Annotated in this window: 112 protein-coding genes, 1 other RNA gene and 1 riboswitch (2 of these 114 only partly in view); of the genes, 73 read left to right on the forward strand and 40 right to left on the reverse strand. The window is 60.7% G+C overall.

All coding sequences use genetic code 11. The features are described 5' to 3' along the window. Positions 1–153: the end of an acyl-CoA dehydrogenase family protein gene (locus CIB54_RS00835; protein WP_101218226.1), read on the forward strand. 984 nt of this gene lie to the left of the window's left edge; only the last 153 of its 1,137 coding nucleotides appear in the window; its start codon lies off the left edge, out of view; it ends in the stop codon at positions 151–153. A gap of 113 nt (positions 154–266) precedes the next feature. Here the strand turns inward: CIB54_RS00835 and CIB54_RS00840 are convergent, their stop codons facing one another. Further along, positions 267–1,307, reverse strand: a complete 1,041-nt coding sequence (locus CIB54_RS00840; RefSeq protein WP_065951591.1) for an NADP(H)-dependent aldo-keto reductase — start codon at positions 1,305–1,307, stop codon at positions 267–269. 250 nt (positions 1,308–1,557) lie between these two features. Here CIB54_RS00840 and rplM point away from each other — a divergent pair, with 250 nt between their 5' ends. From rplM to CIB54_RS00880, 8 genes are all read left to right on the forward strand, one after another. Beyond that, positions 1,558–1,986, forward strand: a complete 429-nt coding sequence (rplM, locus tag CIB54_RS00845) for a 50S ribosomal protein L13 (RefSeq protein ID WP_003171742.1) — start codon at positions 1,558–1,560, stop codon at positions 1,984–1,986. A 14-nt stretch (positions 1,987–2,000) separates the two neighbouring features. Beyond that, positions 2,001–2,393 (forward strand): 30S ribosomal protein S9, encoded by a 393-nt coding sequence (rpsI, locus tag CIB54_RS00850; RefSeq protein ID WP_002555064.1) that lies wholly within the window; start codon positions 2,001–2,003, stop codon positions 2,391–2,393. 266 nt (positions 2,394–2,659) lie between these two features. After that, a complete protein-coding gene (gene petA, locus CIB54_RS00855) occupies positions 2,660–3,253 on the forward strand; it encodes a ubiquinol-cytochrome c reductase iron-sulfur subunit (RefSeq protein ID WP_034095877.1) in 594 nt (197 codons plus the stop codon). Next, the gene (locus CIB54_RS00860; RefSeq protein WP_003188526.1) at positions 3,253–4,464 is read left to right on the forward strand and encodes a cytochrome b; all 1,212 of its coding nucleotides are present in this window, start codon (positions 3,253–3,255) and stop codon (positions 4,462–4,464) included. Before petA ends, CIB54_RS00860 begins: the two co-directional genes overlap by 1 nt. Further along, positions 4,464–5,243: a cytochrome c1 gene (locus CIB54_RS00865; RefSeq protein WP_065951593.1), complete on the forward strand. Its 780-nt coding sequence runs from the start codon at positions 4,464–4,466 to the stop codon at positions 5,241–5,243. Before CIB54_RS00860 ends, CIB54_RS00865 begins: the two co-directional genes overlap by 1 nt. Before the next feature lie 147 nt (positions 5,244–5,390). Then, entirely contained in the window at positions 5,391–6,008 is a 618-nt protein-coding gene (locus tag CIB54_RS00870) for a glutathione S-transferase N-terminal domain-containing protein (RefSeq protein WP_010213164.1), read from the forward strand. Positions 6,009–6,025: 17 nt separating this feature from the next. Beyond that, positions 6,026–6,445, forward strand: a complete 420-nt coding sequence (locus tag CIB54_RS00875) for a ClpXP protease specificity-enhancing factor (protein ID WP_065883679.1) — start codon at positions 6,026–6,028, stop codon at positions 6,443–6,445. A 158-nt stretch (positions 6,446–6,603) separates the two neighbouring features. Continuing rightward, positions 6,604–7,353 (forward strand): FadR/GntR family transcriptional regulator, encoded by a 750-nt coding sequence (locus CIB54_RS00880; protein WP_065951594.1) that lies wholly within the window; start codon positions 6,604–6,606, stop codon positions 7,351–7,353. Positions 7,354–7,377: 24 nt separating this feature from the next. Here the strand turns inward: CIB54_RS00880 and CIB54_RS27235 are convergent, their stop codons facing one another. Together CIB54_RS27235 and CIB54_RS00890 are read right to left on the reverse strand one after the other, a co-directional pair. Then, the gene (locus tag CIB54_RS27235) at positions 7,378–7,572 is read right to left on the reverse strand and encodes a hypothetical protein (protein WP_139111935.1); all 195 of its coding nucleotides are present in this window, start codon (positions 7,570–7,572) and stop codon (positions 7,378–7,380) included. 185 nt (positions 7,573–7,757) lie between these two features. Then, positions 7,758–8,915 carry a phospholipase gene (locus tag CIB54_RS00890; RefSeq protein WP_101218227.1) on the reverse strand — a complete coding sequence of 386 codons (1,158 nt, stop codon included), beginning with the start codon at positions 8,913–8,915 and terminating at the stop codon, positions 7,758–7,760. Positions 8,916–9,150: 235 nt separating this feature from the next. Between CIB54_RS00890 and kdgD the strand changes: the two genes are divergently transcribed. The 5 genes from kdgD (at position 9,151) to CIB54_RS00915 (ending at position 15,782) form a co-directional block, all read left to right on the forward strand. Then, positions 9,151–10,062 (forward strand): 5-dehydro-4-deoxyglucarate dehydratase, encoded by a 912-nt coding sequence (kdgD, locus tag CIB54_RS00895; RefSeq protein WP_065951597.1) that lies wholly within the window; start codon positions 9,151–9,153, stop codon positions 10,060–10,062. A 54-nt stretch (positions 10,063–10,116) separates the two neighbouring features. Further along, on the forward strand, positions 10,117–11,562 hold the full coding sequence (locus CIB54_RS00900; RefSeq protein ID WP_101218228.1) for an aldehyde dehydrogenase family protein: 1,446 nt from the start codon (positions 10,117–10,119) through the stop codon (positions 11,560–11,562). 177 nt (positions 11,563–11,739) lie between these two features. Continuing rightward, a complete protein-coding gene (locus CIB54_RS00905; RefSeq protein ID WP_101218229.1) occupies positions 11,740–13,104 on the forward strand; it encodes an MFS transporter in 1,365 nt (454 codons plus the stop codon). Between the two features lie 10 nt (positions 13,105–13,114). Next, positions 13,115–14,668, forward strand: a complete 1,554-nt coding sequence (gene garD, locus CIB54_RS00910; protein ID WP_101218230.1) for a galactarate dehydratase — start codon at positions 13,115–13,117, stop codon at positions 14,666–14,668. 172 nt (positions 14,669–14,840) lie between these two features. Then, complete coding sequence (locus tag CIB54_RS00915; protein ID WP_065951601.1) at positions 14,841–15,782, forward strand: AEC family transporter; 942 nt, start codon at positions 14,841–14,843, stop codon at positions 15,780–15,782. Between the two features lie 3 nt (positions 15,783–15,785). On the opposite strand, the gene CIB54_RS00920 is transcribed toward CIB54_RS00915, so the two are convergent. The 6 genes from CIB54_RS00920 to gatC form a co-directional block, all read right to left on the reverse strand. Next, positions 15,786–16,169 (reverse strand): carboxymuconolactone decarboxylase family protein, encoded by a 384-nt coding sequence (locus tag CIB54_RS00920; RefSeq protein ID WP_101218231.1) that lies wholly within the window; start codon positions 16,167–16,169, stop codon positions 15,786–15,788. Beyond that, a complete protein-coding gene (locus CIB54_RS00925) occupies positions 16,166–17,245 on the reverse strand; it encodes a calcium/sodium antiporter (RefSeq protein WP_101218232.1) in 1,080 nt (359 codons plus the stop codon). Before CIB54_RS00925 ends, CIB54_RS00920 begins: the two co-directional genes overlap by 4 nt. 26 nt (positions 17,246–17,271) lie before the next feature. Beyond that, a complete protein-coding gene (locus CIB54_RS00930; protein WP_065951604.1) occupies positions 17,272–17,643 on the reverse strand; it encodes a septal ring lytic transglycosylase RlpA family protein in 372 nt (123 codons plus the stop codon). A gap of 158 nt (positions 17,644–17,801) precedes the next feature. Next, positions 17,802–19,247, reverse strand: a complete 1,446-nt coding sequence (gene gatB, locus CIB54_RS00935; protein WP_065951605.1) for an Asp-tRNA(Asn)/Glu-tRNA(Gln) amidotransferase subunit GatB — start codon at positions 19,245–19,247, stop codon at positions 17,802–17,804. Between the two features lie 10 nt (positions 19,248–19,257). Then, positions 19,258–20,709: an Asp-tRNA(Asn)/Glu-tRNA(Gln) amidotransferase subunit GatA gene (gatA, locus tag CIB54_RS00940; protein ID WP_101218233.1), complete on the reverse strand. Its 1,452-nt coding sequence runs from the start codon at positions 20,707–20,709 to the stop codon at positions 19,258–19,260. 16 nt (positions 20,710–20,725) lie between these two features. Further along, positions 20,726–21,013 carry an Asp-tRNA(Asn)/Glu-tRNA(Gln) amidotransferase subunit GatC gene (gene gatC / locus CIB54_RS00945; protein WP_003188556.1) on the reverse strand — a complete coding sequence of 96 codons (288 nt, stop codon included), beginning with the start codon at positions 21,011–21,013 and terminating at the stop codon, positions 20,726–20,728. A 210-nt stretch (positions 21,014–21,223) separates the two neighbouring features. Between gatC and mreB the strand changes: the two genes are divergently transcribed. The 8 genes from mreB (at position 21,224) to tldD (ending at position 32,407) form a co-directional block, all read left to right on the forward strand. Next, the gene (mreB, locus tag CIB54_RS00950) at positions 21,224–22,261 is read left to right on the forward strand and encodes a rod shape-determining protein MreB (RefSeq protein ID WP_002555108.1); all 1,038 of its coding nucleotides are present in this window, start codon (positions 21,224–21,226) and stop codon (positions 22,259–22,261) included. A 139-nt stretch (positions 22,262–22,400) separates the two neighbouring features. Further along, positions 22,401–23,495 (forward strand): rod shape-determining protein MreC, encoded by a 1,095-nt coding sequence (gene mreC, locus CIB54_RS00955; protein WP_083217996.1) that lies wholly within the window; start codon positions 22,401–22,403, stop codon positions 23,493–23,495. After that, positions 23,495–23,983, forward strand: a complete 489-nt coding sequence (gene mreD / locus CIB54_RS00960; protein WP_043048570.1) for a rod shape-determining protein MreD — start codon at positions 23,495–23,497, stop codon at positions 23,981–23,983. Before mreC ends, mreD begins: the two co-directional genes overlap by 1 nt. A gap of 50 nt (positions 23,984–24,033) precedes the next feature. After that, positions 24,034–24,630, forward strand: coding sequence for a Maf family protein (locus CIB54_RS00965; RefSeq protein WP_101218234.1), 597 nt, complete (start codon positions 24,034–24,036; stop codon positions 24,628–24,630). A 71-nt stretch (positions 24,631–24,701) separates the two neighbouring features. Next, positions 24,702–26,159, forward strand: coding sequence for a ribonuclease G (rng, locus tag CIB54_RS00970; protein WP_065885774.1), 1,458 nt, complete (start codon positions 24,702–24,704; stop codon positions 26,157–26,159). A gap of 76 nt (positions 26,160–26,235) precedes the next feature. Then, complete coding sequence (locus tag CIB54_RS00975) at positions 26,236–30,051, forward strand: YhdP family protein (RefSeq protein WP_101218235.1); 3,816 nt, start codon at positions 26,236–26,238, stop codon at positions 30,049–30,051. Between the two features lie 48 nt (positions 30,052–30,099). Beyond that, positions 30,100–30,948, forward strand: a complete 849-nt coding sequence (locus CIB54_RS00980) for a carbon-nitrogen hydrolase family protein (protein ID WP_065951610.1) — start codon at positions 30,100–30,102, stop codon at positions 30,946–30,948. Positions 30,949–30,964: 16 nt separating this feature from the next. Then, complete coding sequence (gene tldD / locus CIB54_RS00985; RefSeq protein ID WP_065892647.1) at positions 30,965–32,407, forward strand: metalloprotease TldD; 1,443 nt, start codon at positions 30,965–30,967, stop codon at positions 32,405–32,407. A gap of 45 nt (positions 32,408–32,452) precedes the next feature. On the opposite strand, the gene yjgA is transcribed toward tldD, so the two are convergent. Beyond that, positions 32,453–32,974 (reverse strand): ribosome biogenesis factor YjgA, encoded by a 522-nt coding sequence (gene yjgA, locus CIB54_RS00990; protein ID WP_065885777.1) that lies wholly within the window; start codon positions 32,972–32,974, stop codon positions 32,453–32,455. A gap of 108 nt (positions 32,975–33,082) precedes the next feature. Here yjgA and pmbA point away from each other — a divergent pair, with 108 nt between their 5' ends. The 6 genes from pmbA to CIB54_RS01020 all read left to right on the forward strand — a co-directional run bounded on the left by pmbA (position 33,083) and on the right by CIB54_RS01020 (position 38,334). Continuing rightward, positions 33,083–34,429, forward strand: a complete 1,347-nt coding sequence (gene pmbA, locus CIB54_RS00995) for a metalloprotease PmbA (RefSeq protein WP_065951611.1) — start codon at positions 33,083–33,085, stop codon at positions 34,427–34,429. Between the two features lie 145 nt (positions 34,430–34,574). After that, positions 34,575–34,970, forward strand: coding sequence for a FagA protein (locus CIB54_RS01000; protein ID WP_065951612.1), 396 nt, complete (start codon positions 34,575–34,577; stop codon positions 34,968–34,970). Further along, a complete protein-coding gene (locus CIB54_RS01005) occupies positions 34,963–36,339 on the forward strand; it encodes a class II fumarate hydratase (protein WP_101218236.1) in 1,377 nt (458 codons plus the stop codon). Before CIB54_RS01000 ends, CIB54_RS01005 begins: the two co-directional genes overlap by 8 nt. A 27-nt stretch (positions 36,340–36,366) precedes the next feature. Then, a complete protein-coding gene (locus CIB54_RS01010) occupies positions 36,367–36,795 on the forward strand; it encodes a hypothetical protein (RefSeq protein WP_065951614.1) in 429 nt (142 codons plus the stop codon). Between the two features lies 1 nt (position 36,796). Continuing rightward, a complete protein-coding gene (locus CIB54_RS01015) occupies positions 36,797–37,408 on the forward strand; it encodes a superoxide dismutase (protein WP_101218237.1) in 612 nt (203 codons plus the stop codon). 32 nt (positions 37,409–37,440) lie between these two features. Continuing rightward, positions 37,441–38,334, forward strand: coding sequence for a ZIP family metal transporter (locus CIB54_RS01020; RefSeq protein WP_101218238.1), 894 nt, complete (start codon positions 37,441–37,443; stop codon positions 38,332–38,334). Between the two features lie 37 nt (positions 38,335–38,371). Here the strand turns inward: CIB54_RS01020 and CIB54_RS01025 are convergent, their stop codons facing one another. From CIB54_RS01025 to CIB54_RS01070, 10 genes are all read right to left on the reverse strand, one after another. Then, positions 38,372–38,644, reverse strand: coding sequence for an HPr family phosphocarrier protein (locus CIB54_RS01025; protein WP_065951617.1), 273 nt, complete (start codon positions 38,642–38,644; stop codon positions 38,372–38,374). Between the two features lie 16 nt (positions 38,645–38,660). After that, the gene (rapZ, locus tag CIB54_RS01030) at positions 38,661–39,518 is read right to left on the reverse strand and encodes an RNase adapter RapZ (RefSeq protein WP_065951618.1); all 858 of its coding nucleotides are present in this window, start codon (positions 39,516–39,518) and stop codon (positions 38,661–38,663) included. 2 nt (positions 39,519–39,520) lie between these two features. Beyond that, positions 39,521–39,985, reverse strand: coding sequence for a PTS IIA-like nitrogen regulatory protein PtsN (gene ptsN / locus CIB54_RS01035; protein ID WP_057724571.1), 465 nt, complete (start codon positions 39,983–39,985; stop codon positions 39,521–39,523). A 9-nt stretch (positions 39,986–39,994) separates the two neighbouring features. Beyond that, complete coding sequence (gene hpf / locus CIB54_RS01040) at positions 39,995–40,300, reverse strand: ribosome hibernation-promoting factor, HPF/YfiA family (protein ID WP_057724572.1); 306 nt, start codon at positions 40,298–40,300, stop codon at positions 39,995–39,997. Between the two features lie 75 nt (positions 40,301–40,375). Continuing rightward, positions 40,376–41,869, reverse strand: a complete 1,494-nt coding sequence (locus CIB54_RS01045; RefSeq protein WP_057724573.1) for an RNA polymerase factor sigma-54 — start codon at positions 41,867–41,869, stop codon at positions 40,376–40,378. Between the two features lie 184 nt (positions 41,870–42,053). Beyond that, entirely contained in the window at positions 42,054–42,779 is a 726-nt protein-coding gene (gene lptB, locus CIB54_RS01050) for an LPS export ABC transporter ATP-binding protein (protein ID WP_003171806.1), read from the reverse strand. After that, positions 42,779–43,312 carry a lipopolysaccharide transport periplasmic protein LptA gene (gene lptA / locus CIB54_RS01055; RefSeq protein WP_057701587.1) on the reverse strand — a complete coding sequence of 178 codons (534 nt, stop codon included), beginning with the start codon at positions 43,310–43,312 and terminating at the stop codon, positions 42,779–42,781. Before lptA ends, lptB begins: the two co-directional genes overlap by 1 nt. After that, a complete protein-coding gene (gene lptC / locus CIB54_RS01060; RefSeq protein ID WP_065885790.1) occupies positions 43,299–43,871 on the reverse strand; it encodes an LPS export ABC transporter periplasmic protein LptC in 573 nt (190 codons plus the stop codon). The genes lptA and lptC overlap by 14 nt, the downstream gene beginning before the upstream one ends. A gap of 8 nt (positions 43,872–43,879) precedes the next feature. Next, the gene (locus CIB54_RS01065; protein ID WP_005784847.1) at positions 43,880–44,404 is read right to left on the reverse strand and encodes a KdsC family phosphatase; all 525 of its coding nucleotides are present in this window, start codon (positions 44,402–44,404) and stop codon (positions 43,880–43,882) included. Next, complete coding sequence (locus CIB54_RS01070; RefSeq protein WP_065951619.1) at positions 44,405–45,379, reverse strand: KpsF/GutQ family sugar-phosphate isomerase; 975 nt, start codon at positions 45,377–45,379, stop codon at positions 44,405–44,407. It abuts the gene before it with no gap. A 310-nt stretch (positions 45,380–45,689) separates the two neighbouring features. Between CIB54_RS01070 and CIB54_RS01075 the strand changes: the two genes are divergently transcribed. The 10 genes from CIB54_RS01075 (at position 45,690) to hisC (ending at position 53,719) form a co-directional block, all read left to right on the forward strand. Beyond that, entirely contained in the window at positions 45,690–46,499 is an 810-nt protein-coding gene (locus CIB54_RS01075) for an ATP-binding cassette domain-containing protein (RefSeq protein WP_057724577.1), read from the forward strand. After that, a complete protein-coding gene (gene mlaE / locus CIB54_RS01080) occupies positions 46,499–47,296 on the forward strand; it encodes a lipid asymmetry maintenance ABC transporter permease subunit MlaE (protein ID WP_057724578.1) in 798 nt (265 codons plus the stop codon). The genes CIB54_RS01075 and mlaE overlap by 1 nt, the downstream gene beginning before the upstream one ends. After that, a complete protein-coding gene (gene mlaD / locus CIB54_RS01085; RefSeq protein WP_065885792.1) occupies positions 47,296–47,763 on the forward strand; it encodes an outer membrane lipid asymmetry maintenance protein MlaD in 468 nt (155 codons plus the stop codon). The genes mlaE and mlaD overlap by 1 nt, the downstream gene beginning before the upstream one ends. Before the next feature lie 11 nt (positions 47,764–47,774). Beyond that, positions 47,775–48,422, forward strand: coding sequence for an MlaC/ttg2D family ABC transporter substrate-binding protein (locus CIB54_RS01090; RefSeq protein WP_065885793.1), 648 nt, complete (start codon positions 47,775–47,777; stop codon positions 48,420–48,422). Then, complete coding sequence (locus CIB54_RS01095; RefSeq protein ID WP_065951620.1) at positions 48,419–48,724, forward strand: STAS domain-containing protein; 306 nt, start codon at positions 48,419–48,421, stop codon at positions 48,722–48,724. The genes CIB54_RS01090 and CIB54_RS01095 overlap by 4 nt, the downstream gene beginning before the upstream one ends. 114 nt (positions 48,725–48,838) lie before the next feature. Next, entirely contained in the window at positions 48,839–49,078 is a 240-nt protein-coding gene (locus CIB54_RS01100; RefSeq protein WP_003188597.1) for a BolA family protein, read from the forward strand. A gap of 23 nt (positions 49,079–49,101) precedes the next feature. Next, complete coding sequence (gene murA / locus CIB54_RS01105; protein ID WP_065951621.1) at positions 49,102–50,367, forward strand: UDP-N-acetylglucosamine 1-carboxyvinyltransferase; 1,266 nt, start codon at positions 49,102–49,104, stop codon at positions 50,365–50,367. A 213-nt stretch (positions 50,368–50,580) separates the two neighbouring features. Further along, positions 50,581–51,216, forward strand: a complete 636-nt coding sequence (gene hisG / locus CIB54_RS01110; RefSeq protein ID WP_003188599.1) for an ATP phosphoribosyltransferase — start codon at positions 50,581–50,583, stop codon at positions 51,214–51,216. 127 nt (positions 51,217–51,343) lie between these two features. Further along, positions 51,344–52,663: a histidinol dehydrogenase gene (gene hisD, locus CIB54_RS01115; protein ID WP_065951622.1), complete on the forward strand. Its 1,320-nt coding sequence runs from the start codon at positions 51,344–51,346 to the stop codon at positions 52,661–52,663. Between the two features lie 3 nt (positions 52,664–52,666). Next, positions 52,667–53,719, forward strand: a complete 1,053-nt coding sequence (gene hisC / locus CIB54_RS01120) for a histidinol-phosphate transaminase (protein WP_101218239.1) — start codon at positions 52,667–52,669, stop codon at positions 53,717–53,719. 126 nt (positions 53,720–53,845) lie between these two features. Here the strand turns inward: hisC and CIB54_RS01125 are convergent, their stop codons facing one another. Next, positions 53,846–55,120, reverse strand: a complete 1,275-nt coding sequence (locus CIB54_RS01125; protein ID WP_065885798.1) for a uracil-xanthine permease family protein — start codon at positions 55,118–55,120, stop codon at positions 53,846–53,848. Between the two features lie 2 nt (positions 55,121–55,122). Then, a complete protein-coding gene (gene upp, locus CIB54_RS01130) occupies positions 55,123–55,761 on the reverse strand; it encodes a uracil phosphoribosyltransferase (RefSeq protein WP_003188608.1) in 639 nt (212 codons plus the stop codon). A 163-nt stretch (positions 55,762–55,924) separates the two neighbouring features. Between upp and CIB54_RS01135 the strand changes: the two genes are divergently transcribed. The 3 genes from CIB54_RS01135 to CIB54_RS01145 all read left to right on the forward strand — a co-directional run bounded on the left by CIB54_RS01135 (position 55,925) and on the right by CIB54_RS01145 (position 57,348). Further along, positions 55,925–56,482 carry a hypoxanthine-guanine phosphoribosyltransferase gene (locus CIB54_RS01135; protein WP_065885799.1) on the forward strand — a complete coding sequence of 186 codons (558 nt, stop codon included), beginning with the start codon at positions 55,925–55,927 and terminating at the stop codon, positions 56,480–56,482. A gap of 3 nt (positions 56,483–56,485) precedes the next feature. Continuing rightward, a complete protein-coding gene (locus CIB54_RS01140; RefSeq protein ID WP_065951624.1) occupies positions 56,486–56,953 on the forward strand; it encodes a WbuC family cupin fold metalloprotein in 468 nt (155 codons plus the stop codon). Between the two features lie 107 nt (positions 56,954–57,060). Further along, entirely contained in the window at positions 57,061–57,348 is a 288-nt protein-coding gene (locus tag CIB54_RS01145; protein ID WP_065951625.1) for a PA4642 family protein, read from the forward strand. Between the two features lie 102 nt (positions 57,349–57,450). Here the strand turns inward: CIB54_RS01145 and mqo are convergent, their stop codons facing one another. Beyond that, complete coding sequence (mqo, locus tag CIB54_RS01150; protein WP_065951626.1) at positions 57,451–58,989, reverse strand: malate dehydrogenase (quinone); 1,539 nt, start codon at positions 58,987–58,989, stop codon at positions 57,451–57,453. Positions 58,990–59,691: 702 nt separating this feature from the next. Next, on the reverse strand, positions 59,692–59,925 hold the full coding sequence (locus tag CIB54_RS01155; RefSeq protein WP_065951627.1) for a hypothetical protein: 234 nt from the start codon (positions 59,923–59,925) through the stop codon (positions 59,692–59,694). 182 nt (positions 59,926–60,107) lie between these two features. On the opposite strand from CIB54_RS01155, the gene CIB54_RS01160 reads away from it, so the two are divergent. Beyond that, positions 60,108–60,692, forward strand: a complete 585-nt coding sequence (locus tag CIB54_RS01160; RefSeq protein WP_057724591.1) for a YajG family lipoprotein — start codon at positions 60,108–60,110, stop codon at positions 60,690–60,692. A gap of 56 nt (positions 60,693–60,748) precedes the next feature. Here CIB54_RS01160 and CIB54_RS01165 read toward each other — a convergent pair whose 3' ends face one another. Further along, positions 60,749–60,958: a hypothetical protein gene (locus tag CIB54_RS01165; protein ID WP_065951628.1), complete on the reverse strand. Its 210-nt coding sequence runs from the start codon at positions 60,956–60,958 to the stop codon at positions 60,749–60,751. Positions 60,959–61,141: 183 nt separating this feature from the next. On the opposite strand from CIB54_RS01165, the gene CIB54_RS01170 reads away from it, so the two are divergent. After that, positions 61,142–61,390, forward strand: coding sequence for a hypothetical protein (locus CIB54_RS01170; protein WP_065951629.1), 249 nt, complete (start codon positions 61,142–61,144; stop codon positions 61,388–61,390). Positions 61,391–61,510: 120 nt separating this feature from the next. Here the strand turns inward: CIB54_RS01170 and CIB54_RS01175 are convergent, their stop codons facing one another. Next, positions 61,511–62,674, reverse strand: a complete 1,164-nt coding sequence (locus tag CIB54_RS01175; protein ID WP_175413287.1) for a 1-acyl-sn-glycerol-3-phosphate acyltransferase — start codon at positions 62,672–62,674, stop codon at positions 61,511–61,513. 132 nt (positions 62,675–62,806) lie between these two features. Here CIB54_RS01175 and CIB54_RS01180 point away from each other — a divergent pair, with 132 nt between their 5' ends. The 4 genes from CIB54_RS01180 to CIB54_RS01195 all read left to right on the forward strand — a co-directional run bounded on the left by CIB54_RS01180 (position 62,807) and on the right by CIB54_RS01195 (position 64,860). Next, complete coding sequence (locus CIB54_RS01180; protein WP_065951631.1) at positions 62,807–62,989, forward strand: CPXCG motif-containing cysteine-rich protein; 183 nt, start codon at positions 62,807–62,809, stop codon at positions 62,987–62,989. A gap of 11 nt (positions 62,990–63,000) precedes the next feature. After that, on the forward strand, positions 63,001–63,261 hold the full coding sequence (locus tag CIB54_RS01185) for a putative signal transducing protein (RefSeq protein WP_065951632.1): 261 nt from the start codon (positions 63,001–63,003) through the stop codon (positions 63,259–63,261). Between the two features lie 37 nt (positions 63,262–63,298). Continuing rightward, positions 63,299–63,919 (forward strand): SOS response-associated peptidase, encoded by a 621-nt coding sequence (locus tag CIB54_RS01190; protein ID WP_101218240.1) that lies wholly within the window; start codon positions 63,299–63,301, stop codon positions 63,917–63,919. Positions 63,920–64,041: 122 nt separating this feature from the next. After that, on the forward strand, positions 64,042–64,860 hold the full coding sequence (locus CIB54_RS01195; RefSeq protein WP_057724598.1) for a M48 family metallopeptidase: 819 nt from the start codon (positions 64,042–64,044) through the stop codon (positions 64,858–64,860). Positions 64,861–64,948: 88 nt separating this feature from the next. On the opposite strand, the gene CIB54_RS01200 is transcribed toward CIB54_RS01195, so the two are convergent. The 3 genes from CIB54_RS01200 to CIB54_RS01210 all read right to left on the reverse strand — a co-directional run bounded on the left by CIB54_RS01200 (position 64,949) and on the right by CIB54_RS01210 (position 67,788). Then, positions 64,949–65,533, reverse strand: a complete 585-nt coding sequence (locus CIB54_RS01200; RefSeq protein ID WP_016974259.1) for a TMEM165/GDT1 family protein — start codon at positions 65,531–65,533, stop codon at positions 64,949–64,951. An 89-nt stretch (positions 65,534–65,622) separates the two neighbouring features. Further along, a riboswitch (yybP-ykoY riboswitch) is annotated at positions 65,623–65,742 on the reverse strand. 51 nt (positions 65,743–65,793) lie between these two features. Beyond that, the gene (locus CIB54_RS01205) at positions 65,794–66,792 is read right to left on the reverse strand and encodes a class I SAM-dependent methyltransferase (protein ID WP_101218241.1); all 999 of its coding nucleotides are present in this window, start codon (positions 66,790–66,792) and stop codon (positions 65,794–65,796) included. A gap of 27 nt (positions 66,793–66,819) precedes the next feature. Next, a complete protein-coding gene (locus tag CIB54_RS01210) occupies positions 66,820–67,788 on the reverse strand; it encodes a 2-hydroxyacid dehydrogenase (protein ID WP_101218242.1) in 969 nt (322 codons plus the stop codon). An 84-nt stretch (positions 67,789–67,872) separates the two neighbouring features. On the opposite strand from CIB54_RS01210, the gene CIB54_RS01215 reads away from it, so the two are divergent. From CIB54_RS01215 to CIB54_RS01235, 5 genes are all read left to right on the forward strand, one after another. Beyond that, complete coding sequence (locus tag CIB54_RS01215; RefSeq protein ID WP_101218243.1) at positions 67,873–68,505, forward strand: LysE family translocator; 633 nt, start codon at positions 67,873–67,875, stop codon at positions 68,503–68,505. Positions 68,506–68,771: 266 nt separating this feature from the next. Then, positions 68,772–70,454 (forward strand): fatty acid--CoA ligase, encoded by a 1,683-nt coding sequence (locus tag CIB54_RS01220; protein WP_101218244.1) that lies wholly within the window; start codon positions 68,772–68,774, stop codon positions 70,452–70,454. Positions 70,455–70,788: 334 nt separating this feature from the next. Continuing rightward, entirely contained in the window at positions 70,789–72,648 is a 1,860-nt protein-coding gene (locus CIB54_RS01225) for a DUF1302 domain-containing protein (RefSeq protein ID WP_101218245.1), read from the forward strand. Positions 72,649–72,690: 42 nt separating this feature from the next. Beyond that, positions 72,691–74,055 carry a DUF1329 domain-containing protein gene (locus tag CIB54_RS01230; protein ID WP_065951641.1) on the forward strand — a complete coding sequence of 455 codons (1,365 nt, stop codon included), beginning with the start codon at positions 72,691–72,693 and terminating at the stop codon, positions 74,053–74,055. Positions 74,056–74,306: 251 nt separating this feature from the next. Beyond that, a complete protein-coding gene (locus CIB54_RS01235; protein WP_101218246.1) occupies positions 74,307–77,036 on the forward strand; it encodes a winged helix-turn-helix domain-containing protein in 2,730 nt (909 codons plus the stop codon). A gap of 9 nt (positions 77,037–77,045) precedes the next feature. Here the strand turns inward: CIB54_RS01235 and CIB54_RS01240 are convergent, their stop codons facing one another. The 4 genes from CIB54_RS01240 to CIB54_RS01255 are packed head-to-tail and all read right to left on the reverse strand — an operon-like array spanning position 77,046 to position 80,482. After that, on the reverse strand, positions 77,046–77,624 hold the full coding sequence (locus CIB54_RS01240) for a PqiC family protein (protein ID WP_232790512.1): 579 nt from the start codon (positions 77,622–77,624) through the stop codon (positions 77,046–77,048). Further along, positions 77,621–79,270 carry a PqiB family protein gene (locus tag CIB54_RS01245; protein WP_065951644.1) on the reverse strand — a complete coding sequence of 550 codons (1,650 nt, stop codon included), beginning with the start codon at positions 79,268–79,270 and terminating at the stop codon, positions 77,621–77,623. Before CIB54_RS01245 ends, CIB54_RS01240 begins: the two co-directional genes overlap by 4 nt. Beyond that, positions 79,251–79,895: a paraquat-inducible protein A gene (locus tag CIB54_RS01250; RefSeq protein ID WP_101218248.1), complete on the reverse strand. Its 645-nt coding sequence runs from the start codon at positions 79,893–79,895 to the stop codon at positions 79,251–79,253. Before CIB54_RS01250 ends, CIB54_RS01245 begins: the two co-directional genes overlap by 20 nt. Next, positions 79,892–80,482, reverse strand: coding sequence for a paraquat-inducible protein A (locus tag CIB54_RS01255; RefSeq protein ID WP_065951646.1), 591 nt, complete (start codon positions 80,480–80,482; stop codon positions 79,892–79,894). Before CIB54_RS01255 ends, CIB54_RS01250 begins: the two co-directional genes overlap by 4 nt. A 354-nt stretch (positions 80,483–80,836) precedes the next feature. Between CIB54_RS01255 and CIB54_RS01260 the strand changes: the two genes are divergently transcribed. Further along, a complete protein-coding gene (locus CIB54_RS01260; RefSeq protein WP_065951647.1) occupies positions 80,837–81,610 on the forward strand; it encodes a YiaD family glycine zipper/OmpA-like lipoprotein in 774 nt (257 codons plus the stop codon). Positions 81,611–81,678: 68 nt separating this feature from the next. On the opposite strand, the gene CIB54_RS01265 is transcribed toward CIB54_RS01260, so the two are convergent. The 4 genes from CIB54_RS01265 to CIB54_RS01280 form a co-directional block, all read right to left on the reverse strand. Then, positions 81,679–82,260, reverse strand: coding sequence for a BON domain-containing protein (locus CIB54_RS01265; RefSeq protein WP_057724611.1), 582 nt, complete (start codon positions 82,258–82,260; stop codon positions 81,679–81,681). Further along, the gene (locus CIB54_RS01270; protein ID WP_003216190.1) at positions 82,257–82,850 is read right to left on the reverse strand and encodes a phosphoheptose isomerase; all 594 of its coding nucleotides are present in this window, start codon (positions 82,848–82,850) and stop codon (positions 82,257–82,259) included. Before CIB54_RS01270 ends, CIB54_RS01265 begins: the two co-directional genes overlap by 4 nt. Before the next feature lie 92 nt (positions 82,851–82,942). Beyond that, a complete protein-coding gene (locus tag CIB54_RS01275) occupies positions 82,943–83,314 on the reverse strand; it encodes a YraN family protein (RefSeq protein ID WP_065951648.1) in 372 nt (123 codons plus the stop codon). Then, a complete protein-coding gene (locus CIB54_RS01280; RefSeq protein WP_101218249.1) occupies positions 83,314–85,125 on the reverse strand; it encodes a penicillin-binding protein activator in 1,812 nt (603 codons plus the stop codon). Before CIB54_RS01280 ends, CIB54_RS01275 begins: the two co-directional genes overlap by 1 nt. Before the next feature lie 176 nt (positions 85,126–85,301). Here CIB54_RS01280 and rsmI point away from each other — a divergent pair, with 176 nt between their 5' ends. From rsmI to CIB54_RS01380, 20 genes are all read left to right on the forward strand, one after another. Beyond that, the gene (gene rsmI / locus CIB54_RS01285; RefSeq protein ID WP_162515417.1) at positions 85,302–86,207 is read left to right on the forward strand and encodes a 16S rRNA (cytidine(1402)-2'-O)-methyltransferase; all 906 of its coding nucleotides are present in this window, start codon (positions 85,302–85,304) and stop codon (positions 86,205–86,207) included. A gap of 96 nt (positions 86,208–86,303) precedes the next feature. Continuing rightward, an RNA gene (gene rnpB, locus CIB54_RS01290) (RNase P RNA component class A) lies at positions 86,304–86,657 on the forward strand. A gap of 354 nt (positions 86,658–87,011) precedes the next feature. After that, entirely contained in the window at positions 87,012–87,467 is a 456-nt protein-coding gene (gene mraZ, locus CIB54_RS01295) for a division/cell wall cluster transcriptional repressor MraZ (protein ID WP_004371993.1), read from the forward strand. Next, positions 87,464–88,411, forward strand: a complete 948-nt coding sequence (gene rsmH / locus CIB54_RS01300) for a 16S rRNA (cytosine(1402)-N(4))-methyltransferase RsmH (protein WP_065892620.1) — start codon at positions 87,464–87,466, stop codon at positions 88,409–88,411. The genes mraZ and rsmH overlap by 4 nt, the downstream gene beginning before the upstream one ends. Beyond that, a complete protein-coding gene (gene ftsL, locus CIB54_RS01305) occupies positions 88,408–88,701 on the forward strand; it encodes a cell division protein FtsL (protein ID WP_057724615.1) in 294 nt (97 codons plus the stop codon). Before rsmH ends, ftsL begins: the two co-directional genes overlap by 4 nt. Continuing rightward, a complete protein-coding gene (locus tag CIB54_RS01310; protein WP_163001703.1) occupies positions 88,701–90,443 on the forward strand; it encodes a peptidoglycan D,D-transpeptidase FtsI family protein in 1,743 nt (580 codons plus the stop codon). Before ftsL ends, CIB54_RS01310 begins: the two co-directional genes overlap by 1 nt. Then, positions 90,443–91,906, forward strand: coding sequence for a UDP-N-acetylmuramoyl-L-alanyl-D-glutamate--2,6-diaminopimelate ligase (locus tag CIB54_RS01315; RefSeq protein WP_101218250.1), 1,464 nt, complete (start codon positions 90,443–90,445; stop codon positions 91,904–91,906). Before CIB54_RS01310 ends, CIB54_RS01315 begins: the two co-directional genes overlap by 1 nt. Next, positions 91,899–93,269, forward strand: a complete 1,371-nt coding sequence (locus tag CIB54_RS01320) for a UDP-N-acetylmuramoyl-tripeptide--D-alanyl-D-alanine ligase (RefSeq protein WP_101218251.1) — start codon at positions 91,899–91,901, stop codon at positions 93,267–93,269. Before CIB54_RS01315 ends, CIB54_RS01320 begins: the two co-directional genes overlap by 8 nt. Further along, the gene (mraY, locus tag CIB54_RS01325; RefSeq protein ID WP_101218252.1) at positions 93,269–94,351 is read left to right on the forward strand and encodes a phospho-N-acetylmuramoyl-pentapeptide-transferase; all 1,083 of its coding nucleotides are present in this window, start codon (positions 93,269–93,271) and stop codon (positions 94,349–94,351) included. The genes CIB54_RS01320 and mraY overlap by 1 nt, the downstream gene beginning before the upstream one ends. A gap of 6 nt (positions 94,352–94,357) precedes the next feature. Next, the gene (murD, locus tag CIB54_RS01330; protein WP_065951652.1) at positions 94,358–95,704 is read left to right on the forward strand and encodes a UDP-N-acetylmuramoyl-L-alanine--D-glutamate ligase; all 1,347 of its coding nucleotides are present in this window, start codon (positions 94,358–94,360) and stop codon (positions 95,702–95,704) included. Then, complete coding sequence (gene ftsW / locus CIB54_RS01335; protein WP_065885825.1) at positions 95,701–96,924, forward strand: putative lipid II flippase FtsW; 1,224 nt, start codon at positions 95,701–95,703, stop codon at positions 96,922–96,924. The genes murD and ftsW overlap by 4 nt, the downstream gene beginning before the upstream one ends. Then, entirely contained in the window at positions 96,914–97,987 is a 1,074-nt protein-coding gene (gene murG, locus CIB54_RS01340) for an undecaprenyldiphospho-muramoylpentapeptide beta-N-acetylglucosaminyltransferase (protein ID WP_101218253.1), read from the forward strand. The genes ftsW and murG overlap by 11 nt, the downstream gene beginning before the upstream one ends. After that, positions 97,980–99,425: a UDP-N-acetylmuramate--L-alanine ligase gene (murC, locus tag CIB54_RS01345; RefSeq protein WP_101218254.1), complete on the forward strand. Its 1,446-nt coding sequence runs from the start codon at positions 97,980–97,982 to the stop codon at positions 99,423–99,425. The genes murG and murC overlap by 8 nt, the downstream gene beginning before the upstream one ends. Further along, on the forward strand, positions 99,422–100,378 hold the full coding sequence (locus CIB54_RS01350) for a D-alanine--D-alanine ligase (protein ID WP_065951655.1): 957 nt from the start codon (positions 99,422–99,424) through the stop codon (positions 100,376–100,378). The genes murC and CIB54_RS01350 overlap by 4 nt, the downstream gene beginning before the upstream one ends. A gap of 3 nt (positions 100,379–100,381) precedes the next feature. Beyond that, complete coding sequence (locus CIB54_RS01355; protein WP_065951656.1) at positions 100,382–101,251, forward strand: cell division protein FtsQ/DivIB; 870 nt, start codon at positions 100,382–100,384, stop codon at positions 101,249–101,251. Positions 101,252–101,266: 15 nt separating this feature from the next. Beyond that, the gene (ftsA, locus tag CIB54_RS01360; protein WP_057724626.1) at positions 101,267–102,529 is read left to right on the forward strand and encodes a cell division protein FtsA; all 1,263 of its coding nucleotides are present in this window, start codon (positions 101,267–101,269) and stop codon (positions 102,527–102,529) included. Between the two features lie 187 nt (positions 102,530–102,716). Continuing rightward, entirely contained in the window at positions 102,717–103,922 is a 1,206-nt protein-coding gene (gene ftsZ / locus CIB54_RS01365; RefSeq protein WP_065951657.1) for a cell division protein FtsZ, read from the forward strand. A gap of 112 nt (positions 103,923–104,034) precedes the next feature. Beyond that, positions 104,035–104,946 (forward strand): UDP-3-O-acyl-N-acetylglucosamine deacetylase, encoded by a 912-nt coding sequence (gene lpxC, locus CIB54_RS01370; RefSeq protein WP_003171886.1) that lies wholly within the window; start codon positions 104,035–104,037, stop codon positions 104,944–104,946. A 348-nt stretch (positions 104,947–105,294) separates the two neighbouring features. Then, on the forward strand, positions 105,295–105,768 hold the full coding sequence (locus tag CIB54_RS01375; RefSeq protein ID WP_101218255.1) for a CesT family type III secretion system chaperone: 474 nt from the start codon (positions 105,295–105,297) through the stop codon (positions 105,766–105,768). After that, positions 105,761–106,765, forward strand: a complete 1,005-nt coding sequence (locus tag CIB54_RS01380; protein ID WP_139111936.1) for a hypothetical protein — start codon at positions 105,761–105,763, stop codon at positions 106,763–106,765. The genes CIB54_RS01375 and CIB54_RS01380 overlap by 8 nt, the downstream gene beginning before the upstream one ends. Positions 106,766–106,844: 79 nt before the next feature. Here CIB54_RS01380 and CIB54_RS01385 read toward each other — a convergent pair whose 3' ends face one another. From CIB54_RS01385 to CIB54_RS01395, 3 genes are all read right to left on the reverse strand, one after another. Further along, positions 106,845–108,335 carry a sensor domain-containing diguanylate cyclase gene (locus CIB54_RS01385; protein WP_101218257.1) on the reverse strand — a complete coding sequence of 497 codons (1,491 nt, stop codon included), beginning with the start codon at positions 108,333–108,335 and terminating at the stop codon, positions 106,845–106,847. Positions 108,336–108,520: 185 nt separating this feature from the next. After that, positions 108,521–109,843 carry an OprD family porin gene (locus CIB54_RS01390; protein WP_101218259.1) on the reverse strand — a complete coding sequence of 441 codons (1,323 nt, stop codon included), beginning with the start codon at positions 109,841–109,843 and terminating at the stop codon, positions 108,521–108,523. A gap of 307 nt (positions 109,844–110,150) precedes the next feature. After that, positions 110,151–111,047, reverse strand: the 3' portion of a protein-coding gene (locus tag CIB54_RS01395; protein ID WP_101218261.1) for a heavy metal sensor histidine kinase. The gene runs 468 nt beyond the window's last position; 897 of the gene's 1,365 nt are visible here — the last part of the coding sequence; its start codon lies beyond the right edge, outside the window; it ends in the stop codon at positions 110,151–110,153.

A 111,047-nucleotide genomic window follows, 5' to 3' on the forward strand; every position in this document is an offset into this window, starting at 1 on the left:
TGCAAGGTGCTCGATGAGTGCGTGCAACTGCACGGCGGCTACGGCTTCATGTGGGAATACCCGATTGCCCGGGCATGGGCGGATGCGCGGGTGCAGCGCATTTATGCGGGGACCAATGAGATCATGAAGGAGATCATTGCGCGGGCGCTTTGATCTTGTGGTGTGGCTGATGGCCTCATCGGGGGCAAGCCCCCTCCCACATGTTGATCTGTGAACACGGTCAAGTGTGGGAGGGGGCTTGCCCCCGATGGCGGCCTGAAGGTCAATCAGGGCGCCGGATTCGGATGATCCTTCTGAATCGCCTCAATCCCTTCCAGCACTTCTTTCGACAGTTTCAGCTCGGCACTGGCAATGTTGCTGTCCAGTTGCTCCAGGCTGGTTGCGCCGATGATATTGCTGGTCACAAACGGCTGTTGCGTCACAAACGCCAATGCCATCTGCGCCGGGTCCAGGCCATGTTCCCGCGCCAGTGCCACATAACGGCTGCACGCCGCTTCCGACTGCGGATTGAAGTAGCGACTGAAGCGGCTGTACTCCGTCAGGCGCGCCTTGGCCGGGCGCGCGCCGCCCTCGTACTTGCCGCTGAGCATGCCGAACGCCAGCGGCGAGTAGGCCAGCAAGCCGCATTGTTCGCGAATCGCGATCTCCGCCAGGCCCACTTCAAAGCTGCGGTTGAGCAGGTTGTAGGGGTTCTGGATCGACACCGCGCGGGTCCAGCCACGGGCTTGGGCCAGGGCCAGGAATTTCATGGTGCCCCACGGCGTTTCGTTGGACAGGCCGATGTGGCGGATCTTGCCGGCCTTGACCTGCTCATCCAGCGCTTCGAGGGTTTCTTCCAGTGGCGTGAGGTCGTCTTCGTCCTTGTGCGTGTAGCTCAGTTGGCCGAAGAAATTGGTGCTGCGCTCCGGCCAGTGCAGTTGGTAAAGGTCGATCCAGTCGGTTTGCAGGCGTTTGAGACTGGCATCCAGTGCCTCGATGATGTGCTTGCGGTTGTGACGCAGGTGGCCGTCGCGGATGTAATCGATGGTGTTGCCGGGGCCGGCGATCTTGCTGGCGAGGATCCAGTCGGCGCGGTCGCCACGGCTCTTGAAGTAATTGCCGATATACCGCTCGGTCGTGGCATAGGTGTCGGCCTTGGGCGGTACCGGGTACATTTCCGCCGTATCGAGGAAGTTGATGCCCGCGGCCTTGGCCCGTTCGATCTGGGCGAAGGCCTCTGCCTCGCTGTTCTGCTCACCCCAGGTCATGGTGCCCAGGGCGATCGCGCTTACGTTCAGATCGGTCCGGCCCAGCTGTCGATAATCCATCGGGTACTCCTTCAGGGGAAAACAATCATAAAAGCAGGTTGAATTTTTTTTCGCAATCTGCATAATTGCCCACCTCTTTCTGCAGTGGAAGTGATGCGCCGCCTGCCGAAGAATCTTGCCGTTGAACGGACGCGCTGACCCGAGCCCCCGATAGCGTCTGTATCCGGCTGCCTTTGACCTTGTCAAAGTACGCACTATTCAGTAAGATCCGCCGTCTAATTTACAGGGCGGCCCCTGAGGCTATTAAAGAATGACAACTTTTACTGCAAAACCGGAAACAGTTCAGCGCGACTGGTTTGTCGTCGACGCCGCTGGTCAGACCCTGGGTCGTCTGGCCACTGAAGTCGCCAGCCGTCTGCGTGGCAAGCACAAGCCTGAATACACCCCGCACGTTGATACCGGTGACTACATTGTCATCATCAACGCTGAGCAGGTACGTGTTACCGGCAACAAAGCGCAAGACAAAATGTACTACCGTCACTCCGGTTTCCCAGGCGGTATCAAGTCTTCCAACTTTGAAGGCCTGATCTCCAAGAAGCCTGAAGCCCCGATCGAAATCGCGGTCAAAGGCATGCTGCCTAAGGGCCCACTGGGTCGCGATATGTTTCGCAAGCTGAAAGTCTATGCGGGCGCTGTACACCCTCATGCTGCTCAGCAGCCCCAAGAACTGAAGTTTTAACGGAATAGTTCATTATGTCGGCGACTCAAAATTACGGCACTGGCCGTCGCAAAACCGCAACCGCACGCGTTTTCCTGCGTCCGGGCACTGGTAACATCTCGATCAACAACCGCTCCCTGGACAACTTCTTCGGCCGCGAAACTGCCCGCATGGTAGTTCGTCAGCCGCTGGAATTGACCGAGACCGTTGAAAAGTTCGACATCTACGTCACCGTTATCGGTGGCGGTGTAAGTGGTCAAGCTGGCGCAATCCGCCACGGTATCACTCGCGCTCTGATGCAGTACGACGAAACCCTGCGTGGCGCTCTGCGCAAAGCTGGCTTCGTGACTCGCGATGCCCGTGAAGTTGAACGTAAGAAAGTCGGTCTGCGTAAAGCGCGTAAGCGTCCGCAGTACTCGAAGCGTTAATTCGCTTTACGTTCCACAAAAACGCCCAGCCTCCTCACGGAGCTGGGCGTTTTTTATTGCCTGGGATTTATGCAGATTTTTCGCCGTGACAACTTGCCACATCCGTAGACCCCCTATACTACAAGGCCTGGGGGTAGTGGCCCGGGCAATTCCCTTGTCATACGTGGGGCTTTTCATTACCATCCGTCAAAATTTTTATAAGTAAAGATTCAATACTTAGTAGACGCCTGATTTAACAGGCCAAAAAGCTGATGGGAGAGGACTGAATGAGCAATGACGGCGTGAATGCAGGCCGGCGTCGCTTCTTGGTAGCAGCCACATCCGTGGTGGGTGCTGCAGGAGCGGTGGGGGCTGCGGTCCCGTTCGTGGGGTCATGGTTTCCCAGTGCCAAGGCGAAAGCCGCAGGTGCACCGGTGAAGGTGAATGTCAGCAAGATCGAGCCAGGGCAGCAGATGATTGCTGAATGGCGCGGCCAGCCGGTTTTCATTGTTCGTCGTACCGAGGAAATCCTGGGAAATCTCAAGAAGATTGAAGGCCAGTTGTCTGACCCCAAATCCGAGAAATCCGACCAACCCGCCTACGCCAAGAACGAAGCACGTTCGATCAAGCCGGAGATCCTGCTGCTGGTGGGTCTGTGTACCCACCTGGGTTGCTCGCCTACGTTTCGCCCGGAAGTCGCGCCCGTCGACTTGGGCAAGGACTGGGTGGGTGGTTACTTCTGCCCCTGCCATGGTTCCCATTACGACCTCGCCGGCCGTGTCTACAAGTCCCAGCCTGCACCCTTGAACCTGCCGGTTCCTCCGCACACCTACGAAACTGACGACCTTATTGTCATTGGCCTCGATAAGGAGAACGCGTGATGAGCAAGTTCATGGATTGGGTGGATGCGCGCTTCCCCGCCACCAAAATGTGGGAAGACCATCTCAGCAAATATTACGCGCCAAAAAACTTCAACTTCTTCTACTTCTTCGGCTCCCTGGCACTGCTGGTGCTGGTCAACCAGATCGTCACCGGTGTCTGGTTGACGATGAGCTATACGCCTTCGGCGGAAGAGGCGTTCGCTTCCGTTGAATACATCATGCGCGACGTCGAGTACGGCTCGATCCTGCGCCTGCTGCACTCCACCGGCGCATCGGCGTTCTTCATCGTCGTCTACCTGCACATGTTCCGTGGCCTGCTCTATGGCTCGTACCAGAAGCCCCGCGAGCTGGTGTGGGTGTTCGGCATGCTGATCTACCTGGCGCTGATGGCCGAAGCCTTTATGGGCTACCTGTTGCCATGGGGCCAGATGTCGTACTGGGGCGCCCAGGTGATCATCTCGCTGTTCGGTGCCATCCCGGTCATCGGCAACGACCTGACCCAATGGATCCGTGGTGACTACCTGATCTCGGGTATCACCCTGAACCGCTTCTTTGCCTTACACGTCGTGGCCTTGCCGATCGTGATCCTGGGCCTGGTGGTATTGCACATCCTGGCGCTGCATGAAGTCGGCTCCAACAACCCGGATGGCGTGGATATCAAGAAGCATAAGGACGAGAACGGCATCCCGCTGGACGGCATTCCATTCCACCCTTACTACACCGTGAAAGACATTGTCGGCGTCGTCGTGTTCCTGTTCGTGTTCTGCTCGATCGTGTTCTTTTTCCCGGAGATGGGCGGTTATTTCCTGGAGAAGCCCAACTTCGAACAGGCCAACGCTTTTAAAACGCCCGAGCATATTGCCCCGGTCTGGTACTTCACGCCGTTCTACGCCATTTTGCGTGCGATCCCCGACAAACTCATGGGCGTCATCGCCATGGGCGCGGCGATTGCGGTGCTGTTCGTGCTGCCGTGGCTCGACCGAAGCCCGGTCAAGTCCATGCGCTACAAGGGCTGGCTGAGCAAGATCTGGCTGTGGGTGTTCTGCATTTCGTTCGTGATCCTGGGCGTGCTGGGCGTACTGGCGCCGACCCCTGAGCGCACGTTGCTGTCGCAGGTCTGCACCTTCCTGTACTTCGCCTACTTCATTCTGATGCCGTTCTACACCCGGCTCGAGAAGACCAAACCGGTTCCGGAAAGGGTGACTGGCTGATGAAAAAATTATTCGTTGCATTAGTGTTTGCGGCCCTGCCGCTCCTGTCTTTGGCCGCCGAGCATGGCGCGCAACTGGAAAAGGTCGACATCGACGTCTCCGATAAAGCCGCTTTGCAGGATGGTGCACGCACGTTCGCCAACTATTGCATGGGCTGCCACAGCGCCAAGTTCCAGCGCTACGAGCGGGTGGCCGACGACCTGGGCATCCCCCATGAGTTGATGCTGGAAAAACTGGTGTTCACCGGGGCCAAGATCGGCGACCACATGAACATCGGCATGAAGCCGGCGGACGCCAAGGCCTGGTTCGGTGCAGCCCCGCCCGACCTGACCCTGGTGGCGCGGGTGCGGGGCACCGACTGGCTCTACGGCTACCTCAAGTCCTTCTACGAAGACCCGGCCCGCCCCTGGGGCGTGAACAACAAAGTGTTCCCGAACGTCGGCATGCCTAACGTTCTGGTCGGCCTGCAGGGTCGCCAGGTGGTAGGATGCAAGCAGGTTCAGGTCGTTGAAGACGGCAAGAAGCAATATGATCCGTTGACCGGCACGCCGCTGACCCATGAGGCGTGCGATCAACTGACCATCGTGCCCAAGACCGGTACGCTGAACGACGAGCAGTTCGACGAGAAGGTCAAGAACCTGGTGACCTTCCTGGCCTATTCGGCCAACCCGGTCAAACTGCAGCACCAGCGCATCGGTACGTACGTCTTGCTGTACCTGGCTTTCTTCTTCGTATTCGCCTATCTGCTCAAACGCGAGTACTGGAAGGATGTGCATTGATCCAACCGTAAGCAATTGCTGTTAATCTTGCGCGCCCAGCGGCATCTCTGAACACGTAGCGCCGGTTTTACCGGACGTTACAGAGATGCTCTCTGGGCGCGCTCGTTTTTGAGCTTTCGATAATTTCAACAAGCGAGGAGGACCGCCATGGGCGTGACCAACCGGTTGGCCTGTTACTCCGACCCCGCCGACCACTATTCCCACCGAGTACGCATCGTGCTCGCAGAGAAGGGTGTCAGCGCCGAGATCATCAGTGTGGAGGCGGGCCGTCAGCCGCCGAAGCTGATCGAAGTGAACCCTTACGGCAGCTTGCCCACCCTGGTCGATCGTGACCTGGCGTTGTGGGAGTCAACCGTGGTGATGGAATACCTGGATGAGCGTTACCCGCATCCGCCTTTGCTGCCGGTGTACCCGGTGGCGCGTGCCAACAGCCGCCTGCTGATCCATCGGATCCAGCGTGACTGGTGCGGGCTGGTGGATGTGATTCTGGATACCCGCAGTAAAGAGGCCGCGCGCGTACAGGCGCGTAAGGAGTTGCGCGAGAGCCTGACCGGCGTTTCGCCGCTGTTCGCCGACAAACCTTTTTTCCTCAGTGAGGAACAAAGTTTGGTCGATTGCTGCCTATTACCCATACTCTGGCGCTTGCCGATTCTGGGCATTGAACTGCCACGGCCGGCCAAGCCGTTGCTTGATTACATGGAGCGCCAATTTGCGCGTGAGGCTTTCCAGGCGAGTCTGTCTGGTGTCGAACGCGATATGCGCTAAGGCTTAAGGAGCCGCTGATGAACTCCAGTCGACCTTATTTGGTCCGCGCGCTCTATGAGTGGATTGTGGACAACGATTGCACCCCGCACATGCTGGTCAACTCCGAATTTCCTGCGGTGCAGGTTCCGCAGGGTTTTGCCAGTGACGGACAGATTGTATTGAACGTATCGCCCAGTGCCGTGCGCCACCTGCACATGGACAATGAAGCGGTCAGTTTCGAAGGGCGCTTCGGCGGTGTGCCGCATACGCTGTTCGTGCCGATCGGCGCCATCCTCGGGATTTATGCCCGTGAGAACGGCCAGGGCATGGTGTTCGATCTGGAGTCGCCTTTCGAGGACGACGAAACGATCGAAGGACAAGGCGGCGATGATGTACCCCCACCGGATAACGAGCCGCCGCGCCCTACTGGCCGGCCGAGCTTGAAAGTGGTGAAGTAAGCGGCTGCCGCCTTCGGGCCAGCCTGAAAAATGCCTCGGCGGTTGCCGGGGCTTTTTTTTGCCTGCCGCACAGGCATGAAAGTCGCGACAGGAACGGTGATCGTACAACCGCCTTGGGCTATGATGCGTCTTCAGTTCACCGAGAAAGATGACTCATCATGGAAAACGCCAACGCCGTCCCCCGTCTTCCCCGCAAGCGTCGCAGCCTTGCCCAGGAATTGGTCACGGTGTTGTCCGAACAAATCCGCGACGGTCAGCTCAAGCGTGGCGACAAGCTGCCCACCGAATCGGCGATCATGGAGGCCCATGGCGTCAGCCGTACCGTGGTGCGCGAGGCGATTTCGCGCTTGCAGGCAGCGGGACAGGTGGAGACGCGGCACGGTATCGGTACGTTCGTATTGGACACGCCGAGCCCGAGTGGTTTTCGCATCGACCCGGCCACCGTGGTGACGCTGCGCGATGTGTTGGCGATTCTCGAATTGCGCATCAGCCTGGAAGTGGAGTCCGCAGGCCTGGCTGCCTTGCGCCGCAGTGACGAGCAACTGGCAGCCATGCGTGCCGCCCTCGATGCGCTGAATGAAAGCGCGGCCCATGCCGGTGATGCGGTGGCGTCAGACTTTGCATTCCACCTGGAAATTGCGCTGTCCACCGGTAACCGCTACTTCACCGACATCATGACCCACCTGGGCACCAGCATCATTCCGCGTACCCGCCTGAATTCGGCGCGCCTGGCCCATGACGACCAGCAGCATTACATGGGGCGCTTGAGCCGTGAGCATGAAGAGATTTATGAGGCGATCGCGCGTCAGGACTCGGACGCGGCGCGTGCGGCGATGCGCTTGCATTTGACCAACAGTCGGGAGAGGCTGCGCCATGCCCATGAGGAGGCGGAAGCGCAGCGGGGGTAATTCTGGTAACAGCGATTAACTCGTTCAGGCGAAGGTGAAGTCGATTTGCACAACGTCGCCCCCGATGATTACGAAGTTTTTGGCTACGACCTCCTGAGCCGGATCACCCTCAAGTTCAATGGTATCTCCGATGTTGGGCAGAAGGGCGACGTCAAAGTCATGAGTGGCAGCTTTGGATTTGTTGGAGCGGGATTTGAAGGTGCACTTTTTAGTAGCCATGATAAGCCTCATTAATTTCAGGATGAGTTGCGACCTCCGAGGTGACTGCATTGCTTGTTGCTGCTGAGAGAGCCCCGGCGGTCTAATGCAAACTAACGGCCGTTGGCTCACTGCGATACTGTCAGAATTAACAGTGTCGACGAACGGGCCCATGCATGCGATTGCATGCATGGGCTATGGTTATCTCAAGACTGCGGGTTATTCGGCTTGTAATCCTTGAGCAACAAATACGTACTCCATCCCCACCAATCATTCGTCCACCGCTTGTCGTTCAGGTCATTCACATCCTTACGGCGCAGTACCTTGTCCCCTTCCATCTTGAACAACGGCGAGAAGTTATTGGCCGGGTTCTGCACAGCGTTCAGATCCGGAACAGACAACGGCGCCTTGAAGCTGGCCGGGGAGGGCGCTACACCGCTGATGAACGTCTCGAAAATTTCATCCGCCGAAGCCTGCACCGCACGTTTGACCTGCGCCCGATTGTCCGCATCAATGGCGTCGAAATAGCGTTTATCCCCATACGCGTGCCACTGATCCCCCAAGGCATTGCGCACCTTGAGCCCGAATTTGCTGTCTTCGTCATGCATGAAGCGGCTAATCAGCGACCCCAGCTCTCCAGGCGTGACCACCGCCGCCAGTTGCTTGCGTGGGACGCGCAGGTGGCCGGCCGAAAACAGATCGGTGAGGAAGTGGTCGGCAAAGCCGTTCATGGCGTACGCCAATTCCAATGCCTGGTCGGTGCCGGTTTGATGAGCGACCACGGCCTGTTGCAGGGCCGCGGTATGACCGGCCAGGTAGGCGGACAATGCCCATTCGCCAAAATGGTCGGCATTGTCCGCCGCCAGTTTCAGGTAGCGCCCCAGTGGGATCAGCGCAGAAACGGCGCTGCCGCCACCGGTGATACGGTTCCACTCCTCGGACAACGTATCACCCAAGGCGTCATAGGCTTCATGGGGTTGCTTTCCTTCTTTGATCGCCTGATTCACCGCGTTGATCTCTTTTTGCATCACCGCCAGGATCTTGCCTGCTTCTTCCCGCGAAGCAGGCAGGACTGCCAGTGAATCAAAGGCTGCGATGAAGCGTTGCACGCGGTCGGGAGGGGAGGCGCCATCGCTGATCGGTTGGCCGGGAATTGCGTAGAAATCGCCACCCAGGGCAATCACTTGGCCATAGGTCAGCGCCAGCCCGTTGGGCAAATGCAGTTGTACCTCTCGGGCAGGGATGGATGCGGCATCCCTGGCAAAACGCAACAGCGTGTCGTCGCCTATGGCGGTATGTTCAGCGCCTTCGAAGCGCAGGGTCGGGGGCTTCTTTGTGGGTGCAGCGTATTCAAGTCCTGACATGTTAGCTCCTTGCTTATGTCGTAAGATTCTGGCTGAAAACTGTATATCCATACAGTTAAAAGGATCATAGGTCGGAAATTTCTTACGTCAAGAAACCTTTTGCAGCGGCGAGCTTGAGATGACTGCTGAGAATTGCAGTTGACGAATCTTTTTATAGTTGTACGATGACGTACGACATCATTTAAACCAACAACAACGCTTTCCTCAGAAAGTCTTCGCCCAGGGTGTTCGAATAATGAATCCACAAGAACTGAAGTCCATCCTCTCCCACGGTCTGCTGTCTTTCCCGGTGACCGATTTCACTGCCCAGGGTGATTTTCACCAGGCGGGCTATATCAAGCGCCTGGAATGGCTGGCGCCGTATGGCGCCACAGCGCTGTTCGCCGCAGGCGGCACCGGTGAGTTTTTCTCCCTGGCCGCCAGCGAATATTCCCAAGTGGTGAAGACCGCTGTTGATACCTGCGCCACCAGTGTGCCGATTCTGGCCGGTGTCGGGGGCGCGACCCGCCAGGCCATCGAGTACGCTCAAGAAGCCGAGCGCCTGGGCGCCAAAGGCCTGCTGCTGCTGCCGCACTACTTGACTGAAGCCAGCCAGGACGGCGTTGCCGCCCACGTTGAGGCGGTGTGCAAATCGGTCAAGATCGGCGTGGTGGTGTACAACCGCAATGTCTGCCGTCTGACCGCGCCGCTGCTGGAACGCCTGGCCGAGCGCTGCCCGAACCTGATCGGCTACAAGGATGGCCTGGGTGACATCGAGTTGATGGTGTCGATCCGCCGTCGTCTCGGCGATCGTTTCAGCTACCTCGGCGGCCTGCCGACTGCAGAGGTTTACGCCGCTGCCTACAAGGCCCTGGGCGTGCCGGTGTATTCCTCGGCGGTGTTCAACTTCATTCCGAAAACCGCGATGGATTTCTACCACGCGATTGCCAAGGATGATCAGGCCACCGTTTCCAGGATCATTGACGATTTCTTCCTGCCTTACCTGGACATCCGTAACCGCAAGGCCGGTTATGCCGTGAGCATCGTCAAGGCCGGTGCGAAAATCGCCGGCTACGACGCCGGCCCGGTGCGCACTCCGCTGACCGATCTGCTGCCGGAAGAATACGAAGCCCTGGCTGCGCTGATCGACAAGCAAGGCGCGCAATAACTTATCAACAAGGCCGCTGAGCAATCAGCGGCCTTTTGCGTCAGGAGAAGATTCGTGTCTCAAGCCAAGCGTTTTGACAACTACATCAACGGTGAATGGGTAACCGGCGCCGACTACTGCACCAATATCAACCCGTCGGATCTTTCCGATGTGATCGGCGAATACGCCAAGGCTGACGTCGCCCAAGTCAACGCCGCTATCGAAGCCGCCCGCGCGGCATTTCCGGCGTGGTCCACGTCCGGTATTCAGGCGCGCCACGACGCGCTGGATAAAGTCGGCAGCGAAATCCTTGCCCGTCGCGAAGAGCTTGGCACGCTGCTGGCCCGGGAAGAGGGCAAGACCCTGCCCGAAGCCATCGGCGAGGTCACGCGCGCCGGTAACATTTTCAAATTCTTCGCCGGTGAGTGCTTGCGCCTGTCTGGCGACTACGTGCCGTCGGTGCGCCCAGGCGTCAACGTTGAAGTCACCCGTGAAGCCCTCGGCGTGGTCGGCTTGATCACACCGTGGAACTTCCCGATCGCCATCCCGGCCTGGAAAATCGCCCCGGCCCTGGCCTATGGCAACTGCGTGGTGATCAAACCGGCCGAGTTGGTACCCGGTTGTGCCTGGGCCCTGGCCGACATCATTTCCCGCGCCGGTTTCCCGGCCGGTGTGTTCAACCTGGTGATGGGCAGCGGTCGCGTGGTGGGCGATGTGCTGGTCAACAGCCCGAAAGTCGATGGCATCAGCTTCACCGGTTCCGTCGGTGTGGGCCGTCAGATCGCCGTCAACTGCGTATCGCGCCAGGCCAAGGTGCAGTTGGAAATGGGCGGCAAGAACCCGCAGATCATTCTCGACGATGCCGACCTCAAGCAGGCCGTCGAGCTGTCGGTGCAGAGCGCGTTTTACTCGACCGGCCAGCGCTGCACCGCGTCCAGCCGCCTGATCGTCACTGCCGGCATCCATGACCAGTTCGTCGCAGCCATGGCCGAACGCATGAAGTCGATCAAGGTCGGCCATGCACTCAACAGCGGCACCGACATTGGCCCGGTGGTTTCCCAGGCTCAGTTGGACCAGGACATGAAGTACATCGACATCGGCCAGAACGAAGGCGCACGGCTGGTCAGCGGCGGCGCTCTGGTGACCTGCGACACCGAGGGCTACTACTTGGCGCCGACGCTGTTTACCGACAGCGAAGCGGCCATGCGCATCAGCCGTGAAGAGATTTTCGGCCCGGTGGCCAACGTGGTGCGTGTAGCCGACTACGAGGCGGCGCTGGCCATGGCCAACGACACCGAGTTCGGTCTCTCGGCGGGTATCGCCACCACTTCCCTGAAGTATGCCAACCACTTCAAGCGCCATTCCCAGGCCGGGATGGTCATGGTCAACTTGCCGACCGCCGGGGTGGACTACCACGTTCCGTTCGGTGGCCGTAAGGGTTCGTCCTACGGTTCGCGTGAGCAGGGTCGCTATGCACAAGAGTTCTACACCGTAGTAAAGACTAGCTATATCGGGTCGTAGCCCCCGTTTCACTGGAGGAGCGAGCTTGCTCGCGAAGAACGTCAACGCTTACGCGGGCATTCAGGATGCCCGCGGTGCCTGTGAGTTTTTCGCGAGCGAGCTCGCTCCTACAGGGGTGGCACCCAGTAAGACATAACCATTACCCGCAAAAAAAATAATTAGTGGGAGTACTTCTACATGCAAGCGACCAAGCCGACTCACGTCCGCTATTTGATCCTGCTCATGCTGTTTCTGGTGACCACGATCAACTACGCCGACCGTGCAACTATCGCCATCGCCGGTTCCAGCCTGCAAAAAGACCTCGGCATCGACGCGGTCACCCTCGGCTACATCTTCTCTGCATTCGGTTGGGCCTACGTAGCCGGGCAAATCCCTGGTGGTTGGCTGCTCGACCGGTTCGGCTCGAAAAAAGTCTATGCCCTGAGCATCTTTACCTGGTCACTGTTCACCGTGCTGCAAGGCTACGTCGGTGAGTTCGGTGTCTCGACCGCCGTGGTTGCACTGTTCATGCTGCGCTTTATGGTGGGCCTGGCCGAAGCGCCATCCTTCCCCGGTAACGCACGGATTGTGGCGGCCTGGTTCCCTACGGCCGAGCGCGGTACGGCGTCGGCGATCTTCAACTCGGCGCAGTACTTCGCCACGGTGTTGTTCGCGCCGCTGATGGGCTGGATCGTTTATCGCTTCGGCTGGCAGCACGTGTTTATCGTGATGGGCGTGATTGGCATCGTGTTCTCCCTGATCTGGCTGAAAGTTATCCACAGCCCGCGCCAGCACCCGATGATCAACGAAGCGGAGCTCAATCACATTGCCGCCAATGGCGCCATGGTGGATATGGACCAGGACAAGGGCAAGGGTAAGAAAACCGATGGACCGAAGTGGGATTACATCCGCCAGTTGCTGACCAACCGCATGATGCTTGGCGTGTACCTGGGTCAATACTGCATCAACGGCATCACGTACTTCTTCCTGACCTGGTTCCCTGTGTACCTGGTGCAGGACCGTGGCATGACCATCCTCAAGGCCGGTTTCATTGCCTCGCTGCCGGCGATCTGCGGCTTTATCGGCGGCGTGCTGGGCGGGGTGATTTCCGATTATCTGCTGCGCAAGGGCCATTCCCTGACCTTCGCCCGCAAGGCGCCGATCATTGCGGGCCTGCTGGTGTCCAGCAGTATCATTGCGTGTAACTACGTCGACGTTGAATGGATGGTGGTGGGCTTCATGGCGCTGGCCTTCTTCGGCAAGGGCGTTGGCGCACTGGGCTGGGCGGTGGTGTCCGACACCTCACCGAAACAAATCGCCGGCCTCAGTGGTGGCTTGTTCAATACCTTCGGTAACCTGGCCTCCATCACCACCCCGATTGTCATCGGCTACATCATCAGCACCACCGGCTCATTCAAATGGGCCCTGGTGTTCGTCGGCGCCAACGCGCTGGTGGCGGTATTCAGCTACCTGGTGATCGTCGGCCCGATCAAGCGTGTGGTGCTCAAGGAACCGCCAAGCAAAGGCCCTGAGCTGACCCACCTTTCCCAAGCGCATTCCTGAGGTTCGTGTGATGCAGTTGATTGAACATGCCGACTCGCCGCGCTCGATTCGTTTGCACGAGCGCGACAATGTGGTGATCGTGGTGAACGACCAGGGCGTACCGGCCGGGACCGAATTCCCGGACGGCCTGGTCACTGTGGATTTCATCCCTCAAAGCCACAAAGTGACCCTGGAAGATATCCCCGAAGGCGGCCGGATCATTCGCTACGGCCAGACGATCGGCTATGCCCTGGCGCCGATCCCGCGTGGCAGCTGGGTGCAGGAAGACCAGTTGCGCATGCCCACCGCGCCGCCGCTGGACAGCCTCCCGCTGTCCACCGACGTACCCGAAACGCAGGCGCCGCTGGAGGGGTTCACCTTCGAGGGCTATCGCAACGCTGACGGCACCGTGGGCACGCGCAATATCCTGGGTATCACCACTACGGTGCAGTGCGTGACCGGCGTGCTGGATCATGCGGTCAAGCGCATCAAGGATCAATTGCTGCCCAAGTACCCGCACGTCGATGATGTGGTGGCGCTGACGCATAGCTACGGCTGCGGCGTGGCGATCACGGCCACGGATGCCTACATCCCGATCCGTACCGTGCGCAACCTGGCGCGCAACCCGAACCTGGGCGGCGAAGCCCTGGTGATCAGCCTGGGCTGCGAGAAATTGCAGGCCGGGCAAGTGATGCACGACAACGACAGCTCCGTCGACCTGAGCGAGCCCTGGCTGTACCGGTTGCAGGATTCCAGCCACGGCTTTACCGAAATGATCGAGCAGATCATGGCGCTGGCCGAAGTCCGCTTGAAAAAACTCGACCAGCGCCGCCGTGAAACGGTACCCGCGTCCGAGCTGATCCTGGGCATGCAATGCGGCGGCAGTGACGCGTTTTCCGGTATCACCGCCAATCCGGCGCTGGGTTATGCATCCGATTTGTTGCTGCGCGCTGGCGCGACGGTGATGTTTTCCGAAGTGACGGAAGTGCGCGACGCCATTTACCTGCTGACTTCACGGGCGCAAAGTCAGGAAGTGGCCCAGGAGCTGGTCAGGGAAATGGACTGGTACGACCGTTACCTGGCCAAAGGCGAGGCGGATCGCAGCGCCAATACCACGCCGGGTAACAAGAAGGGCGGGCTGTCGAATATCGTCGAGAAGTCCTTGGGCTCCATCGTCAAGTCCGGCAGCAGCGCGATCAACGGCGTGCTCGGCCCAGGCGAGCGCTTCAAAACCAAGGGCCTGATTTTTTGCGCAACCCCGGCCAGTGACTTCGTATGCGGCACCTTGCAACTGGCGGCGGGGATGAACCTGCATGTCTTCACCACCGGGCGCGGCACGCCTTATGGGTTGGCGATGGCGCCAGTGGTAAAGGTCTCGACGCGTACTGAGTTGGCGCAACGCTGGCCGGACCTGATCGATATCGACGCCGGGCGCATCGCCACCGGGCGCGCGAGTATCGAGGAACTGGGTTGGGAGCTGTTTCACTTCTACCTGGACGTGGCCAGCGGCAGGAAGCAGACGTGGGCGGAGCGGCACAAGCTGCATAACGACATTACGTTGTTCAACCCGGCGCCGATTACCTGAGACTGAGTTGCCTGCAATCGGAGGTAAGCCCCCTTCCACAGTCGACCGCATTTCAACGTGAGAACTCGGTCAAGTGTGGGAGGGGGCTTGCCCCCGATAGCGGTAGACCAGACGACACGGCCTCCATGGCTTATCATTAGCCATCTAATGACGCCCCAAGGTTCTCCCCGGCATGCTGGCAATCTTCCTCACCACCCTGACCATCACCGCGCCGGTGTTCGCCATGCTGTTTCTGGGTGTGCTGCTCAAGCGCATCAACTGGATCAACGACAACTTTATCCACACCGCCTCATCCCTGGTGTTCAACGTCACCATGCCGGCGCTGCTGTTCCTGGGCATCCTGCATGCCGACCTGCATTCGGCGCTCAAGCCGGGTTTGCTGATTTACTTCGCCGTGGCCACGTTGGTGAGCTTTGCCATGGCGTGGGGCTGGGCGATTTTTCGCTGCAAGCGCGAAGACCGGGGCATCTACACCCAGGGCGCGTTTCGCGGCAATAACGGCGTGATCGGCCTGGCGCTGGCTGCCAGCATGTACGGCGACTATGGGATTTCCCTCGGTGCGATTCTCGCGGCGTTGGTGATCCTGTTCTACAACACCCTGTCGACCATTGTGCTGGCGGTATACAGCCCGGTGATCAAGTCCGACCCGTGGAGTATCTTCAAGAGTGTGGTGGCCAACCCGCTGATCATCAGCGTGATCGTTGCCGCGCCGTTTGCGTACTTCCAGATCGGCCTGCCCGGCTGGCTGGAAAAATCCCTGGGCTACCTCGCGGACACGACACTGCCCCTGGCGCTGATCTGCATAGGCGGCACCTTGTCCCTCGCGGCGCTGCGCAAGAGCGGCAACATGGCCTTGAGCGCGAGCCTGATGAAGATGGTGTGGTTGCCGGTGATCGCCACACTGGGCGCGTGGCTGCTGGGTTTCCGTGGGCCGGAGCTGGGGATTCTGTTTCTGTACTTCGGCGCGCCGACGGCGGCGGCGAGCTTCGTGATGGCCAGGGCGGCCGAGGGGAATCATGAACTGGCGGCGGCGATTATCGTGATCACCACCCTGATGGCGGCGGTGACCACGAACATCGGCATCTTTGTGTTGCAGGCGGGCGGCTGGATCTGACCGTTACCGCTGATCCGCCTGGTACGCCTCAATCACTTCCTGCGCCGCACGAAACGCATCGATTGCCGCCGGTACGCCGGCATACACCGCGCAATGCAGCAGTGCTTCGCGAATCTCTTCAACCGTACAGCCATTGTTCAACGCGCCGCGCACATGGCCCTTGAGTTCCTGCGGGCATTTGAGCGCGGTCAGGGCGGCGAGGGTAATCAGGCTGCGCGTCTTGAGCGGCAAGCCCTCGCGATTCCACACACTGCCCCAGGCGTGTTCATTGACGAAGTCCTGCAGCGGCTGGCTGAACTCGGTGGCATTACCCAGGGCGCGGTCGACGAATACATCGCCCATGACCTGGCGACGCACTTCAACCCCTGGCTTTTTCTGAGCGCTCATTGCGATTCCCTCTTGTGTTGACGGTGCCAGGCGCGCAGCGACGTGAACAACAGCACCACCACTAACGCCGGCAGGACGTAAAACAGCATCAATTGTTCAAGCTTGGTCGCCAGGGGCATGCCGGTAGTAAATGCCATTACATGCAGGCCATACGCGAGGTACAGCCCCAGCAACACCAGCCCTTCGGCGCGGGTGACGCGGTAGCCGGTATAGAACACCGGCAGGCACAGGGTGATGGCGCCGAGCATGACCGGCAGGTCGAAGTCCAGGGCGTTGGGCGACACCGACAGCGGCGACGGCGCCACCAGGGCGGTAAAACCCAGCACGCCCAGCAGGTTGAACAGGTTGCTGCCGATCACATTGCCCACGGCAATCTCCCGCTCGCCACGCAAGGCGGCGATCAGCGACGTGGCCAGGCAGGGCAGCGAGGTGCCGACGCCGATCAATGTCAGGCCGATAATGCGCTCCGACAAGCCCAGGTCGCTCGCCACCTCCACGGCCGCCCCCAGCAGCAAGTGCCCGGCCAGCACCAGCACGAGCAACCCGCCAAGCATTAACAGCACGCTGCTCAGCCAGGGCGCCCTGGTCACGGTGGCCAGCGATCGCGGACGCCGTGAGTGGCGCGTCTGGTAGTGCAGTACGCCGAGGTAGGCCACCAGCGCAACCAGCAGCACCAGGCCGTCAAGCGGCGTCAGTGCCTCATTGGCGGCGAGGATGAGCACCAGCAGGCCGGCGACGATCATCACCGGGATATCCAGGCGCACCAGTTGTCGCGACACCCGTAACGGAATGATCAACGCCGACAAGCCCAGGGTGACGAGGATATTGAAGATGCTGCTGCCGATCACGCTGCCTACGGCGATATCGGTGTTGCCGGCCAGGGTGGCTTGCAGGCTGACGGCCATCTGTGGCGCGCTGCTGCCGAAGGCGACGATGCTCAGGCCGATGATCAAGGGGCGCACCTTGAGGCTGGCAGCCAGGCGCACCGCAGCCCGCACCAGGATTTCAGCGCCGACGATAAGCAGCAGCAAGCCGCTGACCAGTTGGAGCAGGCTCCAGGGCGAGAGGGCGTTCAATCCGAAAATACTCAAGGCGGCCTCGATCAGTTGTTCAGGGCTTGCACGCGCACCCGTGCGGTGCCGCTGCCCAGCATACGCAGTTGCTCGGCGGCCTTGCGTGAAAGGTCGATCAGGCGGCCGCGGCTATGCGGGCCGCGATCATTGATACGTACCACCACAGAGCGGTTGTTGGCGAGATTGGTCACCTTGACCTGGGTGCCGAAGGGCAGGCGCCGATGGGCGGCGGTCATGGCGTTCTGGTTGAAGGCTTCGCCGCTGGCAGTTCGTTGGCCATGGTGCTTGGCGCCGTAGTAGGAGGCGGTGCCGGTTTCGTCATAGCCTTTGGGGTCGATGAGGCCGCTGGCGCAACCGCTCAGCAGGGAAGACAGGGCCAGCAGGCCGAGTAGACGCTTCATTTCAAATGTCCCCAATCACAAATGTGGGAGGGGGCTTGCCCCCGATAGCGGTGCAGCAGTCAATGCATGTGCCGACTGACACACCCTCATCGGGGGCAAGCCCCCTCCCACATTGGTCCGAGCCGAGCATCAAAGCCTACTCGGACCGTTTTCTACCATCAGCCTTCGAGCTTGCTTTTGAGCAGTTCGTTGACTTGTTGCGGGTTGGCCTTGCCTTTGGATGCTTTCATCGCCTGGCCGACGAAGAAGCCGAACATCTTGCCGCGCTTGGCGTCGTCCGCCGCACGATATTGTTCGACCTGTTCGGCATTCGCCGCGAGCATTTCATCGAGCACGGCCGAAATTGCGCCGCTGTCGGTCACTTGCTTGAGGCCACGCTTGTCGATGATTTCATCGGCGCTGCCTTCACCGGCGGCCATCGCTTCGAACACGGTCTTGGCGATCTTGCCGGAGATGGTGTTGTCCTTGATGCGCAGCAGCATGCCGCCCAGTTGCTCGGCGCTGACCGGAGCTTCGTCGATTTCCAGGCCTTGCTTGTTCAACAGGCTGCCCAGTTCGACCATGACCCAGTTGGCCGCCAGCTTGGCGTCGCCGGCAATGCCCACGACTTTCTCGAAGTAGTTGGCTTGCTCGCGGCTGGAGGCCAGCACGCTGGCGTCGTAGACCGACAGGCCGAACTGCGCCTGGAAGCGCTCGCGTTTTTGCTGCGGCAGCTCCGGCAGGGTGGCGCGGATATCGTTGAGGAACGAATCTTCCAGCACCACCGGCAACAGGTCCGGGTCGGGGAAGTAACGGTAGTCGTTGGCTTCCTCTTTGCTGCGCATGGCGCGGGTTTCGTCTTTGTTCGGATCGTACAGGCGCGTTTGCTGGATGACCTTGCCGCCGTCCTCGATCAGCTCGATCTGGCGACGCACTTCGCTGTTGATCGCCTTCTCGATGAAGCGGAACGAGTTGACGTTCTTGATCTCGCAACGGGTGCCGTATTCGGTCTGGCCCTTGGGACGGATCGACACGTTGCAGTCGCAGCGCAGCGAGCCTTCGGCCATGTTGCCGTCGCAGATGCCCAGGTAGCGCACCAGCGCGTGGATCGTCTTGACGTAGGCCACGGCTTCCTTGGCGCTGCGCATGTCCGGTTCGGAGACGATTTCCAGCAACGGCGTGCCGGCACGGTTCAGGTCGATACCGGTGGCGCCGGGAAATTCTTCATGCAGACTCTTGCCGGCGTCTTCTTCAAGGTGCGCACGGGTGACGCCGACACGCTTGATGGTGCCGTCTTCCAGGGGAATGTCCAGGTGGCCCTTGCCGACGATCGGCAGCTCCATCTGGCTGATCTGGTAGCCCTTGGGCAGGTCCGGGTAAAAGTAGTTCTTGCGCGCGAACACGTTGTGCTGGCCGATCTCGGCGTCAATCGCCAGGCCGAACATCACCGCCATGCGCACCGCTTCCTGGTTCAGCACCGGCAGCACGCCGGGCATGCCCAGGTCTACGAGGCTGGCCTGGGTGTTGGGCCCTGCGCCGAACGTGGTGGCGCTGCCGGAGAAAATCTTCGATTGGGTGGCGAGCTGGGTATGAATCTCCAGCCCGATCACAACTTCCCATTGCATAGTGTTCTCCTCAGAAGCCGGTAGGGGTGCGAGTGTGCCAGTCGGTGTGCAACTGGTACTGGTGCGCCACATTGAGCAGGCGGCCTTCCTGGAAATACGGGGCGAGCAATTGCACGCCGACCGGCAGGCCATCGACGAAACCGGCGGGCATGGACAAGCCCGGCAAGCCCGCGAGGTTGGCGGTGATGGTGTAGAGGTCTTCCAGGTACTCGGCGATCGGGTCGCCGGTCTTGGCGCCGATCTTCCACGCCGGGTTCGGCGTGGTCGGGCCGAGGATCACGTCGACTTCTTCAAAGGCAGCCATGAAGTCGTTCTTGATCAGGCGACGGATCTTCTGCGCCTTGAGGTAGTACGCGTCGTAGTAGCCGGCGGACAGCGCATAGGCACCGACCATGATCCGGCGTTGCACTTCGGCGCCGAAGCCTTCGCCACGGGAGCGTTTGTACAGATCGGTGAGGTCTTTCGGGTTTTCGCAGCGATAGCCAAAGCGTACACCGTCGAAACGCGACAGGTTCGAAGACGCCTCTGCCGGCGCGATCACGTAGTAGGCGGGAATCGCGTGCTGGTTGTTCGGCAGGCTGACTTCCTTGATCACCGCGCCAAGCTTCTCCAGCTCTTTGATGCTGTTGTGCACCAGATCAGCGATACGCGGGTCGAGGCCGGCGCTGAAATACTCTTTTGGCACGCCGATGCGCAGACCCTTGATCGAGTCATTCAGGCTGGCGCTGTAGTCCGGGACCGGCTCATCGATGCTGGTGGAGTCCTGTTTATCGAAGCCTGCCATGCCTTGTAACAATATTGCGCAGTCTTCGGCAGTACGTGCCAGAGGGCCACCCTGATCGAGACTCGAAGCGTAGGCGATCATGCCCCAGCGGGAAACGCGACCGTAGGTCGGCTTCAGGCCGGTGAGGTTGGTGAAGGCTGCCGGCTGGCGGATCGAACCACCGGTGTCGGTTGCCGTCGCGGCGGGCAGGAAGCGTGCGGCCACGGCCGCAGCCGAACCACCGGAGGAACCGCCGGGTACGTGAGCCAGGTTCCACGGGTTTTTCACTGCGCCGTAGTAGCTCGACTCGTTGGCCGAACCCATGGCGAACTCGTCCATGTTGGTCTTGCCCAGGGTCACGGCCCCGGCGGCGGCCAGCTTGGCGACCACGGTAGCGTCGTAGGGCGCCTTGAAGTTGTCGAGCATCTTCGAGCCGCAACTGGTGCGAATGCCCTGGGTGCAGAACAGGTCCTTGTGGGCGATCGGGGCGCCCAGCAGTGCGCCGTCTTCACCGTTGGCGCGCCGCTCGTCGGCGGCCCTGGCCTGGCTCAGGGCCAGCTCCTGGGTGAGGCTGATGAAGCTGTTGACCTTGGGGTCCAGCTCGGCAATGCGCGCCAGCAGGGTCTTGGTCAGCTCTTCGGAAGAAAACGTTTTGTCGGCGAGACCGCGGGCGATCTCGGCCAGAGTCATGTGATGCATGAAAGGCTCTTTCCCTTTAGTCGATGACTTTCGGAACTAGGTACAGGCCGTTTTCGACCGCTGGCGCGATGGACTGGTAGGCCTCGCGGTTATTGCGCTCGGTCACGACGTCTGCGCGCAGGCGCTGACTGGCTTCCAGCGGGTGAGCCAGGGGCTCGATGCCGTCGGTATTGACGGCCTGCATTTGGTCAACCAGCCCGAGAATGCTGTTCAGGGCTGCGGTGGTCTGTGGAAGATCGGCGTCATTGAGGCCAAGCGAGGCCAGATGCGCGATTTTTTCCACGTCGGAGCGTTCAAGCGCCATGGGATTCTCCAGTGGAAAACAGAACGGAGGGCGTCCGTGTGTTAGATTGTCGGAACACTACCGCATTTCTACGGTCATAAGGCCGCGATTGTGGGGGTTGGTGCACAGAAAGTCGGCCAATTTAGCACATTGGCGCCTTGCCCAAAATCCCTGTCGTTGTTAGAGTTTGCCGCACTTTTTTACCCACGCGTTGCCTAGGGTCCCTTTCCCATGTTCAAGAAACTGCGTGGCATGTTTTCCAGCGATCTTTCCATTGACCTGGGCACTGCCAACACCCTTATTTACGTGCGCGAGCGCGGTATCGTTCTGAATGAGCCATCGGTTGTGGCCATTCGGACCCATGGTAATCAGAAAAGTGTCGTTGCCGTTGGCACCGAGGCCAAGCGCATGCTCGGCCGTACACCCGGCAATATTGCTGCCATTCGTCCGATGAAAGACGGCGTGATCGCCGACTTCAGTGTCTGCGAGAAGATGCTGCAGTACTTCATCAACAAGGTTCACGAAAACAGTTTTCTGCAGCCCAGCCCTCGTGTGCTGATCTGCGTCCCGTGCAAGTCCACCCAGGTGGAGCGTCGTGCCATCCGTGAATCGGCCCTTGGTGCCGGTGCCCGCGAAGTGTTCCTGATCGAAGAGCCGATGGCCGCCGCAATCGGCGCCGGCCTGCCGGTTGAAGAGGCCCGTGGTTCGATGGTGGTGGATATCGGTGGCGGTACCACCGAGATCGCCCTGATTTCCCTGAACGGTGTGGTGTATGCCGAATCCGTACGCGTTGGCGGCGACCGCTTCGACGAAGCGATCATCACGTATGTGCGTCGTAACTACGGCAGCCTGATCGGCGAATCCACCGCCGAGCGCATCAAGCAGGAAATCGGTACCGCCTACCCGGGCGGCGAAGTTCGCGAAGTCGATGTTCGCGGTCGCAACCTGGCCGAAGGTGTGCCACGTGCCTTCACGCTGAACTCCAATGAAGTGCTGGAAGCGCTGCAAGAGTCCCTGGCCACCATCGTCCAGGCGGTGAAGAGCGCCCTGGAGCAGTCGCCACCGGAACTGGCTTCCGATATTGCCGAGCGTGGCCTGGTATTGACCGGCGGTGGCGCCTTGCTGCGCGACCTCGACAAGTTGCTGGCCCAGGAAACCGGCCTGCCGGTGATCGTCGCCGAAGACCCGCTGACCTGCGTTGCCCGTGGCGGCGGTCGTGCACTGGAAATGATGGATAAACACACCATGGACCTGCTCTCCAGCGAATAAGATCGCCTGGACGGTTCATGCTGGGTCGGCAGGCAGCACTTTGCAGTGCTGCCTGTTGGCGTTTATCTTCTTCAATCTGCATCCAGGCCGGTTTGATGCCGTATGAATAAAGAGAACATTTGCCTGGGAGGAGCGGCCTATTAAACCGCTCTTTGCCAAAGGCCCCTCATTGGGCGTGCGCTTGTTGGTGCTGACCGTGCTTTCGGTCGCGCTGATGGTGGTCGATGCGCGCTTTTCGTTGCTCAAGCCTGTGCGTAGCCAGATGTCGCTGGTGTTGATGCAGACTTACTGGATCACCGACCTGCCGCAACGTCTCTACCAGGGCGTGGCCAGCCAATTCGGCAGCCGCACCGAGCTGGTCGCCGAGAACGAAAAACTCAAGACCGAAAACCTGCTGTTGCAGGGCCGCATGCAAAAGCTCGCAGCCCTCACCGAGCAGAACGTTCGGCTGCGCGAGTTGCTCAATTCTTCCGCGCTGGTCAATGAAAAGGTCGAAGTGGCCGAGTTGATCGGCATGGACCCCAATCCCTTTACCCATCGCATCATCATCAACAAGGGCGAGCGCGACGGCGTGGTGCTCGGCCAGCCGGTGCTCGATGCCCGTGGCCTGATGGGCCAGGTGGTCGAGCTGATGCCCTACACTTCGCGGGTCCTGCTGTTGACGGACACCACCCACAGCATCCCCGTGCAGGTCAATCGCAACGGCTTGCGGGCGATTGCCAGCGGCACCGGTAATCCGGAACGCCTGGAGTTGCGGCACGTGGCCGATACCGCTGACATCAAGGAGGGCGACCTGCTGGTCAGCTCCGGCCTGGGTCAGCGCTTCCCGGCCGGCTACCCGGTGGCGACGGTCAAGGAGGTCATCCATGACTCCGGCCAGCCGTTTGCCATTGTGCGTGCCGTCCCGACTGCCGCATTGAACCGCAGCCGCTACCTGCTATTGGTGTTCAGCGACAACCGCACGCCGGAAGAGCGCGCCAATGACGCGGCGCAGGCTCAGGAGGCGGAAGACAAGCAGAACGGCACCGCCCCCGTGATTCCCGCCACCGTGCCGAAACCGGCGTTCGTGGGGCCACCCGCGCCTGCGGCCGTACCCGCAACCGCAGCGCCTGTCGCCACACCGGCCAAGCCCGCAGCACACAGCGCCCGCCCGGCGAAACCGTCGGCGACCACCGCGCCTGCCGCGAGGCCCGCGACAACCGCCCCGGCCACGACGCGGCAGAGGGAGGAATAATGGCCAGCACTCATTCGCGCAATGGCTGGATTGTCTGGCTGACCTTTGCCATCGGCTTGCTGCTCAGCGTTTCACCGCTGCCGCAATTCATGGAAATCCTGCGCCCGCTGTGGCTGGCGCTGCTGTTGGCGTTCTGGTCGTTGAACCTGCCGCACAAAGTAGGCATGGTCACGGCGATGTGCCTGGGTTTGGCAGAGGACGTGCTCTATGGCACCTTGCTGGGCCAGAATGCACTGATCCTGACCCTGATTACCTTCCTGGTGCTGTCGTTGCAGCAGCGCTTGCGCATGTTCCCGATGTGGCAGCAGTGCCTGGTGATCCTGGTGATCTTCGGCCTGGCGCAGCTTGTTCAACTCTGGCTCAGTGCCTTGACCGGCAATCGCCAGCCCACCCTGGCGCTGGTGTTGCCGGCTCTGGTCAGCGCATTGCTGTGGCCCTGGATCAGTTTCGGCCTGCGTGGGTTACGTCGTCGCTATAAAATCAATTGATGGATTGCGAGGCTCTGCCTGGTTATCGAACCCTACAGGGAGAGTCTGCAATGAATGTGCTTTATCTGGCCTCGGGCTCCCCGCGGCGACGTGAATTGTTGACCCAGATCGGTGTGCCTTTCACCGTGGTCAGCGCCGCCATCGATGAAACGCCTCTCACACACGAAACCCCTGTGGCTTATGTCGAGCGCCTGGCGCGAAGCAAGGCCGCGGCGGGTTTGGCTGCGCTCGAGCAAACCCCAGGCATCTGCGTATTGGGTGCCGATACGGCGGTTGTCGTCGATGGCAAGATTCTTGGCAAACCGGTGGACCAGGCCGATGCGCTGGCGATGTTGATGGCCCTGGCAGGGCGTGAGCATGAAGTCCTCACGGCCATTGCCCTGACCGACGGCCAACGCTGTGAAACCCGGTGTGTCAGCAGCCGTGTAATTTTTCGCGACATTTGTGCCCAAGAGGCGACGGCCTACTGGCACAGCGGCGAACCCCAGGACAAGGCCGGCGGCTATGCTATCCAGGGGCTTGGCTCGGTGTTCGTGACCGGACTCAATGGCAGCTATTCCGCCGTGGTCGGCCTGCCGGTGTGCGAAACCGCGCAACTGCTGGGCCAATTCGGCATACCCTGTTGGCAAAACCTTACCGCGCGCTGAGCGCCTTTACTTTCGCGCCAAGCCATAAGCGATCGGTCACTATTGTGAAAACGCCTGAACGAGACCCAGCCATGAGTGAAGAGATTCTGATCAATATCACGCCGATGGAATCGCGCGTGGCGGTGGTAGAGAACGGTGTTCTGCAAGAAGTGCATGTGGAGCGTACCCAGAAGCGCGGGATCGTCGGCAATATCTATAAAGGCAAGGTGGTGCGCGTATTGCCGGGCATGCAGGCGGCCTTCGTCGACATCGGCCTGGACCGCGCCGCGTTTATCCATGCTTCGGAAATCTCCCTGCGCGAAGGCCCGGCGGTGGAAAGCATCAGCGCCCTGGTGCACGAAGGGCAGAGCCTGGTGGTGCAGGTCACCAAGGACCCCATCGGGTCCAAGGGCGCCCGGCTGACCACCCAATTGTCGATTCCTTCGCGGTACCTGGTGTATATGCCGCGTACCGCCCACGTCGGTATTTCCCTCAAGATCGAAGATGAAGCCGAGCGCGAGCGCCTGAAGAAGGTGGTCAGCGACTGCGTGGCCGCCGAAGGCATCAAGGAAGCCGGTGGTTTTATCCTGCGTACCGCCGCCGAGGGGGCGGGCGCCGATGAAATCCTGATGGATATCCGCTACCTGCGGCGCCTGTGGGACCAGATCGCGGCGCAGATCCAGACCATTGGCGCGCCAAGCGTTATCTATGAAGACCTCGGCCTGGCGTTGCGTACCTTGCGCGATCTGGTCAGCCCGAAGATCGAGAAAATTCGCATCGACTCGCGGGAAACCTTCCAGCGCACCACGCAATTTGTCGCCGAGCTGATGCCGGAAATTGCCGACCGCCTCGAGCACTACCCGGGCGAGCGGCCGATCTTTGACCTGTATGGCGTCGAAGATGAAATCCAGAAAGCCCTGGAGCGCAAGGTCCCGCTCAAATCCGGCGGCTATCTGGTGGTGGACCCGGCGGAAGCCATGACCACCATCGACGTCAACACCGGCGCGTTCGTGGGTCACCGCAACCTCGAAGAAACCATCTTCAAGACCAACCTCGAAGCGGCCACCGCGATTGCGCGCCAACTGCGCCTGCGCAACCTGGGCGGCATCATCATCATCGACTTCATCGACATGGAAGATGGCGAGCACCAGCGCCAGGTCCTGCGCACGCTCGAAAAGCAGCTGGAGCGCGACCACGCCAAGACCAACATCATTGGCATCACCGAGCTGGGCCTGGTGCAGATGACCCGCAAGCGCACCCGCGAAAGCCTTGAGCAAGTGCTGTGCGAACCCTGCAGCAGTTGCCAGGGCCGCGGTAAATTGAAGACCCCGGAAACGGTTTGCTACGAGATTTTCCGCGAAATCCTGCGCGAGGCGCGCGCCTACCAGGCCGAAGGTTATAGAGTGCTCGCCAACCAGAAAGTGGTGGATCGCCTGCTGGATGAAGAGTCGGGTAACGTCGCTGAACTGGAGGGCTTTATCGGGCGCACCATTCGTTTTCAGGTTGAAACCATGTACTCCCAGGAACAATACGACGTGGTGCTGCTCTGATCCCCTTTCGTTTTCTCTTTTCGAGACCGACAGGCGCTGATCTGTGGTCCGACTACTGCTTTGAGGGTCGCCTGACATGGAGCGTCTGATACGCTTTTTTGCCACTTTGACCCGTTGGGGACTGGGCCTGTGTGCGTTGCTGCTGGTCGTGGCGGCGGTATACGTGAGCCTGGGGCGTGAATTGACCCCGCTGGTGGCCGAATACCGCGCTGAAGTCGAAGCCAAGGCCCAGGTAGCGGTACAGATGCCTGTTCATATTGGCAGCCTCGAAGGCCGCTGGAGCGGTTTTGCGCCAATATTGCTGGCCCATGACGTGATGGTCGGCGAGGGCAGCAGTGCGTTGCGTCTGGACCAGGTCGAGGTGGTGCCCGATCTTTGGGCCAGCCTGATGGCCCGCGAAGTGCGCATCGCCCATCTGCAAGTCAGCGGCTTGCAGTTGAGCGTCAAGGAAGACAAGGACGGTCGCTGGGCGCTGCAAGGCTTGCCGATACAGGACGACCAGCCACTGGACCCGGAGCAACTGCTCACCCGCATGCAAATGGTCAAGCGCGTATCGGTGCTGGACAGCCAGGTGACGCTGCAACCGTTCGACCGGGCGCCGGTGACCGTGACTTATGTCGGCCTGAACCTGCACACCGGTACGACCCGGCAACGTGTGGACGCACGCCTGACATTACCCGACGGCCAACCGCTCGCCTTTACCCTGCGCAGCCGTATGCGCGCCAGCCAATGGAAAGACGCCCAGGTCGAGGCCTACCTGAGCCTGCCTCAAAGCGACTGGGCCAAGTGGATTCCGTCCCGGCTGACCCAACAATGGAAGCTCACCCAGTTCAAGGCTGGCGGTGAGTTCTGGCTCAACTGGGCCAACGGCACCGTACAAAGCGCCGTGGTGCGCCTCGATTCACCGCAAGTCAAGGGCAGCTACGCCGAGCGTAAGCCGGTACACATCGAGAACCTGGCCCTGACCGCTTATGTGCAACGCAGCGACGGCGGCCTCAAGGTGCTGTTTGATTCGCTGGCGATGAATATCGGCGAAACCCGCTGGGAATCACGCCTGCAACTGCAGCAGAGCCTGGCGACCGAGAAAGATCAGGAAGTATGGAAACTTCAAGCCGACCGGCTCGACCTGACCCCCATCACGCCATTGCTCAATGCCCTGGCACCGCTGCCGGAAGGTTTCGCCCAGGCCGTCGAGCACCTCAAAGCCACCGGCCTGTTGCGCAATGTGCTCGTGGACTTCCGCCCACAGGACAGCACCGATCAGAAAGTCAGTTTTGCCGCCAACCTTGAGCGGGTCGGTTTTGACGCTTACTTTGGCGCGCCAGCCGCGCGCAATGTGTCCGGCAGCATCAGCGGCGACCTGGGCCATGGCGAGTTGCGCATGGACAGCAAGGACTTTTCCCTGCATCTGTCGCCGATCTTCGCCAAGCCATGGCAGTACATCCAGGCCAATGCGCGCCTGACCTGGACGCTGGACAAACAGGGCTTCACCCTCATCGCACCGTATATCAAGGTGCTGGGGGAGGAAGGCAAGGTCGCTGCGGACTTCCTGATTCGCCTGCATTTCGACCATAGCCAGGAGGACTACATGGACCTGCGGGTCGGCATGGTCGATGGCGATGGTCGTTTCACCCCCAAGTATCTGCCCGCCGTGTTGAGCCCGGCGCTGGATGAGTGGTTGCGCACGGCGATCCTCAAAGGCGCGGTAGACGAAGGATTCTTCCAGTACCAGGGCTCGCTGAGCCACAACGCGCTGCCGGCTTCACGCAATATCAGCCTGTTCTTCAAGGTGCATGATGCCGAGCTGGCGTTCCAGCCGGGCTGGCCCCATGTGAGCAAGGTCAAGGGTGAGGTGTTTGTCGAGGAGAGCGGCGTGCGCATCCTGGCCAGCAAGGGGCAGTTGCTCGATACCCAGGTCAAGGACGTCTACGTCAATATCCCTCACGCGCCGGCCGGCCAAGACAGCCACCTGCTGCTCACCGGCGGATTCTCCGGTGGTTTGGGCGATGGGCTGAAAATCCTTCAGGAAGCCCCTATCGGCACCGCCTCCACCTTCGCGGGCTGGAAGGGCGAGGGCAACCTGCAAGGCAGCCTGGACCTGGATGTGCCCTTGGCCAAGGGCACCGAACCCAAAATCGTGGTCGACTTCAAGACCGACAAGGCGCGCCTGCAACTGGCGGAGCCCACCCTGGACCTGACCCAGCTCAAGGGCGACTTCCGTTTCGACAGCGCCAAAGGCTTGAGCGGCCAGAATATTTCGGCGCAGGCGTTTGACCGTCCGATCACCGCGCAGATTTTTGCCGAAGGCAAGCCCGGCGCTGTCAGCACCCGCGTCACCGCCAAGGGGCAGGTCACGGTCAAACGGCTCACGGACTGGTTGAACATCAGCCAGCCGCTGCCTGTGACCGGCGATATCCCGTACCAGTTGCAAGTCATCCTGGACGGCGCGGACAGTCAGTTGATGGTCGACTCCAATCTCAAGGGCGTTGCGGTGGATTTGCCGGCGCCGTTCGGCATGCCGGCGAGCCAGGGCCGTGACAGTACGTTCCGCATGACCTTGCAGGGTGCTGAGCGCCGGTACTGGTTTGATTACGCAGAGCTGGCGAATTTCACCTTCGCGGCGCCGCCGGATAACTTCAATGATGGCCGCGGCGAATTGTTTCTCGGCAATGGCGATGCGATATTGCCCGGCGCCAAGGGGCTGCGTGTTCGCGGGGTGCTCTCCGAGCTGGATATCGACCCGTGGAAAAAACTCGCGAACCGTTACGCGGGTAACGATCCGGGCGGCAGTGCCAAGCAACTGCTCAGTGGCGCCGACTTCAAGGTGGGCAAGCTGACCGGTTTCGGTACCCGGTTCGACCAGGTCAAACTGCAGCTGGATCGCAAGCCTGTGGCCTGGGGCCTGCAGTTCGACAGCCAGCAAGCCAAGGGCACGGTGAGTCTGCCGGATGCCAAGGGCGCGCCCATTGCCGTCAACCTGCAGTACGTGAAGCTGCCCGCCGTGGACCCTACTGTGCAGGCTGACGAGAACGCGCCGGACCCGTTGGCCGATGTCGACCCCAAGGATATTCCCGCGCTGGATATCGCCATCGACCAACTGTTCCAGGGCCCGGACCTGGTGGGCGCGTGGTCGCTGAAAATCCGGCCGACCGCCAAGGGCCTGGCCTTCAACAACCTGAACCTGGGCCTCAAAGGCATGCAACTCAACGGGGCCGGTGGTTGGGAAGGCGCGCCGGGGGCCAGCAGCAGTTGGTACAAAGGGCGACTGGACGGCAAGAACATTGCCGACGTGCTCAAAGGTTGGGGGTTTGCGCCCACGGTGACCAGCGAGGACTTTCATCTGGACGTGGATGGTCGCTGGCCGGGTTCGCCGGCCTGGGTCGGGCCCAAGCGGTTCTCCGGTAGCCTGGACGCGGCGTTCCGCAAAGGCCAGTTCGTGGAAGTGGAGGGTGGCGCCCAGGCGCTGCGGGTGTTCGGCCTGCTTAACTTCAATTCCATTGGCCGCCGTTTGCGCCTGGACTTCTCCGACTTGCTCGGCAAGGGCTTGAGCTATGACCGGGTCAAGGGCTTGCTGGCGGCCAGTGATGGTGTGTTCGTGACCCGTGAGCCCATCACCATGACCGGGCCGTCTACCAACCTGGAGCTCAATGGCACCCTGGACCTGGTGGCGGATCGCGTCGATGCCAAGTTGCTGGTGACCCTGCCGGTCACCAACAACCTGCCCATCGCCGCATTGATCGTCGGCGCGCCGGCCATTGGCGGTGCGTTGTTCCTGATCGACAAGTTGATCGGCGACCGGGTATCGCGCTTCGCCAGCGTGCAGTACACCGTGCAAGGCCCATGGAAAGACCCGAAAATCACCTTCGACAAGCCATTTGAAAAGCCAAACTGAGAGGCTGTGGAGTAGCATGGCCGCATGCCCTTTACGGAGTGTCGGCCCATGTCCTTTGCGGTAACTCAAATGGTCAGCCAAAGTGATGTGCTGGCCAACCTGGCCCAGGCACGCCGCCTGCTGGAACGCGCGGCGGCGGATGGCGCCAGGCTTGCGGTGCTGCCGGAGAACTTCGCCGCCATGGGCCGCCGTGACATGGCCGATATCGGTCGCGCCGAGGCACTGGGTGAAGGCCCGATCCTGCCCTGGTTGAAACAGACCGCTCGCGACCTCACCTTATGGATAGTGGCGGGCACAATACCGTTGCCACCCAGGGATCAACCGGACGCCAAGCCCAACGCCTGCTCGCTGCTGATCGACGACCGAGGTGAAATCGTTGCTCGTTACGACAAGCTGCACTTGTTCGATGTGGACGTAGCGGACGCTCGAGGTCGCTATCGCGAATCCGACGACTATGCTTTCGGAAGCAATGTGGTCGTGGCAGATACGCCCGTGGGGCGCTTGGGGCTGACGGTGTGTTACGACCTGCGCTTCCCCGAGTTGTACAGCGAGCTGCGTGCGGCGGGGGCTGAGTTGATCAGTGCGCCCTCGGCGTTTACAGCGGTGACCGGGGCTGCGCATTGGGATGTGCTGATTCGCGCTCGGGCCATCGAAACCCAGTGTTACCTGCTGGCGGCCGCCCAGGGCGGTGTGCACCCGGGGCCACGGGAAACCCATGGGCACGCGGCGATTATCGACCCCTGGGGGCGCGTGCTGGCCCGGCAGGATCAAGGCGAAGCGGTGCTGGTGGCCGAACGCGACAGCAGTGAACAGGCGTCGATACGGGCGCGCATGCCGGTGGTCAACCATCGGCGCTTTTTCTCGCAGGGCGCACAGCGACCTGCTTCAGAACGATGAATTTAAGGCCAAACCTATGAGCGAGTTGTTGTCCTCAGTCAGTGAACATCTCCTGGCACCCGGTGGCGTGACCATCGAAAATCTGCAAACCGTGCTGGGCGATCTGGCCGGGCCCGGGATCGACGCGGCCGACCTGTATTTCCAGGGGCAGATTTCCGAGTCCTGGGCGCTGGAAGACGGCATCGTCAAGGAAGGCAGTTTCAACCTTGACCAAGGCGTAGGCGTGCGCGCGCAATCGGGCGAGAAAACCGGTTTTGCCTACAGCAACGCCATTACCCTGGAGGCCCTGGGCCTGGCGGCGCGTGCGGCGCGCTCGATTTCCCGCGCGGGCCAGAACGGCACGGTGCAGGCGTTCAGTACCCAGGACGTGGCTCAGCTGTACGCGCCGGATAATCCGTTGGAAGTGATCAGCCGCGCGGAGAAGGTCGAGCTGCTCAAGCGTGTTGACGCGGCTACTCGTGCCCTGGACCCGCGTATCCAGCAGGTCACCGTGAGCATGGCCGGTGTGTGGGAACGCATCCTTGTCGCCTCCACCGACGGCGGGCTGGCGGCCGATGTGCGGCCACTGGTGCGTTTCAACGTGAGTGTGATCGTCGAGCAGAACGGTCGCCGCGAACGCGGTGGCCATGGCGGCGGCGGGCGTACCGACTATCGTTATTTCCTCGCCGAAGACCGCGCCATGGGCTATGCCCGTGAAGCGTTGCGCCAGGCACTGGTCAACCTGGAAGCGATTCCGGCGCCGGCCGGTACCTTGCCGGTGGTGCTGGGCTCGGGTTGGTCCGGTGTGTTGTTGCATGAAGCGGTGGGCCATGGGCTGGAAGGCGACTTCAACCGCAAGGGCAGTTCCGCCTACAGCGGGCGCATGGGCGAGATGGTCGCATCCAAGCTGTGCACCATTGTCGATGACGGCACCTTGGCCGGTCGGCGTGGTTCGTTGAGTGTGGATGACGAAGGGACGCCAACGGAGTGCACCACCCTGATCGAAAACGGCGTGCTCAAGGGCTATATGCAGGACAAGCTCAACGCCCGTCTGATGGGCGTGGCGCGCACCGGCAACGGTCGCCGCGAATCCTATGCCCACCTGCCGATGCCACGCATGACCAACACCTACATGCTCGGTGGTGAAAGCGATCCGGCGGAAATCATTGCTTCGGTCAAGCGCGGCATCTACTGCGCCAACCTCGGTGGCGGGCAGGTGGATATCACCAGCGGCAAGTTCGTGTTCTCCACCAGCGAGGCGTACTTGATCGAAGACGGCAAGATTACCGCTCCGGTCAAGGGCGCGACATTGATCGGTAATGGGCCGGAGGCCATGAGCAAGGTGTCGATGGTCGGTAACGACCTGTCGCTGGACAGCGGCGTGGGCACGTGCGGGAAGGATGGGCAGTCGGTGCCGGTGGGCGTAGGCCAGCCAACCTTGAAAATCGATGCGATCACCGTGGGTGGCACGGGGTCGTAAACGCGAGAGCTTCGGGTGGCGAAGGTCGCCACCCGGGGAAGAGGATCAGCGCAGACCGCGTTGAGTCTCGTCCAGCTCACGGATGTATTTGAAGATTTTACGGCTGGTGGCCGGCGCCTTGTTATGCGCCTGTTCGTGTTGGGCCTGACGGATCAGGGAGCGCAATTGCTGGCGGTCCGCTTCCGGATAGTCCAATACGAATTTTTCCAGCACGGCGTCATCGCCCGAGATCAGGCGATCACGCCAGCGCTCCAGGTTATGGAAGCGTTCGTTGTACTGGCGAGTGGAGGCATCGGTTTGATCGAGCAAGGCCAGAATGGCGTCAGTGTCCTGATCGCGCATCAGCTTGCCGATGAACATGATGTGCCGTTTGCGCGCGATATTCGCGGTGTGCTTAGGCGCATCGGCCAAGGCCCGGCGCATTTCGTCGGTCAGTGGCAGTTTGGCAATCAAGTCTTTTTTGAGCGTTGTAAGGCGCTCGCCAAGGTCAACCAGAGCATGCAGCTCGCGTTTGACCTGGGTTTTGCTTTTCTCCCCATCGAGGGAGTCGTCGTAAGAATCAACCATGGTGGCAGTCCGCAAAGAAACGCCGCCATGATAACCAGTCGGGGGCCGCTTGTCCGGCCCGGTCGCTCGATGGCCTTAACCGAGAGCAGAATTTGAGTGGAGAAAACCATGAGTGCAGCCCAAAGCGTCGGTCCGCAAGCGTTACCGGCACTGCAGGAACAAGTCGAGCAGATCCTTGCCGAGGCCAAGCGCCAGGGGGCCAGCGCCTGTGAAGTAGCGGTGTCGCTGGAACAGGGGCTGTCGACGTCGGTGCGTCAGCGGGAAGTGGAGACCGTCGAATTCAACCGCGACCAGGGGTTCGGCATTACCTTGTACGTGGGCCAGCGCAAAGGTTCGGCCAGTACGTCGGCCAGTGGCCCGGAGGCGATTCGCGAGACCGTCGCCGCTGCTTTGGCCATCGCCAAACACACTTCTGAGGATGAAAGCTCAGGCTTGGCCGATAAGGCGCTGATGGCCAAGGATCTGCAGGATTTCGATCTGTTTCACGCCTGGGACATCACGCCTGAGCAAGCCATCGAACAGGCGCTGACCTGCGAAGCGGCAGCGTTCGACGCCGACGCTCGCATCAAGAACGCCGATGGCACTACGCTGAGTACCCATCAGGGTTGCCGTGTCTACGGCAACAGCCATGGTTTTATCGGGGGCTATGCGTCCACCCGTCACAGCCTGAGCTGCGTGATGATCGCTGAAGCCAACGGCCAGATGCAGCGTGATTACTGGTACGACGTGAATCGTCAGGGTGAGTTGCTGGCAGACCCGGTAAGCATCGGCCAGCGCGCCGCGCAGCGTGCAGCCAGTCGTCTGGGCGCGCGCCCGGTACCTACTTGCGAAGTGCCGGTGCTGTTTTCCGCTGAACTGGCCGGTGGTTTGTTCAGCAGTTTCCTCGGGGCTATTTCCGGTGGCAACCTCTATCGCAAATCGTCCTTCCTGGAAGGCGCGATCGGTCAGCAGCTGTTCCCTGAATGGCTGACCATCGATGAGCGTCCGCACCTCATGCGCGCCATGGGCAGCGCCTCGTTCGACGGCGATGGCCTGGCCACTTACGCCAAGCCGTTCGTCGAGAAAGGCGAGTTGGTGTCTTATGTATTGGGCACCTACGCGGGGCGCAAGCTTGGCCTGCCCAGCACCGCCAACTCCGGCGGCGTTCATAACCTGTTCGTGACCCACGGCGATGAAGACCAGGCGGCGCTGTTGCGACGCATGGGGCGCGGCCTGCTGGTCACCGAATTGATGGGCCACGGCCTGAACATGGTGACGGGGGACTATTCCCGCGGCGCGGCGGGATTCTGGGTGGAAAACGGCGAGATTCAGTTCGCCGTCCAGGAAGTGACCATCGCCGGCAACATGCGCGATATGTTCAAGCAGATCGTTGCCGTGGGTAACGATCTTGAACTGCGCAGTAATATCCGCACCGGCTCCGTGTTGATTGAACGGATGACTGTCGCCGGCAGCTGACCTGCGACGTTCCACCAAAAGGCGCGCCATAGTGATGATGGCGCGCCTTTTTTTGTGGCGGTGTGAGACAGGATCGATCTGCTGTTCTTGTTTTGATTCTCAATATCATTTAATAATGAATATCATTACTGGATGAGTGTGGATCATGAGTTCTGTCTTGCATGAGGACCCGTACCTGGAAAGTTGGCGGTGGATGAGTCGTCAGATCCGCTGCGGGCTCGACCCCAATGAACCTCGCCTGATCGAACATTACCTCAATGAGGGGCGTTACCTGGCGTGTTGCACCGCGACTCACCCGTGGACAATCGCCGAAACCTCATTTCGCCTGCTCATCGACACCGCCAACGATATCGCGCTGCCGTGGCATTGGCGTGCCCTGTGTCTGGACCAGGCCTGGCGCCCGCTGCGCGATCTGGAAAAACTCTCCCACTGCGCCTGCCGGCTCAAACGCTGGCAGGCCTTTGCCTGGCAATTGGCGACCTGCCAATTGCTGCCATCCCTCTCTTTCTCCGACCTGGTGCAAGGATCAAATGATGAGTAACACCCGTATCGAACGCGACAGCATGGGCGAACTGCAAGTCCCCGCCGAGGCCTTGTACGGTGCACAAACCCAGCGCGCGGTGAACAACTTTCCGATCAGCCATCAGCGCATGCCGGCGCCATTCGTTCGCGCGCTGATTCTGGCCAAAGCCGCCGCAGCCAGGGCCAACGTCGACCTCAAGCAAATCAGTGAAGGGCAGGGCAAGGCCATTGTCGATGCCGCCCAGGGCTTGTTGGAAGGCGACTACATGCAGCACTTCCCGGTGGATATTTTCCAGACCGGCTCCGGTACCAGTTCCAACATGAACGCCAACGAGGTGATTGCAACCCTGGCCAGTCGGCTGCTGGGCGAGGTGGTAAACCCCAACGACCACGTCAACTGCGGGCAAAGCAGCAACGACATCATTCCTACCACTATTCATGTCAGCGCCGCGCTGGTGCTGCACGAGCAGACACTGCCGGCCTTGTTGCACCTGGTGCAGGTGATCGAGCAAAAAGCCGAAGCGGTCCACCCGTTCATCAAGACCGGGCGTACCCACTTGATGGATGCCATGCCGGTGCGCATGAGCCAGGTGCTCAATGGCTGGGCGCAGCAACTCAAGGCCAATATCGGCCACTTGCAGGACCTGTTGCCGGCACTGCAGGCGCTGGCCCAGGGTGGCACGGCGGTGGGCACCGGCATCAACGCCCATCCTGAGTTTGCCGCACGCTTCAGCGGGCACCTGAGCCACCTGACCAAGGTGAAGTTCACGCCGGGCAAGAACCTGTTTGCGTTGATTGGCTCCCAGGATACCGCCGTCGCCGTCTCCGGCCAGCTGAAAGCCACTGCGGTGTCGCTGATGAAAATCGCCAATGACCTGCGCTGGATGAACTCCGGTCCGTTGGCCGGCCTGGGCGAAATCGAGCTGGAAGGGCTGCAACCGGGTTCTTCGATCATGCCGGGCAAGGTCAACCCGGTAATTCCCGAGGCCACGGCCATGGTGGCCGCGCAAGTCATCGGCAACGATACGGTGATTACCGTGGCCGGCCAATCGGGCAACTTCGAACTGAACGTCATGCTGCCGATCATCGCCCAGAATCTGCTCAGCAGCCTGGAGCTGCTGGCCAACGCCAGCCGTTTGCTGGCGGACAAGGCCATCGCCAGCTTCAAGGTCAACGAAGCGAAGCTCAAGGAAGCATTGTCGCGCAACCCGATTCTGGTCACCGCCCTCAATCCGATCATTGGTTACCAAAAGGCCGCCGAAATCGCCAAACAGGCTTATCAGCAGGGCCGTCCGGTCATCGATGTCGCCCTCGAACACACCGACTTGCCTCGCAGCCAACTGGAAGTCCTGCTGGACCCGGAAAAGCTCACGGCTGGCGGCGTGTGATCATCGACCCCGCTTTGGAGGTTCACCATGGAGCACTGGAAACGCACGATCGAACGGGCCAATCGCTGCTTTATGGCGGGCGAGCTGGTTGACGCCCGCGAGGCCTACCTGCAAGCCCTGGCCCTGGCCCAAGTGTTGTTTGAGCGCTGGGCGGATGCCGACGAAGCCGTGGCGGCTTGCGTCATCTCCCATCACAACCTGGCCGACCTGCACCTGCGTCTCAACCAGCCTGAGGAAAGCGCGGAATACCTCTGCGCCATTCACCAGCGGCTGCTGCAGACCATGCAGGACCCACGGCTCAGTCCGCCGTTGCGTGAGGCAGCGTTGCGCCAGAGCAGCAAAACCTATGTCGAACTGTTGAATTTCATCAGCGATCACGGCGAATACCCGCGCACCCATCGCTTGCTGGGCAGTGCTGCGACGCAACCGACCCCTTCTCAATATGGAGCACATTGATATGACCTACACCCTGCCGCCGTTGCCTTACGCCTTTGACGCGCTCGAGCCCCATATCGATGCGCAAACCATGGAGATTCACTACACCAAGCACCACCAGACTTATATCAATAATCTCAATGCTGCGGTCGAGGGCACTGAGTTCGCGGGCTGGCCGGTGGAGAAGCTGGTTTCCAGCGTTGAAAACTTGCCGGAGAAATTACGCGCTGCCGTGGTCAACCAAGGAGGCGGCCATGCCAACCACTCGCTGTTCTGGGCGGTCATGTCGCCTACAGGTGGTGGAAAACCCGAAGGTGTTCTGGGTCGGGCCATCGACGAGCAGTTGGGGGGCTTCGACAGCTTCAAGCAAGCGTTTACCAAGGCGGCGTTGACCCGCTTCGGCAGCGGCTGGGCCTGGTTGAGTGTGACCCCGCAAAAGACCTTGGTGGTGGAAAGCAGCGGTAACCAGGACAGCCCGTTGATGAGCGGCAATACGCCGATTCTCGGCCTGGACGTCTGGGAGCATGCCTACTACCTGCTGTATCAAAACCGACGACCGGAGTACATCAATGCATTCTATAGCGTCATCAACTGGCCCGAGGTTGCCACACGCTACCAGGCTGCATTGGCCTGACACTCACTCCAACACACGACCTAAGGCCGACCATGGGCACTGAAACACTGGCGATTAGCAGCGTGCGATTATTTCGCTATGCGCTTGGCTCCCTGCTTCTGTTAGCCGGTACGGCATTACTGGTGGCTCATGGCCTGGCCTGGCTCGACCTGGAACCGCGCATCTTGCGAGCGCTGCAGGGCGGGGCGATCTGTGCCCTCGGTACTGCGCTGGGCGCGGTGCCCGTGCTGGTGATTCGCCGTATGCCGGCGGCGTTGAGCGATACCCTGCTGGGTTTTGGCGCGGGGGTCATGTTGGCGGCGACCGCCTTTTCGCTGGTGGTGCCGGGTATCGCTGCCGCAGAAAAGCTGGGGCTCACACCCTGGGGCGCGGGTGGTTTGATCAGCTTCGGCATCATGCTCGGTGCATTCGGGTTGTATCTCGTGGACCGCCAGGTTTCAGGCGCCAGCCCGGAAATGCTGGTGGGCACGCCGGATAAGCCGGTTATCCCGCCGCGTATCTGGCTTTTTGTGTTCGCGATCATTGCCCACAACATCCCGGAAGGCATGGCCGTGGGTGTTTCTGCCGGCGGCGGCATGGCGGATGCCGACAGTCTCGCCATGGGCATTGCCCTGCAGGACGTACCGGAAGGCCTGGTGATTGCGCTGGTATTGGCTGGGGCGGGGATGTCGAGGATCAAGGCGTTTCTGATTGGCGCTGCCTCGGGTTTGGTCGAGCCGGTCTTTGCAGTGTTATGCGCGTGGTTGGTGAGCCTTGCCGAAGTGCTGTTGCCCTTGGGGTTGGCACTCGCTGCGGGTGCGATGCTGCTGGTGGTGACCCATGAGGTGATCCCTGAGTCACGCCGCAACGGTCACGACAAACTCGCCAGCCTGGGATTGTGCATCGGGTTTTGCTTGATGATGGTGATGGATACGGCACTGGGATAGCAGGAGCGAGCCCGTTCGCTCCTGCAAGAGGAAGGCGTTATTCACCCTCGTCGAAGTAGTTGTTGATCAACGCGACTAACGCGTCCATCGCTTCCTGCTCTTGTTCACCCTCGGTTTTCAGATGGATTTTAGTGCCCTTGCCTGCGGCGAGCATCATCATCGCCATGATGCTCTTGCCGTCGACCATCGAGTCAGGGGTACGCCCGGCGCGGATCTGGCAGGGGAACTGCCCGGCGACACCGACAAACTTGGCTGATGCGCGGGCATGCAAGCCCAGCTTGTTGATGATTTCAATTTCCCGAGCCGGCATCGCTATGGTGTTCCTTTCAGCTAAGGTCGCGGTGGCGAACCTGGACGTTCTTGAGGGTTTGTTGCAGCACCTGGCCCAGTCGCTCCGTCAGGTAGACAGAGCGGTGGTGGCCGCCGGTGCAGCCGATGGCAATGGTGACATAGGCGCGGTTGCTTGCAGCAAAGCGCGGCAGCCATTTGAGCAGGTAGGTGGAGATATCCTGGAACATCTCTTCCACATCCGGTTGTGCCGCCAGGTAGTCGATCACGGGCTGGTCAAGCCCGGACTGATCGCGCAACTCCGGTTTCCAATACGGGTTGGGCAGGCAGCGCACGTCGAACACCAGGTCGGCATCCACCGGCATGCCGCGCTTGAAGCCAAACGACTCGACCAGAAACGCCGTGCCAGGCTCCGGCTGGTTCAGCAATCGCAGCTTGATCGCATCGCGCAGTTGGTACAGGTTCAGGTTGGTGGTGTTGATCTTGAGGTCGGCCAGATCGATGATCGGCCCCAGCAGTTTGGTCTCGTCCTCGATGGCTTCGGCCAGGGAACGGTTGGCGCTGCTGAGCGGGTGGCGGCGACGGGTTTCGGAGAACCGCTTGAGCAGGGTTTCTTCGTCGGCGTCCAGGTACAGCACGTCGCAATGAATATGTTTGGCGCGCACCTCCTCGAGCAGTTCGGGGAACCGTGAGAGGTGGCTGGGCAGATTGCGGGCGTCGATCGACACGGCGACCAACGGTTGCGCCAGTTCGGTGTGGATCAGGGCGCGTTCCGCCAATTCCGGCAGCAAGCCCGCGGGCAGGTTGTCGATGCAATAGAAGCCGCTGTCTTCAAGAACGTTAAGAGCAGTGCTCTTACCCGAGCCGGAACGGCCGCTGACGATGATCAAACGCATGATTACTGCCCGTTTTGCTCATCCAGAACGACCTGATACAGCGCTTCGTTACTGCTGGCGCTGCGCAATTTATCGCGCACTTCCTTGCGGTCGAGCATGCTAGCAATCTGCCGGAGCAGTTCCAGGTGTGCATCGGTGGCTGCTTGTGGGACCAGCAGAACGAACAGCAGGTCGACCGGGGCGCCGTCGATGGCATCGAAATCGATAGGGTGATCCAGGTGCAGCAAAGCACTGACCGGTGTTTCGCAGCCTTTGAGGCGGCAGTGGGGGATGGCGATGCCGTTGCCAAAACCGGTCGAGCCGAGTTTTTCACGGGCGATCAACGCCTCGAAGACATCTTGCATTTCCAGTTCAGGCACTTGGCTGCTGATCAGGTTGGCAATTTGTTCGAGGGCTTTCTTCTTGCTGCCGCCCGGCACGTTCACGAGGGAACGGCCGGGGGTCAGGATAGTTTGAAGTTGGATCATGGGGGAGGGTTAACGACCTGTACCTTGCATCAGGTGCAGATTCTTTTCCTTATGCTTTTTGAGTTGGCGGTCAAGCTTGTCGGTGAGCAAGTCGATCGATGCATACATGTCTTCATGCTCGGCATTAGCAACCACTTCGCCACCGGGTATCTGCAGGGTCGCTTCGATTTTCTGCTGAAGCTTATCGACCTTCATGATGACCTGCACGTTGGTGATCTTGTCGAAATGTCCTTCAAGCTTCTTCAGCTTCTGTTCGACGTATTCGCGCATTGGAGGGGTGACTTCTACATGGTGTCCACTGATGTTGACTTGCATACAGCTTCTCCTTCGTTGCCAGTGCATAAAGCGGCGGGTAGGAATACCCGCCACTGGAACGCTGTGCCCCGCCCGTCACATCAAACGCTTACGCTCGCTGGAAGGCGCGATCCCAAGGGACTCGCGATACTTGGCGACGGTTCGACGGGCGACCTGAATGCCTTGTGCCTCCAGTAAACCAGCGATCTTGCTGTCACTCAACGGCTTTTTCTGATTTTCCGCGGCAACCAGTTTTTTGATGATCGCGCGGATCGCCGTGGACGAGCATTCGCCGCCTTCGGAGGTGCTTACGTGGCTGGAGAAAAAGTATTTCAGCTCATAAATACCCCGTGGGGTATGCATGAATTTTTGCGTGGTCACCCGCGAAATCGTCGATTCGTGCATGCCGACCGCCTCGGCGATGTCATGCAGTACCAGCGGTTTCATGGCTTCGTCACCATATTCCAGAAAGCCGCGCTGGTGCTCGACGATCTGGGTGGCGACTTTCATCAGGGTTTCGTTGCGGCTTTGCAGGCTCTTGATGAACCAGCGCGCTTCCTGCAACTGGTTGCGCATGAACGTGTTGTCGGCGCTGGTATCGGCGCGGCGCACGAAACCGGCGTATTGCGGGTTGACCCGCAGGCGTGGCACCGACTCCTGGTTCAATTCCACCAGCCAGCGCTCGTTGTCCTTGCGCACGATCACATCAGGCACGACATACTCGGCTTCGCTGGACTCGATCTGCGAGCCCGGGCGAGGGTTGAGGCTCTGGACCAGTTCGATGACCTGGCGCAGTTCGTCTTCCTTGAGCTTCATGCGACGCATCAGCTGGCTGTAATCGCGGCTGCCCAGCAGGTCGATGTAATCGCTGACCAGGCGCTTGGCTTCAGCGAGCCAGGGTGTCTTGGCCGGCAGTTGGCGCAGTTGCAGCAGCAGGCACTCGCTGAGCGTACGGGCGCCAATCCCGGCGGGCTCGAATTGCTGGATGCGGTGCAGGACGGCTTCGATCTCGTCCAGCTCGATATCCAGCTCCGGGTCGAACGCCTCAAGAATTTCTTCCAGCGTCTCGTCCAGGTAACCCTGGTTATTGATGCAATCGATCAGGGTGACGGCGATCAGTCGATCGGTGTCGGACATCGGCGCCAGGTTCAGTTGCCACAGCAGGTGACTCTGCAGGCTCTCGCCGACGGACGTACGGGTGGTGAAGTCCCATTCGTCATCATCATTGCTGGGCAGGCTGCTGGCGCTGGTCTGGTAGACGTCTTCCCAGGCGGTATCCACGGGAAGCTCGTTGGGAATGCGTTCGTTCCACTCGCCGTCCTCGAGGTTGTCCACCGTCGGGGCGGTTTCCTGATAGGACGGTTCCTGTACGTCGGGATTGGGCTTTTGCTCGATGTTGTCGGCCAAAGGGTCTGTGTTATCGAAGTCGTCGCCTTCTTCCTGGCGTTCGAGCATCGGATTGGACTCCAGGGCCTCCTGGATTTCCTGTTGCAGGTCCAGGGTCGACAATTGGAGCAGGCGGATGGCCTGTTGCAGCTGCGGTGTCATCGTCAGCTGCTGGCCCATTCTCAGGACTAGCGATGGTTTCATGGCAGGGGCTTAACACCTTATTCGCCGGCGCAATGCGCCATCCACGACAGGGCGCGCGAGCGCCAAACATAAGCAAATTATATGCCTGAAATCAGGGCCTTTGCCTAGAGCGCGGTAACAATAAAAAAACCGAGGTTTTCATTGACTCGCTCGCACTCTCACCAATGGCCCGATATCACCGTGTCTACAGGCGGAACTCGTGACCCAGATAAACTTCTTTCACCAGTTCGTTGGCCAGGATCGTCGCGGAATCACCTTCGGCGATCAGTTGCCCATCGTTGACGATGTAAGCGGTTTCGCAGATATCCAGGGTTTCACGCACGTTGTGGTCGGTGATCAACACACCAATGCCCTTGGCCTTCAGGTGATGGATGATCTGCTTGATATCGCCCACCGAGATCGGATCGACACCGGCAAACGGTTCGTCCAACAGGATGAATTTCGGCGCGGTGGCCAGGGCGCGGGCGATCTCCACACGACGACGCTCACCACCGGACAGGCTCATGCCAAGGTTGTCGCGAATGTGGTTGATGTGGAATTCCTGCAGCAGGCTTTCCAGCTCCTTGCGGCGGCCGTCGCGGTCGAGTTCCTTGCGGGTCTCGAGGATCGCCATGATGTTGTCGGCTACCGACAGTTTGCGGAAGATCGACGCCTCCTGCGGAAGATAGCCGATACCTGCGCGCGCACGGCCGTGCATGGGCTGGTGGCTGACGTCCAGGTCGTCGATCAATACGCGTCCCTGGTCCGCCTGGACCAGCCCGACGATCATATAGAAGCAGGTGGTCTTGCCGGCGCCGTTGGGGCCGAGCAAGCCGACGATCTGGCCGCTGTCGATCGACAGGCTCACATCGCGTACCACCTGGCGGCTTTTATAGGCCTTGGCCAGATGCTGGGCTTTCAGGGTTGCCATTACTCGGCCTTCTTCTTCGGCTGGATGACCATGTCGATACGTGGGCGCGGCGCGGTGACCTTGTTGCCGTTGGCGCGACCGGCCTGGGCGACCTGGGTCTTGGTGTTGTAGACGATTTTCTCGCCTTCGGTAGAGTTACCGTCGGCGCTGAGTACCTTGGCCTGGTCAATCAATACGATGCGATTTTGCTGGGCATGGTATTGAATGGTCTTGCCATAGCCTTTCATCGGGCCTGGGTCTTCTGCCTTTTGCTTCTGTTCGAAGTAAGCCAGGTTGCCCACCGAGGTCACGACATCGATATCGCCGGCCTGGGTGCGGGTCAGGGTCACCGTGTTGCCGGTGATCTTCATCGAGCCCTGGGTGATGATGACGCCACCGGTGTAGGTCGCGACGCCTTGTTTGTCATCCAGCTGCGCATCGTCAGCCGAGATGTGGATCGGTTGCTGGCTATCGTTCGGCAGAGCCCAGGCGCTCACGCTTCCCAGTGCTGCGCCCAGACCGAGCAAAATAGGGAGGGTTTTAACGAGCCTCATACTGTCCTCTTACGTTCGATAGCAGGTGTATCCTGCTTTCTTTCAAATACGCTTTCATTCCCTTGCCAGTCGATACACCGCCAGCGCCGTCGATTCTAACGTCTTGCTCGGTCTGCGCATATTGCTGTTGTGGGAATACCGTCATGCGACTGCTGGTAATGATGGTGTCACGCTTCTGCGCGTCTGTACGTGCGACGCGCACCGAGTCGATCAGTTCGATCTGGGTGCCGTCCGGATTGACCTCGCCCCGCAGGCTGGTGACATGCCACGGCAGTTCGGTGCCACGGTAGAGGTTCAGGTCCGGATTGGTCAGCAGGCTGACTTCCGAGGCCTTCAAGCGCTCGACCTTGTCGGAGGCCAGCACGTACTGCACCTTGCCATCGGGCAGGAACTGCACGGTGTGGGTGTTGGTAGCGAAGTTATCGATGATGCTTTCATCAACCTGCACGACAGGTTTGTCGAGAAAGCGCTCCGGACTGATATTCCAGTAGCCCACCGCGAGGAACAGCGCGGCGATGACCCCGAATAACAGGAAGTTGCGAATCTTTTTGCTCAGCATATAAGGCTCTATAGGTAGGCGGCGTGGGCCGCTTCAAGACTGCCCTGGGCACGCAGGATCAATTCGCAGAACTCGCGGGCGGCACCCTCGCCGCCACGGGCCGTGGTAATGCCATGGGCGTGTTCACGCACAAACGCTGCGGCATTGGCGACGGCCATGCCCAGGCCTACGCGGCGGATCACCGGCAGGTCGGGCAGGTCGTCACCCAGATAGGCGACCTGTTCATAGCTTAGGTTGAGTTGGCCAAGAAGCTCGTCCAGCACCACCAGTTTATCCTCGCGGCCCTGATACAGGTGAGCAATCCCCAGGTTTTGTGCGCGGCGTTCCACAACGGGTGTCTTTCGACCACTGATAATCGCGGTTTGCACGCCTGCGGCCATCAACATCTTGATGCCCTGGCCGTCGAGCGTATTGAATGTCTTGAATTCGCTGCCGTCTTCGAGGAAGTACAGGCGGCCGTCGGTCAGCACGCCGTCAACGTCGAAAATCGCCAGCTTGATGTTTTTACCGCGTTGCAACAGATCGCTGGTCATTTACATCACTCCTGCGCGCAGCAAGTCGCCAAGGTTAAGGGCTCCGATCGGACGATCATCGTTATCGACGACGATCAACGCACCGATCCGATGGTCTTCCATGATTTTCAGCGCTTCAGCCGCGAGCATTTCAGCGCGGGCGGTCTTGCCGTGAGGTGTCATCACCGCGTCGATGGTCGCGGTGTGAATATCAATGGTGCGGTCCAGGGTGCGGCGCAGATCACCGTCGGTGAATATCCCGGCCAGGCGTCCGTCGATCTCCAGGATTGCCGTCATGCCCAGGCCCTTGCGGGTCATTTCCATCAGCGCGTCCCTGAGCAGGGTACCGCGTGGAACGCTTGGAAGTTCTGCGCCCGAATGCATGACATTTTCAACTTTCAGCAGCAAGCGACGGCCGAGGGCACCGCCTGGATGGGAAAATGCGAAGTCTTCTGCGGTAAACCCACGGGCCTCCAGCAGCGCCACCGCCAGGGCATCGCCCATGACCAGTGCGGCGGTGGTGGAGGAAGTCGGTGCCAGGTTCAAGGGGCAGGCCTCGTGGGCCACGTGCACGTTGAGGTTGACGTCGGCGGCCTTGGCCAGGGTCGATTCCGGGTTGCCGGTGAGGCTGATCATCTGGATGCCCAGGCGCTTGATCAACGGCAACAGGGTCACGATTTCGTTGGTGGTGCCGGAATTGGACAGCGCCAGAATCACGTCATCCTTGGTGATCATGCCCATGTCGCCGTGGCTGGCTTCGGCCGGATGCACGAAAAAAGCGGTGGTCCCGGTGCTTGCCAGGGTGGCGGCGATCTTGTTGCCGATGTGGCCGGATTTGCCCATGCCAACCACGACAACGCGGCCCTTGCTGGCCAGAATCATCTCGCAGGCGCGTACGAAATCTGCGTCGATATGGGCCAGCAAACCTTCTACGGCTTCCAGCTCGAGGCGGATGGTGCGTTGTGCGGACTGAATGAGGTCGCTGGATTGGCTCATGTCTGAAATCGTATAGCCTGACGAAAAGTCGGCGATTATAGCGGTAATGATCAATTCCCTCACGCAAGTTCGTCAGGCTTTATTCCGAAGGTCTTGCGGATTCGTCGCAATATCACAACCCGCTGCGTTTTTTTCGCTGTCCTGAATCTGAACAAGCACTGTTCCGGCCTTGGGGGCGCTGTACCAGCAGTGATATAGTTCGCGGCCAGTTCGGTCCGCCCAACCCATGGCGCAAACATTTGCGCATCCGCGGTAAACGAAAGTCGCATACATGGTGTCTGAGTGAAAGGCTGCATCCCAAGGAGATTAGATGAGTGCCGATAACGCCTACGCGGTCGAGCTGAAGGGCCTTTCCTTCAAGCGCGGTACGCGCAGCATCTTCAATAACGTCGATATTCGCATTCCTCGCGGAAAAGTCACGGGCATCATGGGGCCTTCCGGTTGCGGCAAGACCACCTTGCTGCGCCTGATGGGCATGCAATTGCGCCCCAGTGCCGGCGAAGTATGGGTCAACGGCCAGAACCTGCCGACATTGTCGCGCAGCGATCTGTTCGATGCGCGCAAGCACATGGGGGTTCTGTTCCAGAGCGGCGCGCTGTTCACCGACCTCGATGTGTTCGAAAACGTGGCGTTCCCGCTGCGGGTGCATACCCAGCTGTCCGATGAGATGATTCGTGACATTGTGCTGCTCAAACTGCAGGCCGTAGGGCTTCGCGGGGCCATCGACCTGATGCCTGACGAATTGTCCGGCGGCATGAAGCGCCGTGTCGCCCTGGCGCGCGCCATCGCACTGGACCCGCAGATCCTCATGTATGACGAGCCTTTCGTGGGCCAGGACCCGATCGCCATGGGCGTGCTGGTGCGCCTGATCCGCCTGCTCAACGACGCACTGGGCATCACCAGCATCGTGGTGTCCCACGACCTGGCCGAAACCGCGAGCATCGCCGACTACCTCTATGTCGTGGGGGATGGCCAGGTGCTGGGGCAGGGCACGCCGGAAGAACTGATGAACGCCGATAACCCGCGCATTCGCCAATTCATGACCGGCGATCCCGATGGCCCGGTGCCTTTTCACTTTCCGGCAGCGGACTACCGCGCAGATCTTCTGGGGAAGCGCTGATGCGCAAAACATCTATTATCGAGAAGGTCCGCCTTTTCGGTCGCTCGGGCATCGACATCGTCGAAGTCCTCGGGCGTTCGACTATTTTCCTGTTCCACGCCTTGCTCGGCCGCGGCGGCATCGGTGGCGGCTTCGGCTTGCTGCTCAAGCAACTGCATGCGGTTGGTGTGATGTCCCTGGTGATCATCGTGGTCTCCGGGGTGTTCATCGGCATGGTGCTGGCGCTGCAAGGCTTCAACATTCTGTCCAGCTACGGTTCCGAGCAGGCGGTAGGGCAGATGGTCGCCCTGACCCTGTTGCGTGAACTGGGGCCGGTGGTCACCGCGTTGTTGTTCGCCGGGCGTGCCGGTTCGGCGCTGACCGCCGAAATCGGCAACATGAAGTCCACCGAGCAGCTGTCCAGCCTGGAAATGATCGGCGTGGACCCGCTCAAGTACATTGTTGCCCCGCGCCTGTGGGCCGGCTTCATTTCCCTGCCGCTGCTGGCGATGATCTTCAGCGTGGTCGGGATCTGGGGCGGTTCGTGGGTGGCGGTGGACTGGTTGGGCGTCTATGACGGTTCCTACTGGGCCAACATGCAAAACAGCGTGACCTTCACGGGCGACGTGCTCAACGGCATCATAAAGAGCATCGTCTTCGCCTTTGTAGTGACCTGGATCGCCGTATTCCAAGGCTATGACTGTGAACCCACTTCAGAAGGGATCAGTCGCGCCACCACCAAGACCGTTGTGTACGCCTCGCTGGCGGTACTGGGCCTTGACTTCATTTTGACTGCCTTGATGTTTGGAGATTTCTGATGCAAAACCGCACTGTGGAAATCGGTGTCGGCCTTTTCTTGCTGGCTGGCATCCTGGCTTTACTGTTGCTGGCCCTGCGGGTCAGTGGCCTGTCGGCCAGCCCCACCGCCGACACTTATAAGCTTTATGCGTACTTCGACAATATCGCCGGTTTGACGGTCAGAGCTAAAGTGACCATGGCTGGCGTAACCGTCGGCAAGGTCACGGCAATCGATCTGGATCGCGACAGCTTCACCGGGCGAGTGACGATGCAAGTGGACAAGAAGGTCGATAATCTGCCGACGGACTCCACCGCATCCATCCTCACTGCAGGTCTGCTGGGCGAGAAGTACATCGGTCTCAGCGTTGGCGGGGAAACAGCCCTGCTCAAGGATGGTTCGACAATCCACGACACACAGTCGTCGTTGGTACTTGAAGACTTGATCGGTAAATTCCTGCTCAACACCGTCAATAAAGACGCCAAATGAGGAATCTGTTCATGATCTCTACCTTGCGACGCGGCCTTCTGGTGCTGCTTGCAGCGCTGCCGTTGATGGCCAACGCAGCCGGTTCTGCCCACGAACTGGTGCAGGACACCACCAACAAAATGCTGGCTGACCTGTCGGCCAACAAGGAAAAGTACAAACAGGACCCGAGCCTGTTCTACAACGCGCTCAACAGCATTGTCGGTCCGGTGGTGGATGCCGAAGGCATCTCTCGCAGCATCATGACCGTCAAGTATTCGCGCAAGGCCACGCCTGCGCAGATGCAGCGTTTCCAGGAAAACTTCAAGCGCGGGCTGTTCCAGTTCTACGGCAACGCCTTGCTTGAATACAACAACCAGGGCATTACCGTGGCTCCGGCCGGTGATGAGTCGGGTGACCGCACCAGCGTCAACATGAGCGTCAAGGGCAACAATGGCGCCGTGTACCCTGTGCAGTACACGCTGGAGAAGGTCAACGGCGAGTGGAAACTGCGCAACGTGATCATCAATGGCATCAATATCGGCAAACTGTTCCGTGATCAGTTCGCCGACGCGATGCAGCGCAACGGCAACAACCTGGACAAGACCATCGATGGTTGGGCCGGTGAAGTCGCCAAGGCCAAGGAAACTTCCGATAAGGAAGCCGGGAAGCCAGCGCAATGACCGAGTCGGCTGTTCGTATCGGCAACGCCGGCGAGCTGTTGCTCAGCGGCGTGCTCGATTACCGCACCGGGCCTGACCTGCGCAAGCAGGGCCAGGCTCTGATCAACGCCAGCAGCGCGCCCGCGCTGGTGGTCGATTGCTCGGCGGTGACCAAGTCCAGCAGCGTCGGTCTGTCGTTGCTGCTGTGCTTTATGCGTGATGCCGAAGCGGCAAAAAAGCCACTCAGTATCCGTGCGTTGCCTGAAGACATGCGCGAGATTGCCGAGGTTTCCGGTCTGACCGAACTGCTGGCACACCCTTAATACACATTTATCGCAAAGCCCCCCGTCAGAGTCCTGCTATGCGGGGTTCGCAGGCGCGGGGCTTTTTTGTATGATGTGCGACCCGTGCGCACTGGGCGCCGATAGAGGTTGAGCATGCAGGCCCTAGAAGTTAAGAGCTTCCTTGAAGGAAAGCTGCCGGAAACGACTGTTGAAGTTGAAGGCGAAGGCTGCAATTTCCAGCTGAACGTGATTAGCGATGAACTGGCGGCATTGAGCCCGGTCAAGCGTCAGCAGCAGATCTATGCCCATTTGAACCCATGGATCACCGATGGCAGCATCCATGCGGTCACTATGAAATTTTTCAGCCGCGCGGCCTGGGCCGAGCGCACCTGAGCCCCCAAGGCGTCGAGATTCTTATGGATAAATTGATTATTACCGGCGGTGCCCGCCTCGATGGCGAGATCCGCATTTCCGGGGCAAAAAACTCCGCCTTGCCGATCCTGGCGGCGACCCTGCTGTGCGACGGCCCTGTGACTGTGGCCAACCTGCCGCACCTGCACGACATCACCACCATGATCGAGCTGTTCGGCCGCATGGGCATCGAGCCTGTGATCGACGAGAAATTGTCCGTCGAAATCGACCCTCGCACCATCAAGACCCTGATCGCCCCGTACGAGCTGGTGAAAACCATGCGTGCGTCGATTCTGGTACTCGGCCCGATGGTCGCACGTTTCGGTGAAGCCGAAGTGGCCCTGCCTGGCGGTTGCGCCATTGGCTCGCGTCCGGTTGACCTGCACATCCGTGGCCTGGAAGCCATGGGCGCGATCATCGACGTCGAAGGCGGCTACATCAAGGCAAAGGCGCCGGAAGGCGGCCTGCGTGGCGCGAACTTCTTCTTTGATACCGTCAGCGTGACCGGTACCGAGAACATCATGATGGCCGCTGCCCTGGCCAATGGCCGCAGCGTCCTGCAGAACGCCGCGCGCGAGCCGGAAGTGGTCGACCTGGCCAACTTCCTCAACGCCATGGGCGCGAAGGTTTCCGGCGCTGGCACCGACACCATCACTATTGACGGTGTAGAGCGTCTGCACACTGCCACCTACAAAGTCATGCCCGACCGCATCGAGACCGGCACGTACCTGGTTGCCGCTGCCGTCACCGGTGGCCGCGTGAAGGTCAAGGACACCGATCCGACCATCCTTGAAGCCGTCCTGGAAAAACTCAAGGAAGCCGGCGCTGAAATCACCACCGGTGAAGACTGGATCGAGCTGAACATGCACGGCAAGCGGCCAAAAGCCGTCAATGTGCGTACAGCCCCTTACCCGGCATTCCCGACCGACATGCAGGCGCAGTTCATTTCCTTGAACGCGATCGCTGAAGGCACCGGTGCCGTGATCGAGACCATCTTCGAAAACCGCTTCATGCATGTGTACGAACTGCACCGCATGGGCGCCAAGATCCAGGTCGAGGGCAACACCGCCATCGTCACCGGCATCGACAAGCTCAAGGGCGCGCCAGTGATGGCCACCGACCTGCGTGCCTCGGCCAGCCTGGTGATTTCGGCACTGTGCGCTGACGGCGACACCCTGATCGACCGCATCTACCACATAGACCGCGGCTACGAGTGCATCGAAGAAAAACTGCAGATGCTCGGCGCTAAAATCCGCCGCGTACCGGGCTAGTCCCCGCTGCATTGTAGGAGCGAGCTTGCTCGCGAAAAACTCATGTACACCGCGTTGACTCTGAGTGAACGCGTTATCGTTGACGTTCTTCGCGAGCAAGCTCGCTCCTACACACACTGGTTTGTTTCAAATCGAGGCTGTAACGGCCTCGATCTGTGTCTGGCGCCGTTTGCGACCGGACAGCAATAGCCTGATGAAGGACTGACATTTCCCATGTTGACCATCGCACTGTCCAAGGGCCGCATCCTTGACGACACGTTGCCGCTGCTGGCTGAAGCGGGCATCGTGCCGACCGAGAATCCGGACAAGAGCCGCAAGCTGATCATCCCCACGACCCAGGACGATGTGCGCCTGCTGATCGTGCGGGCTACCGACGTGCCAACCTATGTTGAACATGGCGCCGCCGACCTGGGTGTCGCCGGCAAGGACGTGCTGATGGAATACGGTGGCCAGGGCCTCTACGAGCCATTGGACCTGCGTATCGCGCTGTGCAAGCTGATGACCGCCGGCCGTGTCGGCGACGTCGAACCCAAGGGCCGCTTGCGAGTGGCGACCAAGTTCGTCAATGTCGCCAAACGCTACTACGCCGAACAAGGTCGTCAGGTCGATATCATCAAGCTCTACGGCTCGATGGAGCTGGCGCCGCTGATCGGCCTGGCCGACAAGATCATTGACGTGGTCGACACCGGCAACACCCTGCGTGCCAACGGTCTCGAACCCCAGGATTTCATTGCCGACATCAGCTCGCGCCTGATCGTCAACAAAGCATCGATGAAGATGCAGCACGCCCGTATCCAGGCGTTGATCGACACCCTGCGCAAGGCAGTGGAGTCTCGACACCGCGGTTGACTCACCTGCGTAGCTGAAAAGCTGCGCCCGTCTATCCGCCTCATAGCCAGAATTCTCAGGTGCCCAAGCGGAGCGAACGGTAGTTTAGGGCGCCTGAGTTTTTTGCCAATCCATTGAGGCCCTCGCTATGACCACGTCCACTGCAATTGCCCGACTCAACGCTGCCGACCCGGATTTCGCCCATCATCTGGATCATCTGCTGAGCTGGGAAAGCGTGTCCGACGACTCGGTCAACCAGCGGGTGCTCGACATCATCAAAGCCGTGCGCGAGCGCGGCGATGCGGCACTGGTGGATTTCACCCGTCAGTTTGACGGCCTGGACGTCAAGTCCATGGCTGACTTGATCCTGCCCCGTGAACGCCTGGAACTGGCGCTGACGCGTATCACCGCGCCCCAGCGTGAAGCGCTGGAAGTGGCGGCGGCGCGGGTGCGCAGCTATCACGAAAAACAGAAGCAGGATTCCTGGAGCTACACCGAGGCCGACGGCACCGTGCTGGGTCAGAAGGTCACGCCGCTGGACCGCGCCGGCCTGTATGTGCCGGGCGGCAAAGCCTCGTACCCGTCGTCGGTGTTGATGAACGCGATCCCGGCCAAAGTGGCGGGCGTGACCGAAGTGGTCATGGTGGTGCCGACCCCGCGTGGCGAACTCAACGAACTGGTATTGGCCGCCGCCTGCATCGCCGGTGTCGACCGGGTGTTCACCATCGGCGGCGCCCAGGCAGTGGCTGCCCTGGCCTATGGCACTGAAAGCGTGCCAAAGGTCGACAAGGTGGTGGGGCCGGGCAATATCTACGTCGCCACCGCCAAGCGCCATGTATTCGGCCAGGTCGGTATCGACATGATCGCCGGGCCTTCGGAAATCCTCGTGGTGTGTGACGGCCAGACCGACCCGGACTGGATCGCCATGGACCTGTTCTCCCAGGCCGAGCACGACGAAGACGCCCAGGCGATCCTGGTCAGCCCGGACGCCGACTTCCTCGACCAGGTTGCCGCCAGCATCGACAAGCTGTTACCGACCATGGAGCGCGCCGAGATCATCGAAAAATCGATCAACGGGCGTGGCGCACTGATTCTGGTGAGCGACATGGAGCAAGCCATCGACGTGGCCAACCGTATCGCGCCGGAACACCTTGAGCTGTCCGTCGCAGACCCACAAGCCTGGCTGCCGTTGATTCGTCACGCCGGGGCGATCTTCATGGGGCGCCACACCAGTGAAGCCCTGGGCGACTACTGCGCAGGCCCGAACCACGTATTGCCGACCTCCGGCACCGCGCGCTTTTCGTCGCCGCTGGGGGTGTATGACTTCCAGAAGCGGTCGTCGATCATCTTCTGTTCGCCCCAGGGCGCGTCCGAATTGGGCAAGACCGCGTCGGTGCTGGCCCGTGGCGAGTCACTGAGCGCCCACGCGCGCAGCGCTGAATACCGCATTCTTGAAGAGGGGAAATGAGGCATGAGTAAATTCTGGAGCCCTTTCGTCAAGGATCTCGTGCCTTACGTGCCCGGCGAACAGCCGAAGCTGACCAAGCTGGTCAAGCTCAACACCAACGAAAACCCCTACGGCCCATCGCCCAAGGTACTGGCGGCGATGCAGGCCGAGTTGAACGAGAACTTGCGTCTGTACCCGGACCCTAACAGCGACCTGCTCAAGCAGGCCGTAGCCAGCCATTACGGGATCGATGCGGGCAAGGTGTTCCTCGGCAACGGTTCCGACGAAGTCCTGGCGCACATTTTTCACGGCTTGTTCCAGCACGAGCTGCCGCTGCTGTTCCCGGATATCAGCTACAGCTTCTATCCGGTGTATTGCGGCCTGTATGGCATCACGTTCGACGCGGTGCCATTGGATGAGCAGTTCCAGATTCGCGCGGCCGACTATGCGCGGCCCAACGGCGGGATCATTTTCCCCAACCCGAACGCGCCGACCGGCTGCGTGCTGGCGCTGGACGCCGTGGAGCAGATCCTCAAGGCCAGCCCGGACTCGGTGGTGGTGGTCGATGAAGCCTATATTGACTTCGGCGGCGAGACGGCCATCAGGCTGGTGGACCGTTACCCCAACCTGCTGGTAACACAGACTCTGTCCAAATCGCGCTCACTGGCCGGTTTGCGGGTGGGCCTGGCCGTGGGTCACCCGGACCTCATCGAGGCGCTTGAGCGGGTCAAGAACAGCTTCAACTCTTATCCGCTGGATCGGTTGGCGATTGTAGGCGCGGCCGCCGCGTTCGAGGACCGTGAGTACTTCGAGAAGACGTGCCAATGGGTGATCGACAGCCGCAACAAAGTGGTGGCACAACTGGAAGATAAAGGCTTCGAAGTGCTGCCGTCCGCCGCCAACTTTATCTTCGCTCGTCACCCACGACATGACGCTGCCGGCCTGGCGGCCAAGTTGCGTGAGCAAGGCGTGATCGTGCGGCACTTCAAGCAGGAGCGGATTGCCCAGTTCCTGCGGATCAGCATCGGCACGCCGGAGCAGAACCAGGCGCTGGTTGATGGCCTGGGCGAGCTCTGACAGACGCCGCAATACAATGTGGGAGGGGGCTTGCCCCCGATAGCGGAGTGTCAGTCAACAGATGTATTGACTGCCACACTGCCATCGGGGGCAAGCCCCCTCCCACATTGGGTTCCAGGGTGTTAGTTAGAGCAGCGGCTCGTCAGGCTTCTTGTTCTTCCAGCCGTCGTTGCCCGGCAGCAGCAGGTTCAAACCAATCGCCACCACCGCACACAGGGCGATGCCCTTGAGGCCGAAATCGTCCGGGCCGGTGCCGGTGCCTACCAGTACACCGCCAATCCCGAACACCAGGGTCACCGACACAATCACCAGATTGCGCGCCTCACCCAGGTCGATCCTGTGGCGGATCAGCGTATTCATCCCCACCGCCGCAATCGAGCCGAACAGCAGGCACAGAATCCCGCCCATCACCGGCACCGGGATGCTTTGCAGCAGCGCGCCGAACTTGCCGATGAACGCCAGGCTGATTGCGAACACCGCAGCCCAGGTCATGATTTTCGGGTTGTAGTTCTTGGTCAGCATCACCGCGCCCGTCACTTCGGCGTAGGTGGTATTGGGCGGGCCGCCAAACAGACCGGCGGCCGTCGTGGCAATCCCGTCACCCAGCAAGGTGCGGTGCAGGCCGGGCTTCTTCAGGTAGTCGCGACCGGTCACGCTGCCTACCGCAATCACGCCACCGATATGTTCGATCGCAGGGGCCAGGGCCACCGGGACGATAAACAGGATCGCCTGCCAGTTGAACTCCGGCGCGGTGAAGTGGGGCAGGGCGAACCACGGTGCGGCGGCGATCTTCGCCGTGTCGACCACGCCGAAGTAGAACGACATGGCAAAACCCACCAGCACGCCGGAGATGATCGGCACCAGGCGGAAAATGCCCTTGCCGAACACCGCCACGATCAAGGTGGTCAGCAGTGCGGGCATCGAGATCAGCATGGCCGTCTGGTAGTGGATCAACTCGGCGCCGTCGCCGGACTTGCCCATGGCCATATTGGCGGCAATCGGCGCCATGGCCAGGCCGATAGAAATGATCACCGGGCCGATCACTACCGGCGGCAGCAGTCGGTCGATGAAACCGGTGCCTTTGACCTTCACGGCAAGGCCCAGGAAGGTATAGACGAAACCCGCCGCCATCACCCCGCCCATGGTCGCCGCGAGGCCGAACTGGCCCTTGGCGAGAATGATCGGGGTGATGAACGCAAAGCTCGATGCCAGGAACACCGGCACCTGCCGCCCTGTCACCACCTGGAACAACAACGTGCCCAGGCCTGCGGTGAACAGTGCGACGTTTGGATCAAGACCTGTGATCAGCGGCATCAACACCAGCGCGCCAAATGCTACGAAGAGCATCTGTGCGCCAGACAGGATCTGGCGCCAAAGCGGGTCGTTGAATTCATCCTGCATGCTCACGCGTCCTTCTGCTTGGTGCCGAAGATCTTGTCACCGGCATCGCCCAGGCCTGGGATGATGTAGCCGTGTTCATTCAGGCGTTCGTCGATGGAGGCGGTGTAGATCTGCACGTCAGGGTGCGCTTTCTCGACGGCGGCGATACCTTCGGGGGCGGCAACCAGCACCATGGCGCGGATGTCGCGGCAGCCGGCTTTTTTCAGCAGGTCGATGGTGGCGACCATGGAGCTGCCGGTGGCAAGCATCGGGTCGATGATCATGGCCAGGCGCTCGTTGATTTCCGGGACGAGTTTTTCCAGGTAGGTGTGGGCCTGCAGTGTTTCTTCATTGCGGGCCACGCCCACGGCGCTGACCTTGGCGCCCGGGATCAGGCTGAGCACGCCTTCGAGCATGCCGATACCGGCGCGCAGGATCGGCACCACGGTAATTTTCTTACCGGCGATTTTCTCCACTTGTACGGGACCGGCCCAACCGGGGATCTCGTAGGTTTCCAGGGGCAAATCCTTGGTGGCTTCGTAAGTGAGCAGCGCTCCGACTTCCTGAGCAAGCTCACGGAAATTCTTCGTGCTGATGTCGGCACGGCGCATAAGGCCGAGTTTGTGTCGGATCAGCGGGTGGCGGATCTCGCGAGTGGGCATGGGAAAGGCTCCGGCGGCGGGCAAAAAAACCGGCCTAGATTAATCTATCCGAGGGTGTTGTCCTATAGACATCAAGTACGTTAGTCCATAAAGGCTTGATTGGAGCGCACGAGAAGCGTACCTTCGCCCGCTTTTCTTGCCACAGCACCCCTTGGAGAGCGCCATGTCCGCTGATCTCGAGCATATCCGTCAAATCATGCACGAGGCTGACTGCCTGTACACCGAAGCGCAAGTCGAAGCAGCGATCGCCAAGGTTGGCGCGCACATCACCCGCGAAATGGCCGACACAAACCCAGTAGTTTTCTGCGTGATGAACGGTGGCCTGATCTTCGCCGGCAAATTGCTCACCCATCTGCAATTCCCGTTGGAAGCGTCTTACCTGCATGCCACCCGCTATCGCAACGAAACCAGTGGCGGCGATCTGTTCTGGAAGGCCAAGCCGGAAGTTTCGTTTATCGACCGTGACGTGCTGATCATTGATGACATTCTCGACGAAGGGCATACCCTGGGCGCGATCATCGACTTCTGCAAACATGCCGGCGCGCGTAAAGTGCACACCGCCGTGCTGATCGACAAAGACCACGATCGCAAGGCGCGCCCCGAGCTGAAAGCCGATTTCGTCGGGTTGCCGTGCATCGACCGCTATATCTTCGGTTATGGCATGGACTACAAGGGCTACTGGCGTAACGCCAATGGCATCTACGCCGTTAAAGGAATGTAATCGATGGCCCGTTTTCTTGATCAGACCTTATTTGCAGAGTTGGCCGAGAAAGCGGGCGACAGCCCCCGTGGCCGGCACCATCATAACTTCCACCAGATGGAAGAACCGTGTCATCGTCTCGCCGTGGCCCTGCAACCGAGTACCTACGTGCCGCCTCATCGGCACCTGAGCGCGGACAAGGCGGAAACCTTGCTGGTGCTCAAGGGCCGGCTGGGTTTGCTGATATTCAGCGAAACCGGCGAAGTCATCGCCAAGCGCGTCATGCAGGCGGGTGGTGAGTGCGCCGGCGTCGACCTGCCGCCGGGTGTATTCCATGGCCTGGCAGTGCTGGAGCCCGATACGGTGATGTTCGAATGCAAGGCCGGGCCTTATCGGCCGGTGGGTGAGGGTGAGCAGGCCGCCTGGGCGCCGCGCGAAGGCGATGCCGGCGTGGCCGACTACCAACGCTGGATGCTCGCCCAGTTCGATTGAGTCGGCTGAAATCCAAATGTGGGAGGGGGCTCTTCAACGCTTTCGAAGCCCGTGCACCACAGGTAGACTTCAAGCCCCGTGTCAATGTCTGCAGGCTGGAGTCGGTAATGCGTAAAGATAAAAAACAGGTGATCGGTGACGAGATCGGCGACGACCAGATCAAGTTGTTCCTGAACTTCGAACCGGTCGATGCGACTTCTCCGTCCCTGCATAAACTGATCAAGGCCTATCGCGGCCTGCGCATCGATGACTTCGAGCGCTTCCTGGGGTTCTTCAAGGAAGCTGGCCTGGACCTTGATGGCCAGGACGAGCATGGCCAGACCTTTGTCGACCTGATCAAGGACCAGCGCAACGCCGCCGAGTACATCGCGCTGATCGACAACGCGCGCGGCTGATTATTCCAGCCATAAAAAAACGCCCCGGCCTCATTGAGTCCGGGGCGTTTCGCTTTTAACGGTAGGAGCGAGCTTGCTCGCGAAGAACCTGAGAGCGCCGCGTTAATCCACTTGCGCTGCGTTATCGTTGACGTTTTTCGCGAGCGAGCTCGCTCCTACAGGTTCCACCAGCTCCAGGCTGATGTTGTTCTGCGTGTTGATCCTGCGATACAACTCGGCATCCGTCTCCAGCACTTTTTCGCGCGCCGGGAAGATCTCGTGCAGCTTGGTCGTCCATTCACCGGCAGCCTTCTGCGGGAAGCAGCGCTCGATCAACTCCAGCATGATCGACACCGTCACCGAAGCGCCCGGCGAAGCGCCCAGCAGCGCCGCCAGCGAACCATCTGCGGCGGCAACCAGCTCGGTGCCGAATTGCAGCACGCCGCCTTTCTTCGGGTCCTTCTTGATGATCTGCACGCGTTGGCCGGCCACTTCCAGGCGCCAGTCTTCGGCTTTCGCTTCAGGGTAGAAGCGGCGCAGGGATTCCAGGCGCTGCTCCATGGACTGGCGCACTTCGCTGACCAGGTACTTGGTCAGGTCCATGTTGTCGCGAGCCACTGCCAGCATCGGGCCGATGTTGCCGGCACGAATCGACATCGGCAGGTCCAGGAACGAGCCGTGCTTGAGGAACTTGGTGGTGAACCCGGCGTACGGTCCGAACAACAGCGACTTCTTGCCATCCACCACGCGGGTGTCCAGGTGCGGCACGGACATCGGTGGCGAACCCACGGCAGCCTGGCTATAGACCTTGGCCTGGTGCTGCTTGACCACTTCCGGGTTGTCGCAACGCAGCCACTGGCCGCTGACCGGGAAACCGCCGAAGCCTTTGCTCTCTTCGATGCCCGACGCCTGCAGCAGCGGGAGGGCCGCACCGCCGGCACCGAGGAATACGAACTTGGCATCCACTTCGCGGCTGTTGCCACTGTTGACGTCCTTGATACTGACGGTCCAGCCGGCGCCATTGCGCTTGAGGCCGGTGACGCGCTTGCAGTACTTGACCTGGGCATCGGGCGAACTGGTCAGGTGATTGAGCAGCTGGTTGGTCAGGGCGCCAAAGTTGACGTCAGTGCCATTCATCACGCGGGTTGCGGCGATTTTTTCATCGAGCGGGCGACCCGGCATCATCAGCGGCATCCACTCGGCCATCTCGCTGCGGTCTTCGGTGTAATGCATGTCCGAAAACGCATGGTGCTGGCTGAGGGTTTCAAAACGCTTCTTGAGGAAGGCAACGCCGTTGTCGCCCTGCACGAAACTCAAGTGCGGGACCGGGCTGATAAAGGACTTGCACGAGCCAAAGGTGCCTTTTTTGGCCAGGTACGCCCAGAACTGCTTCGACACCTCGAACTGGGTGTTGATGTGCACGGCTTTCTTGATGTCGATGGAACCATCGGCGGCCTGCGGCGTGTAGTTCAGCTCACAGAGCCCGGCGTGGCCGGTACCGGCGTTGTTCCACGGGTTGGAACTCTCCGCGGCACCCGAGTCCATCAGCTCAACGACTTCCAGCTTGAGGCCGGGGTCGAGCTCTTTGAGCAGAACGGCCAGGGTGGCACTCATGATGCCGGCCCCTACCAGAACTACGTCGACTGCTTCGTTATGCGCCATTTAACGCGTCTCCAAAATCTGCAGCACCAAATTGACGGCATGGCTGCCAGGAGTGACAGGGCGGTTCACGTGTGCCCCAGGTTACCCATGGCCAGGATCGCCATGTCCGTTTCGCAATTCTTTGCAACTTCAGCGCACGCTTCCTGCCCGGCTAATGCGCCTATGAACGCATTCATGGGCGCCTGTGGCAATTCGACTTATGGTCAAAGCGTGCGATTCGTGCAACCAATCCGTAGCGGACAGGCTCAAGCTCCGGTTATTGAGGAACGCTCGGTCCTGTGTTGGGCTGTTTCAGACGCTGATGGTGCTTGTACAAACGCCAAACTATTCATTTGCTCGCCACACTCTTGTGAAGTTGTGAAAACCCGTTTTTTTCACGCTCTTTTGAAGACGTGAACCTCAAAAAAGGGCTGCCCCAGCCTGGCACCTGGCCCGCGAAACGGGCAAACAACTCAAGTGGCCGAGCGCAATGGCAGCTCTGGCAGATTCGGTAAAAGACGGGTGGTTTGCACAGGAAACAGCAAGCACGCCAGCTTCACTCGATCTGTGTGGGCGGCTCTCTGTGGGCGATTTGGAGGTTAATGCCAAGGCAATAACGATGCTGCGGGGCCCGATCAGGAGACGTCCTTATAATCGGGGGGAGATTGTAGCGAAGAACGCCAGGGAAATGGGCGTGTTTTATGACTTTTATTAGTGCGCCGGTCAGGAGGCCAACGCTTGCCGCGATTGTGCGCGTACAAATTGAGGGCTGACCCTGGCGCTGGCCGGCAGCGGACGGTGCATCCAGCCTAGATGGGTCTCCGCGACTTCGACCCAGCCTTCGCCGACGGGCGGCAAGCTGCATTGCTTGAACGCCAGGCAATGACCGTGGGCATCGAGCAGGGCAAAGTGGCGGTGGCGGCTGTGTGACAGGAACAGTGACTTGAGAAGGCGCATGGCGGTGTACCGGTTGCGTTACATGCTTGAAGGTTGTCAGTCTGGCATGACATTGGAATGACGCTTTTATGGGAAATTGTAATTTGCCGATGCCTTCAGCTGCGGTTCAGGATCGCTGGTGAGTGATGCGCGTGCACCGTTATACTGGCGACCTGTCTGCGCCCAGTCCTGGAGAAATGAGTATGTTGCAACGCCTGTTGTTCGGTTTGATCACTGTGACCAGTTTGGCTTTGGTTGGCTGCGCCAACAGCCCGCAACAACTCAGCCCGCAACCCAAAGTCACGGCGCAGCTGGCGCCGGTCGGGCATGGCCAGCCCGTGTCGGTACGTGTGGTGGATGGTCGCCCGTCACCGACCCTTGGTTCGCGTGGCGGCCTGTACCCGGAGACCGCACTGATTTCGGTGACTGGCCAGGACGTGCTGCCCAAGCTGCAGGCCCAGGCTGAAGCCGCTGTGCGCCTGCTGGGCTTCACCCCGACCAATTCGCCAGGTGCGCCGCAACTGACCGTTACCCTGGCCGAACTGAAATACCAGTCGCCCAAGGAAGGCCTGTATGTGACCGAAGCGTCCATCGGCGCAACCTTCAAGTCCGACGTCAGCGCCGGTACCCGTCGTTACAGTGGCCGCTACGCGGCGTCCCTCAACCAGCGCTTTGGCATGTCGCCGAATCAGGAAACCAACACCAAGCTGGTCAGCGACGTGCTCAGCGATGCCTTGACCCGGCTGTTCAAAGACCCAAGCATCGGCCAGTTGCTCAGTTCGCAATAAGTTGTTCAAGGAAAACCGGGCTCATCGCAGAGCCCGGTTTTTTTTGCCTGTCGCTTTCAGGCGGCGGTATCGACGTAAAAATCCAGCATGCTCACGCCGGTGAGTAAGTCCAGCTCCGGCAAGTCGGCATGCGGGTGCCCGGCGAGGGCGCAATACACCAGCCAATGGCGGTCCTGAACATTGAACGCGAGGCCGCCGATCAGTGCTTCCTGTTCATCGCTCTGGGCGATCAGATACAGCCGGTCCTGGTTTTGTGCATGCAGCATGACGAGCTCCTCAAGCGTCGAAGGGCAACAGAGTGGCCTGTTAAGGTGACGTTCAGGTGACGCTGTAAATTACTGGATACATTAGCCGTCAACGGGGAGGGAACATTTAAGGCGCAGGGAGCCACTATCGTTCAGGTTCGTACCTGGACCGATACCCGAATACTGTCTCGCCGAGGTTTTGCGATGGCGCTGCTGATTAATGCTATTGCCCTGATGGTTGCCTGCTGCGGCGCCATACTGTTGTTTATCACTCGCCTGCTGGCGCAACGGGCGATGGCCGAACTCACCGCGCAAAGTGAGGAACGCGCGATTGACCAGCCGATGCTGTTTCTGGACACGCGCACCGAACGGGCGCATCGCCAGGCTTACCGTGTCGGGTTCGCCTGCCTGGGAGTGGCGCTGGCCATGTCCTGGCTCAGCACTCACGTCTAAGAACACTTGGGATTCAAATGTGGGAGGGGGCTTGCCCCCGATAGCGGTGGGTCAGCCGATAAATACTGAGCTGAAACACCGCAATCGGGGGCAAGCCCCCTCCCACATTTTGTTCGATGTTTACAGAGGGATCCCGGCCTTGACCCGGTATTGATTGCGCACCGGCGTCGCATACTGCACCACCAGGTATGGGCGGTGTTCGGACGGGCATTCGTTCAAGCGCCGCTGCCACTCGGCCTTCGCCTTGGCCAGCTCATCGGCCGGGAATACGTCTTGGGCCTTGGGTACATCCAGTTGCGGGTCGGCATCGTTCCATTGGGCATACGCCAGGTAGTGCACCGGGAACAGCCGATAACCGCCCAGAATCTGCCGGTCCATTTCGGCCGCCAGCAACTTGGTGTCTTCGAAGCGCTCGGTAATCGGTGGCGCGAAATTCACGTGCACCCGGCCTTTGTAGCCGGTGATGCCCAGCGCAATGCTCACGTCATCCTCGCCCGGCGCTTTGCTGTAGGTGCCGGTGGTGGCGCGGATATACAGCTCGCGGGCCTTGGCGGCGTCGCACGGATCATACTCATAGCTGATCGACACCGGCGTCAGGTTCAACGACTGGATGACTTCGGCGAACGGCTCGTCCTTGCGGCTGACGTGGAACATCTTGAGGATTGCCGATTCGGTGCGATCATCCCCATCCTTGGCCCGGCCTTCGGCCTGGGCGATCCAGATCGACTGGCAGTCGTTGCGGATCGAATGGTTGATGTAGGCCGACAGCAACTGGTAGGCCGCCATCTTTTCCTTTCGCCCGGTGATCGAGCGGTGCACGATGAAGCTCTTGTTCAAGCGCATCAGGTCGCTGACAAACGGTTTTTGCAGCAGGTTGTCGCCGATGGCGATACGCGGCGTCGGCAGGCCGGCGTGGTACACGGCGTAATTGACGAAGGCCGGGTCCATCACGATGTCGCGGTGGTTGGCCAGAAACAGGTAGGCGGTGCCGGATTTCAGTTGCTCGACGCCGGTGTAGGTCACGCCGTCAGTCGCGCGGTCGATGGTATGGTCGACGTAATACTCGACTTTATCCTGCAGCGTCGCCACGGTGGTGACGCCGGCGAACTCACGGCGCAGTTTGCGCGCGATCATCGGCTTGAGCAGCCAGCCCAGCGCGCCGGCAAAGCGCGGGAAGCGGAAGTGGGTCAGGATGTCCAGAAAGGCCTTGTCACTGAACAGCCGATCCAGCACTGCCGGGACTTCGCTGTCGTTGTAAGGTCGGATGGTATCGAATTCGCCCATCATGCTCTCTTGTTAGAAACGGCTAGGGTAAGTAAAGGAAATACCAGGGGCGGCGTGAGTAAACGGGCTCAGCCGGAAATAGCCCTGTGAATAGACCGGCGATTATACGCACAAGTCACCTAGGAGACCGCGATGCTGGAAACTGCGCTGTACGATTGTCCTTATTGTGGGGAAACGGTCGAAACGACGGTGGATTTGTCCGGCGGTGATCAGACTTATATCGAGGACTGCCAGGTGTGTTGCCGACCGATCATTTTCAACCTGCAGGTCCATGGTGAAGAGTGGATGCTCGAAACCCGCAGCGAGAATGACTGACAGGAATATCCATGCAGCGAATCTACGAACCGGAAAACCTCATGGAAGGCGAGCTGCTGCAACAGATGCTCGCCAGCGAAGGCATCAAGGCGCACCTGGTGGGCCGCCATTTGCTTGGTGGCACGGGTGAGCTGCCGATCTTCGGCTTGCTGGGACTGGAGGTCGATAATGATCAAGCCGCCTGCGCCCGCGAGCTCATTACCGCCTATAACGACGCGCAGCCGTTGCCCTTTGATGACGCCGACAGCTTGCCCGACGTACTGGTCTGTTAGGCTGTCGGTCGGTTTACCCCAAGAGTCGTGTTGCCCCATGTGTGGACGTTATGCCCTGTTTCGCTGGAACCCCGCCTTTGCTGCCTTGCCGGGTTTCCCGGCCGACCAGCAGGCCCAGTGGAATATTTCCCCCAATGATTCGGTGCTGATCCAGCGCGCCATCGACGGCCAGCTCACCCTGGCGCGCGCGCGTTGGGGCCTTACGCCACCTTGGCTCACCGACCTGTCCCGCACGCCGGCCCATGCCCGCGCCGAAACCGTGGCCGAGCAGCCGATGTTTCGCGAAGCGTTCCGCCAGCGCCGCTGCCTACTGCCGGCCAACGGGTTTTACGAATGGCGCGGCACCCAGCGCAAACGCCCGTACTGGCTGACGCCGGGGGAAGGCTCCACGCTGTTTTTCGCGGCGATCTGGGAAGCGTATCCGGTGCAGGAGCAGGTGTGGTTGAGCACGGCGGTCATCACTCAAGCTGCGCAGGCCCAGCGCCGACCGTTGATTCTGGACCAGGCGGGGCAGGCCGCCTGGCTGGATCCCGAAACGCCGCTGCATGTGCTGCAAAGTCTGCTGGCCGCCGAACCCGCTGCTTTGCGCGAGCGGGTACTGGCCAATATGGTCAACGATCCCAAGCTCAATGGGCCGGAGTGCCTGACCCCGGCTTGAGCCTGAGCGTATCGGCCGGAACGTGAGAGGGATCCGAAATACACCCGTTAAACGTCTGATGTATCTGGCGCCGATACAAATGTGCGCCTACGATACGCGCCATGTTTCCAGGGAGTGTGTTCATGAAGAAGTCATTGGCGGTAAGCGGGTTGGTTGCAGCGATGTTGCTGGCCGGGTGTCAGTCGGTCAACACCACCAGCGGCGGTGCGGTTGGGGTTGAGCGCAAGCAGTACATGTTCAGCATGCTGTCGAGCCAGGAAGTCGACCAGATGTACGCCCAGTCTTACCAGCAGACCCTGGGCGAGGCCAGTGGCAAAGGGGTTCTGGACAAGACCAGCGCCAACGCCAAGCGCGTGCAGGCCATCGCCAATCGCCTGATCGCCCAGGCACCGACCTTCCGCCCGGATGCGGCGCAATGGAAGTGGGAAGTGAACCTGATCAAGAGCGATGAGATGAACGCCAACTGCGGGCCGGGTGGCAAGATCCTGGTGTACAGCGCATTGATCGATAACCTCAAGCTCACCGATGATGAACTCGCCGCCGTGATGGGCCATGAAATCGCCCACGCCTTGCGTGAGCACGGCCGCGAAGCCATGTCCAAGGCCTACGGTATCGAGATGGCGAAGCAGGGCGCCGGGGCAATATTCGGACTCGGCCAGGACAGCCTGGCGCTGGCCGATACCGTGGCCAACTATGGCATGACCTTGCCCAATAGCCGCAGCAATGAGAACGAAGCCGACCTGATCGGCCTTGAGCTGGCCGCCCGCGCCGGTTACAACCCGAACGCGGCCATCACGCTGTGGAACAAGATGGCCAAGGCTTCCGAAGGCGCACCGCCGGAGTTCATGAGTACTCACCCGGCTTCGGACAGCCGTATCGCCTCGTTGCAGGCGGCGATTCCGAAGGTCATGCCGCTTTACCAACAGGCCAAGAAGTCCTAGGGCTTGAGCTGCAAGTGGCAAGCTTCAAGCTGTAAGAAAAAGCAATGCTTCTTCTTGCAGCTTTTAACTTGCAGCTTGCAGCTTTTAGCTAAATCCAGCCGCTGCTCTGCATGGCCTTGTACACCGCCACCACCGCCAGTACAAAAAACGCCGTAGCCGCCAGTCGCCGAATCAGGGTCAGCGGCAGCTTCTCTGCCGCGAAATTCCCCGCCAGCACCACCGGCACGTTGGCAATCAACATGCCTAAGGTGGTACCGATAATCACCAGCCACAACTCCGGATACTGGGCCGCCAGCATCACTGTGGCGATCTGGGTCTTGTCACCGATTTCCGCGAGGAAGAACGCAATCAGCGTGGTCAGGAACGGCCCGAACTTGCGCGTGGTGCTGGCTTCGTCATCGTCGAGTTTGTCCGGCACCAGTGTCCACAGCGCCGTGGCGCAGAAGCTCGCCGCGAGAATCCAGTGCAGCACCGCGTCGGAGAAGAAACTCCCGAACCAGGCCCCCACCGCACCGGCAGCCGCATGGTTGGCCAGGGTCGCGGCGACGATGCCGGCGATGATGGGCCAGGGCTTGCGAAAACGAGCAGCGAGAATAAGCGCGAGCAGTTGCGTCTTGTCGCCGATTTCGGCCAAGGCAACGATTGCGGTAGGTACGAGCAGTGAATCCAGCATCAGGTAGGTTTCCAGGGGCGGGTCGACACGGCTATGACACGTACAGCCTTCCCGCCCCGGGTAAGGTGTGCGTGTCATAGGTCTTGTCAAACCCCGGTCCGTCTGTGCGGACTCCTGGGTCGCATACGCCATGGTCTGCTGACCAAGTATGTTGACGTATGCCGGATGAGCGTGGCGCTCATGGGAGACTACTCCCCTAGGACGGAGCGGATTTTGCCTAGGCAAAATCCATTCGGCAAGCCTTCTTTTTCAAAAGCCCGTCAGGGACGCTTGGCCCGGTAGATGCGAAAACCATTGCCCTCGGCCTTGATCGCGCAGATGCCCAGGTGCTCTTCGATCAGCGGCTGGTATTTCAGGAAGCTATTGGCAACCAGACGCAGTTCGCCGCCTTTTGCCAGATGTTTGCCTGCTTTTCGCAGCAGATTTTCCGTAGCGAAGTAATCCGTGTGCACCCCGACATGGAACGGCGGGTTGCTTAAAATCGCGTTCAAGCCCATTGGCGCGGCGTCGATGCCGTCACCGGTCAACACGTGCGCTTGCAGGCCATTGGCTGCCAGGGTCAGGCGACTGCTGGCGGCGGCGAATGCGTCCACATCAAGCAGGGTCACGGTGTTGTGCGGGTAGCGACGTTTTACCGCAGCTCCCAATACGCCGGCGCCGCAACCAAAGTCGAGCAAATGCCCGCTGGGCAGCTTGTCCAGGTGTTCCAGCAACAGTTCGGTGCCACGGTCCAGGCGACCATGGCTGAACACGCCCGGCAGGCTCACCACCTTGAGCGGCCCGTCGACCAGCGGTACCTCGAAGGTCTGCGCCAGGCTATCCAGGTCGGGCGCCTGCGGCGCGTTGCCCACGGTGACCTGCCAGAGCTGGCAGTGCCGCGCGTTATCCAGCTTGCGCGGTTTGCCGAAGGGGATCATCTGCTTGGCGGCGCTTTCGATGCCGGCCTTTTTCTCGCCCACCAGGAACAGCTCGGCGCCGGGCAGGCGCGCGGCCACGGCGTTGAGCAGGTAGTCTGTGAGGTCTTTGGACTTGGGCAGGAAAATCACCGCTGCATCAAATGCGCGCTCGGGCACAGTCACGCCGAACTGGCTGCGCTCGGGAAAACGCGCCTCCAGCGCCGCCTGATCGCCGGCATGCCAGCTCCAGCCGTGGGCATTGGGCAGGCGGCCGAGCAAATCGTCGGCAGGCAAACCAACCAGCAGCAGGTTGCCTTGAAAAAGTTCGGCCTGGCGAAGCAGTACTTCACTGCGCGGATCCATGGTCTGCTCCTTGAAAAGGGGCGCAGTTTAACAACTCACGACGCGCAGCGGGGCGCCGCTGAAAAAGCCTCGGGCGTTTTCCGTCAACTGGCCGACGATGCGCTGGCGCGCTTCGCGACTGCCCCAGGCGTTGTGTGGAGTGACGATCAGCCGAGGAATATCACCGGCCAGCAGTGGGTTGCCATCGACCGGTGGCTCCACGCTCAATACATCGGTGGCCGCGCCGCCCAGGTGGCCGTTGCGCAATGCATCCGCCAGGGCCTGTTCGTTGATCAAGCCGCCGCGTGCGGTGTTGACCACAAAAGCGCCGGGCTTGAGCAGAGCCAGTTCGCGTGCGCCAATAAAGTCACGGGTGTGCTCGTTGAGCGGGCAGTGCAAGGTCAGCGCATCGACCTGCCCGAGCAGTTCATCCAACGGCACGCGGTCGGCGCGGGCAGGGCGCCCGGGAATCGCGCCCAGCACCACGCGCATGCCGAAGGCTTCAGCCAGACGTGCCACGGCGCTGCCCAGTTCGCCATGGCCGAGCAGGCCTAAAGTCTTACCCTCAAGCTCGACAATCGGATAGTCCAGCAGGCAGAACTGCCGGGCTTGCTGCCACTTGCCCGCGGCCACATCGCGCTGATAGTCCTTCAAGCGCGTGGCCAGATTCAGCAGCAGCATGATCGTGTGCTGCGCCACCGAGGGTGTGCCGTAGCCCTGGCAGTTGCTCACGGTGATGCCCCGGGCGCGGGCGGTCTGCAGATCAATGTTGTTGGTGCCGGTGGCCGACACCAGGATCAGCTTGAGCTCGGGGCAGGCCGCCAGGATCTCGGCGCTGAGCGGGACTTTGTTACTGATGGCGACTTGGGCACCCTGCAAGCGTTCGAGCAGATTCTGCGGCGTGGTCTGCTCGAACAGCTGCAGCTCGCTGAAGCAGTCACGCAACCCGCTGAGGTCGAGGTCGCCGAGGTCCAGGGAGGGGTGATCGAGGAAGACGGCGCGGCGCTTGTTCATCATCAACTGTACCTTTTGCGGCGGGGTTCGAAGGCGTAATCTGTTGAGCCTATCAGATGAAATAATCCGTTACTTATTGGAGTGAGCATGTACGTCGCCGAGTTTTTGACCGTGGCCTTGATTCACTTGTTGGCGGTGGCCAGCCCAGGGCCGGACTTCGCCGTGGTGGTGCGTGAAAGCGTGACCCATGGCCGTCGCGCCGGCACGTGGACTGCGCTGGGCGTCGGTTCGGCGATTTTCCTCCACGTCGGTTACTCGTTGCTGGGCATTGGTTTGATCGTGTCCCAATCCATCGTGCTGTTCAATGCACTGAAATGGGCGGCAGCGGCGTACCTGCTGTATATCGGCTTCAAGGCGCTGCGCGCGCAGCCGGCCAAGCCGCCGGTGGAAGGCGAGCTGCATCGCGAGGCGGGCGAGCGCACCCCGCGGGGCGCGTTTACCGCAGGTTTCGTGACCAACGGCTTGAATCCCAAGGCCACGCTGTTTTTCCTGTCGTTGTTCACGGTGGTGATCAACCCGCACACACCGCTGGCGGTGCAGGCCGGTTATGGCGTGTACCTGGCGGTAGCGACGGCGCTGTGGTTTTGCCTGGTGGCCATGCTGTTCAGCCAGCAGCGCGTGCGCGCCGGGTTTGCGAAGATGGGGCATTGGTTTGATCGCACCATGGGGGCGGTGCTGATTGCAATTGGGGTGAAGTTGGCGTTCACGAGCATGAAGTAATCGCTGCCCTTGAGCGGGCACGGTAAAAAATGTGGGAGGGGGCTTGCCCGCGATAGCGTTGGATCAGCTAATACATACTTGGCTGAAATAACGCCATCGGGGGCAAGCCCCCTCCCACATTGGATCTTCATGAGCCCAGGATCATGGCTAAAAGCTAGCATTTGCTGGATGCTGCAAATCATTCCTTTGGCTGATTTGGTTGAAACATAACGTCTCTACAGTGCAGGTCTTCACGCCAAGACCGCGCAGTCATAAAAGGGATTCGTATGTTGCAGACCCGTGTTATCCCACCCGCCGAAGGCGCTTACCAATACCCGCTGTTGATCAAACGCCTGTTGATGTCCGGGACGCGCTACGAGAAGACCCGCGAAATCATCTACCGCGACAAGCTGCGCTACACCTATCCGACCTTGATCGAGCGCGTCGCGCGCCTGGCCAATGTACTGACCGAAGCCGGGGTCAAGGCCGGTGACACGGTGGCGGTGATGGACTGGGACAGCCATCGTTACCTGGAGTGCATGTTCGCCATCCCGATGATCGGCGCGGTGATCCATACCATCAACGTGCGCCTGTCGCCGGAACAGATCCTCTACACCATGAACCACGCCGACGACCGCTTTGTGCTGGTCAACAGCGAGTTCGTGGGGCTTTACCAGGCGATCGCCGGGCAGCTCACCAGCGTTGCCAAGACCTTGCTGATCACCGACGGCGACAGCAAGACGGCCGACCTGCCCAACCTGGTGGGCGAGTACGAAACCCTGCTGGCGGCGGCAAGCCCGACGTACCACTTCGAGGATTTCGACGAAAATTCCGTCGCCACCACCTTCTACACCACCGGCACCACCGGCAATCCCAAGGGCGTGTATTTCACCCACCGCCAGTTGGTGCTGCACACCATCGGTGTGGCGACCATCATGGGCAGCGTTGACAGCGTGCGTTTGCTGGGCACCAACGACGTGTACATGCCCATCACACCGATGTTTCACGTGCACGCCTGGGGCCTGCCCTACGTGGCGACCATGCTCGGTTTGAAGCAGGTCTACCCCGGCCGCTACGACCCCGAATACCTGGTGGAGCTATGGCGCAAGGAAAAGGTCACCTTTTCCCACTGTGTGCCGACCATCCTGCAAATGGTGCTCAATGCCAAGGCCGCCCAGGACATGGATTTCGGCGGTTGGAAAATCGTCATCGGCGGCAGCGCGCTCAACCGTTCGCTGTACGAAGCCGCCAAGGCTCGTGGCATCCAGTTGACGGCCGCGTACGGTATGTCCGAGACCGGGCCGCTGGTGTCCTGTGCCCACCTCAACGCCGAACTGATGGCCGGCAGCGAAGACGAACGCACCACCTATCGCATCAAGGCCGGGGTGCCCGGGCCGCTGGTGGAAGCGGCGATCATGGACACCGACGGCAACTTCTTGCCTGCCGACGGCGAATCCCAGGGTGAGCTGGTACTGCGCGCGCCCTGGCTTACCGAGGGTTATTACAACGAGCCGCAAAAGGGCGCCGAGCTGTGGGCCGGTGGCTGGATGCACACCGGTGATGTCGCCACCCTGGACGCGTTCGGCGTGATCGATATCCGTGACCGCATCAAGGATGTGATCAAGACCGGAGGCGAGTGGATCTCCTCCCTGGCCCTGGAAGACCTGGTCAGCCGCCACCCGGCGGTACGCGAAGTAGCGGTGGTGGGGATTGCCGACCCGCAGTGGGGTGAGCGCCCGTTTGCCCTCTTGGTGTTGCGTGATGGCCATGTGATAGGGGCTCGCGAGCTCAAGGAACACCTCAAGCCCTTCGTTGAGCTGGGCCATTTGAGCAAGTGGGCGATTCCGAGCCAGATTGCGGTTGTTACGGAAATTCCCAAGACCAGCGTCGGCAAGCTCGACAAAAAACGTATCCGTATCGACATCATCGAGTGGCAGGCCAACAACAGCACCTTCCTATCGACCCTCTGACGCCGCGTGCCGTGCCCGTTCGCGGGCGGCAATGCTCTATCTCAGGCCTTTACTTGTGATTTGCCAAATTTCAGCCATCCTTGCCGCGTCGACCTTCGTCGGCGTGGCGAAAGGGTTGGGGCAGACGGGTTGGTGATGCAAATCACACTTTAGAGGGATCAAGCACTACCCCCTGCTGGCTATAGTCCCTTCCAGAGTTTTTCGTGGATGTTGCGCTTCGGGTGAGGGTGGCCCGGTTGTCGCTCGGCATTGGAATCGTTGTATCCCGGCCGTTACATGCATCCTCCGAAAGAGCTCACTGCCATAACAATAAAATGCACATGGAGTAGCGTCGATGACCTCAGTAAACCAGTTCTGGCGCCGGGCACGTCTGCCTCTGGCCGTCAGTCTCGCTTCTACGCTCGCCGGGCCCGCATTCGGCGTCAGTTTCAACATTGGTGAAATCGAAGGGAGTTTCGACTCATCCCTGTCGGTAGGCGCCAGTTGGCGCACGTCCAAGGCCAATCGTGACCTGATCGGTGCCAACAACGGCGGCAGGGGCCTGTCCCAGACCTCCGACGACGGGCACCTGAACTTCAAGCGCGGAGAAACCTTTTCGAAGATCTTCAAGGGCATCCACGACCTGGAACTGAAGTACGGCGACACCGGTGTGTTTGTGCGTGGCAAGTACTGGTACGACTTTGAACTCAAGGACGAAAGCCGTCCGTTCAAGGACATCAGCGACAACAACCGCAAGGAAGGCGCCAAGTCCTCCGGCGGGCAGATCCTCGATGCGTTCGTCTACCACAACTACTCGATCGCCGATGCGCCGGGTTCCGTGCGTTTCGGCAAGCAGGTGGTGAGCTGGGGCGAAAGTACCTTCATTGGCGGCGGTATCAACTCCATCAACCCGATCGACGTCTCGGCGTTTCGTCGTCCGGGGGCCGAGATCAAGGAAGGCCTGATTCCGGTCAACATGTTCTACGTGTCCCAGACCCTCACCGACAACCTGTCGGCCGAGGCGTTTTACCAGTTGGAATGGGACCAGACCGTCACCGACAACTGCGGCACCTTCTTCTCGCAGCCGGACGTGATTTCCGACGGCTGCAGCAACAACCTGCGAGTACTGAACAAGCGCTCGACCATCCCTGCCGCGGCGCTGCCGACCCTGGGCGCGCTGGGTGTGGACGTCAACAGTGAAGGCGTACTCGTGCGCCGTGGCCCGGACCGTGATGCCCGCGACAGCGGCCAGTTTGGCGTGGCCATGCACTATAACTTCGAGCCGCTGGACACCGAATTCGGCGCTTACTTCATGAACTACCACAGCCGTGCGCCGATCTTCAGCGCACAGGGCGCGCCATCGGCGGCCTACACCCGTCCGTTGGGGCCGCTGGGGGCATTGCGTCCGCTGATCGTGGCGGGCAGTTCGAACTACTTCGTCGAGTACCCCGAAGATATCCGCCTCTACGGCCTGAGCTTCTCCACCACCTTGCCCACCGGCACCGCCTGGAGCGGTGAGTTGAGCTACCGGCCGAATGCGCCGGTGCAGTTGAGCACCACCGACATTCTGTTCGCCGGGGTGACGCCGATCCCGGGCTTTGGCAATGCGTCCGTGCTCAAGGGCTCGCCGGGCCAGGACCTGCATGGTTACAACCGCAAGGAAGTGACCCAGTTCCAGACCACTTTCACGCACTTCTTCGACCAGGTGATGGGCGCCAGCCGCCTGACCACCGTCGGTGAAATCGGCGTGACCCATGTGGGCGGCCTCGAAAGCAAATCCCAGGCCCGCTATGGCCGCGACCCGGTATTTGGTCCCGGCACCTTGCCAGGCGGGTTCTGCAACGCCCTCAACAACTCGACCGCAACCGGTGCCGGCCTGCCCAACGCAGCCGGCCTGAACACCAACTGCAATAACGACGGCTACACCACTGCAACGTCCTGGGGCTACCGCGCCCGTGCCATCTGGGAATACCCGGACGTGTTCGCCGGGGTCAATCTCAAGCCCAACGTAGCCTGGTCCCATGACGTCAAAGGTTACTCGCCAGGCCCTGGCGGCAACTTCGAAGAAGGGCGCAAGGCGGTCAGCCTGGGCCTGGATGCCGAATACCAGAACACCTACACCGCGAGCCTGGCCTACACCAACTTCTTTGGTGGCAAGTTCAGCACCGTGGATGACCGCGACTTTGTCGCGTTGAGCTTTGGCGCCAACTTCTAAGCACGCTCTTTTCAAGTGGTATGTATTCAGGAAGTCCAGAACATGAAAATAACTAAAAGTCTGTTGCACGTGGGTGTGCTTGGGCTGTCGATCCTGGCGAGCAACGTCATGGCGGCAGTGTCGGCGGATGAAGCCGCCAAGCTGGGCACCACCCTGACCCCGATGGGCGCCGAAATGGCCGGGAACGCGGCCGGCACCATTCCCAAATGGTCACCGATGCCGGTTAACGCAGGGGCGGTGGATGCCAAGGGTTTCCTGGCCAACCCTTATGCCAGCGAACAACCGCAGTTCACTATCACCGCGCAGAACGTCGAGCAATACAAAGACAAACTGGCCCCCGGGCAGTACGCGATGTTCAAGCGTTACCCGGACAGCTTCAAGATGCCGGTGTACGCTACCCATCGCGGCGCCACGGTGCCGGCTGACGTGTTCGCGTCCATCAAGAAGAACGCCACCACGACCAACCTGGTGTCCGGCGGCAACGGCCTGGAAAACTTCGAGACGGCGGTGCCGTTCCCGATTCCGAAAAGCGGCGTCGAGGTGATCTGGAACCACATCACCCGTTATCGCGGCGGCAGCGTCACCCGTCTGGTGACCCAGGCCACCCCGCAAACCAACGGTTCCTACAGCCTGGTGTACTTTCGCGATCAGTTCGTGTTCCGCGACAAAATGAAGGACTTCGACCCGAAAAACCCTGGCAACGTGCTGTTCTACTTCAAGCAGCAAGTCACCGCTCCGGCGCGTCTGGCCGGTGGTGTGCTGCTGGTTCACGAGACCCTGGACCAGGTCAAGGAACCGCGTTCGGCGTGGGTCTACAACGCCGGGCAGCGCCGCGTGCGTCGGGCGCCGCAGGTTTCCTATGACGGGCCGGGTACGGCCGCCGATGGCCTGCGCACCTCCGACAACCTCGACATGTACAACGGCGCGCCGGACCGCTACGACTGGAAACTGGAAGGCAAGAAGGAAATCTACATCGCCTCCAACAGCTACAAGATCGACGATCCGAAGTTGAAATACGCCGACATCATCAAGGCCGGCCACGTCAACCAGGACCTGACGCGCTACGAGCTGCGCCGCGTCTGGCATGTGGTCGCCACCTTGAAGGAAGGTCAGCGCCACATCTATGCCAAACGTGACTTCTACATTGACGAGGACACCTGGCAAGCAGCGGTGATCGACCATTACGACGGCCGTGGCCAACTGTGGCGCGTTGCCGAAGCCCATGCCGAGAACTACTACGACAAGCAAGTACCGTGGTACGCCCTGGAAACCCTCTACGATCTGCAATCCGGCCGCTACCTGGCCCTGGGCATGAAGAACGAAGAGAAGCAGGCGTATGACTTCGGCTTCACCGCCACCACCAGCGACTTCACCCCGGCAGCGCTGCGCCAGGACGGCGTTCGCTAACCTGCGCTGATACCCCCATGTGGGAGGCGGCTTGCCCCCGATGGCGGCGCGACAGTCGATGCATGTATTGACTGATCCACCGCCATCGGGAGCAAGCCCCCTCCCACATTTAGTTTGGGGTGTCTGTAGGGATATTTTTTGTCGCAGTTCTTTTTCAGACAATTGTTGCAAAGATCTACAATCGCGCCGCTTTTACCGCTAGTCTGCGCACATCTGCAGTGCCGACAACAGCCTTCTACAAGAGCCCGGCGATGAATGATCTGTCCCGAATCCAGGGGCCTGCCGGCGCGGTGATTCCGAGCCTGGAAGGCCGTTTCTACAGGCCGCCGCTGCCTGACGGCTACGTGCTGCGCCCACGCCTGTGCGAGCGCCTGGGCGCCGGCCTGGAAGGGCGACTGTTGCTGGTCAGCGCGCCGGCGGGATTCGGCAAGAGTTCCCTGGCGGTCGAGTTCTGTCAGAGCCTGCCGGCCCACTGGCAAAACCTGTGGCTGGGCCTGAGCCCACGGGACAACGATCCTGGCCGTTTTCTCGAGCGCCTGCTCGAAGGCTTGCGCGAGTATTTCCCGCACCTCGGTGCCCAGTCCCTGGGCCTGCTGAAAATGCGTCAGCGTCACCAACCCTTCGCCTTTGAAGAATGGCTCGATGGCCTGCTCGATGAGCTGACGGTGCACTTATCCGTCCAGGCACCACTGTTGCTCGTACTCGATGACTACCACTTGGCCCAGGGCCCGGTGCTGGACCGTTGCCTGCAGTTTTTCCTCAATCATTTGCCCGATGGCCTGGTGATGCTGGTCACCAGCCGCCAGCGTCCGGACTGGCATCTGGCACGCCTGCGCCTGTCGCGGCACCTGCTGGAATTGCATGAGCACGACCTGCGCCTGACCCATGACGAATCCCTGGCCGTGCTGCACCGGCACAGCAGTTCGCTGCGCGGTGAGGCCCTGGAGAACCTGATACGTCGCAGTGAGGGGTGGGTCGCCGGCCTGCGCTTCTGGTTGCTGGCAGCCTCCGAAGCCGGCAGCGACGGTGCCTTGCCCCAAGGCCTGAACGGCGGCGAAGGACTGATTCGCGATTATTTGCTGGAAGAAGTGATCGACTGCCTGCCTGCACACGTCCAGGCGTTTCTGTACGACACCGCGCCCCAGGAGCGCTTTTGCAGCGAGCTGTGCGACGCGGTCCGTGAGGCCCACGACAGCCCGGAAATCCTGCGCTACCTGCAGGCCCATCAGGTATTTCTGGTGCCGTTGGATGAACACGGTCGCTGGTACCGTTATCACCATTTGTTTTCCGACCTGCTGCGCGCGCGCCGCGAGAAGAGCGCCACGTTACCCCTGGCCAGTCTGCACCTGCGCGCCTGTCGCTGGTTCAACGCCCAGGGCTTGATCGATGAGGCGGTGGAGCAGGCGCTGCGGGCCGGTCACCTGGATGTGGCAGCGAACCTGGTGCAGAACCTGTCAGAGGAGCAGCTGCTGGCGGAACAGAATGTCGGCATGTTGCTGCGCTGGAAAATGGACTTGCCCGACAGCCTGTTGATCAGCACACCGCGCTTGATCGTGCTCTACAGCTGGGCGCTGGGGCTGGCGTGCCAGTTGGACGCGGCGCAGGAATTATCCAGCTACCTCAGTCGCTTCCTGCCGGCGCCGTCGGCCACCGCGCAGAAATCCATGCTGGCCCAATGGCTGGCACTGAGCGGGATCATCGCCCGTGGGCGAGGGGACCGCGAATTGACCCAGCGCTATTGCAGCGAGGCCCTGGAAAGCCTGCCGCATAAGCGTTATGGCCAGCGCCTGATGTGCCTGTCGACCTTGTCTAACCTGGCGATTGTCGATGCCGATCTGTGGCGCGCCCGTGGCCTGAATCGCGAGTCCCTGGAGTTGGCGCAGCGTGTCGGTAATCCGCTGTTCGAAGCCCTGGCCCATTACGACCGGGCCCGGGTGCTGCAGGCGCGGGGTGAGGTCCTGCGTGCCCTGGACGAAGTGCGCCAGGGCCTGCAGCGCCTGCACGGGCTGGCGGCTCAGCGGCTGTATGCCGTGCGTGCGCGATTGTCGCTCTATGAAGGCTACCTGTTGCTGTTGCGTTACCAGTCCGAAGCCGGCCTTGCGCGGTTGCGGGCCGGCCTGACTGAGGCGCGCGCCTGCCGGGATATCAGCGTGCTGATCGGGCATTGTGTGATCGCCAGCTTCGAAGGCCGGCGTGGCGATTTTTCCACTGCCTTTGCCGAGCTGGCCGAGGCTGAACGCTTGATGCATATCTGGGACGTGCCGCCGATCTACTACCTGGCGATGATCACCCTGATCAAATGCGAGCTGTGGCTGGCCCAGGGCCGTACCGACCTGGCCGAGGCCTGGCTGGCCCGGCTGGGACAGACCTACACCGGTGAGCAGGCTGCCGCCGCACCGGAGTTTCACCCGCACTTGCCGCAACATGTGGAGCTGCAACAGGCCGCGCTGGATGTCATTCGCCATCAGCCCGACAAGGCGCTGCAACGGCTTGAGGACCTGGCGCAACAGGCGCTCGATAGCGGGCGCCAGATGATTGCCCTGATCGCCCTGGCCCAGCAGGCGCAGGTGCTGCTGGCGTGTGGTCAGGAAGCCAAGGCCGGGCCGGTGCTGGCCCGCGCCCTTGAAGCCGGCGCGGGGGGCGCACTGCAACCGTTCCAGCGGTTGCTGGAGCAATACCCGCAGTGGATGCGCGAGCAGTTGGGCAAGCATCCGCACGTTCCGCTGAATCAGGCCTTGCTGACGCTGCTACCGGCCGTCACCTGTGTCGAGAGCGCGCCTCATCATGAGACCCTGAGCACACGGGAACTGGCGGTACTGCAACTGATCGCCCAGGGCTGTTCAAACCAGGAGATCAGCAACCAGTTGTTCATTTCCCTGCACACCGTGAAAACCCACGCCAGCCATATCAACAGCAAACTCGGCGTGGAGCGCCGTACTCAGGCGGTGGCGCGGGCCAAGTCGATGGGGCTGCTGGGCTGATTGAACCGCTCATTGCGCGCGCGGGCACTGCGTCAGGGACGAGCCTGCGGCGCTGTTGATCAGCGCGGCGAAGCGCTTGAGGTTGTTCTGGTGCGCCACTACCACGTCATCGATGCTCGGGCCGGCGGGTGACTGTAAGGTCGAGCGGCAGGTCAGCCCAGGGCGATCACCACCGCCGACCGGCCTGAGGCGCCAACGCACGTCGAGCAGCGCGTAGTGCCCAGGCACCGAGTCAAAGCGCTGCACCTCGACACGCAACGACACGGCTTGTCGGGCATCGCTGCTGGCCAACTGGTCCACCAGCGCACTCCTCAGCTCATCGGCGAGGCTCGCCGCCCACCACTGGGTTTCCAGAATCGCCAGGCCGCTGTCGCCCTCGCGGATCACGATCTGCGCACGGTCGACCTGAGGCGGCACACTGATGCTTTCAATGCGTATTCCACCGGCATCCGCGCGCGTGGCGTTACTCCCGTGCGCCGGGGTCAGGGTGTGGAATGCAATCGGCTCGCTGCGGCACGCCGCGAGCAGCAAGAGGGCGGTCACCCAGGTGATTTTCAACGGCAACGTCATGGCGGCTCCAATAGTCATTTGCGGGGTGGCCCTTGCAGGTCGAGGGGCGCGGCGTTATCGGCGCGACCGCGAATCAGCGATTCCGGATGTCGGCCCAGGTAATCCGAAAGCTCGCGCAAGGAGCGCGACATGCGCGCCAGTTCATCCAGGGTCTGGGTCAGTTGCTCGCGCTGCGGCGAGTCTTCGGCCAGGGTGGAACTGGCCGATTGCAGGGTCTTGCTCACGTCGCCCAGGGTGGTCTGCACGCCGGGCAGGGTCTTGGCGTTGAATTGGGCCAGGCCCTTGCGCAGCTCGACCAGGCTGGCGTCGAGGTTGCCGGCAATGCGCTCGACAGGCAGTTGGCTGAGCTTGTTGACGATGCCTTCGAATTTCTCCTGCAACTGTTCCAGGTTGCCGGGAATGGTGGGGATGCCGACCGGGCGCTGGTTCGGGTCAAACGCGACTTTCTCGGCCTTGGGGTAGAAGTCCAGGGCAATGTACAGCTGGCCGGTCAGCAGGTTGCCGCTGCGGGCCTGGGCGCGCAGGCCGTTTTCGATGAAACTGCCGATCAGGCGCACGCCGGCGGCCTCATCGTCAGGGTTGTTGTTCATCGCCTTGAGCAACTTGGTGTGCGCCTGGCCGAGCAGTTGCGGGTAGATCACGATGCCGACATTGACCGGGAAACTGCGTTTGCGGGCGTCGAAATCCAGATTGATCGAGACCACCTTGCCGAACTCGACCCCGAGGAACTCCACCGGCGCGCCGACCTTCAGTCCACGCAGGGCCTGATCAAAGCGCAGCACCATGTATTGCCCCCGGCCATTGGGTGGGGCGAGGGCGCTTTGCTGGTCTTCGAACAGTTCGAAGTTGCGGTTCTCTTCGGCCGGTTTGTCGTTGGGGCTGTAGGGCGGCGCCAAAAAGGAGATCCCGCCCATCAACATCGACGACACCGATTCGGTCTTCATCTCGAAGCCATTGGCACCGACGCTGAGGTCGACACCGCTGGCATTCCAGAAGCGTGTGTTTTCGGTGACGTACGCGTCATTGGGTGCATGCACGAACACTTCGATATTCACGCCCTTGCCCTCGCTGTCCAATGCGTAGGCAACGACCTGGCCGACCGGAATCTTGCGGTAATACACCGGCGAGCCGATATCCAGCGACCCCAGGCCCTGGGTATGCAGGGTGAAGCGTTTGCCAGGCTCGCCGTAGGTGATGGGCGGCGGGTTTTCCAGGCCCTTGAACTGTTTGGCACGGGTATCGGACTGGCCAATATCGGCACCGATATAGTCGCCGGACAGCAAGGTATCAATGCCGGACACGCCGCCGGCGCCGATGCGCGGCCGCACCACCCAGAACTTGGAGTCTTCACGGGTGAAGCTTTCGGCCTGCTTGGTCAATTCGACAGTGGCGTTGACGCTTTTCTGGTCATCGCTCAAGGCGACACCGGTCACTTGGCCGATGACCACGTTGCGGTATTTCACCTCGGTCTTGTTGGCGATCAGCCCACTGCCGGTCTTGAAGTTGAGGGTGATGGCCGGCCCTTCCTGAAGCATGCTGTGGACCACCAGCGAGAGACCCACCAGTACGGCGACAATCGGCACTATCCATACCAGCGAAACGCTGAAGCGACGTGTCTTGATCGCGGGTTGCCCCGCCGTGTTGTCAGCCTTGGATGAGCTCATCCGAGGTCTCCTCGTTGTGTGGATGTTCCCAGATCAGCCGGGGATCGAAACTCATGGCGGCCAACATCGTAAACACGACCACCAGACCAAAAAACAGAATGCCCAGGCGCGGCTCGATGTTGCCCAGGGCCTGAAACTTCACCAGCGCGGCTACCAGCGCGACCACGATCACATCCAGCATCGACCAGTAGCCGATCAGCTCGATGAACCGAAACAGCTTCGAGCGCTCCTTGCGCGCCCACCGGCTTTTACGCTGCACGGTGATCAGCAGCAACCCCAGCGACACGAACTTGATGCCCGGCACGGCAATGCTGGCGATGAAAATGATCAGGGCAATGTCCCAGGCGCCATGCTGCCAGAATTCCAGCACGCCGCTCATGATGGTGCTGTCCGCCCCGGAGCCGAGCATGGTGGTTTTCATCACCGGCAATACGTTCGCCGGCACATAAAAGGCGAGCGCGGTGAGCAGGTAGGCCCAGGTGCGGGTCAGGGACTGGACCTTGCGTCGGTGCAAGGGGGCGCCGCAGCGGTCACACTCGGTGGGCTCCAAGCGCATGTCGCAAGGTTGGCCGCAGGTATGGCACAGGCACAGGTTGAGCTGGCGGGCGGTGGGGGGGGAATTCATAGGGTGTCCCACAGGTCGCGCACATCGCGCCCGGCGATGCGGATCAGCAAAAGGCTGAGGACGGCCAGCGCGAACAGGCCGATGCCGGGTATCACATCGAGCATGCCGGCCAGCTTGAACACAGCCACCATCGCGCCCAGCAGGCAGACTTCCAGCATGCTCCAGGGCCTGAGTGCTTCCAGCCAGCGCATGCACAGTTTGAAGGCCGGCGAGCGCCTGCCGGTGAGGGCGAAACTCAATACCCAGATCAGCAGCAGCAACTGGAACACCGGCGCGATAATGATGGAAATCGCCGCCACCAGTGCGATAAACGTGATCGGCCCCAGACTCAGCGCAACCACTGAATCCCATAGCGTCGCGCTGTTCTTCAAGCCCTGCAGGCTGATGCTCATCACCGGATAGAAATTGGCGAACGCCCACAGCACCGCAGCGGTGACCGTCAACGCGAGGCGCTGCTGCACCGACAAGCCGTTATAGCGCTGCAGTACCCCGTCGCAGCGTATGCACAGGGCTTTTTGATGCCTGGCGAGCGTGACTTTCTGGTACACGCAGTCGCAGTGTTCACAGATGACCTGTTGATTCGCCATACATATTGCTCCAGATACGACTGACTGCGGTGTGGTCATTGCCGTGGGATTCAGTTCGGGTAGCTTAGCAGTCCGCCGGCTCGATCATCCTTTGTGCGTGCCTGATGCGGCGGGCGGACGCTGCCTCTGTGGGAGGGGGCTTGCTCCCGATAACGGTGTGTCAGCTATAGTTGAATCGATTGATCCACCGCGGTCGGGAGCACGCCGCTCCCACACGTGAATGGTCCATAGCCTGGCTGACTCCGGTTTGCGCCTCGCTCACGGAATTTTTACCGCCTGTCGTGTTCCAAACCCGGCACAGGTCCGTTGCCCACGTCCTCTGCATCACAGAATGCATAAGTAGGAGCTTCCTTCATGTTCACTCCGCGTCGTCTGCTTGTTGTTGCTACCGCTGTAGCCTTGTTGTCCGGCTGCGCTTCACCTAATCCTTATGATGGCAGCCAGGGACAGGCCGGCAATGGTTCCGAGAGCGGCATGAGCAAGACCGCCAAGTACGGCGGCCTCGGCGCGCTGGCCGGAGCACTGGCCGGTGCGGCCATCGACCATAACCACCGTGGCAAGGGTGCGCTGATTGGCGCAGTGGTTGCGGGTGCCGGCGCTGCCGGCTATGGCTACTACGCCGACCAGCAAGAGAAAAAACTGCGCGAAAGCATGGCCAACACCGGGGTTGAAGTACAGCGCCAGGGTGACCAGATCAAGTTGATCATGCCCGGCAATATCACCTTTGCCACCAACTCCGACGCCATCTCCAGCAGCTTCTATCAGCCGCTGAACAACCTGGCCAACTCCCTCAAGCAGTTCAACCAGAACACCATCCAGATCGTTGGCTACACCGACAGCACCGGCAGCCGCCAGTTGAACATGGACCTGTCCCAGCGCCGTGCGCAGAGCGTGGCCAATTACCTGACCTCCCAGGGTGTCAGCGCCGCCAACCTGAGCGCACGCGGTGCCGGCCCGGATAATCCGATTGCCAGTAACGCTGACGTCAATGGCCGTGCCCAGAACCGTCGCGTAGAAGTGAACCTTGGCCCGATCCCTGGCCAGCAGTACGGTCAGCCGGGCGCCCAGCAACAGGCGCCACAACAGAACAACCAGTTCCAGGGCAACCCGTACTCGCAATACCAGTAAACTACTGCTACAAAAAAGGGCGCCGTGCATTGACTGCTCGGCGCCCTTTTTTGTGGCTGGCGGTTACATCAGTCGATGTATTCGAACACCTTCACGATTTTCTGCACACCGGATACGCCCTGTACCAGGTTGGCCGCGCGAGTGGCTTCAGCCTGGGTCAACAGGCCCATCATGTAGACGATGCCGTTGTCGGTGACGATCTTGATGCGCGAGCCCGGCACGGCACTGTCGGTAAGCATCTGCGCCTTGATCTTGGTGGTCAGCAACGCATCGTTGCTGATTGCCAGCAGGGTGATAGGGTCCATGACCTGCAGTTCGTTGTGCACCTTCTTGACCCGCTGCACCGCCGAGGCAGCCTGTTCAGCCTGGGCCTTGAGGTCTTCGCGCGGAGTCTGACCGGCCAGCAACACGACGCCGTTGAAGCTGGTCACGACGATGCGCGATGCGCCGTTGCCCAGGTCCGTAGCCGCTTTGGCGACGTTGACCTTGACCTTGGTTTCGATCAGCGAGTCATCGATGGTGCTGCCGAAGGTGCGTGTGCCCCGGTCGTCCTGGATGGGCGTGTCCCGTGTTGCGGTGATTGCCGTGCTGCAACCGCTGATGGCGAGGCACAGCGTGATGGCCAAAAGGCTGAGGCGGTTAACGGTCATTCTTCACTCCCGAACAGTTGGCTGTCGATCAGATCGCACAGGCAGTGGATCGCCAGCAGGTGGACTTCTTGAATGCGTGCAGTGACATTGGCCGGGACGCGAATCTCCACGTCCTCAGGCAGCAGCAATGAGGCCATGCCGCCGCCGTCGCGCCCGGTCAAGGCTACGACAATCATTTCGCGATCATGTGCGGCCTGGATCGCTTGAATGATGTTCGCCGAGTTGCCACTGGTGGAAATCGCCAGCAGCACATCGCCCGGCTGGCCGAGGGCGCGGATCTGTTTGGAGAAGATTTCGTTGTAGCTGTAGTCGTTGGCGATCGACGTGATCGTCGACGTGTCGGTGGTCAGGGCGATCGCCGGCAGGCTCGGGCGCTCGCGCTCGAAGCGGTTGAGCAACTCGGAGGAAAAATGCTGGGCGTCACCGGCCGAGCCGCCGTTACCGCACGAAAGCATTTTGCCTTCGTTGAGCAAAGCATTGACCATGACCTGACTGGCTTGCTCGATGTGCGGTGCAAGTACGTCCATCGCCTGTTGCTTGGTGTCGATGCTGGCCTGGAAAAGCTGGCGAATTCGGGATTGCATGTCCATCTGTGTGACCTTAATTAGCGCGGCTGTTTGGCACGGAAATGTGCAGCCCGCAAAGCAAAGAGCAAAAGTGTGTGGTGAAGGTGCCGGGTGAGTCAGCTGTCGAAGGCATCTTTGAGCCAGTTCAGATCAGCAGGGCCCGACGGTGTGCTTTCCATGGCAACCACATCGAAACGGCAGGGGGAATTGGCCCAGCGATGCTCTTTTTGCAGGAAAAACTGCGCGGCGAGTATCAGCTTCTGACGCTTGCGCCCATCGATACTGGCGAGCGCGCCACCCCATTGTGCGTGTTTTCTGTAGCGGACTTCGACGAATACTACTGTATCGCCGTCAAGCATGACCAGATCAAGCTCACCGCGTTTACATAACCAGTTCTGCGCCAGAAGGCGCAGACCCTGTTGTTGCAGGTAGCTCAACGCTTGGTGTTCGGCATCCTTGCCGCTTTGTGCGCTGGACCGCTCGGGCATCAGCGTGGGGTGTCCGGCAGTCGCTGGATTTCGCCACCGACAAACTTCGCCCAAGGCATCTGGCGGTCAACGCGCTGGTTGGCGCCGATGCCCAGGTTGCCGGAGAGGCCGTCGACCCGGGTGTCCGGCAACGCCTTGAGCTGGCCCAGGCGTGGCGCCAGGCGATAGGCATCGACGCCCATCGCGTAGAGGCGGCCCAGGCTGCCATTGGCTTGCGGCCACTGTGCGGCAACCTGGTTGCGCAGCGGGTCGGTGGTGTTGAGCAACCAAGGGGTTTCGCAGAACATCACGTTAGTCATGTCCAGGTACTGGTTGCGGTCGCCGCTGGCGCTGAATACGTGGGACGTTGCGTAGACAGGCACATCACCGGCGTATTGAAAGTTCAGGGTCGGCTTGATCTGCTGGGCCAGTTGCGGGGTAACGGCCAGGAAGATGAACTCGATGTCCTGGCGACGCGACGGCTGGGCGGCAACGTCGGTGCCGACGGTGCTTTGCAGGCTCTTGGCGCGGCCTTCGCTTTTGCGCAGCTGGAACAGGTCAGCGATCTGCTGGGCCAGCGCTACCGGCTGATCGACATACTCGACGCCCATGACGGTGCCGCCGTTGGCTTCCCAATCCTGACGGAACGCTTTGTACACGCGCTCGCCCCATTCGCCACGGGGCACCATGGCGGCGGCGCGGTGCAGGCCGTCGGCACGGGCGCGGCGCGACACTTCACGGGCTTCGTCTTCAGCTGCCAGGCCGAACTGGAACAGTTGCGCCGGGCCTTGATCGGTTTCGCTGTAGTTCAGCGCCAGGGTGGTGATCGGTAGCTGCGGGCGAGCACTGAGCTGTTTGACCAGCGGCTTTTCCAGCGGACCGACGACCAGTTGCACGCCGGCGGCCTGGGCCTTGGCATAGAAGTCGTCGATGGACGTCAGGCGCGAGCTGTCGTAAAACTCAATCACCGGCGGCTTCTGCCCGGCCTGTTCGGCCTGGTAGTGAGCGGCCATGAAGCCTTCACGCAACGCTTTGCCGACTGACGCCAGGGCGCCTTCCTGCGGCAGCAGCAGGGCGATCTTGTTAAGCGGCTGGCTGGCCAGTTCCTTGAGTTTGGTCAGCGGCGTCGGCAATTGCACAGCCGCCGGATGGCCCGGGTTGCGCGCACGCCAGGTGTCGATGGCGGTTTGCTGCTGTTCCAGTGTGCCGGCGCCCTTGACCGCCTGGGCCAGGGTGATCCAGCCGTCCAGCGTCGGGTTGCCGGTCGCTTGCAGCTGCTCGGCCGGCAGTGCGGCAATCAGCGCCCAGATCGCTTCGTGGTTGCTGTTGGCAGCGTCACCGCTGAGCAGAGGCGCCATGGCGACACGCTCGCGCGCCGCAGCCAGGGTCTGGCCGTCGGCTTCATAGGCGCGGGCATGCACGGTGCCGGTGCGGACCTGCTGATCGGCCGGCAGCTCCCTCAGGCTTTGCAGGCTGGGGTGGTCCAGCGCCGTCAAGGCAGCCTTGGGCTGGTTGCGGGTCATCGCCAGTTCCGCCGCCAGGGTGCTGGCAAATATTTGCGCGGCCGGCTTCAGAACATTCAGGGGGACCTGGGCCAGGATCTGCGAGGAACGGCCAGGATTGTTCTGCCGGTAGGCCAGGTCAGCCGCACTCAGGCGCAGCAATGCGGCCTTTTCCGGCGTGCTGGCGGAGGTGGCCTGTTCGAGCAGTTGCTCGATACTGGCGTCCGGCGTGCGTGGCAGGTCGCCAAGGCTGGACGAGGGCGAGCTGGCGCAAGCGGCCAGCAAGGCAGCGAGGCAGAGGGCGGAGAGCAGCCGCAGGCAAGCGATCATGTAAGTGTTCCTGATACCGATCAAATTAGCGTGGAAGTGTACCCAAGCACTGGCTCAGGCGCGATGTTCGTGGCGTGAAACCGTGGATTTAGATCGTGCAATTGTTGCCAGTTGCTAACAATGGCTGAAACGACATCCGCCGTGACGGCATATTTTCAGCGCGTCGACGCGCTACAATGTGGCTTTTGCCAATCATCGAGGTGTGCGTTTTGACTGCTCCAGGTCCTTTGAATTCCACTGCAGGCTCGCTTTTTGTCGTGGCGACGCCCATTGGCAACCTGGACGACATCAGTGCCCGGGCATTGAAGGTGTTGCGCGAGGTTAAATTGATCGCGGCGGAAGACACGCGGCACTCCCAACGGTTGATGCAGCATTTTGGAATCAGCACGCCACTGGCGGCCTGCCATGAACACAACGAGCGCGAGGAGGGCAGCCGGTTTATCACCCGTTTACTGGCAGGTGATGATATTGCGCTGATCTCCGACGCGGGCACGCCGCTGATTTCCGACCCTGGGTACCATCTGGTCCGCCAGGCGCGCGCCGCTGGTATCAATGTAGTGCCTGTTCCGGGCGCGTGCGCGCTGATCGCCGCATTATCTGCAGCCGGCTTGCCGTCGGACCGTTTTATCTTCGAAGGCTTCCTGCCCGCCAAGACGGTAGGGCGTCGCGCCCGTCTCCAGGCGTTGAAGGAAGAGCCGCGCACCCTGATTTTCTACGAAGCTCCGCACCGCATCCTGGAATGCCTGCAGGATATGGAGCTGGTGTTCGGCGGCGCACGCCTGGCGCTGCTGGCGCGTGAGTTGACAAAGACCTTTGAAACCCTCAAGGGCCTGCCCCTGGAAGAACTGCGTGGGTTTGTCGAAGGCGACAGCAATCAGCAGCGTGGGGAGTGCGTAGTGCTGGTGGCCGGTTGGACCGCTCCAGAGAGTGAGGACGCGGTCGGCAGCGAAGCCATGCGCATCCTAGATTTGCTGCTCAAGGAAATGCCGCTCAAACGCGCTGCCGCCCTCGCGGCGGAAATTACCGGGGTGCGCAAGAATGTGTTGTATCAAGCCGCGCTCGATAAACAGAAAGCCGAATAGTTCCGGGGCCGGGCCGGTGTTTCGTCCGAACGTGATGGCAATGCTGCGCTTTTAATACTTGTCCTGAGGCCGTGGTGCCGTTAACCTGCGCGGCGGAGAGTCGATTGGACAGTCGCTGCCCTCTATGAAAATTAGGGGGGGGAGGAAAGTCCGGGCTCCATAGGGCGAAGTGCCAGGTAATGCCTGGGAGGCGTGAGCCTACGGAAAGTGCCACAGAAAATAACCGCCTAAGCACTTCGGTGCCGGTAAGGGTGAAAAGGTGCGGTAAGAGCGCACCGCACGACTGGCAACAGTTCGTGGCTAGGTAAACCCCACTTGGAGCAAGACCAAATAGGGTCCCAAGGCGTGGCCCGCGCTGGGACCGGGTAGGTTGCTAAAGATGTCCAGTGATGGCCATCGTAGACGAATGACTGTTCAAGACAGAACCCGGCTTACAGATCGACTCTCCACCTTTTTTCCTTCCGTCCGAACCTCGGGCAGAAACCGGTAGTAACGCAAGAATCCCTCCCTGCCAAATCATTGGCAGATGCGTCTTCGTAATACCAAAAAAATCTTACTCTTAATAAATCACTTTAACTTTGAGCCTCAGCTCTTTGAGTTATCTGCGCTTGTTGAGTCAAAAACAACGCTGAAGTCGGGTTTCTCCTCTCTTTACGCTCGTAAATCTCCGTTCTGTAAGGCTTTTCCTGCTATCCGCGCCTTGACGGTGTGGTGGGCGCATTCCTATAGTGTGCGCAAGTGGCGGAAAGTGGCACAAAGTGGGTTTTTTGAACGTAAAACGCTAAAATTTGGAGAAACGCATCTGTGTTTCGCGGAGCTAACGCTATCAGTCTCGATGCAAAAGGCCGTCTCGCCATGCCGAGCCGGTATCGTGACGAGCTCATTTCGCGAAGTTCAGGGCAGTTAATCATCACGATTGACGCTGTTGACCCTTGTTTATGTGTTTACCCCCTCGACGAGTGGGAGTTGATCGAAACCAAGTTGCGTGCGCTGCCTTCATTGCGTGAAGAAAACCGCCGCCTCCAGCGTTTGCTGATCGGTAATGCCGTCGACCTTGAACTCGATGGCAGCGGTCGCTTCCTGGTACCTCCGCGTTTGCGCGAATACGCCAGGCTCGACAAGCGCGCCATGCTGGTAGGCCAACTGAACAAGTTCCAATTGTGGGACGAAGATGCCTGGGATGCTGTTTCTGCAGCTGACCTGGCTGCTATTCAACAACCGGGCGCCATGCCTGATGAACTGCGTGATTTGATCCTGTGACTATTGATAGCGGCTTTAACCACATCACCGTACTGCTTGACGAAGCCGTTGAGGCTCTCGCCGTACGCGCGGATGGCTGCTATCTGGATGGCACCTTCGGCAGGGGCGGGCACAGTCGGTTGATACTCAGCCAGCTCGGGCCCAACGGTAAACTCCTCGGGTTCGACAAAGACCCTCAAGCGATTGCCACCGGGCAAGCGCTAGCGGCCGAAGACGGCCGCTTTGTCGTTGTGCAGCGCAGCTTTGCGGAGCTTGGCGCCGAAGTCGCCGAGCGCGGCATGGCGGGCAAGGTGGCCGGGGTTCTGCTCGACCTGGGCGTGTCTTCGCCGCAGCTCGATGACCCGGAGCGCGGCTTCAGCTTCATGAACGACGGTCCCCTCGACATGCGCATGGATCCGACGCGTGGCGTCAGCGCCGCGCAGTTCATCGCCACCGCGCCAGTGGAAGAAATCGCCCGGGTGTTCAAGGAATACGGTGAAGAGCGTTTCGCCGGCCGCATGGCCCGCGCCGTGGTCGAGCGCCGCGAGATCCAGCCATTCGAACGCACCGCTGACCTGGCCGAAGTGCTGAAGGTCGCCAACCCGGCATGGGAGAAGGGCAAGAACCCGGCGACCCGTGCGTTCCAGGGCTTGCGCATTCACGTCAACAACGAATTGGGCGATCTGGAGGCCGGCCTCGAGGCTGCCCTCGAGGCGCTGGAAGTGGGCGGTCGCCTGGTGGTGATCAGCTTCCATTCCCTGGAAGACCGCATCGTCAAGCTGTTCATGCGTCGCCTGGTCAAGGGCGAATCGGACAACCTGCCGCGCAATCTGCCGGTGCGTTTCGAAGCCTTTGTGCCGAAAATCAAAATCCATGGCAAAGCGCAGTTCGCCTCCGAAGCCGAACTCAAGGCCAACCCACGTTCCCGTAGCGCCGTCATGCGCGTCGCGGAGAAGTTGCGGTGAGCAAGCTTTTCGCCAAACCCCTGCCGGGCGGCAGCTTCTTTATGTTGCTGCTGTTTGTCGGCGTGCTGGTGTCCGCGATTGCGGTGTCCTACAGCGCGCATTGGAATCGTCAGTTGCTCAATACCCTCTATGGGGAGTTGAGCGTGCGCGACAAGGCGCAGGCGGAATGGGGTCGGTTGATCCTGGAGCAGAGCACCTGGACGGCCCATAGCCGTATCGAAGTGCTGGCCACCGAACAGCTGAAGATGCACATTCCGGGCGCTGCCGACGTTCGCATGGTGGCGCCATGATGAAGCTCGAGGGCGCACTCTATCCATGGCGCTTCCGCCTGATGCTCGGCTTGCTGGCATTGATGGTGGGCGCGATCGTCTGGCGGATCTTCGACCTGCAGGTCGTCGACCGTGACTTCCTGATCGGCCAGGGCGATGCCCGTAGCTTGCGACATATTCCGATTCCCGCGCACCGTGGCCTGATCACTGACCGTAACGGCGAGCCCCTGGCCGTGAGCACGCCGGTGACCACCCTGTGGGCCAACGCCAAGGAACTGCAGGTTGCCAAGGACAAGTGGCCCGAACTCGCCGCGGCCCTGGGGCAGGACCGCAAAGCGCTGACCGAGCGCCTGGAAGCCCAGGCCAATAAAGAATTCATCTACCTGGTTCGCGGGCTCACCCCTGAGCAGGGTCAGCAAGTGCTCGACCTCAAAATCCCCGGCGTCTATGGCATCGAGGAATTTCGTCGTTTCTACCCGGCCGGGGAAACCACTGCGCACATGGTCGGTTTTACCGATATCGATGACCATGGCCGCGAAGGTGTCGAGCTGGCCTATGACGAATGGCTGGCCGGGGTGCCCGGCAAGCGCCAGGTCATCAAGGATCGGCGCGGCAGACTGATCAAGGATGTACAGGTCACCAAAAACGCCAAGGCCGGTAAGCCCTTGGCGTTGTCGATTGACTTGCGCCTGCAATACCTGGCCAACCGCGAACTGCGTAACGCGATCATCGAGAACGGCGCCAAAGCCGGCAGCCTGGTGATCATGGACGTGAAGACCGGCGAGATCCTCGCCATGGTCAACCAGCCGACGTACAACCCGAACAACCGTCGCAACCTGCAACCGGCGATGATGCGCAACCGCGCCATGATCGACGTGTTCGAGCCCGGTTCGACCATGAAAGCCATCTCCATGAGTGCCGCCCTGGAAACCGGACGCTGGAAGCCCAGCGACAAGGTCGAGGTGTATCCAGGTACGCTGCAGTTGGGCAAGTACACCATTCGTGACGTGTCTCGCACCGAGGGCCCGGTGCTGGATCTGACAGGCATCCTGATCAACTCCAGTAACGTAGGCATGAGTAAGGTCGCCTTCGATATCGGCGGCGAGACCATCTACCACCTGGCGCAAAAAATCGGCCTGGGTCAACCCACCGGGCTCGACTTCCCCGGTGAGCGCGTAGGTAACCTGCCGAACTACCGCGACTGGAAAAAAGCCGAGACCGCCACGCTGTCTTACGGCTACGGCTTGTCGGTGACCGCGATCCAGCTGGCCCATGCTTTCTCTGTATTGGCCAATAACGGCCGCATGGTTCCGCTGAGCCTGATCCATGTCGACGAAGCGCCGAAAGCCACCCAGGTAATTCCGGAAAAAGTCGCCAAGACCATGCAAGGCATGCTGCAACAAGTGATCGAGGCGCCGCGTGGCGTATTCCGCGCCCAGGTGCCGGCCTATCACGTGGCCGGCAAATCCGGTACCGCGCGTAAAACCTCGGTCGGCACCAAGGGTTATGCGGAAAACTCCTATCGCTCGCTGTTCGCCGGTTTCGGCCCGATGAGCGACCCACGCTACGCCATCGTCGTGGTGATCGATGAACCGAGCAAAGCCGGTTACTTCGGTGGCCTGGTCTCGGCGCCGGTGTTCAGCAAAGTGATGTCCGGCACCCTGCGCCTGATGAATATCACGCCGGACAATCTGCCGCCGACCCAGCAGGCGAACGCCGCACCGCCGGTAGCCGCCGTAAAAGCCAATGGAGGGCGCGGCTGATGTCTCTTAGCCTGAACAAGATTTTTGCCCATGCCGGCCGCGATCTGTTGATCCGCGAGTTGAGCCTGGACAGCCGTACTGTACGCGCCGGTGACTTGTTCCTGGCGGTGCCCGGTGGCAAATTCGATGGCCGTGCGCATATCGCCGATGCCCTGCAGCGTGGCGCCGCCGCCGTGGCTTATGAAGTGGACGGCGCCACCGTGCTGCCAATCACCGATGTGCCGTTGATTCCGGTGAAGAACCTGGCTGCCCAACTGTCCGACATTGCCGGGCGCTTCTATGGCGAGCCGAGCCGCCACCTCAACCTGGTGGGCGTGACCGGCACCAACGGCAAGACCAGCGTGACTCAGCTGGTCGCCCAGGCGCTGGACCTGCTGGGTCAGCATTGCGGCATCGTCGGTACCCTGGGCACCGGCTTTTATGGGGCATTGCAAAGCGGCCTGCACACCACGCCGAATCCGATTGCCGTGCAAGCGACCCTGGCCGACCTGAAAAAGGCCGGTGCCAGGGCGGTTGCCATGGAAGTCTCCTCCCATGGTCTGGACCAGGGTCGCGTCACGGCGTTGGCGTTTGACGTGGCCGTGATGACCAACCTGTCCCGGGATCATCTGGACTACCACGGCACCATGGAGGCGTACGCCGCCGCCAAGGCCAAGCTGTTCGCCTGGAATGATCTGAAGTGTCGGGTGGTCAACCTCGACGACGCGTTCGGCCGCCAGCTGGCTGCCGAAGACAGCGAAGCGCGCCTGATCAGCTACAGCCTGGAAGATTCCAGTGCTTACCTGTATTGCCGTGAGGCTCGATTCAATGACGAAGGCGTGCGCGGAACGTTGGTCACGCCTCAGGGCGAACACCATTTGCGCAGCACCTTGCTCGGTCGCTTCAACCTGAGCAATGTGCTCGCTGCTATCGGCGCGCTGCTCGGCCTGGATTACGCCCTCGACGAAATCCTCAAGGTCCTGCCGAAGCTGGAAGGCCCGGCCGGTCGCATGCAGCGCCTGGGTGGCGGTACGCAACCGCTGGTGGTGGTCGACTACGCTCACACCCCTGATGCACTGGAAAAAGTCCTGCTGGCGCTGCGCCCGCATGCCAAGGGCAAGCTGTTGTGCCTGTTCGGCTGCGGCGGCGACCGCGATCGCGGCAAGCGCCCGTTGATGGCCGAGATTGTCGAGCGCCTGGCTGACGGCGTGCTGGTGACCGACGACAACCCGCGCAGCGAAGACCCGGGGCGAATCTTCGACGATATCCGCGAGGGCTTCAAAAACACCGCCAACGTCACCTTCGTGGCCGGTCGCGGTGCAGCCATCGCTCAATTGATCGCCAGCGCCAGCGCGGATGACGTGGTCGTGCTGGCCGGCAAGGGGCATGAGGATTACCAGGAAATCAACGGCGAGCGCCATGCCTTTTCCGATCTGGTCGAGGCGGATCGCGCCTTGACTGCCTGGGAGGTCGCCCATGCTTAAGGCGATGACATTCAGCGAACTGGCCCAGGCGTTGTCCGCCCGTGTGCTGTCCAGCGATTGCACGTTCAACGGCGTCAGTATCGACAGCCGCAATATCAAGCCGGGCCAGTTGTTCGTCGCCCTCGCAGGCCCGCGCTTCGATGGCCACGACTACCTCAACGAAGTCGCCGCCAAAGGCGCCGTGGGTGCCCTGGTGCAACGCGAAGTGGCGCACGCCACCTTGCCGCAGTTGCTGGTCGCCGATACGCGCCTGGCCCTGGGCCAACTGGGCGCGCTGAATCGCGCCGCTTTCGACAAGTCGGTTGCCGCCGTCACCGGTTCCAGTGGCAAGACCACTGTCAAAGAGCTGTTGGCCGGTGTACTGCGCACGCGCGGGCCGGTGCTCGCTACCCGTGGCAACCTGAACAATGATTTCGGCGCACCGCTGACCCTGCTCGAACTGGCCCCGGAACACACGGCGGCGGTGATCGAGCTGGGCGCTTCACGCATCGGCGAGATTGCCTACACCGTGGCGCTGACCAAGCCCCACGTCGCGATTATCAACAACGCCGGTACCGCCCACGTCGGTGAGTTCGGCGGCCCGGAAAAAATCGTCGAAGCCAAGGGTGAAATTCTTCAAGGCCTCGACGCTTCGGGCACCGCTGTACTGAATCTGGATGACAAGGCTTTCGAGACCTGGCGTGCACGTGCCGCCGGTCGCAAGGTGCTGACGTTTGCCGTGCTGAACGCCGCGGCCGATTTCCACGCCTCCACTATTACTGTCGATGCGCGGGGTTGCCCGTCCTTCACCTTGCATACCCCGCAAGGCAATGAGCATGTGCAACTGAACCTGCTGGGCAACCATAACGTCGCCAACGCGCTGGCCGCCGCCGCTGCCGCTCACGCCCTGGGTGTGTCGCTGTTCGGCATCGCCACAGGCCTGGGCGCGGTGCAGCCGGTCAAGGGGCGCACCGTGGCGCAATTGGCCAGTAATGGCATGCGCGTGATCGATGACACTTACAACGCCAACCCGTCTTCCATCAATGCCGCCGTGGATCTGCTCAACGGCTTCGATGGACGCACAGTGCTGGTGCTTGGCGATATCGGCGAACTGGGCGATTGGGCCGAGCAAGGCCACCGCGAAGTCGGCGCCTATGCCGCCGGTAAAGTCGACGCGCTCTACGCGGTCGGCCCGAACATGGCTCACGCGGTAAACGCCTTCGGCTCCGGCGCGCGACATTTCGCGACCCAGGCCGAATTGATCCAGGCGTTGGCTGCGGCCGAGCACGACACACACACAACCATTTTGATCAAGGGATCGCGCAGCGCGGTGATGGAAAACGTCGTCGCAGCCTTGTGTGGCTCAAGTACGGAGAAACATTAATGCTGCTGCTGCTGGCTGAGTATCTGCAACAGTTCCACAAAGGCTTCGCGGTCTTCCAGTACCTGACCCTGCGCGGGATCCTGGGTGTGCTGACCGCGCTGTGTTTGTCGCTGTTCCTGGGGCCGTGGATGATCCGCACCCTGCAGAACCTGCAAATTGGTCAATCGGTTCGCAATGACGGCCCGCAGTCGCACCTGTCCAAGTCCGGCACCCCGACCATGGGCGGTGCGTTGATCCTGTCGTCCATCGGCGTGAGCACCTTGCTCTGGGCTGACCTGCATAACCGCTATGTGTGGGTGGTGCTGCTGGTGACCCTGCTGTTCGGCGCCATCGGCTGGGTGGATGACTACCGTAAAGTGATCGAGAAAAACTCCAAGGGCCTGCCAAGCCGCTGGAAGTACTTCTGGCAATCGGTATTCGGCCTGGGGGCGGCGATCTTCCTGTACACCACCGCGCCAAGCGCCGTGGAGACCACCTTGATCATCCCGATGCTCAAGGACGCCAGCATTCCACTGGGCATCGGCTTCGTGGTGCTGACCTATTTCGTGATTGTCGGCTCCAGCAACGCGGTGAACCTGACCGACGGCCTCGACGGCCTGGCGATCATGCCGACGGTGATGGTGGGCGGTGCCCTCGGCATCTTCTGCTACCTGTCGGGTAACGTGAAATTCGCGGAATACCTGCTGATTCCCTATGTACCGGGCGCGGGTGAGCTGATCGTATTCTGCGGCGCGCTGATCGGCGCCGGCCTGGGGTTCCTGTGGTTCAACACCTACCCGGCGCAGGTGTTCATGGGCGACGTCGGCGCTCTGGCGCTGGGCGCGGCACTGGGCACCATCGCGGTGATCGTGCGCCAGGAAATCGTGCTGTTCATCATGGGCGGTGTGTTCGTGATGGAAACCCTGTCGGTGGTCATCCAGGTGGCTTCCTTCAAGTTGACCGGGCGCCGCGTATTTCGCATGGCGCCGATTCACCACCACTTTGAACTCAAGGGCTGGCCCGAGCCACGCGTGATCGTCCGCTTCTGGATCATCACCGTGATTCTGGTACTGGTCGGCCTTGCCACCCTGAAACTGAGGTAGAAACGAGTGTCCCTGATCGCTTCAGACCACTTCCGCATCGTTGTCGGCCTCGGCAAGAGCGGCATGTCCCTGGTTCGCTTCCTGGCGAACCGGGGCACGTCGTTCGCCGTGGCCGATACGCGGGAAAATCCACCGGAGCTGGTCACGCTGCGCCGTGACTACCCGCACGTGGAAGTGCGTTGTGGCGAGCTGGATGTCGAATTTCTGTGCCGCGCCGATGAGCTCTACGTGAGCCCCGGCCTGGCATTGGCCACACCGGCCCTGCAAGCCGCTGCGGCGCGCGGCGTGAAGCTGTCGGGCGATATCGACCTGTTTGCGCGTAACGCCAAGGCGCCGATCGTGGCCATCAGCGGTTCCAACGCGAAAAGCACCGTGACCACCCTGGTCGGCGAGATGGCGGCGGCTGCCGGCAAGCGCGTGGCGGTGGGCGGCAATCTGGGGATGCCTGCGCTGGACCTGCTCAGCGATGACGTCGAGCTGTACGTGATGGAGTTGTCGAGCTTCCAGCTGGAAACCACTCACGATCTGGGCGCCGAAGTGGCGACCGTGTTGAACGTCAGCGAAGACCATATGGACCGCTACAGTGGTCTGCCGGCTTATCACCTGGCCAAGCACCGGATCTTCCGGGGGGCCAGGCAATTTGTGGTCAACCGCCAGGATGCCCTGAGCCGTCCACTGATAGGCGAGGGCATGCCGTGCTGGACCTTCGGCCTGGGCAAACCCGACTTCAAGGGTTTCGGCATTCGCGAAGAGAACGGCGAGAAGTACCTGGCCTTCGAATTCCAGAACCTGATGCCGGTGCGCGAACTGAAAATCCGTGGCGCCCATAACCAATCCAATGCGTTGGCAGCCCTGGCCCTCGGCCACGCGGTTGGCCTGCCATTCGACGCCATGCTCGCCAGCCTGCGCACGTTCGCCGGCCTTGAGCATCGCTGCCAGTGGGTGCGCGACCTCGATGGCGTCAGCTATTACAACGATTCCAAGGCCACCAACGTCGGCGCTGCCCTGGCGGCCATCGAAGGCCTGGGTGCCGATATCGACGGCAAGCTGGTGCTGATTGCCGGTGGCGACGGCAAGGGTGCCGACTTCAAGGACCTTAAAGGCCCGGTGGCTGCGCATTGCCGCGCCGTGGTGCTGATGGGCCGCGATTCGGACCTGATCGCCGCCGCCCTGGGTGACGCCGTGCCGCACGTGCGCGCCACTTCCCTGGATGACGCGATTGCCCGGTGCAAGGCCCTGGCCCAGCCGGGTGATGCGGTGCTGCTGTCGCCGGCCTGCGCCAGTTTCGACATGTTCAAGAACTATGAAGAGCGCGGCCAGCTGTTCGCCCGCGCCGTGGAGGCTTTGGCATGAGCCTCAACCTGAAGAACATCATCAAGCCGTACCCGTCGCCGATCATCACTGGGCGCGGCATCGACCTTGACTTCCCAATGCTCGCCGGTTGCCTGGCGCTGCTCGGCCTGGGCCTGGTGATGATTACCTCGGCGTCTTCCGAAGTGGCCGCCGTGCAGTCGGGCAATACCCTGTACATGATGATCCGTCACCTGGTGTACCTGGTGATCGGCCTCGGCGCCTGCATCGTCACCATGATGATTCCGATCGCCACCTGGCAGCGCCTGGGTTGGCTGATGCTGATCGGTGCGTTCGGTTTGCTGGTCATGGTGATCCTGCCCGGCATCGGTCGCGAGGTGAACGGTTCGATGCGCTGGATCGGCTTCGGTGCGTTCAACGTACAGCCGTCGGAAATCGCCAAGGTGTTCGTGGTGATTTACCTGGCCGGCTACCTGGTACGCCGTCAGAAAGAAGTGCGCGAAAGCTGGATGGGCTTCTTCAAGCCGTTCATCGTGCTGCTGCCCATGGCCGGCCTGCTGCTGATGGAGCCCGACTTCGGTGCCACCGTGGTGATGATGGGCGCCGCAGCGGCGATGCTGTTCCTCGGCGGTGTCGGTCTGTTCCGCTTCACCTTGATGGTGGTGCTGGCTGTCGCGGCCGTGACGATCCTGGTGCAGGCGCAACCCTACCGGATGGCGCGCCTGATTACCTTTACCGACCCGTGGTCCGACCAGTTCGGTTCCGGCTACCAGTTGACCCAGGCGTTGATCGCTTTCGGGCGCGGCGAGTGGCTGGGCGTGGGCCTGGGCAACAGCGTGCAGAAGCAGTTCTACCTGCCGGAAGCGCACACCGACTTCGTGTTCTCGGTACTCGCCGAGGAACTGGGCGTGGTCGGTTCGCTGTGCACCGTCGCGCTGTTCGTGTTTGTGTGCGTGCGCGGCATGTACATCGGCTTGTGGGCCGAGAAAGCCAAACAGTATTTCGCCGCTTATGTGGCGTACGGCTTGTCGTTCCTGTGGATCGGCCAGTTCCTGATCAATATCGGCGTGAATGTCGGCTTGTTGCCGACCAAGGGCCTGACCCTGCCGTTCCTCAGTTACGGCGGCAGTTCGCTGGTGATTTGCTGCGCCTGCCTGGGCTTGTTGCTGCGCATCGAGTGGGAGAGTCGCACGCACCTGGGCAGCGAAGAGATGGAGTTCAGCGAAAGCGACTTCGCCGAGGAGCCGACTCATGGGCGCTAACGTGCTGATCATGGCTGGCGGCACCGGGGGCCATGTGTTCCCGGCCCTGGCCTGCGCGCGCGAATTCCAGAGCCGTGGCTACAGCGTGCACTGGTTGGGCACGCCGCGCGGTATCGAGAACGAGCTGGTGCCGAATGCCGGTTTGCCGCTGCACCTGATCAACGTCACCGGCTTGCGTGGCAAGGGCAAATTGTCCCTGCTCAAGGCGCCGTTCGTGTTGCTCAAGGCGGTCATGCAGGCGCGAAAAATCATTCGTCAGTTGAAGCCTGTGTGTGTGCTCGGCTTTGGCGGTTATGTGACCGGCCCTGGTGGGGTGGCGGCAAAACTCGCCGGTGTGCCGGTGATCGTGCACGAACAGAACGCCGTCGCCGGTACTGCCAACCGCTTGCTGGTGCCCCTGGCCGCGCGGGTATGTGAAGCATTCCCGAACACCTTCGCGGCTTCGGACAAACGCCGCACCACCGGCAACCCGGTGCGTGCCGAGCTGTTCATGGACATTGTTGCCCGTGAGGCGCTGGCCGGGCGCAAGGCACATCTGCTGATCCTCGGTGGAAGCCTGGGCGCCGAGCCACTGAACAAATTGCTGCCCGAAGCCGTTGCGCAACTCCCTGAAGCGCTGCGCCCGGAAATCTTCCATCAGGCCGGCAAGCACCACGATGAAGTCACCGCCACGCGCTATTGCGAAGCCGGTGTCGAGGCGAATGTACAGCCCTTCATCAAAGACATGGCCCAAGCCTATGGCTGGGCCGACCTGGTGGTCTGTCGCGCTGGTGCGCTGACCGTCAGTGAACTGGCCGCCGCCGGTCTGCCGTCGTTGCTGGTGCCTCTGCCCCATGCAATCGACGATCACCAGACCCGCAACGCCGAATATTTGGCCGGGGAGGGCGCTGCCTTCCTGCTGCCGCAAAGAACGACTGGCGCCGCCGATTTGGCCGCACGCCTGACCGAGGTTTTGATGCAACCGGAACGACTCAATAGCATGGCGAGCACCGCAAGCCGCCTGGCCAAACCAGACGCAACCCGAAAAGTGGTCGATATCTGCCTGGAGGTGGCCCATGGTTGAGAATCAGAAAGCCATGCCGCAACCGGAAATGCGCCGCATCCGTCGCATCCACTTCGTCGGTATCGGCGGCGTGGGCATGTGCGGCATTGCCGAAGTATTGCTGAACCTGGGCTATCAGGTGTCCGGCTCTGATTTGAAAGAGTCGCCGATCACCGAGCGCCTGAAGTCCTTTGGCGCGCAGATCTTTATCGGCCACCGTGCCGAGAACGCCGCCGAGGCTGATGTCCTGGTGGTGTCCAGTGCTGTGAACACCTCCAACCCGGAAGTGGCCACCGCCCTCGAGCGCCGTATCCCCGTGGTGCCGCGCGCCGAGATGCTCGCCGAGCTGATGCGCTACCGCCACGGCATCGCCGTCGCCGGTACTCACGGCAAGACCACCACCACCAGCCTGATCGCCTCGGTGTTCGCCGCCGGCGGCCTGGACCCGACCTTCGTCATCGGTGGCCGCCTGAATGCAGCCGGCACCAATGCCCAGCTCGGCACCAGCCGCTACCTGATCGCCGAAGCCGATGAAAGCGATGCGAGCTTCCTGCACCTGCAACCGCTGGTCGCCGTCGTCACCAACATCGACGAAGACCACATGGCGACCTACGACGGTGACTTCAATAAGTTGAAGAAAACCTTCGTCGACTTCCTGCACAACCTGCCGTTCTACGGGTTGGCGGTGGTGTGCCTGGACGATCCGGTGGTGCGCGAAATCCTGCCGCAGGTCAAGCGCCCGACCGTGACCTACGGCTTCAGCGAAGACGCCGACGTACGCGCGATCAACGTACGCCAGCAAGGCATGCAGACCTTCTTCACCGTGCTGCGCCCGGACCGCGAGCCGCTGGATGTCTCGGTGAATATGCCGGGCAACCACAACGTACTGAACTCCCTGGCGACCATCTGCATTGCCACCGACGAGGGCGTCAGCGATGAAGCCATTGTCGAAGGCCTGTCGCGCTTTGCCGGTGTCGGCCGGCGCTTCCAGGTCTACGGCCACCTGCCGGTCGAAGGCGGTGACGTGATGCTGGTGGACGACTACGGTCACCACCCGACCGAAGTCGCCGCCGTGATCAAGGCCGTGCGCGGTGGCTGGCCGGAGCGCCGCCTGGTGATGGTCTACCAGCCGCACCGCTACAGCCGTACCCGCGACCTGTACGACGACTTCGTCAATGTATTGGCCGATGCCAACGTGCTGCTGCTGATGGAGGTCTACCCGGCCGGTGAAGAACCGATCCCGGGCGCCGACAGCCGCAAGCTGTGCAACAGCATCCGTCAGCGCGGGCAATTGGACCCGATCTACATTGAGCGTGGCGTGGACCTGGCGCCGATCGTCAAGCCGCTGCTGCGCGCCGGCGACATCCTGCTGTGCCAGGGTGCCGGTGATATCGGTGGTCTTGCGCCTAAATTGCTGGCCAGCCCGCTGTTTGCCGCCGAGAAGGGGAAGTCGAAATGATCACTGATTACGCCTCCCTGTTCTCCACGGTCGCGCCGGCCGACTTCGGTCGCGTCGCGGTGCTGTTCGGCGGCAAGAGCGCCGAGCGCGAAGTGTCGCTCAAGTCTGGCAATGCTGTGCTTGAAGCCCTGCAAGGCGCGGGTGTGAACGCCTTCGGCATCGACGTGGGCGATGACTTCCTCGCGCGTCTGCTGGCCGAAAAGATCGACCGCGCCTTCATCATTCTGCATGGCCGTGGCGGTGAAGACGGCAGCATGCAGGGCCTGCTCGAATGCGCCGGCATCCCTTACACCGGCAGCGGCGTGCTGGCCTCGGCGCTGGCCATGGACAAATTGCGCACCAAGCAGGTGTGGCACAGCCTGGGGATTCCGACCCCGCGTCACGCCGTGCTGTGCAGCGAAGACGATTGTATTTCTGCGGCCAAGGAACTGGGCCTGCCTTTGATCGTCAAACCAGCCCATGAAGGCTCCAGTATCGGCATGGCCAAAGTGAACTCGGCCGCCGAATTGATCGACGCATGGAAAGCGGCAAGCACCTACGATTCGCAAGTGATGGTGGAACAGTGGATCCAGGGTCCCGAGTACACCATCGCCACCCTGCGTGGCCAGGTATTGCCGCCCATCGCATTGGGCACGCCCCACACTTTTTACGATTACGACGCCAAGTACGTGGCTTCCGATACCCAGTACCGGATTCCCTGTGGTCTTGACGCAACCAAGGAACAACAGTTGATGGACCTCACGGCGAAAGCCTGTGAGGCGCTGGGTATCGCCGGTTGGGCGCGGGCAGACGTGATGCAGGATGACCAGGGCAATTTCTGGTTCCTGGAAGTCAACACCGCACCGGGCATGACCGACCACAGCCTGGTCCCTATGGCCGCCCGTGCCGCCGGCCTGGATTTCCAGCAGTTGGTGCTGGCGATCCTGGCCGCCAGCATCGAGCCAAGAGGCTAAGACATGAAAGGCGCATCGCTTCGTCATCAGCCCCCACAAGCACCGAGCCGCAAGCCGGTGCCACGGGGTGCCAGCCGCATGGTGGCCAAAGAGCCGATGTCGGCGCGCCTGCCCAAAGCCAACTTTGGTTTCGTCAAAGCGCTGTTCTGGCCGGTGTTGCTGGTGGTGCTGGGCTTCGGCACCTACGAGGGCGCGCAGCGCCTGTTGCCGTATGCCGACCGGCCGATCACCAAGATCAGCGTGCAGGGCGACTTGAGCTACATCAGCCAGCAAGCGGTGCAGCAGCGCATCAGCCCGTTCCTGGCGGCGAGCTTCTTCACCATCGACCTGGCCGGCATGCGCGCCGAGCTGGAACAGATGCCGTGGATCGCCCACGCCGAAGTCCGCCGCGTATGGCCGGACCAGGTGACGATCCGCCTGGAAGAACAACTGCCCGTGGCCCGTTGGGGCGACGGGGCTCTGTTGAACAACCAGGGCCAGGCGTTTGCGCCGCGTGAAGTGGCGAACTATGAGCACCTGCCGCAGCTGTTCGGGCCGCAGCGGGCGCAGCAGCAAGTGATGCAGCAGTACCAGGCCTTGAGCCAGATGCTGCGGCCACTGGGCTTCTCCATTGCACGCCTGGAATTGCGTGAGCGGGGCAGCTGGTTTCTGACGACCGGGGCAGGCAGTTCCGGCCCGGGCATCGAGTTGTTGCTGGGACGCGACCGCTTGGTGGAAAAGATGCGCCGCTTTATTGCCATCTATGAAAAAACCTTGAAAGAACAGATCACGAACATTGCGAGCGTCGACCTGCGTTACGCCAACGGCCTGGCCGTCGGTTGGCGTGTACCGGCGGCGCCCACGGCAGCACAACCCGCTGTCGCGAAGAATTAAGAAGAGGCAGGACCCATGGCAAACGTGCAAAGCGGCAAAATGATCGTCGGTCTCGATATCGGCACCTCCAAGGTGGTGGCGCTGGTCGGCGAGGTCGGTGAAGACGGCACGATCGAAATCGTCGGTATTGGCACGCATCCGTCCCGGGGCCTGAAGAAGGGCGTGGTGGTGAACATCGAGTCCACCGTGCAATCGATCCAGCGCGCCATCGAAGAAGCGCAGCTGATGGCCGGTTGCCGGATTCACTCGGCGTTCGTCGGCGTGGCCGGCAACCATATCCGCAGCCTGAACTCCCACGGCATCGTGGCGATCCGCGACCGTGAGGTCAGCGCGGCCGACCTCGAGCGCGTCCTCGACGCCGCCCAGGCCGTGGCGATCCCGGCTGACCAGCGCGTGCTGCATACCTTGCCGCAGGACTACGTGATCGATAACCAGGAAGGCGTTCGCGAGCCGCTGGGCATGTCCGGCGTGCGCCTGGAAGCCAAGGTCCACGTGGTGACCTGCGCCGTCAACGCGGCACAGAACATTGAAAAATGCGTGCGCCGCTGTGGCCTGGAAATCGACGACATCATTCTTGAGCAGTTGGCGTCCGCGTATTCGGTACTGACCGACGACGAAAAAGAACTCGGCGTGTGCCTGGTGGACATCGGCGGCGGCACCACCGACATCGCGATCTTCACCGAGGGTGCGATCCGTCACACCGCCGTGATCCCGATTGCCGGCGACCAGGTCACCAACGACATCGCCATGGCGTTGCGTACACCGACCCAGTACGCCGAAGAAATCAAGATCCGCTACGCCTGCGCCCTGGCCAAGCTGGCTGGTGCCGGTGAAACCATCAAGGTGCCGAGCGTCGGCGACCGTCCACCGCGCGAACTGTCGCGCCAGGCCCTGGCCGAAGTGGTCGAACCGCGTTACGACGAGCTGTTCACCCTGATCCAGGCCGAGCTGCGCCGCAGCGGCTACGAAGATTTGATCCCGGCCGGCATTGTGCTGACCGGTGGTACCTCGAAGATGGAAGGCGCGGTCGAACTGGCCGAGGAAATCTTCCACATGCCGGTGCGCCTGGGCGTGCCCCATGGTGTCAAGGGCCTGGGCGACGTTGTGCGCAACCCGATTTATTCCACCGGTGTGGGCTTGCTGTTGTACGGGCTGCAAAAGCAGACCGACGGCATTTCCCTGTCGGGCCCGAGTATCCGCGACAGCTACCGCAGTGATGACGAAGCCAAAGCGCCGTTGTTCGAGCGGCTGCAGGCGTGGGTCAAGGGGAACTTCTGACGAAGTTAGCTTCAGGCGGCAAGCTTCAGGCTTCAAGCTTCAAGCTTCAAGCTTCAAGCTTCAAGCTTCGAGCGGCGAATTTTAGGTTTCAAGTAACACGCTTCAGGCTTGCAGCTAATAGCTTGCAACTTGGAGCTGCAGTAAAGCAGTAGGCGAAAAAACTAGAGAAAACGAAAGGAGAGGGAACATGTTTGAACTCGTAGACAACATCCCCGCTAGCCCGGTTATCAAAGTAATCGGTGTCGGCGGTGGCGGCGGCAACGCTGTCAACCATATGGTCAAGAGCAACATTGAAGGCGTTGAATTCATCTGCGCCAACACTGATGCCCAGGCGCTGAAAAGCATCGGCGCGCGGACCATCCTGCAATTGGGCACAGCCGTGACCAAGGGCCTCGGCGCTGGCGCCAATCCGGAAGTCGGCCGTCAAGCTGCCCTGGAAGACCGCGAGCGTATTGCCGAAGTGCTGCAAGGCACCAACATGGTGTTCATCACCACCGGCATGGGCGGCGGTACCGGTACCGGTGCAGCGCCGATCATTGCCGAAGTGGCCAAGGAAATGGGGATCCTGACCGTCGCTGTCGTGACCCGTCCGTTCCCGTTCGAAGGCCGCAAGCGTATGCAGATCGCCGACGAAGGTATCCGTCTGCTGTCTGAAAGCGTCGACTCGTTGATCACCATCCCCAACGAGAAACTGCTGACCATCCTGGGCAAGGACGCAAGCCTGCTGTCCGCGTTCGCCAAGGCTGACGATGTACTGGCCGGTGCCGTTCGCGGTATCTCCGACATCATCAAGCGCCCAGGCATGATCAACGTCGACTTTGCCGACGTACGTACCGTCATGAGCGAAATGGGCATGGCGATGATGGGCACCGGCTGCGCCAGCGGTCCGAACCGTGCACGCGAAGCTACCGAAGCGGCCATCCGCAACCCGCTGCTCGAAGACGTGAACCTGCAGGGTGCACGCGGCATCCTGGTGAATATCACCGCCGGCCCTGACCTGTCCCTGGGTGAGTACTCCGACGTGGGTAGCATCATCGAAGCCTTCGCTTCCGAGCATGCCATGGTCAAGGTCGGCACCGTTATCGATCCGGACATGCGCGACGAGCTGCACGTAACCGTGGTTGCGACCGGGCTGGGTGCGAAAATCGAGAAGCCTGTAAAGGTCATCGACAACACCCTGCACAACAGCCAGGCCAGCCACGCCAGCCAGTCGACTGCTGCTCCAGCGCCTTCGCGCCAGGAATTGCCGTCGGTGAACTACCGTGACCTGGACCGTCCGACCGTGATGCGCAACCAGGCTCAGGCCGGTGCTGCGGCGTCCCGTAGCCCGAATCCGCAAGACGATCTGGACTATCTGGATATCCCGGCATTCCTGCGTCGTCAGGCCGATTAATGGAATGTATCAGGGCTATGAAGGTGATTGGTGTTCAGCAAAGGTCTGGTCTGCTATTATCGCCAGCCTTTGTTGATACCAGTTCGCAATTTGCGCTGAAGCGGTCCAAGCCATGATTAAACAACGCACCCTGAAGAATATTATTCGTGCCACAGGTGTAGGTCTGCACTCCGGGGAGAAGGTATACCTGACCCTCAAGCCTGCACCTGTCGACACCGGCATCGTGTTTGTGCGTGCCGACCTGGACCCTGTGGTGCAGATTCCTGCTCGCGCGGAAAACGTTGGCGAAACCACGATGTCGACCACACTGGTCAACGGTGACGTCAAAGTGGATACGGTGGAGCACTTGCTCTCGGCCATGGCTGGCCTGGGCATCGATAACGCCTACGTCGAGCTCTCCGCGTCCGAAGTCCCGATCATGGATGGCAGCGCTGGTCCCTTCGTATTCCTGATTCAATCTGCCGGCCTGGAAGAACAGGACGCAGCCAAGAAGTTCATTCGCATTCTGCGGGAAGTGACAGTGGAAGACGGCGACAAGCGCGCCACCTTCGTCCCGTTCGAAGGCTTTAAAGTGAGCTTTGAGATCGATTTCGATCACCCGGTATTCCGTGACCGCACCCAAAGTGCAAGCGTGGATTTTTCCAGCACTTCGTTCGTAAAAGAAGTCAGCCGCGCCCGTACCTTTGGTTTCATGAGTGACATCGAGTACCTGCGCAAGCACAACCTCGCACTCGGCGGCAGCGTTGAAAACGCCATTGTGGTCGACGCGGATGGTGTACTGAACGAAGACGGCCTTCGCTACGAAGACGAATTCGTCAAGCACAAGATCCTCGATGCAATCGGTGACCTCTACCTGCTGGGCAATAGCCTGATAGGCGAGTTCAAAGGCTTCAAGTCGGGCCACGCCCTTAACAACCAGCTGCTGCGCAAGTTGATTGAGCAGACAGACGCTTGGGAAGTCGTGACCTTCGAAGATGCCAGCACCGCACCGATCTCTTACATGCGTCCCGTTGCGGCGGTGTAAGTAACAACTCTCTTTCTTTAGTTTTTAAAGGCTGCCTTCGGGTGGCCTTTTTTTTGGCTTGAATCTAACGACCTCGTGACTGTTCGGCCTGCATGAATATCGGGTCTGGCAATATGGGTGGCCCGGCGAGCAGATCAGTTCCAGAAGGAATGCACAGAATCTTCTTGCAATAGTTAGTCGGTTTTCTTCACGTCTGAGACCTGAGTAATGTAACAACGTACGTGGTTGGCCGCATGGATGCTCGGATTGAAATTTTTTCGAGTTTCGGAGTAATAGTTATGTTGATGATTTTTCTGCTGGAAAGAGTGTTCAGTTTGACTTCAACGGCTATGCCCGGAGTGTCCGAATATGAATAAGGAAGACGGCATTTTACAGGCGTTTGGGATGATGCTCGGATTACCCGGACTCATGTTTGATACTTCACGTGTTTGTCAGCTGCGCGTGGAGGGTCTCAGATTGGCGCTTTATGATAATCGCGCCAGAAAGAGTATGACGCTTCTGTGTGAACTCTCGGACCCGTCGAAAAACCGTGCGCAAATCGAAGACTGGCACAAGTTTCTTCTCGAATACCAGTTTAAGTACTTGCATGAAAACACAGCTGTTATCGGGTTCAGCGCTGCGTCAGAAGCCCTGGTTGCGATGAAGCACATCGCTAACGACGAACTGTCGCTGTCACTGCTCGGTAGTAACCTGAATGCATTGATTGAATGGGTGCTGGAATGTTTTCACCAGTTTTCCTCGAGATCGCAGCAGGTGCCCGTCAGCTTGCCATCCGTCGCGCAGACGTCTTTCAACTGCCTGAGCAGAGGTCACTATGCCTAGTATCAGCCCGACCAATGTCCCCAATAACCTGCCAGTTTTCGCCGAAGGGCAGGCATCACGCAGTGGGGAAAGCAGCGGTATAGAACGCCGTGTCACCGCCGGTGATGTCAATGGCTCGTTAAGCGCATCATTGCCCGGTTCATCGGGTAAAGGCTCCGGAATTCACGAGGATGTCGCGGCGCGACAAATTGTGAAGGCGTTTCGGGGGTTTATCAGTGGCAAATGCCGTGAGCGAATGATTCACAACGGAGCGATCTGGAAGGCCACGGCGGCGGGTACGGAGAAGAGTCACATTGATGACCTCTCCAGAAGCAACCTTCATACGTTGCGTAAAGAGCTCGGTGGGTTGTCCGCACAAGAGAGTAGTTTTCTGCAGAATTTCTTCAAAGTGCCGCTGTATGCGACACATAGTACAGCTGCGCCGGTTAAGCGCGACGATGACAGCGTTGCATTGTTTTCGCGGCAGAAACTTATTGATCGTCATATTATTTTTAATACTGAAAACTCACCTCAGGAAGATATAAAACTGTTGGGCAATGATGATTTTGTGTTCTTTGCCTTGGAGGCAGGCAGTGAGCCGAAGAAGCCAAGTAGTCGGTTTGGCGGCACGACGTACCGATTTGATTTTGACGCGACTGCCTTCAAGGAGTCCGCGTGGTTAAGCCTGGTTGAAATGCGTTTTGCGAAGACGCCTAATTTGGATCGGCATATTGACGGCCTGAACAGTACTGAATACGCGAATCTTTCAAAGCGCACACTTCAACCGTTTGAGACGGTTTTTTCCGGGGGCGATATGAAGGCCGGTATTGGATTATCGCTTATCCGGGATTTGCGTAAGCTTTCACCGACGACCAATCATCGTCTACTGAGCTGCACGGGTGAGGTGGAAATCAATAAGCTGATTAACGGCCTCTATCGTCCAGAAATAAAAGTCGCCAGGCACTTTTTCTCGAATAACTACATGGAGGCCGCCGTGAGGAAGGATGACAAGGCATAACGCCTATCCTTAGCGCCATGCGGGGCGCCGTGTCGGGATGCATGCACCCTGGCTCGATTGATACGTGCGGGTTGCGGTGTTACAGCGGAGCGCTGTCCACAATCCGATTACGCCCCGTATGCTTGGCTTCGTACAGCGCCTGGTCCGCGCTCAACAGCAGTGCTTCTAACGACACACGGCTGCGCTTGGTCCAGGTGCTCATGCCGATGCTCACGGTGACCGATTGTTCGTCTCCCGCCCTCCTTGGCAAATACTCGACGCCACTGCGGATATGCTCGGCAATCACCCAGGCGCCCTTGGCGTCGGTGTGCGGCAGTACTACCGCAAACTCCTCCCCGCCGTAACGCGCCGCCAAGTCGGCCGGCCGGCGAATATTGCTACCGATCACCTGGGCCACGTTTCGCAGAGCCTCATCGCCACCATGATGCCCATGGCGGTCGTTAAACGCCTTGAAGTGGTCGACGTCGATCATCAGCACCGTCAGCGGTTCGGTCGAGCGTTGTGCTCGGTCCCATTCCAGGCGCAGGCGCTCGTCCAGGGTGCGGCGGTTGGCCAGACCGGTAAGGGCATCGGTCCCTGCCAGTTCTGACAGCACCTGCTCGACCCCGTGGCGCCGTCGCAGCTCCTTGCACAGCGCCCAGGTCAGCCATAACAGGCCAATGCATAACACCCCCGTTGCGAGGCTGACCAACCACGCTGCGCGTCGCCAGGGCGCGAATACTTCATCGCTGGCCAGGGCCACCGCGACGATCAACGGCAAATTGCCCACGCTGGAGAAACTGTAGAGCCGCCCCTGATGATCGACACTGGAGACGCTGCGAAAATTACCGTCCCGCTCGCGTAGCATGCGTGCCACATTGGGCCGCGAACTCAGGTCCTTGTTGATCATATTCACTTCCAGCAAGGGCTCCTGGGCCAGCAGGATACCGTGATGGTTGAGCAGATTGATGGTGCTGCCGGCGCCGATATTCAGGCTGCTGAACAGTTGGTGGAAGTATGAAAGGCGCATGGAGGCGACCGCCACCCCTTGAAAGCCTCCGTGCGCTGAAGAAACCCGGCGGCTGAACGCAATGCGCCATGGGGCTTCGCATTCACAGCGGGCCATGAACGGTCGACTGATATACAACCCGATATCGGAGTTGCCACGGTGGACCTGGAAATAGTCGCGGTCGGCGAAGTTGCCAGTCTTGGGTGTGAGCAGGGAAGAGTCGGCAATCACTTCGCCGCTTGGATCCAGCAGCAGGATGTCGCCCTTGTAGGGCGCTGCGTTGGAGCGGTCGAACAGCACCAGGTGCCGGATGCTTGCCGGTAGGCCCTGCAGGTCGTTGCGCGCGGTCGCGGCGATCAGGCCTTCGAGGGCCATGTCATACAGCTCGACGTTGCGTAGCACATCGGCGTCGATCAATTGGGTGATGGTATTGGCGGTGCGCTTGGCGGTCTGCAAGGTGTTGGCGTGTTCACGAATCAACAGAGCGGTGACGATACCCACGATCAGCAATACCGTGAGGGTGCTGCCCAGGATCAACAAGCGCTCCGGGCGGCGGGTAGGGCGGGCAGGGCTTGGGCTCATCGGGCGTACTTCTGCGTTGAGATGCCCTTAGCGTAGTAGCAACTCTGGAATATGGCGCAGAACCAAATGTGGGAGGGGGCTTGCCCCCGATAGCAGAGTGTCAGCAAATGATATGTTGACTGGCCCACCGCTATCGGGGGCAAGCCCCCTCCCACATTGGATCTTAATCGTCAGCACGATCGTGATCAGAACACGTTGATCGGATAGTCCACGATCACCCGATACTCATCCACATCCCGATCCACCGCCGAATAGCCATTGCCACCTCGGTTGGTCGCCCATTGCAGGCGCACCGCCAGGTCTTTGGCCTTGCCGCCTTGCACCACGTACTTCAAGTCGATGTCCCGCTCCCAGTGCCTGGCGTTCTTGCCATCGGCGCTGTACCAGCTGCCGTAGCCGCGGCTGTTCGGGTCAACGCGCGTCAGGTCGGTCTTGCCGCTGATATAGGACACGGCGGACGTCAGGCCCGGCAGGCCGACACCGGCAAAATCGTAGGCGTACTTGAGCTTCCACGAACGCTCGTTGGGGCCGTTGAAGTCCGAATATTGCTGGGAGTTGTCCAGGTACACGCTGTCGCCCTGGGTGATGTAGTCGAACGGCGTGTTGCCGTTGACCCGCTGATACGCGGCGGTGACGCTGTGGTTGCCCACGCCTACGGTGACATGCAGGCTGTAGGTGTTGTTGTCGATATCGCCGAGCAGCGCCTGGCCGGTGTCCTGGGTGTGGTAGTAGTGCAGGCCGGGGGTCAGGCTGACCAGGTCATTCAGTGCGTAGGTGTATTCAAGGTCGTAGTAGTACTGGTGCCATACGTCCTTGAGTTCGGCGGCGTACAGGTTGCTGGTCAGCCCCGGGATCGCGCTGAACGATACACCGGCCCAGTTCAGGTGCTGGCTGTCGGCGTTGGCCGGCAACGCGCCGTAGCTGGTGCCGATGCGCCGGTGGCCGCTCTGGTTGTAGAGCTTGGTAAAGCTGGCCTGGCCGCCTTCGAACATCCAGCCGTCGAGGCTGTGGTTGCTCAGGCTCACACCGCGAAACGTCTGGGGCAGCATGCGCGTCATGCCGCCGGCGATCACCGGGTTGTTGAGGAACAGGTCGCCGGCCTTCAACTCGGTGTCGAGCGCCCGCATTTTCAGGGTGCCGCCAGCGGTGGAGAACGCATCGGGCGCCTTGCCGTTGCCGCTGCCGTACGGAAGGATGCTGGAGCCGTCCGTGCCGCCACCGCCGTCGAGCTTGAGGCCGAGCATGGCGTTGAGGTCCAGGCCGAAACCGACTGCGCCCTGGGTGTAGCCGGACTCGAAGGTGCCGATAAAGCCCTGGCCCCACTCTTTGCTGTCATCGGTGTGAATGTCGCGGCGGTCGCGGTTCATGTAGTAGTTGCGGGTGTTGATCGTGAGGTGCGAACCCTCGACGAAACCGTCGGCGGGTGCAGTGTCTGCCGCGTGGGCAAGAGGGGTGATCGTTGCTGCGATTGCGAGGAATAACGGGGTGAACGTCAGCGAGTTCTTCACCGGTGGAGCTCCTTTGGTCAAGCATGAACGGCCAGTGTCGTGGGGGTGCCCGGCCTTTTTTTACGGCAAAAAAAAGCCGCTGAAGTCAGCGGCTTTAAGACAGATTCCCAGTGTAGAGCCCTGGAAATAAGTCGAGGGAAATTCGGGTGAGTGGTCAGCTGCCTTTGCCGGCGCGCTCATCGATGCGTCAAAGTAACGCAGGTGAGCGCTGTGATACAGAGTGTAACAAGATAATGACTGTTGCCCAAATCGCAACAGTTTCCAGGAGATATGCACATAACCTAACTGTGGGAGGTGTTCTCCAGACTCAGACAGGCAGGGTCATGCCGAAGGTATTGCCGCCACCTTCGCTGCGCACGAACACATCCCCGCCATGCATCAACGCAATCGCCTTGACGATGGCCAGCCCCAGCCCGTGATTCGCGCCGCTGTTGCTGCGTGACGCGTCCACTCGGTAAAACCGTTCGAACAGGCGCGGCAGGTGTTCGTCGGCAATTGCCTCACCGGGATTGGTCACGCCGATCATTACCTGTTGGCCCTGCACTTCTATATGCACGTCGATGACCTGCCCCGGTGCGGTGTGTTGCACGGCATTGCTCAGCAGGTTGATCAGCGCGCGCCGCAGGTGGGCCTTTTCGATCTGCACCCGAGCATCGCCGTGCACACGTACTTCGACCTGGGCGTCTTCGAGGATGAAGTCCAGGTAGTCGAGGGTGGTGGCGACTTCATCGGCCAGGGCGCTTTCGATCAGCTTGGTGGCCTTGCTGCCCTGGTCGGCACTGGCGAGGAACAGCATGTCGTTGATGATCGAGCGCAGCCGCTCCAGTTCTTCCAGGTTCGATTGCAGCACCTCGAAATAATGCTCGGCCGAGCGCCCGCGGGTCAGTGCGACCTGGGTCTGGCCGATCAGGTTGGTCAGCGGCGAGCGCAGTTCATGGGCGACGTCGGCGTTGAAGGATTCCAGGCGTGAGTAGGCGAGTTCGACGCGGTCGAGGGTGGCGTTGAACGAGTTGACGAACTGGCTCAGTTCCGGCGGCAGCGGTGACAGTTGCAGGCGCCCGGAGAGCTTGGGCGGTGCGAGTTTGCGGGCTTCGGCCGAGAGCTTTTGCAGAGGTTTGAGGCCGATGCGCGACACCCAGAAACCCAGCAACGAGGCCATGACCACGCCGACCAGCGCCAGGCTGACCAGCGCCACCAGCAGATG

This window comes from Pseudomonas fluorescens, assembly GCF_002837185.1.
GTDB lineage: Bacteria > Pseudomonadota > Gammaproteobacteria > Pseudomonadales > Pseudomonadaceae > Aquipseudomonas > Aquipseudomonas fluorescens_AM.

Excerpts from the sequence above, each read along its gene's own strand:
- CIB54_RS00890 (WP_101218227.1), bottom strand. The coding sequence starts at position 8,915 with ATGTCAGGACTTGAATACGCTGCACCCACAAAGAAGCCCCCGACCCTG.
- CIB54_RS27235 (WP_139111935.1), bottom strand. The coding sequence starts at position 7,572 with ATGGCTACTAAAAAGTGCACCTTCAAATCCCGCTCCAACAAATCCAAA.
- rapZ (WP_065951618.1), bottom strand. The coding sequence starts at position 39,518 with ATGCGTTTGATCATCGTCAGCGGCCGTTCCGGCTCGGGTAAGAGCACT.
- petA (WP_034095877.1), top strand. The coding sequence starts at position 2,660 with ATGAGCAATGACGGCGTGAATGCAGGCCGGCGTCGCTTCTTGGTAGCA.
- gatA (WP_101218233.1), bottom strand. The coding sequence starts at position 20,709 with ATGCATCACATGACTCTGGCCGAGATCGCCCGCGGTCTCGCCGACAAA.
- CIB54_RS01315 (WP_101218250.1), top strand. The coding sequence starts at position 90,443 with ATGTCTCTTAGCCTGAACAAGATTTTTGCCCATGCCGGCCGCGATCTG.
- CIB54_RS01070 (WP_065951619.1), bottom strand. The coding sequence starts at position 45,379 with ATGAGCCAATCCAGCGACCTCATTCAGTCCGCACAACGCACCATCCGC.
- CIB54_RS00905 (WP_101218229.1), top strand. The coding sequence starts at position 11,740 with ATGCAAGCGACCAAGCCGACTCACGTCCGCTATTTGATCCTGCTCATG.
- CIB54_RS01005 (WP_101218236.1), top strand. The coding sequence starts at position 34,963 with ATGAGTAACACCCGTATCGAACGCGACAGCATGGGCGAACTGCAAGTC.
- CIB54_RS01385 (WP_101218257.1), bottom strand. The coding sequence starts at position 108,335 with ATGAGCCCAAGCCCTGCCCGCCCTACCCGCCGCCCGGAGCGCTTGTTG.
- hisC (WP_101218239.1), top strand. The coding sequence starts at position 52,667 with ATGAGTAAATTCTGGAGCCCTTTCGTCAAGGATCTCGTGCCTTACGTG.
- CIB54_RS01170 (WP_065951629.1), top strand. The coding sequence starts at position 61,142 with ATGGCGCTGCTGATTAATGCTATTGCCCTGATGGTTGCCTGCTGCGGC.
- CIB54_RS01215 (WP_101218243.1), top strand. The coding sequence starts at position 67,873 with ATGTACGTCGCCGAGTTTTTGACCGTGGCCTTGATTCACTTGTTGGCG.
- rsmI (WP_162515417.1), top strand. The coding sequence starts at position 85,302 with ATGTGGCTTTTGCCAATCATCGAGGTGTGCGTTTTGACTGCTCCAGGT.
- rng (WP_065885774.1), top strand. The coding sequence starts at position 24,702 with ATGAGTGAAGAGATTCTGATCAATATCACGCCGATGGAATCGCGCGTG.
- mlaD (WP_065885792.1), top strand. The coding sequence starts at position 47,296 with ATGCAAAACCGCACTGTGGAAATCGGTGTCGGCCTTTTCTTGCTGGCT.
- CIB54_RS01020 (WP_101218238.1), top strand. The coding sequence starts at position 37,441 with ATGGGCACTGAAACACTGGCGATTAGCAGCGTGCGATTATTTCGCTAT.
- CIB54_RS01180 (WP_065951631.1), top strand. The coding sequence starts at position 62,807 with ATGCTGGAAACTGCGCTGTACGATTGTCCTTATTGTGGGGAAACGGTC.
- CIB54_RS01250 (WP_101218248.1), bottom strand. The coding sequence starts at position 79,895 with ATGAATTCCCCCCCCACCGCCCGCCAGCTCAACCTGTGCCTGTGCCAT.
- CIB54_RS01220 (WP_101218244.1), top strand. The coding sequence starts at position 68,772 with ATGTTGCAGACCCGTGTTATCCCACCCGCCGAAGGCGCTTACCAATAC.
- garD (WP_101218230.1), top strand. The coding sequence starts at position 13,115 with ATGCAGTTGATTGAACATGCCGACTCGCCGCGCTCGATTCGTTTGCAC.
- ftsA (WP_057724626.1), top strand. The coding sequence starts at position 101,267 with ATGGCAAACGTGCAAAGCGGCAAAATGATCGTCGGTCTCGATATCGGC.
- CIB54_RS01135 (WP_065885799.1), top strand. The coding sequence starts at position 55,925 with ATGTCCGCTGATCTCGAGCATATCCGTCAAATCATGCACGAGGCTGAC.
- CIB54_RS01230 (WP_065951641.1), top strand. The coding sequence starts at position 72,691 with ATGAAAATAACTAAAAGTCTGTTGCACGTGGGTGTGCTTGGGCTGTCG.
- CIB54_RS01185 (WP_065951632.1), top strand. The coding sequence starts at position 63,001 with ATGCAGCGAATCTACGAACCGGAAAACCTCATGGAAGGCGAGCTGCTG.
- lptC (WP_065885790.1), bottom strand. The coding sequence starts at position 43,871 with ATGCTGAGCAAAAAGATTCGCAACTTCCTGTTATTCGGGGTCATCGCC.
- CIB54_RS01175 (WP_175413287.1), bottom strand. The coding sequence starts at position 62,674 with ATGGGCGAATTCGATACCATCCGACCTTACAACGACAGCGAAGTCCCG.
- rplM (WP_003171742.1), top strand. The coding sequence starts at position 1,558 with ATGACAACTTTTACTGCAAAACCGGAAACAGTTCAGCGCGACTGGTTT.
- CIB54_RS01100 (WP_003188597.1), top strand. The coding sequence starts at position 48,839 with ATGCAGGCCCTAGAAGTTAAGAGCTTCCTTGAAGGAAAGCTGCCGGAA.
- lptA (WP_057701587.1), bottom strand. The coding sequence starts at position 43,312 with ATGAGGCTCGTTAAAACCCTCCCTATTTTGCTCGGTCTGGGCGCAGCA.
- CIB54_RS01375 (WP_101218255.1), top strand. The coding sequence starts at position 105,295 with ATGAATAAGGAAGACGGCATTTTACAGGCGTTTGGGATGATGCTCGGA.
- CIB54_RS01045 (WP_057724573.1), bottom strand. The coding sequence starts at position 41,869 with ATGAAACCATCGCTAGTCCTGAGAATGGGCCAGCAGCTGACGATGACA.
- pmbA (WP_065951611.1), top strand. The coding sequence starts at position 33,083 with ATGAGTGCAGCCCAAAGCGTCGGTCCGCAAGCGTTACCGGCACTGCAG.
- CIB54_RS01155 (WP_065951627.1), bottom strand. The coding sequence starts at position 59,925 with ATGCGCCTTCTCAAGTCACTGTTCCTGTCACACAGCCGCCACCGCCAC.
- CIB54_RS01025 (WP_065951617.1), bottom strand. The coding sequence starts at position 38,644 with ATGCCGGCTCGGGAAATTGAAATCATCAACAAGCTGGGCTTGCATGCC.
- mreD (WP_043048570.1), top strand. The coding sequence starts at position 23,495 with ATGGCCAGCACTCATTCGCGCAATGGCTGGATTGTCTGGCTGACCTTT.
- CIB54_RS01190 (WP_101218240.1), top strand. The coding sequence starts at position 63,299 with ATGTGTGGACGTTATGCCCTGTTTCGCTGGAACCCCGCCTTTGCTGCC.
- mlaE (WP_057724578.1), top strand. The coding sequence starts at position 46,499 with ATGCGCAAAACATCTATTATCGAGAAGGTCCGCCTTTTCGGTCGCTCG.
- ftsW (WP_065885825.1), top strand. The coding sequence starts at position 95,701 with ATGAGCCTCAACCTGAAGAACATCATCAAGCCGTACCCGTCGCCGATC.
- CIB54_RS01225 (WP_101218245.1), top strand. The coding sequence starts at position 70,789 with ATGACCTCAGTAAACCAGTTCTGGCGCCGGGCACGTCTGCCTCTGGCC.
- CIB54_RS01255 (WP_065951646.1), bottom strand. The coding sequence starts at position 80,482 with ATGGCGAATCAACAGGTCATCTGTGAACACTGCGACTGCGTGTACCAG.
- CIB54_RS01195 (WP_057724598.1), top strand. The coding sequence starts at position 64,042 with ATGAAGAAGTCATTGGCGGTAAGCGGGTTGGTTGCAGCGATGTTGCTG.
- CIB54_RS01210 (WP_101218242.1), bottom strand. The coding sequence starts at position 67,788 with ATGATGAACAAGCGCCGCGCCGTCTTCCTCGATCACCCCTCCCTGGAC.
- CIB54_RS01380 (WP_139111936.1), top strand. The coding sequence starts at position 105,761 with ATGCCTAGTATCAGCCCGACCAATGTCCCCAATAACCTGCCAGTTTTC.
- CIB54_RS01015 (WP_101218237.1), top strand. The coding sequence starts at position 36,797 with ATGACCTACACCCTGCCGCCGTTGCCTTACGCCTTTGACGCGCTCGAG.
- CIB54_RS01320 (WP_101218251.1), top strand. The coding sequence starts at position 91,899 with ATGCTTAAGGCGATGACATTCAGCGAACTGGCCCAGGCGTTGTCCGCC.
- mraY (WP_101218252.1), top strand. The coding sequence starts at position 93,269 with ATGCTGCTGCTGCTGGCTGAGTATCTGCAACAGTTCCACAAAGGCTTC.
- ptsN (WP_057724571.1), bottom strand. The coding sequence starts at position 39,985 with ATGATCCAACTTCAAACTATCCTGACCCCCGGCCGTTCCCTCGTGAAC.
- CIB54_RS01095 (WP_065951620.1), top strand. The coding sequence starts at position 48,419 with ATGACCGAGTCGGCTGTTCGTATCGGCAACGCCGGCGAGCTGTTGCTC.
- gatC (WP_003188556.1), bottom strand. The coding sequence starts at position 21,013 with ATGGCGCTTGAACGCTCCGACGTGGAAAAAATCGCGCATCTGGCCTCG.
- CIB54_RS01355 (WP_065951656.1), top strand. The coding sequence starts at position 100,382 with ATGAAAGGCGCATCGCTTCGTCATCAGCCCCCACAAGCACCGAGCCGC.
- CIB54_RS00870 (WP_010213164.1), top strand. The coding sequence starts at position 5,391 with ATGGGCGTGACCAACCGGTTGGCCTGTTACTCCGACCCCGCCGACCAC.
- CIB54_RS00975 (WP_101218235.1), top strand. The coding sequence starts at position 26,236 with ATGGAGCGTCTGATACGCTTTTTTGCCACTTTGACCCGTTGGGGACTG.
- CIB54_RS01090 (WP_065885793.1), top strand. The coding sequence starts at position 47,775 with ATGATCTCTACCTTGCGACGCGGCCTTCTGGTGCTGCTTGCAGCGCTG.
- CIB54_RS00980 (WP_065951610.1), top strand. The coding sequence starts at position 30,100 with ATGTCCTTTGCGGTAACTCAAATGGTCAGCCAAAGTGATGTGCTGGCC.
- CIB54_RS01240 (WP_232790512.1), bottom strand. The coding sequence starts at position 77,624 with ATGACTATTGGAGCCGCCATGACGTTGCCGTTGAAAATCACCTGGGTG.
- CIB54_RS01350 (WP_065951655.1), top strand. The coding sequence starts at position 99,422 with ATGATCACTGATTACGCCTCCCTGTTCTCCACGGTCGCGCCGGCCGAC.
- CIB54_RS01270 (WP_003216190.1), bottom strand. The coding sequence starts at position 82,850 with ATGGACATGCAATCCCGAATTCGCCAGCTTTTCCAGGCCAGCATCGAC.
- murG (WP_101218253.1), top strand. The coding sequence starts at position 96,914 with ATGGGCGCTAACGTGCTGATCATGGCTGGCGGCACCGGGGGCCATGTG.
- CIB54_RS00840 (WP_065951591.1), bottom strand. The coding sequence starts at position 1,307 with ATGGATTATCGACAGCTGGGCCGGACCGATCTGAACGTAAGCGCGATC.
- CIB54_RS01235 (WP_101218246.1), top strand. The coding sequence starts at position 74,307 with ATGAATGATCTGTCCCGAATCCAGGGGCCTGCCGGCGCGGTGATTCCG.
- CIB54_RS01145 (WP_065951625.1), top strand. The coding sequence starts at position 57,061 with ATGCGTAAAGATAAAAAACAGGTGATCGGTGACGAGATCGGCGACGAC.
- gatB (WP_065951605.1), bottom strand. The coding sequence starts at position 19,247 with ATGCAATGGGAAGTTGTGATCGGGCTGGAGATTCATACCCAGCTCGCC.
- mreB (WP_002555108.1), top strand. The coding sequence starts at position 21,224 with ATGTTCAAGAAACTGCGTGGCATGTTTTCCAGCGATCTTTCCATTGAC.
- CIB54_RS01280 (WP_101218249.1), bottom strand. The coding sequence starts at position 85,125 with ATGATCGCTTGCCTGCGGCTGCTCTCCGCCCTCTGCCTCGCTGCCTTG.
- yjgA (WP_065885777.1), bottom strand. The coding sequence starts at position 32,974 with ATGGTTGATTCTTACGACGACTCCCTCGATGGGGAGAAAAGCAAAACC.
- CIB54_RS01245 (WP_065951644.1), bottom strand. The coding sequence starts at position 79,270 with ATGAGCTCATCCAAGGCTGACAACACGGCGGGGCAACCCGCGATCAAG.
- CIB54_RS01265 (WP_057724611.1), bottom strand. The coding sequence starts at position 82,260 with ATGACCGTTAACCGCCTCAGCCTTTTGGCCATCACGCTGTGCCTCGCC.
- CIB54_RS00920 (WP_101218231.1), bottom strand. The coding sequence starts at position 16,169 with ATGAGCGCTCAGAAAAAGCCAGGGGTTGAAGTGCGTCGCCAGGTCATG.
- hisG (WP_003188599.1), top strand. The coding sequence starts at position 50,581 with ATGTTGACCATCGCACTGTCCAAGGGCCGCATCCTTGACGACACGTTG.
- CIB54_RS01125 (WP_065885798.1), bottom strand. The coding sequence starts at position 55,120 with ATGCAGGATGAATTCAACGACCCGCTTTGGCGCCAGATCCTGTCTGGC.
- mqo (WP_065951626.1), bottom strand. The coding sequence starts at position 58,989 with ATGGCGCATAACGAAGCAGTCGACGTAGTTCTGGTAGGGGCCGGCATC.
- CIB54_RS00865 (WP_065951593.1), top strand. The coding sequence starts at position 4,464 with ATGAAAAAATTATTCGTTGCATTAGTGTTTGCGGCCCTGCCGCTCCTG.
- CIB54_RS01310 (WP_163001703.1), top strand. The coding sequence starts at position 88,701 with ATGAAGCTCGAGGGCGCACTCTATCCATGGCGCTTCCGCCTGATGCTC.
- CIB54_RS01160 (WP_057724591.1), top strand. The coding sequence starts at position 60,108 with ATGTTGCAACGCCTGTTGTTCGGTTTGATCACTGTGACCAGTTTGGCT.
- CIB54_RS01000 (WP_065951612.1), top strand. The coding sequence starts at position 34,575 with ATGAGTTCTGTCTTGCATGAGGACCCGTACCTGGAAAGTTGGCGGTGG.
- CIB54_RS00860 (WP_003188526.1), top strand. The coding sequence starts at position 3,253 with ATGAGCAAGTTCATGGATTGGGTGGATGCGCGCTTCCCCGCCACCAAA.
- murA (WP_065951621.1), top strand. The coding sequence starts at position 49,102 with ATGGATAAATTGATTATTACCGGCGGTGCCCGCCTCGATGGCGAGATC.
- CIB54_RS00880 (WP_065951594.1), top strand. The coding sequence starts at position 6,604 with ATGGAAAACGCCAACGCCGTCCCCCGTCTTCCCCGCAAGCGTCGCAGC.
- CIB54_RS01260 (WP_065951647.1), top strand. The coding sequence starts at position 80,837 with ATGTTCACTCCGCGTCGTCTGCTTGTTGTTGCTACCGCTGTAGCCTTG.
- CIB54_RS01205 (WP_101218241.1), bottom strand. The coding sequence starts at position 66,792 with ATGGATCCGCGCAGTGAAGTACTGCTTCGCCAGGCCGAACTTTTTCAA.
- CIB54_RS00930 (WP_065951604.1), bottom strand. The coding sequence starts at position 17,643 with ATGAAGCGTCTACTCGGCCTGCTGGCCCTGTCTTCCCTGCTGAGCGGT.
- CIB54_RS00875 (WP_065883679.1), top strand. The coding sequence starts at position 6,026 with ATGAACTCCAGTCGACCTTATTTGGTCCGCGCGCTCTATGAGTGGATT.
- rpsI (WP_002555064.1), top strand. The coding sequence starts at position 2,001 with ATGTCGGCGACTCAAAATTACGGCACTGGCCGTCGCAAAACCGCAACC.
- CIB54_RS01075 (WP_057724577.1), top strand. The coding sequence starts at position 45,690 with ATGAGTGCCGATAACGCCTACGCGGTCGAGCTGAAGGGCCTTTCCTTC.
- ftsZ (WP_065951657.1), top strand. The coding sequence starts at position 102,717 with ATGTTTGAACTCGTAGACAACATCCCCGCTAGCCCGGTTATCAAAGTA.
- kdgD (WP_065951597.1), top strand. The coding sequence starts at position 9,151 with ATGAATCCACAAGAACTGAAGTCCATCCTCTCCCACGGTCTGCTGTCT.
- hisD (WP_065951622.1), top strand. The coding sequence starts at position 51,344 with ATGACCACGTCCACTGCAATTGCCCGACTCAACGCTGCCGACCCGGAT.
- CIB54_RS01275 (WP_065951648.1), bottom strand. The coding sequence starts at position 83,314 with ATGCCCGAGCGGTCCAGCGCACAAAGCGGCAAGGATGCCGAACACCAA.
- murC (WP_101218254.1), top strand. The coding sequence starts at position 97,980 with ATGGTTGAGAATCAGAAAGCCATGCCGCAACCGGAAATGCGCCGCATC.
- CIB54_RS01165 (WP_065951628.1), bottom strand. The coding sequence starts at position 60,958 with ATGCTGCATGCACAAAACCAGGACCGGCTGTATCTGATCGCCCAGAGC.
- CIB54_RS01065 (WP_005784847.1), bottom strand. The coding sequence starts at position 44,404 with ATGACCAGCGATCTGTTGCAACGCGGTAAAAACATCAAGCTGGCGATT.
- CIB54_RS00965 (WP_101218234.1), top strand. The coding sequence starts at position 24,034 with ATGAATGTGCTTTATCTGGCCTCGGGCTCCCCGCGGCGACGTGAATTG.
- CIB54_RS01140 (WP_065951624.1), top strand. The coding sequence starts at position 56,486 with ATGGCCCGTTTTCTTGATCAGACCTTATTTGCAGAGTTGGCCGAGAAA.
- CIB54_RS00915 (WP_065951601.1), top strand. The coding sequence starts at position 14,841 with ATGCTGGCAATCTTCCTCACCACCCTGACCATCACCGCGCCGGTGTTC.
- upp (WP_003188608.1), bottom strand. The coding sequence starts at position 55,761 with ATGCCCACTCGCGAGATCCGCCACCCGCTGATCCGACACAAACTCGGC.
- lpxC (WP_003171886.1), top strand. The coding sequence starts at position 104,035 with ATGATTAAACAACGCACCCTGAAGAATATTATTCGTGCCACAGGTGTA.
- hpf (WP_057724572.1), bottom strand. The coding sequence starts at position 40,300 with ATGCAAGTCAACATCAGTGGACACCATGTAGAAGTCACCCCTCCAATG.
- CIB54_RS01010 (WP_065951614.1), top strand. The coding sequence starts at position 36,367 with ATGGAGCACTGGAAACGCACGATCGAACGGGCCAATCGCTGCTTTATG.
- lptB (WP_003171806.1), bottom strand. The coding sequence starts at position 42,779 with ATGGCAACCCTGAAAGCCCAGCATCTGGCCAAGGCCTATAAAAGCCGC.
- tldD (WP_065892647.1), top strand. The coding sequence starts at position 30,965 with ATGAGCGAGTTGTTGTCCTCAGTCAGTGAACATCTCCTGGCACCCGGT.
- CIB54_RS01200 (WP_016974259.1), bottom strand. The coding sequence starts at position 65,533 with ATGCTGGATTCACTGCTCGTACCTACCGCAATCGTTGCCTTGGCCGAA.